This window comes from Kitasatospora sp. NPDC101108 (assembly GCF_055584725.1).
Map to the genome: position 1 here is coordinate 109,666 of NZ_JBVJLM010000002.1, position 111,985 is coordinate 221,650.

The following is a 111,985-nucleotide window of genomic DNA, read 5'->3' on the forward strand; positions in this document are numbered from 1 at the left end:
ATGCCGGCGAGCCGACCGAGGGTGGCGGGGGTGGAGCGCTCGCCGATGCCGTTGTCGAGGTTGGTGACCAGGATGCGGCGGTGGGCCTGGTCGATCCGCAGACCGGCGATCTCGGTCAGGGTGCCGGGGTCGTCGATCAGGGTGCGGACGCTGCCGTCGAGGCCGACGGCGGAGACGGTGCCGTGCCGCATCGAGCCGACCAGGAAGCGGTGCTGGGCCTGGTCCCAGGTGACGCTCTCGGGCACCAGGGTGGGGGCATGGCCGGTGATCACGGCGGGGGCCGGGCAGTGGGTGGCCGCGGCGGCGGGTAGCGTACCGGCGGTGCCGAGCAGGGCGGCGGCCGCGAGGGCGACCACGGCGCGGCGGACGGTGCTGTTCTGACGGATCATCATGATTACCTCGGAGCTGGCCTGCGTTGTCGTGATCAAGCCTGCCGCTCAGGCCGGGGTCGCAGCAGTGCGTGGGGATACTGGTAGTTCGACCACCAGGAAGGACGGGGGGGACATGGACGAGTCGGAGGAGCGCCGCACGGAGTTGTCGGGCTTCCTGCGCAGCCGCCGGGCCCGGTTGACGCCGCAGGACGTGGGTCTGGCGCCGGGGGTCCGGCGGCGCACGCCGGGGCTGCGGCGGGAGGAGTTGGCGCTGCTGGCCGGGGTGGGGGTGACCTGGTACACGTGGCTGGAGCAGGGGCGGGACATCCATCCGTCGCCGGAGGTGCTGGCGAGCCTGGCCCGGACGCTGCGGCTGGACCGGGCGGAGACGGCCTACCTGTTCCGGCTGGCGGGCAGCCATCCGCTGGACGGGGAGGTGGGCGCGCCCGCGGAGGTGCCGGCGCCGCTGCTGCGGCTGATGCACGCGCAGTGGCCGGCGCCGGCCTGGGTGATGGACGCCAACTGGGACCTGCGGGCCTGGAATCCGGGCGCGGACGCGCTGTTCGAACTGTCCGGGCGGCCGCCGCAGGAGTGCAACCTGGCCTGGGTGGTGTTCGGCAACGCGGTGCACCGCCGCCGGGTGGAGCACTGGGAGCAGCACGCCCGCCGCTTCCTGGCCCAGCTGCGGGCGGCGTACGCGGAGCGCGGCGGGGAGGCGACGGCGGTGGGCCGGCACCTGGGCCGGATGATCCAGCACGTGCGGGGCGAGCACCCGGAGGCGGACCGCTGGCTGGACGAGCACCAGGTCGCGGAGCGTTCCGGGGCCGAGAAGGTGCTCCGGCACGAGGAGTTGGGCGTGCTGCGGATCGACCAGCACGTGCTGCTGGCGGCGGAGGGGCTGCAGCTGATCGTGATGTCGCCGCGTGACGCGGAGACGGGGGAGCGGTTGCGCCGGCTGGCCCCGACGCCCGCCGCGGTGTAGCCGGCCGACCCGAGGCGGGCCTGCCGCCCGGCGCGAGTACCGGGCGGCAGGCCGGATGTGACGACGGGTCAGGTAGGCAGGTTGCCACTTCCGGTGGGCGGCACCCGCGACGGATGTGGGGGCCGCGGAGAGGCCGGCACGTCCGGAAACGCGGAACGGGCCCCGCGCTCCCCTCGGCGGGGGAGGTCGCGGAGCCCGTTCAGCGGAACTCGACGGAACCCGGCCGGACCCGGTCCGGGTACGCCCGTCAGTCGAACTTGCGGCGCTGGCGCCCGGTGCCGTAGTTGGCACCGGACTTGGAGCCGCTGCCCGGCCGGGCCCGGCCCGAGGAGCGCCCGATGAACCCGGCGGCCTGCGGCCGCTCGCCCTGGCCGGCGGCGCCAAGGCGCTGCTTGGGGCGCGGGCGGCGCGGGTTGCCGTTCATGTCGACGTCGGTGGGCAGCCCGGAGCGCTTGCCGGGGCGGCGGCGCGGGTTGCCGGACTTGCCGTCGGCGCCCTTGCCGTCGGCGGAGGCGGCCGGGGCCGCGGGCTGGGCGGCGGCCGGGACGGCCAGGGCGACCGGGACACCGCTGGGGGTGCGGGCGCCGGTGATCCGGGCCAGGTCGGCGTCGCCGGGGCGGATCTTGGTCACGGTGGGGCGGATCCCGGCGACCGTCATCAGCCGGTTGACCTCGCGGCGCTGCTCGGGCAGCACGAGGGTGACGACCGTACCGGACTCGCCGGCGCGGGCGGTGCGGCCGCCGCGGTGCAGGTAGTCCTTGTGGTCGATCGGCGGGTCGACGTTGACGACCAGGTCGAGGCCGTCGATGTGGATACCGCGGGCGGCGACGTTGGTGGCGATCAGCGCGGTGACCTCGCCGCCGCGGAACTGGTCGAGGACCCGGTTGCGCTGCGGCTGGGACTTGCCGCCGTGCAGCGCGGCGGCCATCACGCCGGTGGCGCGCAGCTGCTTGGCGAGCCGGTCGGCGCCGTGCTTGGTGTGCACGAACATGATCACGCGCCCGTCGCGGGAGGCGATGTGGGCGGTGGCGGAGGGCTTGTCGGCGGGCTCCAGCTGCAGGACGTGGTGGTCCATGGTGGTGACCGCGCCGGCCGAGGGGTCGACCGAGTGGGTGACCGGGTCGGTCAGGAAGCGCTTGACCAGCCGGTCGACGTTGCGGTCCAGGGTGGCGGAGAACAGCATCCGCTGGCCGCCCTCGGCGACCTGCTCCAGCAGCTTGCTGACCTGCGGGAGGAAGCCCATGTCGGCCATCTGGTCGGCCTCGTCGAGGACCGTGATGGCGACGTCCGACAGGTTGACGTCACCGCGCCCGATCAGGTCGTCCAGGCGGCCGGGGGTGGCGACCAGCACCTCGGTGCCGCGGCGCACCGCGTTGGCCTGCCGCCCGATGCCCATGCCGCCGACGACGGTGGTGATCCGCAGGTTGACGGCGGTGGCGTACGGGGTGAGCGCCTCGGTGACCTGCTGGGCGAGCTCGCGGGTGGGCACCAGGACGAGCGCCAGCGGGTGCCGGGCGTCGGCCCGGCGACCGGCGGTGCGGGCGAGCAGCGGCAGGCCGAAGGCCAGGGTCTTGCCGGAGCCGGTGCGGCCGCGGCCGAGGACGTCGCGCCCGGCGATCGAGTCGGGCAGGGTGGCGGCCTGGATCGGGAACGGCTCGGTGACGCCCTCGCGGGTGAGCGCGGAGAGGATCGCCTTGGGCAGGTCGAGCTCGCCGAAGGAGGCCGCCGGCGGCCGGGCCGGGGTGCCTTCGACGACGGTGAAGTCGGCGGGCTCCGGGACGGCGGTGCGGCCGGTCTTGGGGGCGCCGGCGCGGTTGCGCGGCTTGCGGGCGGCGCGGTCGGCGCCTTCGCCGCCGCTGCGGCGGGCGCGCTCCGGGGCGTCCCCGCTGCGGCGCGGGCGGCCGGTGCGGCCCTGCTCGCCCGTACGGGCGGCGGAGCGGTCAGCGGTGCGGTCGGTGCTGCGGTCGCCACGGTCGCGGGGCGTGCGGGCAGGGGTGGTCACGGGGTCTCCGTCCGTCGGTCGGCAGCCCGCGGTCGCGGACTGGTCGGCCGTCGTCGGTAGTGCGCCGCCCCGGCCGTACGGCGGCATGAACGAGGGCCCGCACCGTCGAGCGGTACGGGCCCCCGCTTCACGAGATCACAGTCGATCGCGCGTCAGCGTGGAGGCTGACGTCAGCCGATGATCTGGATGTTCTCGCCCTGCGGGCCCTTCTGGCCCTGGGTGACGTCGAACTCGACGCGCTGACCCTCGACGAGCTCACGGAAGCCCTGGGCGACGATGTTCGAGTAGTGGGCGAAGACGTCCGGGCCGCCGCCGTCCTGCTCGATGAAGCCGAAGCCCTTTTCGCTGTTGAACCACTTCACGGTGCCGGTAGCCATAACCGTCTCCTCCTCTTGGGGCATCAGGGATCCACACCTCGTGAATCCCCAAGTAGCCGCGATCCCCATCCGGAGACTGAAACACCGGACAAAACAAATGCGCCTGTTGGTTGGTACCAGCAGGCGCACACACACGTTCATGGGAACCAAAACTGCAACTGCTTCGACTGTAGCACGGTCGCACCCCGACTGACCGGGGACTTTTGTGCCTGGCAGATCACGTTTGCCGCCCCCGGAAAACGGGGAGCGGCGCCCCGCCGGAGCGGGGCGCCGCCTGGTGTTCGCCCGCCGTTCAGACCTCGATCGGAAACGGCCGGACGTCGGTCAGTGCCGGCCGACCGGCTCCGGCGGCATCGTGGTGCCGACCCGCGGGGCCGGGCCCCCGCCGTGGCCCGGACGGGCGTCCGCGCCGTGGCCGGGCCACCAGGCCTTGTTGCCGATCAGCGCGGTGAGCGCCGGGGTGAAGAACATCGCCATCACGAAGGCCGCCAGCACGATGCCGAAGGCCATCGCGAAGCCGAACTCCAGCATGAAGGTGTTGCCGGCGAGCATGAAGGTGCCGAACGAGGCCGCCAGGATGAAGCCGGCCGCCGCGACGGTCGGGCCGCCGTGACGCAGCGCCTCCCGGGCCGCCTCGCGCGGGGAGCGGCCCGCGCGGGCCTCCTCGCGCAGACGGGCGATGATCAGGATGTTGTAGTCCGTCCCGATCGCCACCACGAAGAGGTAGATCAGGATCGGCATCATGAACATCAGGCCGGTCTCGTGGCCGATCTTCTGGAAGAGCAGCGTGGTGGCACCGAGGGTGGCGCCGAAGCCGAGGCCGACCGAGGCCATCAGGTACCAGGGGGCGACCACGCTGCGCAGCTGGAGCGCCAGGATGAGCAGGATGAGCAGCCCGGCGATCGGGAAGACCAGCTTGTAGTCGTGGGTCATCGCCAGGTTGATGTCCTTGAACACCGAGGTCAGGCCGGCGACCTTGGCCTCGGTGCCGGCCGGGGCCTGCGCGTGGGCGACGGTGCGCAGCTCGGTGACGGTGTCGATGGCCGCGTTGCTGGAGGGTTCGTCCTTGAGCATCACGGTGAACTGCGCGGTGGTGCCGTCGGCGCTGACGGTCTTGCTCTGGCCCTCGGCGGCGGGGCTGGGCAGGATCACCTGGGCGACGCCGGGGACGCCCTGGAGCTTGTCCCCGTAGGCCTTGAAGGAGGCCGGGTCGAGCTTCTTGCCGTCGGTGCTGCTCAGGTAGACCTGGCTCGGGTCGGCCGCGCCCTTGGAGTAGGCGGTGGACATGGTGTCCTGGACGACCATCGACTCCGCGGTCTTGGGCATCGAGCTGCCGGCCATGTCGAACAGGCCGTTGTAGCTCAGGGCGCCGAAGGTCAGGGCGACCAGCACACCGCCGGAGGCGATGGCGGTGAGCGCCGGGCGCTTCTGGACGGTCCGGCCGATCGCGGTGAAGCGCGCGTCGCTGGGCTCGCGCATCCACTTCTTGCCGGGCCAGAAGACGGCCCGGGCGGGGATGACGGCGAGCAGCGCCGGGGCCAGGGTGACGGAGGCCAGGGCGGTGACGACGACCGCGATGGCCAGCGCCGGGCCGAGGGCCTGGAACATGCCGAGGCTGGAGAGGATCAGCGCGGCGAAGGCGATGGTGACGGCGCCGGCCGCGGAGGCGATCGCCTCGCCGACCCGGCCGACGGCGTTGGCCACGGCCTCCTTGCGGTCGTCACCGGCCCGCAGCCGCTCGCGGTAGCGGAAGGCGAGGAAGAGGAAGTAGTCGGTGCCGACGCCGAGCACGACGACGATGAGGATCGCCATCAGGATCGGTGTGCTCTTGAGGTCGAAGGCCTTGGTGGCGTAGTTGATCAGCCCCATGGAGGTGGGGAGTCCGATGATCAGCGAGACCACGATCGGCAGCAGGCCGGCCAGGACGCTGCGGAAGATGATGCCGACGATCACGATGACCAGCAGCAGGGTGGCCATGGTGATGATGCCCTCGGCCGAGCCGGAGGCTTCCTTCTGGTCCAGGGCCTGCGCGGCGGAGCCGCCCAGCTGGAACTTCAGGTCGGTGCCGGTGGCCAGTGCCTTGCCGTCGTCGCGCAGTGCCTTGGCGACGTCCGAGATCAGGTTCTGGTCCTGCTGCTTGGCCTTGTCGATGGAGACCAGGGCCATTCCGTACTTCTGGTCCTGCGAGTAGCCCATGTCCTTGGTCGGCGGGATGATCTTCACCACGCCGTCGATCTTCTTGGCCGACAGGTCCTGGACCAGCTTGTCTATCGCGGACTTGTCACCCTCGGTGAAGACGGCGCCGTCGTTGCGCTCGAACAGGGCGAGGGCGTCCGGCGTGAAGGCGGACGGGAAGGCCCGCGACTGCAGCTCCGCGGCCTGGATGGACTCGTAGTGCCTGGGCAGGAACGACGCCTCGTCCGCCTGGGAGCTGACCTTGGGCGCCGAAGCGAAGATGGCGATCATCGCGACGAGCCACGCCGCGATCACCCACCAGGCGCGACGGACGACGAAGTGTCCTAGTCGGTGGAACATGCTCGATGCCTCCTGGGCATGGTTCACCGCAGCCCTTGGGGGACGGGACGCTGGGCGACGGCAGGACCGGCGGGAGACGCGCGCTGGCGCTCCCTGACCGGTCGGCAGGTAAGTGGGTCTGGGCGTCATCCAGCGAGCACGTGCTTGCCTCACGGCAAGGAAGCCCCCGTTGTCCAACCCCCGTTGCGGGCCGCCCCGAACGGCCCCGACCCAGTGTCTCCCGGCCGGACCTCCGTTGACCTCGTGCTCCGGGTGGAGTCTTCTCCCCCTCAGGGTGGAGTCCGCCCCCTACCTCCGAGGAGGAGTCGTCAGGGTCGCCGGGTAGGGAAGACCCCGACACCGGGGCCGGCGCGGCCGCGGGGCCCGGCCCCCGTGTGCCACCCGTGCGTCATGATGATCTCCGTCCGGAGCCCCCCGGACGGACGACGGCGGAACGGAGCCCAGCCATGATCCCCTTCGACGAGGGCCGCGCCCGGCTGCTGCTCGCCCACGCCTGCGAGTCCGCCGGACTGCCCGCCCCGGTCGGCGCCCGGCTGCTCGCGCTCGGCGAGAACGCCGTCTTCGACCTCGGCGACCCGGCCGTGGTCGCCAAGGTCGGCCGCGGCCCCGAACTGTACGAACGGGCGCACCGCGAACTGGCCGTCGCGCACTGGCTGGCCGGGCAGGACGTCCCGGTGGTCCGCCCGTACGAGGCGGTGCCGGCCGAACCGCAGCTGGCCGACGGCCACCCGGTCACCTTCTGGCACCGGCTCGCCCCCGCCGTCCGCCCGGCCCGCCCGGCCGACCTCGCCCCGCTGCTGCGCGCCCTGCACCGGCTGCCGCTGCCGCCCTTCCCGCTCGGCCACCGCGACCTGCTGGCGCCGGTCGAGCGCTGGCTGGCCTCCGCCGAGGGCCAGGTCGACCCGGCGGACGTCGACTTCCTGCGCCGCCGGCGGGAGGCCTTCGAGGCCGCCCTGCCCGACCTCGTGCCGCGGCTGCACCCCGGGGTGATCCACGGTGACGCGCTGCCCCGCAACGTCCACGTCGGCCCGGACGGGCCGGTGCTGCTCGACCTGGAGAACGTCTCGCACGACCTGCGCGAGCACGACCTGGTGGTCCTCGCGCTCAGCCACGACCGCTACGGCGTGCCCGGCGAGGAGTACCGGGCGTTCACCGAGGCCTACGGCTGGGACGTGCGGGACTGGCCCGGTTTCGCGGTGCTGCGCGGGGCCCGGGAGACCGCCAGCGCGTCCTGGGTCGCCCAGCAGGCGGCCGGGAACCCGGCGGCGCTGGCCGAGTTCCGCCGCCGGGTGGCCTCGCTCCGCGAGGGGGCCACCGAGGTGCGGTGGTACCCGTTCTGACGGTGCCCGGGTACTCCTTCTGAGCGGCGGACGCCAACCCGGTCGGGTGTGAGAAGCCTCTTAGGCCCGATCGGTCCGGCGCGCAACCGGGGCACGTACGATCGGCGTCCTGTCGCACAGTCATCCTGACCGATGGATCGGCACCCCTCTCGTCCCTCAGGAGCCGCCGCCATGCACCGGAACGCCGCCCGCCGCCCCTCCCTCCCGACCACCCGTCCTGCACAGTCGGCACGTCCGGGTCGTCCGGATCGCCCGGCCCGTCCGTCCGCCGGACGCAGTCGGCTGATCGCGGGCTGCGTCGCGGTGGCCGCCGTCCTGGGCCTGTCCGCGTGCGGCACCGCCGGCGGGGCGCTGCAGCCGGCCACCGGCGCGGCCTCCCCCGGCACCGCCTCCCCGCAGGAGCGGACGCCGACCGGCACGGCGGCCACCACCATCGCGCCCGCCCCCGGCTCGGACGCCGCCACCGACCCGGCCGCCCCGCCGGCCACCGCGAAGCCGCGCACGCCCGGCACGCCGGCCGCCTCCACCGTCGCCGCGTCCTCCACTCCCGCCGCACCGTCCACTCCCGCCGCACCCACTCCCGCCGCAGCGTCCACTCCCGCGGTGTCCGGCACTCCCGCGGCGCCGCCCACCCACCCCGGCCAGCCGGCCAAGGTGATCGGCTCCACCGCCTCCGGCGGACGCACCGTCGCCCTCACCTTCGACGACGGCCCCGGCCCGGCCACCGGCCAGATCCTCGACCTGCTCGCCCAGTACCACGTCAAGGCCACCTTCTGCGAGGTCGGCCAGAACGCCGCCGCCAACCCGGCCCTGGTCAAGCGGGTGCTGGCCGAGGGCCACCGGCTCTGCGACCACAGCGTCCACCACCCCCAGCCGTTCGAGAAGCTCTCCCACGACAAGGCGGTGTACGAGGTCGGTGCCGCCCACGACATGATCGTCAAGGCCGGCGGGCCCGGCACCGAGGTCAGCTGGTTCCGCGCACCGGGCGGCGGCTTCAACGCCGACAACGAACACATCGCGGCCGGACTCGGGATGTCCTCCCTCGGCTGGTCCGTCGACCCGCGCGACTGGTCCCGCCCCGGCGTGCCCGCCATCGTCTCCACCGTTCAGCACCAGCTCAAGCCCGGCGGCGTGATCCTGATGCACGACGGCGGCGGCGACCGCAGCCAGACCGTGGCCGCGCTCAAGCAGCTGCTGCCCTGGCTCGTCGCCCAGGGGTACACCTTCGACCTCCCCGCCGCATAAGGGAGTTGGTTCCGCGACCGGCGGCGACCGGTCGTAGGCTGGGCCGCCGTGACCGACACCGCGCCCAGCCCCGCCGAACTCGTCGCCGCCGTCCCCGGGCTCGCCCACTACCTGCGGCCCGCCACCCTGCTGCACCCGTACGCCGCGCGACCCGCGCCGGGGGCGAGCGGCATCGGCGGCCCGGCACTGTGGCCGGCCGGCGCGCCCTGGCCGCACTGCACCGCCAGGCACCCGGAGGACGAGCACCTGCTCCCCCGCAGCGCCCCCAGGCCCCCGGTCGTCCCGGTGGCCCTGGTCCCGCTCGCCCGGATCCGCGCCGAGGACGCGCCGCACCTGCCCTGGCCGGCCGGCACCGACCTGCTCCAGGTGCTCTGGTGCCCCAACGACCACGACGACATCCAGGGCGAGCGCTACTACTACGGCCCCGCCGTCGAACTCCACTGGCAGAGCGGCGCGGAGCTCTCCCCCGCCACGCCCCCGCCGCCCCGGCGCAGCGAGGAGGAGTACCTGCCGCAGCCGTGCGCGCTGCGCCCCGAACAGCTCCTCGACCTGCCCGACCGGGATGAGCTGCCCGAGGAACTCGCCCGCGCCGTCGCCGAGTTCGCCGAACGGCGGGGCATCGGGTACGAGCGCGACCACGGCCGGGCCGACGGCTGGAAGCTGGGCGGCTGGCCGTCCTGGCACTGCACCGACCTGATCCCGGTCGACTGCGCGCGGTGCGGGGCGCGGATGACGCTCCTGCTGACGGCGGCGAGCGGCGACGCCCCGGACCTCTCGCTGGGGCGGTACGGCGAACTCCACGTGTTCGTCTGCCCGGTGGACCCGGCGCACCCGGTGGGGCTGGACATCCAGGGCTGAGACTCAGCCCAGCCGCAGCCGGTAGACCTGGCGGGAGCCGCCCTCCGGTCCGGGCCCGGCGGCCTCGGCCGGCGTGAAGCCCAGCCGTTCGTAGAACACCCGGGCGCCGCCGGTCACCGCGCCGGGGTGGTCCGGGCCGAAGGTGACCACCTCGACCGTGGCCGGGGCCCGGACGTGCCGGCGCAGCACGTCCTCCACCAGTGCCCGGCCGACGCCCGTACCTCGGGCGCGCTCGGCCACCACCAGCCAGTGCAGGTGGTGCAGCGGGGGCTCGCCGCCGAACAGCAGGCCGCCGAGCAGGCCCCGGTCGTCCTCCGCCACGAGCGCGCGCCCCCGGCCGACGGACTTCTCCACCGCGCGGTGGAAGCCGGGTTCGGCCACCATCGGGCCGAACCAGTGCTCGACCTCGGCGGCGAGGGCGAGGAAGCCGGGCAGGTCCTCGGGGCGGGCCGGGCGTACGGCCGTCGTCACCGGGCCGGCCCCGGCAGCTCCTGGTCCGTCGGCCTGGAGGGCCAGCGCGGATCCACCACCGCCAGCGGGTCCTTGCCGCGGCGCAGCCAGGCCTGGAGGCCCTCGGCCCACTCCCGGTACCAGCCGATCTGCCGCGCGTGCAGGTCGGCCGGCGCCACCTCCCCCACCTCGACCGGGTAGCGCGCGGCCAGCGCGACGGCGACCCGTACGGCGGCCAGCGCGTCGCTGCCCGCCTCGTGGGCGTCCGTCAGCTCCACCCCGTACACCTCGCACACCCGCTGCAGGGTGCGTGAGCCCTTGCGGTACTTGTCCACGGCCCGGTCGATGACCAGCGCGTCCAGCACCGGCCCGACCGGTCCGCCGAGGCGCTCGGCGAGCGTCGGCAGCCCGTACCGGCGTAGCTCGGCGTCGAGCAGCGAGAGGTCGAACGGCGCGTTGAACGCCACCACCGGCCGCCCGTCCGCGATCCGCGCGCACAGCGCCGCGGCTATCTCCTCCACCGCCTCCTTGGCCTGCCGTCCCCTGCTGCGCGCCGTCGCGTCCCCGATCCCGTGGATCGCCTCCGCCTCCGCGGGGATCGGAACCCCGGGATCGAGCAGCCAGTTGGCGGCCTCCACCCGGACGGCGCCGACCGTGTCCACGAGCGCGGCCGTGACGATGCGGTCCACGGCCGGGTCGGTGCCCGTGGTCTCCAGGTCGAAGCCGACCAGTGGCTGCTGCCACCAGCTCATCAGGTGTGTCCTTCCGTCCTCCAGCGAAACAGCCCCCATCATCACCCGCCCCACCGACAACCCGACCGCCCGGGCAGCCGGTCACGGGCCCCGCCGCCCTGGGCGGTTCCTCGGATCCGAACGGCGGAGCCGGCCACGAGCACTGCCTCGGACCTGCCCGTGCTCCCTCACCGGCCCGGCGGGCGGTGTCGTACGGCCGGTCCTACCGCGTCGCGGCCGGGCCGGTCAGGGCGAGGCGGCTGGGGAGGAGACTGGCCGTCACGGCCAGGGCGAGGCACAGGGCCGCGCCGGCGCCGAGGGGGAGCCAGGGCAGGTGGAGTGCGACGGTGGCCTGCCCGGCCAGGATGCGGTGGTTGAGCAGGGCGGTGGTGCCGTACTGGGTGAGCGCGGTGACGGCGAGGGCGAGGGCGGCGGCGGTGGCCACCACCAGGACGGCCTCCAGGGCGACCATCTGCAGCACCTGTCGGCGGACCGTTCCGGCCAGGCGCAGCACGGTGAAGTCGCGGCGGCGGTCGGCGGCGCTCATCACCATGGTGTTGACGATGGCGATCAGGGCGTAGAGCAGGGCCGGGCCGAGGATGGTGGTGGTGGCGATCCAGGCGTAGTGGGCGTTGGGGTCGGGCCCTGGGTCGTGGGCGTCGGTGAGGACGCCGCCGAGCCGGTCGGCGGGTTCGGCGCTGAGGTGGACGGCGCCGGGGCGGGCGCCGTCGAGGTGGCCGTCGGCGGCGTCGCCGCTGAGCAGGATCTCGTCGAGGCCGAGTTGGGTGCGGTAGACGAGGGCGAGCCGCAGACCGGCGATGGTGCCGTCGGCGAGGCGCAGGTTGACCTGGTCGCCGAGCTTCCAGCCGTGGCCGCGCGCCTGGTCGGTGGAGGCGGCGAGGGTGGCGCCGCGCAGGTCGGCGGCGGTGCCGTCGACGGCGGGCAGGGTCCAGGCGGTGGCGAGGTCGCCGTCGACGACGGTGGCGGCGGAGGGGACGGAGGCGGGCGAGTCCTCGCCGTGGTCGTCGAAGGCGGGCCGGTCGGCGCCGAGGCCCGTGACCACGGTGGAGGTGGTGGCGGTGGCGTGCAGCCCGGGGGTGCCGGCGGTGAGCCGGCGGGCGGCGTCGGCGGGCAGCGGGGCGCCGCCGGGGCGCAGCACGTAGCGGGCGGCGGCGGTGGCCCTGCCCTGGGCGGTCATGGCGTCGGCGAAGGCGGCGGTGGAGCCGACCACGGTGCCGGTGAGCGCGATGGTGAGGAAGGCCGGGGTGGCGGTGGAGACGGTGCGGCGCACCGCGGTGAGCGCGTTCTGCCGGGCGAGCAGCGGGGCGGCGGCGGTGGCCCGGGCGAGCGGGGCGCTGAGCAGCCGGACCAGCGGCGGGACGACGACGGGCGCGAACAGGGCGATCGCGGTGATGGTGAGCAGGTCGGCGCCGAGCACCCACTGGGAGGCGAGCTGGGGGTCGTCCGGCTGGTCGCCGGGAGCGGGCGGCATGGTGGCCGCGGAGAGGTAGTAGGAGACGGTGCCCGCGAGGGCGAGCAGTCCGAGCAGGGCGAAGGCCCAGCGCGGCCGGGTCATGACCTTGCGGTCGACGGCGGCGTCGCCGAGCGCCTCGACGGCGCGCACCCGCCCGGCCCGGACGGCGGCGGTGACGGCGCCGAGCAGGGCGACCAGCAGGCCGACGGTGGCGGCGAGCAGCATCGGGCCGACGGCGGGCCGGGCGGTGAAGCCGTCGGGGGCGGCGCCGCGGGCGACCAGCCAGGCGGCGAGCGCGGGTGCGCCGGCCAGCGAGAGCAGGCAGCCGCTGACGGCGGAGACGAGGGCGACGACGGCGGCCTCGCCGGTGATCAGGCCGACGATCTGACGGGGTGTCGCGCCCACGGCGCGCAGCATCGCGATCTCCTGGCGGCGCTGGGCGACGGCGAAGGCGAAGGTGCCGGCGACGACGAAGACGGCGACGAAGGCGGCCATCGCGGAGGTGAACTGGAGCACCTTGTGGAGCGAGGGCGCGCCGAGCGGGGAGTCGTCCCCGGCGGTCTCGTTGAGGAGGCTGCCGGTGGTGGCGACCAGGGTGACGCCGAGGGTGAGGGCGACGTAGGAGCCCGCGAAGGCGGCCTTGCGGCGGCGCAGGCTCGCGGCGGCGACGGGCAGCAGGGTGCCGAACGTCGTCATGCCACCGTCTCCAGCGCGGTCATCCGCTCGGCGATCTGCGGGGCGGTGGCGCGGGGCAGGTCGTCGACGATCCGGCCGTCGGCGAGGAAGAGGACGCGGTCGGCGTAGGAGGCGGCGACCGGGTCGTGGGTGACCATGACGGTGCTCTGGCCCTCGCGGTCGACCAGGTCGCGCAGCAGGGCGAGCACGTCGCGGCTGCTGGAGCTGTCGAGGGCGCCGGTGGGCTCGTCGGCGAACAGCATCCGGGGCCTGGTGATCAGGGCGCGGGCGATGGCGACGCGCTGCTGCTGGCCGCCGGAGAGCTGGGAGGGCAGGTGGCCGGTGCGCTCGCCGAGGCCGACCTGGGTGAGGGCGCGCCGGACCTCGTCGCGGTCGGGTCGGCGACCGGCCAGGCGCAGCGGCAGGCCGACGTTCTGCTCGGCGGTGAGCGAGCCGACCAGGTTGAACGCCTGGAAGACGAAGCCGAGTTGCCGCCGGCGCAGGACGGTCAGCTGGGTCTCGTTCAGCCCGGCGAGGTCGGTGCCGTCCAGGACGACCCGGCCGCTGTCGGGGCGGTCGAGGCCGGCGCCGCACTGCAGCAGGGTGCTCTTGCCGGAGCCGGAGGGGCCCATCACGGCGGTGAAGGTCCCGCGGTCGAAGCTGACGTCCACCCCCCTGAGCGCCCGCACGGCCTCCGGGCCGGTGCCGTAGGTGCGGTGTACGTCTTCGAGGCGCAGCACAGCGGCCCCGCCCTCCCCCATGATCTTCACAGGGGCTACACCTACCACGGGCGCGTCCCCGCCGACCAGCCGACGTGGCGAATCGTGGTTGCAGGTCAGGCGCGGGGTCCGGACGCGGGCTCGCGGTGCATGGTGACGTCGATCGGGTCCTCGTGGACGACCTCGAAGCCGTGCCGTGCGTACAGCCGTTGGGCGGCGCTGCCCCGGAGGACGACGAGGCGCACCGGGTCCCCGGCGGCGTCGGCGTCGGCGAGGAGGTGGCGCAGGACGGCGGTGCCCAGGCCGCGGCCCTGGAGGTGCGGGGCGAGGTAGAACAGCTCCAGGTGGCGCCCGCCCCGCTCGTCGGGGCGGATCGTGACGCAGCCCGCGAAGGCGCCCTCGACCAGCAGCACGGAGGTGTACCGGGTGGAGAAGGACTTCCGGACGCGCTCCCGGGAACGGTCCCGGTCCCAGCGGCCGAGGCGTTCCAGGTCGGCGCGCATGACCTGGGCCTTGAGCTCGACGATGGATTCGAGGTCCTGGGGGCCGGCGGGCGCCAGGGCCCAGGCGGGGAGGCTGTTCACGGCCCGCAGTGTTCCACCGGCGGCAGCCGGCTGACCACGGGAGGTCTCACGACACGTTGCGGGAGTCCGCCCAGACGCCCTCGAACTCCTCGCGGTAGACCTCCAGCAGCCCCGGTTCGGTGCCGCCCGGCTGCTGGCCCGCCCCGCCGCGCAGGATCAGGGCGGGGGACTCCATGCCGCGGGAGCGGCGCAGGTAGGGCTGGACGACGCCGAGGTCGCGGCTCTGCCGGCGGCCGGCGACCGGTCCGCTGGGGCGGGGGCCCTCGACCAGGTAGGCGGTGAAGCGCGGGGTTTCGTCGAAGACCCGGATCTCGAAGCCGCCCTGGTCCCGCAGCCGGGCCCGGACCCTGCGCACGTGCATGATGTTCATCTCGATGGAGCGGGACAACTCGCCGCGGGAGAGACCGAGTTCGCGTTCCCGGCGGCGTACGGCGCTGCTCGCCGGGTTGAGGAACAGCAGCCGCACCCGGCAGCCCTCGCCGGCCAGGCGGACGAGCCGCTTGCCGGTGTAGTTCTGGCAGAGCATGCCGAGGCCGATGCCGAGGGCGTCCAGGCGGCGGGCGCCGTCGAGCAGGTCCTCGACGGGCAGGTCGCGCTGCAGCCGGACCCGGTCGGCGTGCACCGCGACCACGTCGGCGTAGCGGCCGGCGACGAGCGACTCCACCACGTCGGCGGGCACCCCGCCCGCGCCGCCGTCGAGGACGGCGAGCAGCCGGGCGGCGGCGCGTTCGGTCTGGGCGAGCACGGTCTGGGTGAGCACCCGGTTGCGGGAGACCACGTGCCGGGCCACTTCCAGTTCGTCCAGGGCGAGTTCGATCTCGCGCCGGTCGGCGAGGTAGGGCTCGAAGCAGGGCCAGTGCTGGACCATCAGTTCGCGCAGCTGGGGCAGGGTGAGGAAGACCAGCGGGTCGTCGTCGGCCGGGTCGAGCAGGTAGCCCTTGCGGCGGCTGACCTCGCGCACCGCGCCGGCCCGGTGGGCCCACTCCTCGCCGGCCGGTCCGGCGGCGGCGGTGACCCAGTCCTCGCCGTGGGCGGGCGCGTAGATGGGGTGCAGCACCTCGTCGACGAGGGAGCGCAGCCGCTGTTCGACCAGGTTGAGCCAGACGTAGGCGCGCCCGGACAGCCGGACCCGCTGGTAGGCGTCCTCCCACTCGCCCGCCGACCAGGCGAGCGCGGGGACCTCGACGGGGCCGCCCTGGGCGGGCACCAGGGCGCGGCCGGTCATGGTGGGCCGCATGACGACCGTGGGCGCCTCGCTGCGGGCACCGCCCCGGTCGGGGCCGTCGGGCCCGGAGCCACGCCCGCCAGCGGGGAACACCATGCGCCACCTCATCTGCGGCTGACCCCCGCGGCCGCGGGGTCCGTTGACGGGCCGTTGACAAGCACCGGTCGGCCGGGGCGGCCGGACGATCAAGGGTACTGCCCGCCGAGAGCCGTCCGCAGCCGGATGGGCGAGGGGCTCGCGCGCACCACCCGTCCCACTCTTCACAGGATTCGCCGTTGGACACCCGTTCGGGCTAACCCCGGCGCTATCTCCCGGCCGTCGGGGAAGGGCTCGGGGAGTATTGCGGGCTGTGCCGTGCGTCACGGCGCGCGAGCGTCGCACATGCCCGCCCGCCCGGCCGGGAAGAGAGCGCACGGGTCCGGGCTGATTGTCGGACTACATGCCAGTTTCCGTACGCCAGAAGGAAGTTGAGGTCGCCATGCAGGTCTGGCCCGGTAAGCCCTACCCCCTCGGTGCCACCTACGACGGGGCCGGCACCAACTTCGCGGTGTTCTCGGAGAGTGCCGACCGGATCGAGCTGTGCCTGCTCGACGAGGACGGCTCGGAGACCGCCGTCGAACTGCGCGAGACGGACGCCTTCGTCCGGCACGCCTACCTCCCGGGCGTCCAGCCCGGCCAGCGCTACGGCTTCCGCGTGCACGGCCCGTACAACCCGGGCCTGGGCCAGCGGCACAACAGCGCCAAACTGCTGCTGGACCCCTACGCCAAGGCGATGAGCGGCCACATCGACTGGGACGAGTCCGTCTACGGCTACCACTTCGGCGCACCCGAGCGCCGCAACGACCTCGACTCCGCCCCCCACACCATGCACTCGGTGGTGATCAACCCGTACTTCGACTGGGGCACCGACCACCCGCCGCGCACCGACTACCACCGCACCGTGATCTACGAGGCCCACGTCAAGGGCCTCACCCAGCTGCACCCCGGCATCCCCGAGGAGATCCGCGGCACCTACGCGGGCCTGGCCCACCCGGCGGTGATCGAGCACCTCGCCAAGCTCGGCGTCACCGCGATCGAGCTGATGCCGGTGCACCAGTTCGTCCGCGACCACCGGCTGCGCGACCTCGGCCTGGCCAACTACTGGGGTTACAACACCATCGGCTTCTTCGCCCCGCACTCCTCCTACTCCTCGGGCGGCGACCGCGGCCAGCAGGTGCAGGAGTTCAAGTCGATGGTCAAGGCGCTGCACGCGGCCGGCATCGAGGTGATCCTGGACGTCGTCTACAACCACACCGCGGAGGGCAACCACCTCGGGCCGACGCTGTCGCTGCGCGGCCTGGACAACGTCTCCTACTACCGCCTCGCCCAGGACCAGCGCTTCTACGAGGACACCACCGGCACCGGCAACAGCCTGCTGATGCGCAGCCCGCACGTGCTCCAGCTGATCATGGACTCGCTGCGCTACTGGGTCACCGAGATGCACGTGGACGGCTTCCGCTTCGACCTCGCCGCCACCCTGGCCCGCCAGTTCCACGAGGTGGACCGGCTGTCCTCGTTCTTCGACCTGGTCCAGCAGGACCCGGTGGTCTCCCAGGCCAAGCTGATCGCCGAACCCTGGGACCTCGGCGAGGGCGGCTACCAGGTCGGCAACTTCCCCCCGCTGTGGACGGAGTGGAACGGCATGTACCGGGACACCGTGCGCGACCTGTGGCGCGGCGAGAACGCCACCCTGGCCGAGTTCGGCTCCCGGCTCACCGGCTCCTCCGACCTCTACCAGGACGACGGCCGCCGCCCGATCGCCTCCATCAACTTCGTCACCTGCCACGACGGCTTCACCCTGCGCGACCTGGTCTCCTACAACGACAAGCACAACGAGGCCAACGGCGAGGACAACCGGGACGGCGAATCCTTCAACCGCTCCTGGAACTGCGGCACCGAGGGCCCCACCACCGACCCGGCCGTCGAGGAGCTGCGGGCCCGCCAGCAGCGCAACTTCATCGCCACCCTGATGCTCTCCCAGGGCGTGCCGATGCTCTCCCACGGCGACGAGCTCGGCCGCACCCAGCAGGGCAACAACAACGCGTACTGCCAGGACAACGAGCTCACCTGGGTGCACTGGCCCGAGGGCGAGGGGCCGGAGGCCCGGCTGCTGGAGTTCACCCAGGGGATGATCTGGCTGCGCCGCGACCACCCGGTGTTCCGGCGCCGGCGCTTCTTCCACGGGCGGCCGGTGCCCGGGGGGCACGGCGCCGGGGCCCCCGCCCCGAACGGCTACGACGACCTCACCGACATCGCCTGGTTCACCCCCGCCGGGGAGGAGATGACCAAGCGCAACTGGGGCGCCAGCTACGCCAAGTCGCTGACCGTCTTCCTGAACGGCTACGCCATCTCCGAGCCGGACCGGCGCGGCGGGCGGATCGTCGACGACTCCTTCCTGCTGATGTTCAACGCCCACTTCGAGCCGCTGGAGTTCACCGTGCCCGCCGACTACGGGAAGGAGTGGCAGGTCGTGGTCGACACCGCCCAACCCCGGCTGCCCGCCCCCGGGACCGGGGCCCGGGTCAAGGCGGGGGACGCGCTGTGGCTCACCGACCGCTCACTCATGGTGCTGCAGCGACCGGCCTGATCCCCCGGGCGCTCACCTGTTCGGATCAGCAGCGGGTCTTGGCGGCGGGTCCGGCCGGGTACCTATGGACCTATGACCTCCGCCGCCGAGCCCGCGCAGCCCCGCCCGGCCGCTACCCACCCCGCGCCGCCGCCCCCGACCCCGACCCCGCCCCCCACCGCCTCCTACCGGCTCCAGCTCCAACCCGGCTTCACCCTCCACGACGCCACCGCCGCCGTCCCGTACCTGGCCGCCCTCGGGGTCTCCCACCTGCACCTCTCCCCGCTGCTGGAGGCCGCCCCCGGCTCCACCCACGGCTACGACACCGTCGACCACACCCGGATCAGCGAGCAGCTCGGCGGCGAGACCGCCCTGCGCGCCCTGGCCGCCGAGGCGCACCGGCACGGCCTGCGGCTGATCGCCGACGTGGTGCCCAACCACATGGCCGTGCCCGTCCCCGAGCGGCTCAACCAGCCGCTCTGGGAGGTGCTGCGGGACGGCCCCGACTCGCCGTACGCCCGCTGGTTCGACATCGACTGGACCGCCCAGCCCGGCCCCGCCGACGCCCCCGGGCGCGGGCGGGTGCTGCTGCCGCTGCTCGGCGACCGGCTCGGCGCCGTCCTGGACCAGCTGACCGTGGACGGCGACCGGCTGCGCTACCACCAGCACGAGCTGCCGCTGCGCCCCGGCACCGAGCACCTGCCGCTGCCCGAGCTGCTCGCCCACCAGTGGTACCGGCCGGCCTGGTGGCGGCTGGCCCGCACCGAGCTCAACTACCGGCGCTTCTTCACCGTCAACGAACTGATCGCCGTCCGGGTCGAGGAGCCGGAGGTCTTCGCCGCCACCCACGCCGTCCTGCTGCGGCTGCACGCCGACGGAGTCCTGGACGGCTTCCGGATCGACCACCCGGACGGGCTCGCCGACCCGCGCGGCTACCTGGAGCGCCTCGCCGAGGCCACCGGCGGCGCCTACGTCGTGGTCGAGAAGATCCTCACCGGCGAGGAGCGGCTGCCCGAGGACTGGCCGGTCGCGGGCACGACCGGCTACGACGCGCTGCGCCGGATCGACGGCGTGCTCATCGACCACGCGGGCGCCTGCCGGCTCGCCGGCGCGTACGAGTCCTTCCTGCACGGCGGGCCGGTGCGCGACCTGTGCCAGGACCCGCACCCGGCGATCGCCGCCGCCCGGTGCGGCCGGGCCGACATGACCGGGCCGGGCGGCGAGCTGACCTCCGAGGTCGAGCGGCTGGTCCGGATCGCGCTGCGGATCGGCGCCGCCGAACCGGCCCACGCCGACCACGCGCCCGGGCAGCTGCGGGCGGCGCTGCGGCGGCTGCTCACCGACTACCCGGTGTACCGGCCGTACGCGCGGCCCGGGGAGCCCGTCTTCGACGACCCGCTGCAGGCCACCGGCTCGCTCGGCCCGGACGGCGGGCTCGCTCCGGACGGCGCGCTCGGCCCGGACGGCTCGCTCGGCCCCGACGGCGCCACGGACCCCACCGAGCGCCTGGTCGCCGCGCTCGCCCTCGGGGAACTGGGCCGCAGCGCCGACAAGGACGAGTTCTGCGTGCGCTTCGCCCAGACCGCCGCCGCCGTGGCCGCCAAGGGCGTCGAGGACACCGCCTTCTACCGCTGGAACGCCCTGCCCGGCCTCAACGAGGTCGGCGGCGAGCCCGCCAGGCCCGGGCTGCACCCCGCCGACTTCCACGACTGGTGCCGGTACCTGGAGCGCACCTGGCCGCACAGCATGACGGTGCTCTCCACCCACGACACCAAGCGCAGCGCCGACGCCCGGGCCCGGCTCGCCGTCCTCGCCGAGCAGCCCGAGGCCTGGGCCGCCGAGGCCGCCGCCTGGTCCACCGCCGCCGGGCCCGGCTTCGACCGGGACGCCGACTGGGTGCTCTGGCACACCCTGGTCGCCGCCTGGCCGATCACCCCCGACCGGCTGGTCGCCGCCCTGCTCAAGGCCGCCCGCGAGGCCAAGCTGCACACCTCCTGGACGAACCCCGACCCCGGGTACGAGCAGGCCCTGGAGCAGCGGGCCCGCGCCGTCTTCGGCAACGCCGGGCTGCTCCCCCGGATCGAGGGCCTGGTCCACTCCCTCGCCCCGTACGCCCGCTCCAACACCCTGGCCGCCGCCCTGCTGCACCTGACCGTCCCGGGCGTGCCGGACCTCTACCAGGGCAGCGAGGAGCCGCTGTACACCCTGGTCGACCCGGACAACCGGGGCGTGGTGGACCTCGGCGCGCTGGCCGTACGGCTCACCGACGCGGCCACCCCGCGGCCCGGCGACCTCGCCCGGGAGAAACTGCACCTGACCGCCACCGCCCTGCACCTGCGCCGCTCCGGCCCGCTCGGCGCCTACCGGCCGCTCGCCGCCCCCGACCACCTGCTGGCCTTCGCCCGGGGCGATGACGTGGTCACCGCCGTCACCCGGCTGCCGTACGGGCTGGCCCGGTCCGGCGGCTGGCGCGGCGAGGTGCTGGAGCTGCCGGCCGGCGGCCCGTGGACCGACCAGCTGTCGCTGCGCAGCTTCCCGGCCGGACCGGTGCCGGTGGCGGAGCTGCTGGCGACGTATCCGGTGGCACTGCTGAGCAGGAGGGGCTGAGGATGTCGCGCTACGAGGTCTGGGCGCCGTACGCGACCTCCTCGGTCTCGGTCGAGGTCGACGGCGGCGCGCACGAGTTGGCCCGCTGCCCGGACCGGGACGGCTGGTGGACGGGCGAGGCCCCCGAGGGCGACTACGCCTTCCGGCTGGACGGCGGCCCGCCGCTGCCCGACCCCCGCTCGCCCCGGCAGCCGTACGGCCCGGACGGCCCCAGCCGGGCGGTGGACCACGCCGCCTTCCGCTGGTCCCGGACCGGCTGGCGCGGCCGCGCGCTGCCCGGCGCGGTGCTGTACGAGCTGCACATCGGCACCTTCACCGCGCGCGGCACCTTCGACGCGGCCGCCGAACAGCTCGACCACCTGGTCGAGCTGGGCGTGGACTTCGTCGAACTGATGCCGGTCTGCCCGTTTCCCGGCAAGCACGGCTGGGGCTACGACGGGGTGTCGCTGTGGGCCGTGCACGAGCCGTACGGCGGTCCGGAGGGACTCAAGCGCTTCGTGGACGCCGCGCACCGCAAGGGCCTCGGGGTGGTGCTCGACGTGGTGCACAACCACCTCGGCCCGTCCGGCAACCACCTCCCGGCGTTCGGCCCGTACTTCACCGACCGGCACCACACCCCGTGGGGCTCGGCGGTCAACCTGGACGCGCCCGGCTCCGACGAGGTGCGCGCCTACCTGATCGGCAGCGCGCTCGCCTGGCTGCGCGACTACCGGATCGACGGCCTTCGGCTGGACGCGGTGCACGCCCTCGCGGACGACCGGGCCGTCCACTTCCTGGAGGAACTGTCGTACGAGGTCGAGAGGTTGGCGGTGTCGAGCAACCGGCCGCTGTTCCTGGTCGCCGAGTCCGACCTCAACACCCCGCGCACCACCGCCGCCCGCGAGGCCGGCGGCCAGGGCCTCACCGCCCAGTGGAGCGACGACTTCCACCATGCCCTGCACTGCGCGCTCACCGGTGAATCCCAGGGCTACTACGGCGACTTCGCGCGCGAGCCGCTCGCCGCCCTGGCCAAGACCCTGCGGCGCGGCTTCTTCCACGACGGCACCTGGTCCTCCTTCCGGGAGCGCAGCCACGGGCGGCCGTTCGGCCCCGGCAGCGGCCACCGGCTGCTCGGCTACCTCCAGACCCACGACCAGGTCGGCAACCGGGCGCTCGGCGACCGGATCTCCACCTCGCTGCCCGCCGGGCGGCTGGCCTGCGGGGCCGCGCTGGTGCTCACCTCGCCGTTCACCCCGATGCTGTTCATGGGCGAGGAATGGGGCGCCGCCACCCCCTGGCAGTACTTCACCGACCACACCGACCCCGACCTCGCGGAGGCCGTCCGGCGCGGCCGGCGCCGGGAGTTCGCCGAGCACGGCTGGGCCGCCGAGGCCGTCCCGGACCCGCAGGAGCCGGCCACCGTGCTGCGCTCCGTACTCGACTGGACCGAGGCCCGGCGCGCCCCGCACAGCGAACTCCTCGCCTGGTACCGGACGTTGATCCGACTGCGGCGCGAGCGCCCGGAGCTGGCCGACCCGGACCTCGACGCGGTGCGGGTCGCCTTCGACGAGGCGGCGGGCTGGCTGGTGGTGCACCGGGGACCGTACCGGGTGGCGGTCAACCTCGGGCCGGGCGAGGCGGCGCTGCCGCTGGCGGACGCCGGGCGGGAGGTGGTGGCGGCCTTCGGGGCGGCCGCCCTGGAGGGTGCGGCGGTACGGCTGGCGGCGGACTCGGCCGCGGTCGTCCGCACCTGAGGCCCCGCCGGAGCAGCTCCGGGGGTCACCAGAGGAAGGTCCCGATCCGATCCTTGAGCGAGGCGGCGTCCAGGCCGTAGGCGGGCAGGTGCTCGGCCATCGAACCGTAGTGCCGGTGCTCGCCGCGCGGCACGCCCAGGGCCAGCACCCGGTGCGGGCGGTCGGCCAGCGCGGCGTGCGCCCCGTTCGCCGACGTGCCCTCCAGGTACGGCTCCACCAGCACCACGTCCGTCCGCTCGCCCAGCGCGGCGCGCAGCCCGGCGGTGTCGAAGGGGCGCACCGTCGCCGCGTACAGCACGGTGACGTCCAGGCCCTCGGTGGCCGCCAGCACCGCGTCCAGCATCGGGCCGACGGCCAGCACCACGCCGCGCGAGCCGGTGCGCACGGTGGTGAAGCGGCCGGGCTCGACCGGGACGGGCGCGGCGTTCTGGTGGCTGGAGAGCCGGACGTACACATTGCGGTCGCCGTCGGCGACGGCGTGGCGCAGCAACTGCTCGGCCTCCTCCGGGTGGCCGGGGACGTGCACCGTCCAGTCCGGGAGGGTGTCCAGCAGGGCGACGTCGCCCGGGGACATGTGGGTGCGACCGGCCGCCGGGTTGTCGTAGGAGCCGCCCGCGCTCACCAGAACGGCGCCGACGCCCTGGTGGACCAGACTCAACTTCAGCTGCTCGAAGGGACGTTCGACCAGGAAGCTGGCGAAGGTGTGGGCGATCGGGCGCATCCCGCTGAGCGCCAGGCCGCCGGCCGCGCCGACCAGCAGCTGCTCGCGGATGCCGACGTTGACCACCCGGTCGGGGTGGCGCTCGCGGGCGGGTTCGAAGGCGGCGGCGGTGATGTCGGCGAGCACCACGGCCAGCCGGGGGTCCTCGTCCAGGAGGCGGGTGGTGACGTCGACGAAGCGCTCGCGCATGGTGTCCATCGGTGAAGTGCCTTTCGCGTTCGTGGTGCCGGCTTGGTCGGGGGTTTCCGGGGCTCAGGAGTTCTTCGGCTCGACCCGGGCGACCACCACGTGCGGGCGGCCCGGGTGCGCGGTGGTGTAGGCCCGGTGCAGGGCCTCGTGGTCGCGGCCGTCCACCGTCGCGGCCGACCAGCCGGCGGCCGCGAACCGCTGGGCGATCCCGCCCTGCCAGCCGTGGGTGGCCGAGGAGTTGTCGATCACCACCGCGTGCAGCCGGTCCAGCCCGTAGGCGCCGGCGAAGGCCACCGCCTCGTGGTTGGAGCCCTCGTCGAACTCGGCGTCGCCGACCAGCACCCACACCGCCGGCTCGGTCAGCCCCTGCGCCCGCAGGCCCAGCGCGGTGCCGACGGCCAGCGGCAGGCCGTGGCCGAGCGAGCCGGAGGAGATCTCCACGCCGGGCAGCAGGGTGCGGTCCGGGTGGTAGCCCAGCGGCGAGTCGTAGCCGCCGAAGCTCGGCAGCACGGCCGGGTCGATGAAGCCCTTGGCGGCCAGCACGGCGTAGTAGGCCATCGGGCCGTGGCCCTTGGAGAGCAGGAAGCGGTCGCGGTCCTGCGCCTCGGCGGTGTCCGGGGTCACCCTCAGTACCCGGTCGTACAGCACCCAGAGCGCGTCCAGGGTGGAGGTGGCGGCGACGTCGTGCTTCTCGTCGCCGGTCATCAGGGCCATCAGCGCCTGGAGGTCCTCGAACCGGGCCCGGGCCGCCGTCTCTGTCGTCGTCGTCATGGACCGATCGTGCAACTTAAAGCCAGCTTGAGGTCAAGCGGCTACAGTGAGTGCCCATGACCGCGATACCCGACGGCGCCCGCACCACCGGCCCGCGCTCCGACGACCTGCTCACCATCGGCCAGCTGGCCGCCCGCAGCGGCCTGGCCGCCTCCGCGCTGCGCTACTACGAGAGCCTCGGCCTGATCCACGCCACCCGCACCTCCGGCGGCCAGCGCCGCTACCTGCGCGGCACGCTGCGCCGGATCGCCTTCGTCCGGGCCGCCCAGCGGGTCGGCCTCTCCCTGGACGAGGCCAAGGTCGCCCTCGACCGGCTGCCCGAGCGCCCCGCCCCCAGCGGCGCCGAGTGGACCGCCGTCGCCGCGTCCTGGCAGGGCCGGATCGACGAACAGATCGCCGAACTCGAACTGCTCAAGGCCAAACTCACCAGCTGCATCGGCTGCGGCTGCCTCTCGCTCACCCGCTGCGCCCTCTACAACGCCGGCGACCGGGCCGCCCAGGCCGGCCCCGGCGCCCGCTACCTGCTCACCCGCGACCCGGCCACCGGCCCGGAACCCGTTTCGGCCGACGTCCCCGGAGGCCGCGTCCCCCGGCCCGACACGCCCTGAAAATCCTTTGCCGCTGGGCGGTTGGTACGCCTACCGTGGCGCTGTGCTGCCTCCGGTCGAGACGGACGAACAGTGGGACGCGGTCGTCCCCGACGAGTCGGTGATGCGCCCGGGCGCCGAGGCGCGCTGCTCGGCCTCGACGGGCGTCCGTTGACGCGCTTCGCGGAGGGGTCCGTCCCGGTCTACGCGGTCGGCGGGGAGCACGTGCTCAAGCTGTTCCCGGCGGCGAGCGCCCGGGACGGCCTCGTCGAGGAGCGCGTCCTGACCTTCCTGGACGGCGCGCTGCCGATCCCCACCCCGGCCGTCCGGGCTGCGGGCGAGTACGTCAACGGCTGGCGCTACGTCCTGATGTCCCGCCTCCACGGCGAGGGCCTCGCCCCCGCCTGGCCGCGCATCCCCCGGGCCGACCGCGAGCGGATCGCCCGCGACTGCGGCGAGGCGCTCGCCGCCCTCCACGCCCTCGACGCCGGACCGCTCGCCGACACCCTCGCCCCCGGCGACTGGGCCGCCTTCCTGGCCCGGCAGCGCGCGAGCGCCGTCGACCGGCAGCGCGAACGCGGACTGCCGGAGGCGTGGTTGGAGCAGATCCCCGGGTTCCTCGCCGCCGCCCCGCTGCCGGCTTCCGCCCAACGATCCCTGCTGCACACCGAGTTCATGCGCGAGCACCTGATCACCGACCCGGCCGGCGGCTGGCGGCTCACCGGCCTGATCGACTTCGAGCCCGCGATGACCGGCGATCCGGCCTACGACCTGGTCGCCGTCGGCCTCTTCACCACGCGCGCCGACCCGCACCTGCTCGGACAGCTGCTCGCCGCCTACGGCCGCCCCTTCGAACCACGGCTGCTGATGGCGTACACGCTGCTGCACGTGTACAGCCACCTGCCGTGGTACCTCAAGGAGTTGAATCCCTCGGCGCGGACCCTGGACGACCTCGCCGAGGAGTGGTTCGGGGTCGCCTGAGGGCCCCGGCTCAGGGCCCTGGCTCAGGACCTCTGGCTCAGGTCCTCTGGCTCAGACCTCTGACTCAGGGCCTCGGGTCGGTGCGCAGCAGGCCGTAGTACACCCCGTCGCGCCACTGCCCGGCCCGGAAGTTCACCGCGCGATGGACGCCCTCCCGAGTGAAGCCGACCTTCTCCAGGGCACGCTGCTCCGCGATGTTGTCGACGTCCGTGTCCGCCTCCACCCGCATCGTCGGCGTGTGGGCGAACAGGTAGTCCACCAGCAGTCGTTGGGCCTGGGTGCCGATCCCCCGTCCACGAGCCTGCGGCATCAGCTGGATGCCGATGTTCCAGTACGGCGCCGTCGGCAGCATCGCCTTCCGCCGGGCAGCGACGAAGCCGCAGAACTCCTCCCCGGCGACGACCGCGAAGATCCACTGGTCGTCGCCGAGCAGCCCGTGCTCCGCCCACCGGCGCCGGAACCGCTCCGGATCCCGCCAGCCGTACCACTGGAACTCGCCCACCACCTCGGGGTCGTTGACCAGTCGGCCGAAGGCGGGGAGGTCGGCTTCGGCTATCGGACGCAGGGATACCGTTTCATCGCTCACGCAGGCGCCAACGCGCGGCCCGCCGAGGTGGTTCCGCCGGGTGTTCGTCTTGGTCAGGCGCCGGGGTCAGGCACCCGTCGAACGGGCGAGCCGGAAGCCCACGTCGTCGATCCGCAGTGTCGGGTGGCTGCGGCGGCGGACGGAGGCGCGGCAGCTCCAGTGCTCGTCGAACCAGCCGCCACCGCGCAGGACGCGGTAACTGCCGTACACCTCGGGGTCGTAGAGCTCCCAGCACCACTCCCACACGTTGCCGAGCAGGTCGTACAGCCCGTAGCCGTTGGGCCGCAGCTCTCCGACGGAGTGCGGGCGCTCGCCCGAGTTGCCGCGGTGCCAGGCGATCTCGTCCAGCGGACCGTAGCGCGGCCCGTCCGTCCCGGCCCGGCAGGCGTGCTCCCACTCGGCCTCGGTCGGCAGCCGGTAGCCGTCGGCGTCGCGGTCCCAGGCCACCTCCTCACCGTCCACCCGGTAGGCGGGCGCCAGGCCCTCGCGCCGGGACAGCTCGTTGCAGTGGCGGACGGCGTCGAGCCAGGACACGCTGTGCGCGGGGCGACGGTCGCCCGCGACGCCCTCGTACTCCTCACGGGTGACCGAACAGACGCCCAGCTCGAACGGGGCCACCTCCACGCGCCAAGTCCGCTGGGTGCGGCGGTCGGAGAGCGTGACGCGGCCGGGCGGCACGGCGATCAGTCCGGTACTCGGTTCCATGATCGACGATCCTACGGGCCACCCCGACCGGCCTGTCCCCTGGCGCCGCGGTCTGACGGAGCATCAGAATGAGCCGTCACCCACCGAACGAAAGGCGGCAACGACCATGGCGGTCCTGACAGTCAGCACAGTGGTGGAGGCCCCCGCCGAGCGGGTGTGGGAGCTGGTCGGCGACTTCCACGCCCTCGGCGACTGGCACCCCCACCTGCCGCCCAGCCGGCTCGGCAACGGCCTGGCCGGGAACGCGATCGGATCGGTCCGGGTCTTCGAACTGCCCGACGGCGTCGTCCTGCACGAGACGCTGCTCGCCTACGACGACGAGGCCCGCAGCTACACCTACAGCTTCCCTGACGGCACCTTCCACTTCGACGGCTACCGCGCCACCCTGCGCGTCACCCCGGTGACCGAACTGGCCGCCAGCTTCGTGGAGTGGAGCGTCCGGTACGACATCGACGCCGAACACCGCAAGGACTCGACGGAACGCGTCCACGGCGTCTTCACCACCGGCCTCGCCGGCCTGCGCGACCGCTTCGCGGGCTGAGCCCGCCGGGGCGGGCCCTACCCGCCCCGCTCCCGTGCGCAGCCTCGCCTAGCTGTCACCAGCCTCAAGCAGCCGGGCCGGAGCCAGGTAGTCGTTGCTCAGCATCACCTGGGCCGACCGGGCCGCCGCACTGACTACGGCGTGCCAGCCCGGGGCATCCAAGTAGGCCTCGTCCGGAGAGGAGGCGCCGACCTCATCCTGCACCGCGCCATAGTCGGCGCCGAGAAGCGCCATCAGCCCGACCTCCTCCTCGGTACGCAGGCTCCCACCCAGGAAAGGCGCGGGCTCGTGCGCATCGCAGAAGTCGTCGAAGAGCACGTGCACGATGTAGTCGAGATTCTCGAACTGGTCCCGGTCGAGCCAGACTTCCCGCTGCCAGGTCGGACTGGCCAGGGCCACGACCGCCGGTACGACATGGAGCCGGAAGTTCGGAAGGGCTATTCCGTGATCGATCACGGCGAGAGGGTACCTACCGCACGAGGCCGAGCAGCAGATCAAAGCCCAGTACTGCGCTTCGACGCCGCAGCCCGGGGCCTGAGCGGTCCGATGAACGGCACGTCGATCTGGATCTGGGCAGGTCGTTCCCGATCGCAGGCCAAGGCGGAAGCGCCGAGGTGCGCGGGCCGCGTTCAGGTCTCGATCGCGGTGAGTATCCGCAGTTCGGTCAGTCCCGTTCACGGATGCGGAGCCGATTCTTCCCTTTCGAGACGCTTGACGGGCCAGTGACACTCCGGTCGAAAGTGCGTGCGCTAAGGTGTCGAGCGGTTTGCGTCTGGGGGGTGACGGTGAGTAACGCGGGCCTGGTGCACCAGGTGCGGATCCTGCGGGCTGGCGTCGGGGATCCGTCGGTGATGCTGGCGCAGTTCCGGCTCAGCGCGGTGCTGGTGCCGTTGTGGGGCGATGATGCGGTGTGGACGGGGGACCAGGGGGGTCTGCGGTGGATCTTCGCGTTCTCGTCCGAGGAGGAATTGGCGGCGTTCGTGCGGTCGAAGGGGCTGTCGCTGGACGGGTTTCCATACATGACCGTGCTGGGGAGCCGGTTGTTGGATGTGGCAGTGCCGGGTCTGGACGTGCCCGGGGGGATCGCGCTGGATGTGGCGGGGAAGGAGCCGATGCTCTTTCCGCCGGTGCGGGGGATCGTGCCGGACGAGGTGGCTCTGGACGGGCCGGAGATGACGGGGGTTGTGAGCGTTGGGTGAGGGCTATCAGGCAGATCCTGAGGCGTTGAAGCTCGTAGCGGACGGCCTCAACGGAGTGATCGCCGAGTTGAAGTCGATCGGCATAGCCGGGGTCGCCGAGGGCGGGCGCGGGTTCACCGAGCTGGAGCTGGGTGGGATGGATGCCGGTGACTTCGAACTGTCGACGTCGTTCGGTGAGTTCTGCGAGCGCTGGAGCTGGGCGGTCAGATCGCTGGTGGTGAAGGGCTCGGACATGGCCAACAAGGTCGGTCTGGCGGCCGGTACCTACCACGAGCAGGAGCAGTACGCGAGCGGGCTGACGAAGGACGTCGTGGCCGGCGTGCTGGGCAACCCCCACCTGACCGAGGAACAGGTCGAGCACGAGTCGTGGTCGCAGGTGTGGGCTGACAACCCGATCAACGATGTCATGCACCCCGACTACTCCGGAAAGTCGTTCGACAAGGCCGAAACCGACATCAAGCAGCAGTGGCAGAAGGCAGCCCAGGACGCGCTCCAGAAGCCCGGCGTGGTCAACATGACGCTCAACGCGACGGTCGGCCCCGTCCCGCCGGCCCCGGAGAAGTGACGGCATGGGATTCCTCGGAGACGCCCTGGACTTCGTCGACGATGCCGTCGACAGCGGAACGAAGTTCGTCGCCAAGGGCCTGCGCAAGGGCGGGCACCTGGCCGGGGAGGCACTCGACGCGGCCGGCCTGCACGGCGCCGGACAGACCGTCAGTGGCTGGGGCGACGACATCGCCGACGACGCCGGCGTCAAGGTCGCCGAACGCAACCTCGACCAGAGCGACGACCCGAAGGAACTGCTTCACGGCGACGCCAAGAAGCTGAACGAGGTCGCGGGTCACCTGCAGAAGTTCCACGACGCGTTCTCCAAGGCCGGCCAGGGCCTGACCCGCCTGGACACCGACCACTGGAGGGGAGAGGCCGCCGAGAAGTTCCGCGGGGAGTTCGACCCCCAGCCCAGGCAGTGGCTGACGGCGGCGGACGCCTTCGCGAAGGCCGGCACCGCTCTGACCACCTACGCCCACACCGTCAGCTGGGCGCAGGACCAGGCGAAGGAGGCCGTCAGGATCTGGAAGGAGGCGCAGAAGAAGACGGACGCCGCCGCCAAGACCTACATGAACGATGCGATGACCTACGACCTGCGGCTCAAGGCCTATAACGCGGTCCCGGCCGACCAGCGCCAGGGGGACCCGCCGGCCAAGCCCGGCGAGTTCACGCCCCCTGCGGACGCGGTTGCCCAGTTCAAGGAGGCCGAGGACAAGCTGAACGCCGCCCGCACCCAGCGGGACTCAGCCGCCCGAACGGCACTCGCAACGGTCAAGGCGCTCGTGGAGTCCGCCCCGGCGATGCCGAGCCAGACCGAGATCCTCAAGGCCGACCTGATGGACACCGCCACGTCCGTCCCGCAGCTCGCCGTCCACTTCGGCGGCGGTGTCATCAAGAGCGCCGTGGACCTGAACAAGCTCCTGCGCAGCGTGAACCCGCTCGACCCCTACAACGCCACGCACCCCGCCGAGTACGCCACGGGCCTCTCCGGCCTCGTGGCCGGCCTGTCCAGCAGCGCCAACAACCCGACTGAGGCAGTCAAGGGTCTTGTCGGCAGCGGCTGGGGCTCCGACCCCGCCGAAGCCGGCGGCAAACTCTTCGGCAACCTGCTACTCGCCCCCGAAACCGGAGGCAGCGGCGTCGCGGCCTCCGCCGCCGAACGCGAAGCCACCGCCGTAGCCGAAGACGCAGCCAAGAACGCCGCCGAACAGGCCGCCAAGGACGCCGCCGAGCAGGGTGGTACAGCTGACTGGTACAAGGACATCTTCGAGCCGCAAGGTCCATGGCGGCCGGACACCCGAGCCACATACCCGGCCTACCACGCGGGTTCGGTGTCACCGGAGCAGGCCCAGGCCCTGATCGACAGCGAATTCCCCTGGCTGAAGGACATGAACAGTCCGCGCCTGGAAGCCGGGCAACCGGGATATAACGTGAACTGCACCAATAATGTTGTCACGGTTGACAGAAGGCTTGATGGCCTGGACGTGTATACCGCCCCGCTTCCGCGGGGGCGCACTGATATGGAAATGGAAGACTTGTACAGAAAAGAGCTCGGAGATCCGGAAGCCTCGTTCCATCCGGTCCGCGGCTACGATGCGATCAGCGAGGACATGGCAGCAAGAGGACCCGGCTCTCGCGGGGTTGTTGACATCACACGGGATGGATACACCGGTCATGTGTTCAACGTGGTCAACATCGATGGCCGCGTGATCTATATAGACGGTCAAACTGGCAGACTGGCAACGCTGGAAACGGATGACATCGTCAGTATAAGATATATGCCCTATCGATAGCCATGGTCGGGATTGTGTCGACCAATTTGCGCAAGGAGTTTGGTGCCGATGACGCGACAGGAAGTAATCGAGGCGGCTCGGGCCCGTCTTTCTGTTCTCTATCCCAAGGCGCCGCCGACCATCGCCCTTCGGGACGAATGGATCAAGGAGTACGGGTGGGCTTGGGGGGTGCCGTTCGACACCCAGGAGTACCTCGACACCGGCGACGCCAGCACGCGACCGAGAAACCGACACCTGTACGTTCGCAAGGACAACGGTGCAGTCGACTTCATCCCGTCCAACCTTTCCGTAAAACAGAGTGTTTACTTTCTGGAGACCGGAAATTTCTCTCCACTCCCGGACTCCGAGCTGTGAACGACACCACTGCCGGTACGCGGGCCTGGCTACGACAGCTCTACGGGCCGGTGGTCGATCTCGCCGCTGACCAGCCGGTCGCCGAAACCGAGCAGGCGTGGTGGTATGCCCTGCGCGCGTTGCCCGGACCCGGATACAAAACCACTCCGATGCTCAACGCCTCCATCGTCGTGCCGAAGGACGGATCGGCTCCTTTCCACCCGGGCAATAGTGACCCCTGGGGAGATGCGACGGCACTCGCTCAGGACCCCAGTCCACGCACTCGGCAGGACTGGGAGAACCGAGTCAATGCCCGGAGCTGTGTGGTAGCAGTGGACGCAGCCATCGACCAGGCGGCGATCAGCATGTTGCCGTGGCAGCCGTACCATGAAGCGCCGGGCTGGTGGCCGCGGTTGATCCGCCGATACTTCACTGGCGCTGAAGTCAGCACCTGTGCGGACTGGGACGAGGTGCTCGCGGCTGTCGACCAGGGAGGCCAGGACACGCGCGGTGTCGTGCGGGTCCGTCGTGAGCTGGGCGGTTTCGAGGCAACCGGGCATCTGCTGTACGTCTACAACGACGGAAACCGCGTCACCGTGCTGGACGGACAGAGCGGCGGACTCGCCCGCCTCGAAACGACCGGGGTGCGCCAGCTCGCCCTGGCCCGTTTCCACCGACCGCGTGGTGGCGCCTCCTCCGCCTCTCCACCGTGGCGGCGCGCCGCCACCGACCTGGCCTCAGCAGTGGCCAAGGCCGAGGCGTGGCTGGCTGAGCACTACCGCGGCGAGGTCGTTCTGGTCGATCACGGCGAAGAGGACGATCTCGGCCGGGGTTGGCTCTTCGCGTGCAACAACCGCGACTTCCTCGCGACCGGGGATTGGTCCCGGGGAATGTTGGATGCTGCCGTTGTGGTGCCGAAGGATGACACTTCACCGTTCGGACTACCCAACACCGACCCATGGGGATGGCTGGAGCGGTGGCTCGCCGACGGCGTGCCGGGCGTGGATGAGATGGCACTGCCGCCTGCTCCTGGCCAAGCGGCCTGGTTCGCACCCACCATGGCGCAACTGGGACCGGTCCTGGAAACGGCCGAGTTCACCGACTGGCTGACCGCAATGGCCAGGGTGGTCCGTACCCCGGAGGGCGCTCGCATGTTGGCCTGGGTCCGCCGGCGTGATCGCCGCGGGCGGGAGAGCGTCGGCAGGCTGATCGCTGTGGCGCATACATCCAGGGGGCCGGTGCTTCTTGACGTTGCTACCGGCGAGGGAGCCGATATGGAGCATGAGGGCGTGATCTCGGTCCGGATCACTCGCTACCGATGAAAGCGCAGGGTTTGGCACTTCAGATCGCCGTATATGCGCGGCGAGCCAACAGTAAATCCGAGCCCTTGAGCCACTGAGGGACAAGGCCTGCGAAGGCTGGGAACCGCCCGCGCTGCCGGAGCCGCCTCATGGCCGTCGCCGCTGCGTTCCACGTGCACCTGCCGGCCTCCACTCCGAGATGGGGTGGAGGCCACGGTCGCGTCACCACCCCGGATCCACCCCCGCCGGTCATCTACCGGTGCGTCCCTGACTTCCGGTTGGCCGCCGTCACAAGTGCAGGCCAGGCAGGCCGTCGCGGTGGGCTGCCGCGCAGTCCTCGTTCCCTGTGCCGGCATGCCCGCGACCGTACGGGTGAGCACCACCTCGTCCGACAACGCGTGAGCCAAGGCCTCGGCGAACCTCTCCGCGTACATCGCTCACGTCGAGCTCACCCACGCCGCGTCATGGCCGATCAGTTGGCCAAGCTGTTGCAGTTCAGCCAGCTCCCCAACATCAGAGTTCAGATCATGCCGTCCATGGCTCCGCCGCACCCCGGAATGACTGGATCGTTCGCACTACTGGAGTTCCGGCAACGAGATCTTGACCTGGTCCTGCTCAGCGGCATGCTCAGCAGCGACTGGGTTGAAGACCCGAGCCAAGTCAACATCTATCGAGCGGCGTTCGACGAAATCATGGCAACCGCCCTGGACCTCGACCAGTCTCGTAGCCTCATCGCACAGAAGAGAGACATGCTCAAGTGACTCATTTCCCTGTCGCCTCAGCACTCCCCGTCCAGTGGAGGAAGGCAATCGCCAGCAACCCGAACGACAACTGCGTCGAAGTAGCCGACGGCATCACCGGTCTCATCCCGGTCCGCGACAGCAAGGACCCCCACGGCCCGGCCCTCGGCTTCTCTCCTGCGGCCTGGCGAGCGTTCGTCGCCGGCGTCCGGGCCGGCGACTTCCCGACCGCCCCCTGACGCAGACCACGGGCGGCCCCGCGCATCGCGCGGGGCCGCCCGTTTCCCTGCACCCGGCCGTCGGCCTCAACTACCGTTCCCCCATGCCCCACACGCCGACCGAGATCACCGCCGGCCTCCTCCGCCACCTCCTGCTCTCCCAGCATCCCGACCTCGCCCACCTCCCCCTCCGGCTCGGAGCGCGCGGCTGGGACAACCAGATGTGGCGGCTCGGGGACGACCTCGCCGTCCGGGTGCCCTGGGCGACGGAGTCGGCAGGGGACATGCTGCGCAAGGAGCACACCTGGATACCCGCGCTCCCGGCCGGTCTGTCCCTCCCGATCCCGGTCCCGCAGCGTCTCGGCGAGCCCTCCGAGCGCTTCCCCCACCCCTGGCTGGTCACCACCTGGGTCCCCGGCACCCCCGCCGACCGCGCGCCCGTCACCCGCGCCGCCGAATCCGCCCGCACTCTGGCCGCCTTCCTGACCGCCCTCCACCGGCCCGCCCCCGCCTCGGCCCCCACCGGGCGCGACGACCGCGGGGGTCCACTGGCCCTGCACGCCGAGCAGTTCACCACGGGCCTCGCCACCGCCACCGATCTGGGCCTGATCCCCGACCCGGACGCCGTCCGCGCCCTCTGGGAGGACGCCGTGACCGCCCCGCCGTGGACCGGCCCGGCCCTCTGGATCCACGGCGACCTCCACCCCGCCAACGTCCTCACCGCCGACGGCGCCCTCTGCGGCGTGATCGACTTCGGCGCACTCTGCGCGGGCGACCCCGCCTGCGACCTCGCCGCCGCCTGGAACCTGCTCCCGGACGGCGCCGCCGAGCTCTTCCACCAGGCCTACGAACCGGCCGCCGACCCCGCCACCCTGCGCCGCGCCCGCGGCTGGGCCCTCATCCGGGCCCTCGGCGGCATCTTCGTCGGCGAGGCCGGCCGCCACAACCGCCCCGGCGGGAAGGTCACTTGGGGCCCGCCCGCTCAGGCCGCCCTGCGCCGCCTCGTCAGCACCGCCCGTGACACGTCCGCGGCGCCACCGCTCAACTGGCCTGCCCGGTCGGCATGATGGTGACCTGCTGCAGGTTCACCCGGGCCGGCAGCGTCGCGATCACACCGACCATCTCCGCGACGTCCTCCGGCGTGAGCCACTCCACGGTCTCCTTCGACCCCTCCAGCCACTCCAGCGCGCCCTGATCCGTCACGTGGCTCTGCAACTCGGTGCCGACGATCCCCGGCTCGACCGCCGACACCCGCACCTTCTTCGCGCCCAGCTCCGCCCGCAGGTGGCGCGACAGGTGGCTGACGTACGCCTTGGTCCCCGAGTACACCGCGAAGTTCGGGAAGATGTTCTGCGCCGCGATGGACGAGGTGTTGATCAGGTCCGCCACCCCGCGCTCCGCCGCAACCTTCACCAGCTGCGGGGTGAAGGCGCCGATCGCGTTCATCAGCCCGGTGATGTTCAGGTCGATCTGCTGCTTCCACTGCTCCGTCGCCAGCTCCTCGATCGGAGCGGGCAGCATCACACCGGCGTTGTTCAGCAGCAGGTCGGCCCCGCCGAACTCGGCCTCCACCCGCTCCGCGGCCGCCCGTACGGCAGCCGCATCGGTGACATCGACGGCGATCGCCGACGCAGCGCCACCGTTCTCCTCGATCCGCCCGACCAGCTCCGCCAGCCGCTCGGCCCGCCGCGCCAGAACGACGACGCGGGCACCCAGCGACGCCAGCTTCTCGGCGGACGCCTCTCCGATGCCGCTGGAGGCCCCGGTGACGACGGCGACACGGCCGGTCAGCGGCCGGGACAGAGTGTTCGTAAGCATGGCACTTTCCTTCCAAGGGGCTTTCGGCCGATCCCCGTCGGCCGCAGATCCAGTACAACCCCCGGACCATCCCCCCGGACCGCCACAACTGGCCCTGCCCAGGCAGGTACCACCAGGGCCACCCAAGAGCGCGCACACCCCCACCCACCACACCGACAATGGACCCATGGACCGCACCAAGGAGATCGCCGGCTTCCTGCGCTCCCGCCGCGCACGCGTCACCCCCGAGGAGGCCGGGCTGCCCGTCGACGGGCGCGTCCGCCGCGTACCCGGCCTGCGCAGGGACGAGGTGGCCCGCCTGGCCGGTGTCAGCACCGAGTACTACACGCGCCTGGAGCAGGGCCGCGCCCTCAATCCCTCCGCCGAGGTCGTCGACGCGATCACCCGCGCGCTACGCCTGGACGACACCGAACGCGAACACCTCACCGACCTCCTGCACTCCGGCACCCAGCGCCCTCACCGGGCCGCCTCCGCCGCCAAGGCCCAGCGGGTCCGGCCCGGCCTGCACCTGATGCTCGAAACCCTCGACCACGTACCGGCGTTCATCCTGGGCCGCCGCACCGACGTACTGGCCTCCAACCGGCTCGCCCGGGAGGTCCTCACGGACTTCGACGCCCTGCCCGCCACCCACCGCAACCTGGCCCGCTACTACCTCCTCGACCCCCGGGCCCGCGAGCGGGTGGGCGACTGGGCGCGGATCGCCGCCGAAACCGTGGCCATGCTCCGACTCGAAGCGGGCCGCTACCCGGACGACCGCCGGCTCGCCGACCTGGTCGGCGAACTCACCCTGAAGTCACCGGAGTTCACCGGATGGTGGAATGACCACCGGGTGCTGCGCCGCACCCACGGCGCCAAGCACTACCACCACCCGCTCGTCGGGGACCTGCACTTCTCCTACGAGTCCTTCCAGGTCCCCGGCGACGCGGAGCAGACCCTGTGCGTCTACAACGTCGAACCGGGCTCCGAGACCGCCCAGTCCCTCCGGGTGCTGGCCAGCTGGACCGCGCCCGGGATCCCCACCCGCTGACCCGACCGGCTCAGCCGCGCAGCGGGCACCCGGTGCCCACGCGCGCGTCCAGGTCCGCCCGCAGCGAGGCCAGCTCGGCCATCCGCTCGTCGATGATCCGGATCTTGTCCCGCAGCAGCGCGGACAGCGCCTCCGCGCCGTCGGGCGCGTCGCGCAGCCGCTCGCCGTGCCGGGCGATCTCGGCGAGCGTGAAGCCGAGCGCCTGCGCGGTGCGGACGTAGTGCAGCCAGGCCACCGCCTCCGGCGGGAAGTCACGGTAGCCGTTGGCCTGCCGCCGGCCTTCGAGCAGGCCGATCTTCTCGTAGAACCGAACGGTGTCCCTGCTGACGCCCGCCTGCGCGGCCAGCTCCCCGATCCTCATGATCCTCCGCCGAACGATCCCCCGCCCCCACTCCCCGCCGAACCGTGGGCTTGACCTTGGACAGTACTCCACTGTCTACCGTGAGGCCGTCCGCCACCAAAGACCGGCAGGAGCCCCCTCATGACCCACCAGCCCGCCCCGCTCGCCCCTCCCCGCGCCGCCGCCTACATCCGCCTCGTCCGTGCCAGCGCCTGGTACGACCTCGTCGTCACCGCGGGATTCGCGACCCCGTGGACGTACGCGCTGCTGCACGGCGCGCTGTCCTCGCTCGGCACCTGGTCGGGGCTGGGCGCCCTGCCCGCCCTCGACCCGTTCCAGACCCTGTACGCGAACCTGATGGGCTCGGTCGTGGTGGTCTGGGCGCTCCTGCGAATCCTCCAACCGCGGGCGCTGCACGGCCTGTTGGACGGAATCGCGCGTACGCTGTTCGCCTCGTGGCAGGCGTACGCGCTGGCCCACGGCGCCACCCGGGTGCTGTGGTTCTTCTTCGTCCTGGAGGCGACGTTCGGTGTCGTGCAGCTGCTGCCGTGGTGGCGGGACCGCGCCGCTCTGCTCGCCTCCGCCCGCCGCACCGAGCCCGATCCCACCACCCCGTGAGAGGTGTGCGATGACGCAGAACGTGCCGGACTTCTCCGCCCTGCTGAGGGGCGCGCGGCGCACGGCCGTCCACCTGGAGATGCGTGACGTCTACGGCGTCGCCGAAGAGGCGGCCGCCTTCGAGGAGTTCAGGCGCTCCGGCGCCGTCGACCTCGACCCGGACTCCGCCTTCTGGGCCGGCTGGCTGCCCCTGGTGCGCGAGACCGTCGCCCGGGGCGTCGTCCTGCGCCGGGCCCGGATCGTCTCCGAGCCCGTGACGGACTACATCCGCTGGGAGCACGCCCTCACCACCGCCAACCTCGCGGCTGGGGAACAGGTCCGCTGGCTCCCCCGGCGTCTCGCCTCCGACCTCGCCCTGCCCGGCAACGACCTCTGGCTGATCGACGACCGCCTGGTCCTCTTCCACTGGTTCACCGGCGACGGCGCCTGGGCCGGCCACGAGTTCACCGAGGACCCCGCCCTGGTGAAGACGGTCTCCACCGCCTTCGAGGCCGTCTGGGAGCGCGGGACCCCGCACGACCGCTTCACCGTCTGAACCCGCGCCCCCGGCTCACCTCCCAGCCGGCTCCCAGCAGCCGGTCAGCGGACGGTCAGCCTTCTCACCCCCTTCTCATCCGCCGCGCCTAGCCTCCGCGCATGAACGTCTCCCTGCTCGACGGCTGGTTCCCCTGGACGGTGCAGGCCGCCGCCCTCGCCCTGTTCGTGGCGGCGGCGGGTTGGCGGGACCGGAACTGGCAGCGCAAGTGGGGGCCGATCGCGCTCGGGACGGCGCTGGCGATCACCGCGGTCCTCGCCGTCGGCGTGCTCACCCTGAGCGGGATCACCGACCCGATCCCGTACGGGGTGTGGCTGTGGAGCGGGGTGGCGATCGCGGCGCTCTCGGTGCTGGGCTTCGGCTGGCGCGGCGCCAGGTGGTGGCGGCGGCTGCTGGTGGCACCGACCGTGCTGCTGGCGCTGTTCTGCGCCGCGAACAGCGTGAACATCGCCACCGGCTACTACCCGACGATCGACGACGCGATCGGCGAACTCAGCGGCCAGCCGCTGCCGGACCAGATCACCCTGGCCGAACTCGGCTCGATCCACGGCAAGACCAGGACGGGCCGCATCGTACAGGTCGACATCCCGGACACCGCGAGCGGCTTCGCCCACCGCCAGGAGCTGGTCTACCTGCCGCCCGCCTGGTTCCGCAGCCAGAGCCGGCCCAAGCTGCCCGTGCTGGAGATGATCGGCGGCGAGTTCGCGGCGCCCGACAACTGGATCCGCTCCGGCAACGCGGTCAGGACCGCCGACGAGTTCGCCGCCAAGCACAACGGCTTCGCCCCGATCCTCGTCTTCGTGGACGCCACCGGAGGTTTCCGGGTGGACACCGAGTGCGTGGACGGTCCGCACGGCAACTCCGAGAGCCACCTGCTCAAGGACGTCCCGCCGTACATCCAGAAGACGTTCAACGCCGCCACCGACCCCCACAAGTGGGGCGTGGCCGGCTGGTCGATGGGCGGCACCTGCGCCGTCGACCTGGTCGTCGAACACCCCAACCGCTTCACCCACTTCGGCGACTTCTCCGGCGACAAGGGCCCGTACATCGGCGACAAGGACCACACCATCCAGGAGCTGTACGGCGGCGACGCGGCGGCCTGGGCCGCCCACGACCCGCTGACCGTGCTCGCCCACCACCCCAAGTACCAGGGCGTCTCCGGCTACTTCGGCCAGGGCGACGAGGAGCACGGCCAGATCGAGGCCGCCAAGACCCTGAAGGCAGCCGCCGACAGGGACGGCATCCGCACCACCTCCACCGTCGGCTCCGGCAAGCACACCTGGCAGACCGGCGCCGCCACCTTCACCCAGGCCCTCCCCTGGCTCGCCGCCCAACTCGGCGTCCCGGGCACCCACCCCCAGCCGTAACGTCCGGGGGCGGCCGTCTCCAGCCGTAACGGCCGGCACGCGCTCCGGTCGTAACAGCCCGGTCCGGATTCCGTCCGGATTCGGTACCGGGCGCACCCGAACCGCCACCCTGAGCGGACGTCACGACACGGACCGTGGGTGGGATCACACCCGTCCGCGGCCGGGAGGAAGCCTTGGTGTCGGCCGGGTCGGCGGGCCGGGCGGGTGGCGCTCCGGACGGGTACGATCCACCGCCGGAGCGTGCGCCCGGCAAGGGATCCGCGGGGTCCGGGGGCGGCCGGATCCGGCGGCCGCGGCCGTGCTCCGCCCATCGCTTCCGCCGCGGCCGCACACATGTTCCCCACCAGCCCGCTGCAACTGACGCACTCGCCCGGCACCCGGCGGGAATCCCGCTTTGCTCCCGGCGCCCCCGTGGCATAAGTTTCGTCCGCCGTCGACGCAGCGCCCGGTCTGACCAACCCTCAGACCAGCGGTGAGCTGCGGAGCCAGGGGGCCTGACGGCAGCACGAAACGGGGGAGGAACAGCCATGCCGAGTGCCCGCAGCCACGGGTCGGCCGGGCGGCGAGGACGGGCGGCCGCAGCGCCGCCGTCCCCGGCCTTCGCCCGGAACCACGACACCGGACACGCGAGGAATCGTCAGTTGCGCAGCAGCACCCGACTGGTCACCGCCACCGCCGCCGCCCTGCTCTGCGTGGGCGCCCTGAGCGCCTGCGGCCCGAACAACGGCGGCCAGGACGGCGGCAAGACCGCCGCCCCCGCACCGACCGGCACCGCGGCGACCGGCCCGGCGCCCACCGGCGCTCCCGCCACCGGGGGAAGCACGCCGAAGCCCGACGCCAAGGGCGGCATCCCGGCCAAGGCCTGGATGGACACCAAGAGCATCCCGATGGACGAGACCTACCACTACGCCCCGCTGGCCGCCAACGCCAAGCCGGTCACCGGAGCGGTCGGCTTCAAGGGCATGGAGCTGTGCCACTCCCCGCTCCCCAAGGGCGAGGAGTTCCTGTTCACCGGGGGCACCGCCAAGGCCAAGGCCTCGGTGGGCTTCGGCGGCGACCGCTGGACGGCCCAGCAGACGCTCTTCTTCTGGGGTGACCCGACCCACAGCAGCGGCACCGGTCAGACCACCGGCGTCATCAAGGACGACCTCGTCGCGGCCGTCAAGGACTGCGCCAAGTCCGCACCGGGCGCCACCGTGAAGGTCAGCAGCGCGGCCGACGCACCGGACTTCGCCGCCACGGTGACGGTTCCGCAGGCCGACGGCTCCACCGTCACCCTGCACGAGTACGTGGTCAACGCGGGCGGGACGATCAGCGAACTGTCCGTCTGGGCCACCACCAAGGGCGGCGCCCAGCCCAAGGACGCCTGGAAGGCGCCCGACGACAAGTACGTCGGCACCGGCATGACGTCCGCGCTCTGCGAGGCCCTTCCCGGCTGCTACTAGATCCGGGCGGCCGAGCCGCACGACGGGGAGGCCGACCCGCACGACGGGCGGCTGACCCGCACGACGGGCCGCCGACCGCGGCGGCCCCGCACCACCCACACAGACGGCCGCCCGGCCCGTCCGGCACAGGGGACCGGACGGACCGGGCGGCATCACACTGCCCGCCGGCTCAGAGCCCCAGGCGGCTGAGCGCCGTGGTCCAGTCGCTCGCGATCGCGCTCCGGGCGGCGTCCAGCGTCACCTTGTGGGCGCACACCGCGTTCTTCAGTCTGGTCTCGACCGAGTCCTTGCTCTGCGCGGGCTCGTTGCCGTAGCGCGGCTCGGGCCACAGGTTGCGCGGGTCGCGCGGCGCGCCACCGAGCTCCAGCGGGACGAAGTGGTCCTCCTCGTAGTCCGACAGGTTGGTGTCCGAGTAGCCGTACCGGGCTATCTGCTGGACCTTCAGCGCGTTGGTGTAGCTGGTCGACGGGCGCACGGTGGCGGTCCAGCCGGAGACGCAGATGGTCCGGCCGATGGTGGCCTGGGTGACGTCCGGGTTGTACGCGCCGGGGGTGCAGGCCGGGTCGGGCAGCGGCAGGTACGCCTGCGAGCAACTCGCCGCGAGCGTGCCGGACTTGGCGGCCACGTGCGGGGCCGGGACGGCGGCCTGCGCGGTGCCGGTGGCGAGCCCGGCGGCGGCGAGGGCGGCCGCCGCGGCGACGACGGTGAGACGCTGACGGAGCATCATGGGGCGCTCTCCAGGGCCGGCCCGGCCGATCGCCGGGCGACTGTGCCCATGACAGCACCGTTCGCGCGGCCACCGTCAGCCCCGGGACGTGAACGAGTGGTGACCACCCCTCCACATCCGCCCGCGCGTCAGTCGACCAGCAGCCGTGCCAGCAGCGCCGCCGGCCCCTCGGGCAGGCTGCCGTGGACGAGTTCGGTGCGGTGCACCAGCCGGGGCGCGGCGATCGGCGCGTGGTCGACCCCGGGCGCCCCGGCCACCACCGGCTCGGGAAGCAGGGTGAGCCCGTGCCCGGTGGCGACCAGCGCGAGCAGCCCGTGCAGATCGGTGCCCCGGTAGCGGGTGGCGGGACGGAAGCCGTCGGTGCCGGTGGCGGCCCGCAGCCGGGCCGCGGTCGGCGTGAGGTCGGGGGCGTCCAGCCAGCGCGCGGCCGACAGGTCGGCGAGGGCGAGTCCGGCGCGTCCGGCGCGTCCGGCCAGCGGGTGCCCGGCGGGCAGGGCGACGGCGACGGGCCGCTCGTCCACCGCGACCGTGGTCAGCGGGCCGACCTCGGGCAGCGGCAGCGGGTCGCTGGGCGCGGCCAGCCCGTCGATCAGCGCGAGGTCGACCTCGCCGGTGGCGACCCGGGCCGCCAGCACGTCCTGGGCGAGCACCCGGACCACCGGCTCCACCAGCGGGTACGCCCGGCGCACCTCGCCGAGCGCGCGCCCCAGTGCCACCCCGACCGCCAACGGGGTTGCCCCGAGCACCAGTCGGGCACTGGGGGCATCGGCCAGGCGCGCGACGTCGGCGCGCGCCGCCTCCAGCCGGACCAGCAGCGGGACGGCGTGTTCCAGCAGCCGCCGCCCGGCCACGGTCGGGCCGACCGGTCGGCGCACCAGCAGGGCGGTACCGAGGTCCGCCTCCAGCGCGGCGATCTGCTGGGACACCGCTGACTGGGTGTAGCCGAGCTCCCGGGCGGCCTCGGAGAAGGAGGCGAGCCGGGCGACGGTGGCGAAGGTGCGCAGCTGCTGCGGATCCACGGCGGTCATCAACCGTTCTGATCGACGGGTAAGAAATCATCGTTGGCGCTGATCTCGGGTGCGGGGCCAGGATAGCCGCATGACCTACCTGACCCCGCGGGTCGCCCTGGTCGGCGACCGCTCCCCCGCCGTCCGCTCGCACGCCCGCATCCCCGGTCTGCTCGACGCCCTCGCCGAGCGCGACCAACTCGTCCTGGACGCCTACTGGATCCCCACCGAGGACGCCGGGGCGCCGGGCGCGCTCGACGGCTTCGACGCGATCTGGCTGCTGCCCGGCAGCCCGTACCGCAGCGAGGCCGGCGCCCTGGCCGCGATCCGGACCGCCCGCGAGGGCGGCATCCCCTTCCTCGGCACCTGCGCCGGGTTCCAGCACGCGGTGCTGGAGTACGCCCGCAACGTCTGCGACCTCGGCGAGGCCGTCCACGGCGAGCAGGACCCGGACCGCGAGCAGCAGGTGATCGTGCCGCTCGCCTGCTCTCTGGTCGGCCACGAGGGCGCCGTCGTGATCACCCCCGGCACCCTGGCCGAGCGCGCCCTCGGCGCCACCGGCACGATGGAGCGCTACCACTGCAACTACGGCCTCAACGCCGACTACCTGGACCGGCTGCGCGCCCACGGGCTGCGCTTCAGCGGGGCGGACGGGTCCGGCCAGGTCCGGATCCTGGAGCTGCCCGGGCACCCGTTCTTCCTCGCCTCGCTGTTCCAGCCCGAGCTGTCCGGCGACGGCACCCGGGCCCACCCGATGATCCGCGCCCTGGCCGAGGCCGCCGTCGCCCACGCGGCGCTCGGCGAGGCGACGCCCGTCTGACCGGTCGGCGGCCCCGTCACATCGGCAGTGAACGCAGCCGCACCGGCCCCTCCGGCCACCCGGCGTCCGCCGCCAGCGGCCGCCACATGGTGCACAGCGGCATCACCGCGAGCCGGCCCTCCGGCTGTTCGACCGTCACCTCCTCGGCCACCTCGCGGAAGCCGAGCCCCCGGTAGAACATCGCCAGCGGAGGGCGGCAGAACAGCAGCGCGTACCGGAAGCCCAGCGCGCGCCCGTGGTCCACGGCGGCTCCGACCACGGCGTGCGCCAGGCCCTCGCCCCGCCGCTCGGCGGCGACGCACACCCCGCCGACGCCCACCGCCGCCAGGTCGGTGCCGCCGACGGTGAGCGGGACGGGGAGCAGCCCGGTGTGGGCGACCAGCCGGCCGTCGGCGGCCCGGACGCCGAAGTGGATCTCCTTGGGCCGGAAGGTCAAGCCGGTGTAGGCGACGCCGTACGGATCCTCGCCCGGGCCGAGGATCTCCTCCTGATGGGCGCGGGAGTACTCCTCCAGCCGCTCGACGGCCAGCGGTCCCGCAGAAAAACGATCATTCATCACGCCATGCTCCATTCCCACGGGTGCGGCGTCCAAGTCCCGTCCCGGCCGCCCGGTACCGGTGATACCGGCCACTCGATACGGGCCACTCGATACCGGCCACCTCGGCCCGGAGATCATCCCGGGCGCCCCGGGTGTGGAGGCATGCCCCTCCTGCGCCAGCCCACCGACCAGCCGGCCGACGACCTCCTCGCGCCACCGCTGCCCGACCCCCGAGGGCGGCTTCGCCGCCCGGGCCCGACTGCCGCTCAGGGTGGTCTGAGGCCGGAACGGAGGCGGCCGCTACGCGGCGGCCCGCTCCACCAGCTCCGCCCACACCTCGTCGACCCGCGCCGCCAGCGCCTCCAGCGACCCGCCGTTGTCGATCACCAGGTCGGCGATCGCCAGCCGGTCCGCCCGCGAGGCCTGCGCGGCCATCCGGGCCCGGGCCTCCTCGACGGCCATCCCGCGCAAGCGCACCAGCCGTTCCACCCGTACCTCGTCGTCGGCGTCGACCACCACGACCAGGTCGAACAGCGGGGCCAGCCCGTTCTCGGTGAGCAGCGGCACGTCGTGCACCACGACCGCGTCCGGTGCGGCGGCCGCCTCCAGTTCGGCGGAACGGGCCCGCACCAGCGGGTGGACGATCGCGTTGAGCGCCCGGAGCTTCTCCGGGTCGGCGAACACGATCGCCCCGAGGGCCGGGCGGTCCAGCGTGCCATCCTCCCGCAGCACCTGCGGGCCGAACTCGGCGACCACGGCCGCCAGGCCGTCCGTCCCGGGGGCGACCACCTCGCGGGCGATCAGGTCGGAGTCCACGATCACCGCGCCGTGCGCGGCGAACAGCCGGGACACCTCGCTCTTGCCCGCGCCGATGCCACCCGTCAGTCCGATCTTCAGCATGGCGTCAGGCTACCGGCGCGGCACCGGGGCCGTCAGCCCAGCTCCAGGCTCTCGCTCTCCCCGAGCACCACCAGCTCCGCGCCGCCCACGCCCGGCCCGTCCGGCCCGAGCAGTCGGGTGGCCACCATCTGCCCGATCGGGCTGAGCGTCGCCTCGTGCACCGGGACGGCCCGGCGGGGGCCCGACTCCCGGACGTAGTCGATCACTTCGGAGGCCTTGCTCCACGGCGCCGCGAGCGGGAGCAGCAGCGTCTCCACGGCGTGCGGCGGCAGGGTGAAGGCGTCGCCGGGGTGGAACAGCCGGCCGTCGAAGAGGAAGCCGATGTTCTTCACCCGCGGGACGTCCGGGTGGATCACCGCGTGCCACTCGCCGTGCACCGAGACGCCGACCCCGCCGATCTCGAAGGCGTCGCCCTCGCCGACCACGGTGACCCGCTGCCCGAGGCCGTCCAGCTGGGCGGCGACGGCGTCGTTGGTCCACACCCGCAGGGCGGGGTCGGCCTCCAGCGCGGCGCGCAGCCGGGACTCCTCGAAGTGGTCCATGTGCTCGTGGGTGATCAGGACGGCGTCCGCCCCGGCCAGTGCGGCGGGGTCGGTGAAGGCGCCGGGGTCGACGAGCAGGGTGGCGTCGTCGTGCTGGATGCGTACGCAGGCGTGTCCGAACTTGGTGATTCGCATGCCGAAACCATACAGCACGACTGTACAGTCTTGCTGCATATCTTCCGGATAGACTTCTCCCATGACCAGCGACGCCCCGCACCCGGACACCCTTGACCTCGCCGCCGACCTGCGCACCGCCCTCGGCAGCCTGGTCCGCACCCTGCGCGACAGCGACGACCTGCCGCCGAACCAGGCCGCCGTGCTCGGCCTGCTGGTCCGCGACGAACGCTCCTACACCGTCGCCGAACTCGCCGACCGCCGACGCGTGCGCCACCAGTCGATGGCCCGCACCGTCGCGCTGATGACCGAAGCCGGCCTGGTCGCCCAGCAGCCCCACCCCACCGACGGCCGCAAGCAGCTGATCGCCGCCACCGAGGCCGGCCGCGCCGCCCTGCTCGACCAGCGCGCCCGCCGCGAGCACCACATCGCCACCGCCATCGAGACCCGCCTCAGCGCCGAGGAACAGGCCCAGCTGCGCGTGAGCGTCGACCTGCTCCAGCGCCTCAGCTGACCGCTACGGCGTCTGCCCCGACCCGGACCCGACCAGCTCCGGCCGCTCCGTCTGCGTCTGCGCCTGTGCCGGGATCACCGGCTGCTCGATCTCCGGCAGGTCGACGTGCTCGCTCAGCCCGAACCGCCGGTGCAGCCGCCGCAGCGGAGCGGGCGCCCACCAGTTGAACTCGCCGAACAGACTCATCGCGGCGGGCACCAGCAGGCAGCGCACCAGGGTGGCGTCCACCGCGACGGCCACCGCCAGCGCGATGCCCATCTGCTTGACCATGAGCATGTCCCCGAGCGCGAAGCCCGCGAAGACGATCACCATCAGCAGCGCCGCCGAGGTGATGATCCGACCACTGCGCTGGACGCCCAGCTCCACCGCCCGGACACAGCCGTGCCCGCGCTCGGTGAGCTCCTTGATCCGGGCGAGCAGGAACACCTCGTAGTCCATCGACAGCCCGAAGGCGAAGGCGAAGACCAGCACCGGGATGAAGGTCTCCAGCCCCCCGGTCGGGCTGAAACCGAGCAGCCCGCTGAGCCACCCGTCCTGGAACACCAGGGTCAGCGCGCCGAGCGAGGCACCCAGCGACAGCAGGTTCATCAGCAGCGCCTTGACCGGCATCACCACCGAGCCGGTCATCAGGAACAGCAGCAACAGCGTCCCGGCCGCGACCAGGCCGAGCGCCCACGGCCCGCGCGACAGCAGCTCGTCCTTGAAGTCCACCACCGAGGCCGCGCCGCCGGTGACGTACGTCCTCAGCCCGCCCCGGTCGGCCCGCAGCTCGTCCACCACCCGCTTGGCCGTGTCGCCCTGCGGGTCCCCGTGCACCAGCACGTCCACCGTCGACACCTTGTCGCCGACCGGCGTCACCGCCCGCACCCCGCTCACTCCGGGCAGCTCGGCGACCACGTCGTCCGCGTACGCCTGCGCCACCTTCGCTCCGCCCTCGACCACCACGGTGATCGGCGCGGCCGCGACCTGCGGGAAGCGGTGGTCGACCGCCTCGGCGACCTGCCGCCCGGCCGAGGAGGTGGGCAGCACGGCCGCGCCGGAGCTGCGCATCTCGGCGTGCAGGAAGGGCGCCCCGGCCGCCATCAGCAGCGCCACCGCGGCGAGCGTCACCAGCACCGCCCGCTTGCGGACCCGGCGGACGGTCCGGCTGAAGAAGCCCTCGTCCGGGACGGGCGCGCTCGGCGTCCTGATCCGCGAGCCCGCGAAGCCGAGCAGCGCGGGCACCAGGGTCAGCGCCGCGGCGACCGCGATCACCACCACGCTCACCCCGGCCGCGGCGACGGCGCCCAGCACCGGGCTGGTGAAGACGAACAGTCCGGACAGCGCGACGGCCACGGTCAGCCCGGAGAAGGCGACGGTGCGCCCGGCGGTCGCGGCGGTGCGCTCGACGGCGGCGGCGATGCCCGCGCCGTGGCCGCGTTCCTCGCGGAAACGGTTCACCATCAGCAGCGCGTAGTCGATCGACAGCCCGAGCCCCAGCACGGTGGCGATCGGCAGCACGCTGGTGTCGATGTCCATGATCCGGCTGAATCCGAACATGGCCAGCAGTGCCCCGCCCACCGAGGCGACGGCGCCGATCACCGGCAGCGAGGCGGCGGCCAGACCGCCGAAGACCAGCACCATCACGACCAGGGTGAGCGGCAGGGTCACCATCTCGCCGAAGCGGGTGTCCTGCTCGGTCTGCTTCTTGACCTCCTGCTGGAGCACCAGGTCCCCGCCGACGGTCACGTGCGCCCCGCCCGTTCCGTCCAGCGCGGCGAGCCGGTGGGTGACCGTGTCGGTCTGCGCGGAGCTCGCGTCGGCGGCCATCCGTACGGTGACCAGGCTCGCCGTCCCGTCGGTGGCCCGCAGCGCGGCCGGGCCGGGGCCCGGGCCGTACGCGTCCTGGACGCCGGAGACCCCGGGCAGGGCGGCGATCCCGGCGGTGGCCCGCTGGACGGCGGCGCGCACGGCAGGGTCGTCCACCGGCTTGCCGTCGACCACCGCGGTGACCGTGCCCTTGGCCGGATCGGCCGCGGCGACCACCGCGCTGCCCCGGTCGGCCTCGGCGGTGGCGGAGGAGGCCCCGGCCACCGACCCCTCGAAGACCCGGCCGCCGATCAGCACCCCGACGACCAGGACGGCGGCCCAGAAGCCGAGCACCCAACGGCGGTGGCGGAAACAGAACCGGCCGATCGCGGCGAGCCGGCCGCCGACCACAGTGGTGGGGGCGGCGGGGGAGGGGTTGCGCATGGAGGAGCCTTTCGGGCAGTTCCACTCAATGTAGGTGCAACCCGAACTCCGGCCTATAGCAGGGCGATGAGCCTCATCTCACATTTCCCTACACATAAACCGCACATAAGTCAAACCGGAAAACGAAGGCCGCACGCCGGCCCGGGAAACGCGAAACGGGCCCCACCCGGACGAATCCGGATGGGGCCCGTTCCCTAGCTGTCAGCTAGCGGGGGGCGAGAGCCTCAGCTCTGGCCACCGGCCAGCTTCTCGCGCAGGGCGGCCAGGGCCTCGTCGGAGGCCAGGGCGCCCGAGCCCTCGTCGCTGCTGGACGAGTAGGAACCACCGGCGGCGGCGGCGACGGCGTCGCCACCCTCGGCAGCGGCCTCGGCGTCGGCCTCGCGGCTCTTGATGACCTGGGCCTGGTGCTGCTCGAAGCGGGCCTGCGCCTCGGCGTACTGGCGCTCCCACTCCTCACGCTGCTTCTCGAAGCCGGGCAGCCAGTCGTTCGCCTCGGGGTCGAAGCCCTCCGGGTAGATGTAGTTGCCCTGGTCGTCGTACGAGGCGGCCATGCCGTACAGGGTCGGGTCGAACTCGACCTCGGCCGGGTTGGCACCCAGGGCCTCGTTGGCCTGCTTGAGCGACAGGCTGATGCGACGACGCTCCAGGTCGATGTCGATGACCTTGACGAAGATCTCGTCGCCGACCTGGACGACCTGCTCCGGGATCTCGACGTGGCGCTCGGCCAGCTCGGAGATGTGGACCAGACCCTCGATGCCCTCGTCCACGCGGACGAACGCACCGAACGGAACCAGCTTGGTGACCTTACCCGGAACGACCTGGCCGATCTGGTGGGTACGGGCGAACTGCTGCCACGGGTCCTCCTGGGTCGCCTTCAGCGACAGGGAGACGCGCTCGCGGTCCATGTCAACGTCGAGAACCTCGACGGTGACCTCCTGGCCGACCTCGACGACCTCGGACGGGTGGTCGATGTGCTTCCAGGACAGCTCGGAGACGTGCACCAGGCCGTCGACGCCACCCAGGTCCACGAAGGCACCGAAGTTGACGATCGAGGAGACGACGCCGGAGCGCACCTGGCCCTTCTGCAGGGTGGTGAGGAAGGTCTGGCGGACCTCGCTCTGGGTCTGCTCCAGCCAGGCACGGCGGGACAGGACCACGTTGTTGCGGTTCTTGTCCAGCTCGATGATCTTGGCCTCAAGCTCCTTGCCCACGTAGGGCTGGAGGTCGCGGACGCGACGCATCTCGACGAGCGAGGCCGGGAGGAAGCCGCGGAGGCCGATGTCGAGGATGAGACCACCCTTGACGACCTCGATGACGGTACCGGTGACGATGCCGTCCTCTTCCTTGATCTTCTCGATCGTGCCCCAGGCACGCTCGTACTGAGCGCGCTTCTTGGACAGGATGAGACGACCCTCCTTGTCCTCCTTCTGGAGAACCAGGGCCTCGATGTTGTCACCGACGGCGACGACCTCGTGCGGGTCAACGTCGTGCTTGATCGAGAGCTCGCGGGACGGGATGACGCCCTCGGTCTTGTAACCGATGTCGAGGAGGACCTCGTCACGGTCGACCTTCACGATGACGCCCTCGACGATGTCGCCATCGTTGAAGTACTTGATGGTCTCGTCGATCGCGGCGAGGAACGCGTCCGCGTCGCCGATGTCGTTGACCGCGACCTGCGGGGTGGTGCTGAGGGAGGAGTCGGTGGGGCTCGTCATTAGGAAAAGGGCTCCGGTACGGACATGAAAGTCGTAGGTAATGCCACGCGGAGGGCCCGTATCGCTCCCACCGAAAGCCGGACAGCCAAGAACACGGCGCACCGGTGATCCCGTGACAACGAGAACCGGCGTCCGTCTTGCGACCGTGGGGTCTTCGACAGATGCGAGCGCGACCTGCTCCGTCCGAGGCGCGCAGGCCCGCAGCGCAACTTGTAGCATACGGGGACGGCCAGGCACGGTCAACGCCAAGAGAGGCAAGACGGTGGAGCCCGGTACGGATCAGGCCATATCCTCCGATTGCGCACCTCGCGGTGGCGCTCGCAGGGGCCCTTCCCCGGATGCCACCGCCAGGATCCGGCCCCCGAGAGGGGCCGGTTCGCGGCAGCGGCGCTTCCGCACTCCATACCCTACGCGATGGGCATTGTCACCGTGGCCACCACCCCCCAGTCCTCCCTTCACGATCTTGACCCATCCGTCGACGAGGACGACACCGGCGACGACGCGGTACGGCGCGCGGCCGGGCTCGGGGAGAGCAGCCGGGCGAGCCGACACTGGTGGGACCGCAACGCCGACGAGTACCAGGACGAGCACGGCGAGTTCCTCGGCGACGACCGCTTCACCTGGTGCCCCGAGGGCCTGGACGAGGCCGACGCCCGTCTGCTCGGTGACGTCGCGGGCCGCGACGTGCTGGAGATCGGCGCCGGCGCCGCCCAGTGCTCCCGCTGGCTCGCCGCCCGCGGCGCCCGCCCCGTCGCCCTGGACATCTCCTACCGCCAGCTCCAGCACTCCCGCCGGATCGACCTCGGCCGCGGCACCGCGCCCGTCCCCGTCGTCCAGGCCGACGCCGCCGTCCTGCCCTTCGCCGACGCCTCCTTCGACCTCGCCTGCTCCGCCTACGGCGCCGTGCCGTTCAGCGCCGACACCGAGCGCCTGATGCGCGAGGTGCACCGGGTGCTGCGGCCCGGCGGGCGCTGGGTCTTCTCGGTCACCCACCCGATCCGCTGGGCCTTCCCCGACGAGCCCGGCGTCGAGGGACTCACCGCGATGTCCTCCTACTTCGACCGCACCCCCTACGTCGAGCAGGACGAGAACGGCAACGCCACCTACGTCGAACACCACCGCACCCTCGGCGACCGGGTCCGCGAACTCGTCGCCGCCGGCTTCCGGCTGATCGACCTGGTCGAGCCCGAGTGGCCGGCCGGGCTGGAACAGGAGTGGGGCGGCTGGTCCCCGCTGCGCGGGCGGCTGATCCCCGGCACGGCGATCTTCGTCACCGAACGGGGCTGAGCCCCGTGAACCCCGCGTGGCGCGAACTGCCGGTCCGCACCGCCCTGCCCGCCCTGCACGAGGCGCTCGACACGGACGGCACCGCCGTCCTCGCCGCCCCGCCCGGCACCGGCAAGACGACGCTGGTGCCGCTGGCCCTGGCGGGGCTGCTGGATCCGGGTGCCGTCCGGCGCGTCCTGGTCGCCGAACCGCGCCGGCTCGCCGTACGGGCCGCCGCCCGGCGGATGGCCTGGCTGCTCGGCGAGTCCGTCGGCGGCCGGGTCGGCTACACCGTGCGCGGGGAGCGTCGCGTCGGCGCGGAGACGGTCGTCGAGGTGGTCACCACCGGCGTGCTGCTGCAACGGCTCCAGCGCGACCAGGAGTTGCCCGGGGTGGACGTCGTCCTCCTGGACGAGTGCCACGAACGACACCTGGACGCCGACACCGCGCTCGCCTTCCTGCTGGACGTCCGGGCCGCGCTGCGACCCGAACTGCGGCTGGTCTGCGCCTCGGCCACCTCCGACACCGGGGCCTGGGCCGAACTCCTCGGCGGTGCGCCGGTGGTGGAGGCGCACGGGGTGTCCCACCCGGTGGACGTGGTCCAGGCGCCCCCGCCGCGCACCGTCCGGCCCGCGCACGGGACGCGGGTCGACCCGGCGCTGCTCGACCACGTCGCGGCGGTCGTCCGGCGGGCTCTGGCGGAACGCGACGGGGACGTGCTCTGCTTCCTGCCCGGCGTCGGCGAGATCGCCCGGGTGGCGGGCCAGTTGGGCGGTGTGGCGGCCGAGGTGCTCCAGCTGCACGGGCGTGCGCCGCAGGCCGTCCAGGACGCCGCCCTCACTCCGTCCGCTTCCCGACGGGTCGTCCTCGCCACCGCCGTCGCCGAGTCCTCGCTCACCGTGCCCGGCGTGCGCGTCGTGGTCGACGCCGGCCTCGCCCGCGAACCCCGCACCGACCACGCGCGCGGCCTCGCCGGACTCGTCACCGTACGGGCCTCGCTCGCCGCCGCCCGCCAGCGCGCCGGCCGTGCGGGACGCGAGGCCCCGGGGACGGTGTACCGCTGCTGGCACGAGGCCGAGGACGCGCGGGCGGCACGGTTCCCCACCCCGGAAATCGCGCTCGCCGACCTCACCTCGTTCGCTCTCCAGGCCGCCTGCTGGGGCGACCCGGACGCCACCGGCCTCGCCCTGCCGGACGCTCCGCCCGCGGGGGCGATGGCCGCGGCCCGGCAGACCCTCGTCGCCCTGGGCGCGGTCTCCCCCGACGGGCGCGCCACGCCGCGCGGTGTGCGGCTCGCTCGCACCGGGCTGCACCCGCGGCTCGCCCGCGCCCTGGTCGACGGGGCTCCCGCCGTCGGCGCGCGGCGGGCCGCCGAGGTGGTCGCCCTGCTCTCCGAGGAGCCCCCGCGCGCCCTCGGCGACGACCTCAACGCGGTCTGGCGGACCGTGCGCACCTCCAAGGACCCGTACGCCGGACGCTGGCGCGACGAAGTCCGCCGCCTCCTGCGCGCCACCTCCGACGAACCCGCCACCGCGCTGCCCGACGCGACGGCCGCCGGCCTCGTGGTCGCCCTCGCCTTCCCCGAACGCATCGCCCGCGCCCGGGTCGAGCGGCCCGCGCCCGGCGAGCGCAGCCCGTACCTGATGGCCTCGGGAACGGCCGCCGAACTCGCCCCCGACACCCGGCTCGGCGCGCTGCCCTGGCTCGCCGTCGCGGTCGCCGACCGCCCGGCCGGCTCGCACTCGGCCCGCATCCTGCACGCCGCCGCCCTGGACGAGGACACCGCCCGCCAGGCCGGCGCGGCCCTGCTCGCCCCGCGCGAGGAGGTCCGCTGGGACACCCGCCGGAACGACGTCGTCTCCCGCCGGCTCGAAGCCCTCGGCGCCATCGAGCTCGCCGAGAAGCCCCTCGACCGCCCGGATTCCTCGCTCGTCCGCGCCGCCCTCCTCGAAGGCCTCTCCCGGGAGGGCGTCAGCGCCCTGCTGACCTGGCCCTCCCCCGGCCTGCGCGAGCGTCTCGCCTTCCTGCACGCCGCCCTCGGCGACCCCTGGCCGGACGTCTCCGACGCGGCGCTACTGGAACGCGCCGACGAGTGGCTGGAACCCGAACTCTCCCGCGCCCGCCGCCGTGCCGACCTCGCACAGATCGACACCACCGCCGCCCTGCAACGCCTGCTGCCCTGGGCCACCGGCGAAGCGGGACGCCTGGACGAACTCGCGCCGGAGCGGATCACCGTGCCGTCCGGCTCGAAGATACGAGTCGACTACAGCACCGAACGCCCGGTGCTGGCAGTCAAGTTGCAGGAGCTCTTCGGCTGGGCCAAGACCCCCGCCCTGGCTGCCGGCCGCGTCCCGCTGACCATCCACCTGCTGTCCCCCGCGGGCCGCCCGGCCGCCGTCACCGGCGACCTGGAGAGCTTCTGGCAGAACGGCTACCACGCCGTCCGCGCGGATCTGCGGGGCCGCTACCCCCGCCACCCCTGGCCGGAGGACCCGACCACGGCAGAGCCCACCCGCCGGACCAACCCGAGGAACTGACCCTCAGGAGCGCGAGAAGCCCTTCGCGCCCGGCGCTGCTCACGAGCACTCCTCGGCCGCGGAGCCGGCCCGGAAAACCGTTTGGAGGACCACCGAGCCCCCTGCTACGTTTCCGGGGAGGCCGTGCGAGAGAACAAGGAGGTGGTACCCGTGAACGCAGTATCGACATGGGTGCTCCCCTCCGGGGTCACGGTCGGGCGATAGGTCGTCCGGGAGCGCCGTCATGAGCACTCCCGAAAGGCACGACCATGCATTTCACTTCTGAACAGCACCTCGACGAGGGTCTCGTCGAGCGCGCGTTCACCCTCGGCGAGATCCCCGGCATCCTGTGGACGCCCGCATCCGCGTCCGCACCGGTGCCGCTGATCCTGCTCGGCCACCCCCCGCTCGGGCTGCACAGGATGCACCCCCGGCTGGCGGCCCGGGCCCGGCAGGCGGTGGCGGACGGCTTCGCCGCAGCCACCATCGAGCTCCCCGGAAGCGGCGACCGGCCCCGATGGGCCGCCGTCGAACAGGCCCGCGCCGACCTGCGCCGGGTCATGGAGGCCGGCGAACCGGTCAGCGAGGAGATCATCGACGCCCTCGTCCTCCCGCTCGTCGACCAGGCGGTCCCGGAATGGCAGGCCGCCCTGGACGCCCTGCTGTCGCTGCCCGAGATCGGCGGCCCCGTCGGGTACTCGGGGGGAATGATCTCCATCGGCGTCCGCCTGGCGGTGGTCGAGCCGCGCATCGTGGCCGCCGGCCTCTTCGCCGGGAGCTTCGTGCCTCGCGCCATCGTCGAGGAGGCCCGCCAGGTCACCATCCCGCTGCACGTCCTGCTGCAGTGGGACGACGAAGGGAACGACCGGCAGGCGGCCCTGGAGCTGTTCGACGCCTTCGGCTCCAAGGAGAAGACCCTGCACGCCAACATGGGCGGGCACACCGGAGTCCCGCGGTTCGCGGGGGACGCCGCGGCCCAGTTCTTCACCCGGCACCTGAAGTGACGCCCGGCAGGCGGTAGGCCTGTCCGCCGGGATCTGCTCGACGAGGGCGGATCCCGGCGCTCCGCCGCTGTGCTCCGGCGTGGCGCCCGGTCCTTTCAGGTGAAGTTGCGAGCTCAGCGCCCCGGGCCGCCCGACGCCCCGGGAAACCTCCTGCTTGCCGGCCACTCATTCGGAGCGGCCGGACCCCCACCCCGGAGGACCCATGCGCCTCGCCCCCCGCTCCGCCGCGCTCGGCGCCGCCGCCCTGTTCGTCACCGCACTGGCCGGCCCGGCCCCCGCCGTCGCCACCCCGGCCGTCCACGGCGCACCGCAGGCCCCGGCCGGCCGCTACCTCAACCTGCACCAGTGCGTCTACAGCAGCCCGCTCGGGCAGCCCACCTTCGACCTCATGACCACCCTGGTCCCGAGCCTCGACGGGCGTTTCAGCGCGGCGACGAACGTCTCCGACACCCCCGTCCCCAACGCCGTGTGCGGCCCCGGGGACGGGAGGTACGAGCCCAACGTCTACACGGCCGCCGAACCGTACGACCTGACGTCCGGCCGCTACCTCAACCTGCACCAGTGCATGTTCTGGAGCGACTTCGACCTCGACCACCTCACCACGGTGGTGGGGACCACCGACGCCAAGTTCGTCGCCGGCACCAACGTCTCCGACACCCGTGACACCGCGGTCAGCTGCGGCGGCGGGGGCACCGACCACCCCATCCCCCTGCTGTCGAGCGTCACGCCCCTGGACCTGACCGCCGGGCGGTACCTGAACCTGCACCAGTGCATGTACTACTTCGACGGCTACCGCGACCACATCACGACCTTCGGCCCGAGCGGGGACGGGCGGTTCAGGGCCGGGACGAACATCTCCAACACCCCCGACACCACGCCCTCCTGCGGCCAGGGCGACGGGCGGTACCAGTTCGTCCCGATCCTCTCCGGCGTCAAGGCCCTCCTCATCCACTGAGACCCGCCGCCCCCGCCACGCACGGGAAGTCGCCCGCCGACTTCCCGTGCAACACCGCCCACCTGCGCGGTCCCCGACCCGGCACGCGCCGGCGAACCCCGGAGCAGTCACCGAAGTCGGCCCGCGCCCGCGGGTGGGGCCCCGGACGTCGGCAGGCCGCCCCGCCCTACGACCCGGCCTGCTGGTAGAGCGTCACCAGGAGGCCGTGCACCGGCTCGCCCTCCGGATCCTCCTCCGTCTCGTCGACCAGTGCGGCCAGCGCCTCGGCCAGCCGTGCCGCCCTGGCCGGGTTGAGCCGGATGTGGCGCAGCGTCAGGAGATGGTCGACGGGCGAGCGGTCCAGCTCCTGGGCGACGGCGCCGAACAGTGCGGCCGTGCCCTCCGGCTGCGGTTCGTCGACGAGGAGCCGCTCGGCGGTCCTCCGGTAGTACTTCTCGGTGCCGCCGCGCACCCGCCGCGTTCCCGCGTCCTGGACCAGCCCCGCCTCGCACAGCACCCGGAGGTGGTGGGACACGCTGCCCTTGTTCACTCCCAACCGCGCGGCGAGCCGGCTGATCGTCGACGGCCGGGCGCTCAGGGCGAAGAGCAGGCGCTGGCGCACGGGGTGGGCGAGTGCGGTGTGCTGCACAGGAGTGCTGATCCGCTGGACGACTTCGTCTGGTTGATGGCTCATCAGATCAAGCGTTAAGTACGTTTGACGCTTTGGCAAGCCACTGCTCTACTCCCTCCCATGACCTCCACCACCATGCCTCCCGCGCTGGACGCCGCCGCCGTCGTCACCTCGATCGCCGACCTGGTCAGCGAGAACTACGTCTTCCCCGAAGTCGCCCGGCAACTGGCTGCCCTGCTGCGGAGCCGGAGCACCGAAGGCGCCTACGCGGCGGGATCCGCCGAGGAGTTGGCCGAGGCGGTCACCGCGGACCTGCGGACCGTCAACGGCGACCTGCACCTGGCCCTCAAGTACCACGCCGTGCCGGTGCCGCCGAACCGGGGCGAGGCCGCACTCGCCGCGATGCGCAGGGAGTTCGACGCCTCCATGAGCGGGGTCCCGCGCGTGGAACTCCTCGACGGCGGCGTCGCGGTGCTGGAGATCGCACCCAAGATGTTCCCGCTGGACTGGGCGGCGCAGCCACTGGCCGCGGCACTCTCGCTGGTCGCCCCCGCCCGCGCCCTCATACTCGACCTGCGCCGCAACACCGGTGGCGACCCCGACACCGTCGCCTTCATCTGCGGCTACCTGCTCGACGGCCGCACGCACCTCAACACCCTGGTCTCGCGGCAGGGAGAGGTGGCCGAGCAGTTCTGGACACCCCCGTTCGTACCGGGTGCCCGCTTCGGCGCCGACAAGCCGGTCTACGTGCTGACCAGCGCGAACACCTTCTCCGCGGCCGAGGAGCTGTCCTACGACCTGCAGCAGCTCGGGCGCGCCGTGATCGTCGGGGAGGCCACCCGGGGCGGCGCCCACCCGCGCGACGGCTGGACGGTGCACCCGCACCTGGAGCTGAGCGTGCCCGTCGCCCGCGCGGAGAACCCGGTCTCCGGCACCAACTGGGAAGGCACCGGCGTCCAGCCCGACGCGCCGTGCGCCGCCGACGCGGCCCTCGACCACGCGCTGACCCTGGCCCTGGCGCGCCTGGCCTGATCCTCGTCCGGCCCGCGGCCCGCGGGACCGGGTGCCCGGCTGGACCGGACCGCGGACCATGACCCCTGCCTGACCCGAATCTGCGAGAGTCGGCCCCATGCACTACGTCATACGCCGAATGACCGGCACGGAGCACCGGCAACTCCGCTCGATCAGGCTGGAGGCACTGCGCGACTCACCCACGGCCTTCAGTTCCTCCTACGAGGACACCGCCGCCCTCCCCGACGACGCCTGGCGGCAGCAGGCCGCCGTCGGGGCCTGCGCCCAGGAGTCGGCCACGTTCGTCGCCGCCGACGAGGCCGGAAACTGGGTCGGGATCGCCGGTGTCGGGCCCCTCCCGGACGTCCCGGACCACGTTCACGTCCACTCGGTCTACGTGGCCCCGCAGCACCGCGGGCCCGTCGGCCCCGCCGCCGACCTGGTGAGGGCGAGCATCCACTACGCCCGGGTCAACACCGACGTGCGGTGGTTGACCCTGGGCGTGCACGAGGGCAATGAGCGGGCGCTGGCGTTCTACCGGCGGCTCGGCTTCGAACTCACCGGCAAGGTGGTCCCCTACGGCCTCAACCCGGCCGAGAAGCTGCTCATCCTGGGCTACCCGGACTTCCGCAGCCCCTCCCGGACCCCGGAGCAGCCGTAGGAGAGAAGCCCTCCGACAGCCGCGAACCGGGATCGGCGGGCCCGGACACTCCGTGTGTCCGGGCCCGTCCTGAGAACCACCGTCAGTGGGCGGCGGCCTCCCAGTTGGCGCCGACGCCGACGGAGACGTCGAGCGGGGCGCGCAGCGGGTAGGCGCCGGCCATCTGCTCGCGGACGATGGTCTCGACCTGCTCGCGCTCGCCCGGGGCGAGTTCCAGCACGATTTCGTCGTGCACCTGGAGCAGCATCCGGGAGGTGAGCCCGGCCGCGCGCAGGGCGTCGTCCACCCGCAGCATGGCGATCTTGACGATGTCGGCGGCCGAGCCCTGGATGGGGGCGTTGAGGGCCATCCGCTCGGCCATCTCGCGGCGCTGGCGGTTGTCGCTGTTGAGGTCGGGCAGGTAGCGGCGGCGGCCGAGGAGGGTCTCGGTGTAGCCGGTGGCGCGGGCCTCGTCGACGACCCGGTGCAGGTAGTCACGCACGCCGCCGAAGCGCTCGAAGTAGGTGTCCATCAGGCCCTGGGCCTCGGCCGGCTTGATGCCGAGCTGCTGGGACAGCCCGTACGCGGACAGCCCGTACGCGAGGCCGTAGGACATCGCCTTGATCTTGCGGCGCATCTCGGCGTCGACGGCGGCGCCGGGGACCTCGAAGACCTGGGAGGCGACGGTGGTGTGGAGGTCCTCGCCGGTGGCGAAGGCCTCGATCAGCGCCTCGTCCTCGGAGAGGTGGGCCATGATCCGCAGCTCGATCTGCGAGTAGTCGGCGGTGAGCAGCGACTCGTACCCGGCCCCGACGACGAAGGCGCGGCGGATGGCGCGCCCCTCCTCCGTACGGACCGGGATGTTCTGCAGGTTCGGGTCCTGCGAGGAGAGCCGGCCGGTGGCGGCGACCATCTGGTTGAAGGTGGTGTGGATCCGGCCCTTGGGCGAGACCGTCTTGAGCAGGCCCTCGACGGTGGTGCGCAGCTTGGCCTGGTCGCGGTGGCGCAGCAGGATGACGGGCAGCTCGTTGTCGGTCTGGGTGGCCAGCCAGGTGAGCGCGTCGGCGTCGGTGGTGTAGCCGGTCTTGATCTTCTTGGTCTTGGGGAGGGCGAGGTCGCCGAAGAGGATCTCCTGCAGCTGCTTGGGCGAGCCGAGGTTGAACTCCCGCCCGGCGGCGGCGTGGGCCTCCTCGACGCAGCGCTGGATCTCGGCGGCGAACTGGGTCTCCAGCCGGGTGAGCCACTCGCGGTCGGCGGCGATGCCGTAGCGCTCCATGCGGGCGAGCAGGGCCGCGATGGGCAGTTCCATGTCGTGCAGCAGCCCGGCGGCACCGACCTCGGCGAGGCGGGTGTCGAAGAGCGCGGCGAGGTCGAGCACGGCGCGGGCCTGGAGCATGAGCGCCTGGGCGTGCGCGGCCGGGTCCTCCTCCGGCGCGTCGAAGGCGAGTTGGCCGCTCTCGGCCGCCGGGGCGGGGGTGAGGGAGCGGGCCAGGTACTCCTCGGCGAGGACCTCCAGGGTGAAGGTGCGGCGGCCGGGCTTCTCCAGGTAGGCGGCGAGCGCGGTGTCGGCGACGACCCCGGCGACGGTCCAGCCGCGTTCGGCGAAGGCACGCATGACCTGCTTGGCGATGTGCAGCGCCTTGGGGGCGGCCGGGTCGGCGAGCCAGCCGGCGAAGGCCCGCTCGTCCTCCTCGGCGAGCAGCGCCGGGTCGAACCAGGCGGCCGACTCCCCTGCAGCGAGGGCGACTTCGGTGACCTCGCCGGTGCCGAGCGCCCACTGGTAGACGGCGGCCAGCGCCACCGTCGTCTTGCCGTCGGAGGCGTGCTCGCCCAGCCAGGCGGCGAGCGTGCCGGGATCGGTGAGCAGTTCGCCGTCGACCTCGACGCCGGGGGCGAGCTCGGGCTCCGCCGAGGCCTCGCCGGCGGCCGGGTCGATGCCGAAGACCCGGTCGCGGAAGTTGGCGTTGCGGAACTCCAGCGACTCCATCAGGGTGCCGACGGCGTCCTTGTCGAAGGGCCGGCGGGCCAGGTCGGCGACGCCCAGCGGGAGTTCGACGTCGCGGACCAGCTCGGTGAGGACCCGGTTGCGCTTGACGGAGTCGAGGTTGTCGCGCAGCTTCTCGCCGATCTTGCCCTTCACCTCGTCGGCGCGGGCGACGAGTTCGTCGAAGGAGCCGAACTGGTTGACCCACTTGGCGGCGGTCTTCTCGCCGACGCCGGGGATGCCGGGCAGGTTGTCGGACGGGTCGCCGCGCAGGGCCGCGAGGTCGGGGTACTGGCGCGGGGTGACGCCGTACTTCTCGGTGACCTTCTCGGGGGTGAAGCGGGTGAGCTCGGAGACGCCCTTGGTGGGGTAGAGCACGGTGACGTGGTCGGTGACCAGCTGGAGGGAGTCGCGGTCGCCGGTGACGATGTCGACGTCGTAGCCGGCCGCCTCGGCGGCGGTGGCCAGGGTGGCGATGATGTCGTCGGCCTCGAAGCCCTCGACCGTCATCCGGGGGACGTTCATGGCGTCGAGGAGTTCGCCGATCAGGCCGACCTGGCTGCGGAACTCGTCCGGCGTCTTGGCGCGGTTGGCCTTGTAGTCGGGGAACTCTGCGGAGCGGAAGGTCTGCCGGGAGAGGTCGAAGGCGACGGCGAGGTGGGTGGGCTGTTCGTCGCGGACGGTGTTGGCGAGCATCGAGGCGAAGCCGTAGACCGCGTTGGTGGGCTGGCCGGTGGAGGTGTTGAAGTTCTCCACGGGCAGGGCGTAGAAGGCCCGGTAGGCCATCGAGTGCCCGTCGAGCAGCATCAGCCGGGGCCGCGGGCCGGCCCCGCCGTCACCCGTCGCGCCCTTTTCCGTACTCTGCGTTGCCACGTCAACGTCCGTTCCTGCCGATTCCACTTCCGGCCACCGATCCTATGGCCCGGCACCGACAAAAGGGGCGCCGCGCCAGCTCGGCCACCGCCACTACCAGTGAGTAGGACGGTCGTACGATCACAGGCAGCACCACGACGCGACACCCGAACCACCCCCGAGCGGCAGGAGTTCCCCCCATGACCGACATGGCCGACGCGACCCCCGGCACCGCCCCCGTCCTGAAGGTCCCGCAGGACGTGCTGGACCACTTCGCCAAGCTCGGGGTGAGCCCGGAGACCTTCTCCGGCGGCCACCTCGGCGAGAAGCTCGGCATCCGGATCGTCGAGGCCTCCGGCGACCGGGTGGTCGGCACCATGCCGGTGGAGGGCAACCAGCAGCCGTACGGGCTGCTGCACGGCGGCGCCTCGGCGGCGCTGGCCGAGACGCTGGGTTCGATCGGCGCGATGCTGCACGCCGGCCCGGGCCGGTACGCGGTGGGCGTGGACCTCAACGCCACCCACCACCGCTCGGCCACCTCCGGCCTGGTCACCGGGGTGGCGACGGCGGTGTTCAAGGGCCGCACGGCCGCCACGTACGAGATCGCGATCACCGACGACACCGGCAAGCGGGTCACCAGCTGCCGGCTGACCTGCATGCTGCGCGACCTGTAGCAGGCGCGGCGCCCGCGGCGCGCTGAGCGCGTGCGGCACGAGCAGCACACCCGGCACGCACAGCGCACGCAGCACGCCCACCCCACGCAGCACGCACAGCCCACGTGGTACGCCCAGCCCCCGCAGTACGTGTTCAACGCGCCGTCAGTCACGGCCCGTTCAGCCCCACGAACACCAATTCCCTTGGTCGCCCCCTCGTTTGACCCTCCGCCCGCTTGGGCAGGCGTTGGTCTGAGCGAGGGGGCGTCGGCATGTCCGGGTGCGATCGACGCGTCTCCCACCCCTCCTCCAGCCCTTCCTCCACCCTTTGTAACGCAGCGTAATAAGTTGGAAATCCACGCACGTGGCAGTTCCGGCGCTCCGCAAGGGTCAGGGGTCCTTTGGCCGCGCGCTTCCTGTCCGCAATGCGGACGTGCACGCTCGAAAGCAGCACATCGGACACCAGTGTCCGATTATCGGCAGTGCCAGCCGCAACCCCCATTTCTGGCCCTTACATCACTTCACCAGCGCGTAAACGCCCGACGCTTCGGGGCCGGTCGAGCCGGAACGGCCACATGCTGAGACGAATGCTCCGTGTGCTCATAACAAGAGAATCACAGCCTGCTCACACCACTGCCCGAGCCGCCCCCACGACATCTAGAGTCACGGCCAGTCACCGCGCCATCCGGAAAGGGCCCGGCCCTCCGCGCATCCCGGCTCCCGCCAATCGGCGCGGGCGCCTCCTGAACCGAAGGGGACCCTCGTGCGTCACCGTTCAGCAATTGTCGTGAGCATTGCCGTGATCGGCGCCCTCAGCCTCAGCGCCTGCGGCTCCCGCGGCGGCAAGTCCGGCGACAACGCCGGCAGCAAGGACAACAGCGGCAGCACCACCGTCGTGATCGGCGTCGACGCCCCGCTCACCGGCGACCTCTCCGCCCTCGGCCTCGGCATCCGCAACTCCGTCGACCTCGCCGTCAAGACCGCCAACGCCACCAACGAGGTCCCCGGCGTCAAGTTCGAGATCAAGGCCCTGGACGACACCGCCAAGCCCGCCCCCGGCCAGCAGAACGCCACCCAACTGGTCAGCGACACCAAGGTCCTCGGCGTCGTCGGCCCCCTCAACTCCAGCGTGGCCCAGTCGATGCAGCAGATCTTCGACGACGCCGGCCTCACCGAGATCTCCCCCGCCAACACCGGCGTCGCCCTCAGCCAGGGCGAGAAGTGGGCCACCGGCGACAAGAAGCGCCCCTTCAAGTCCTACTTCCGCACCGCCACCACCGACGCCGTCCAGGGCCCCTTCGCCGCCCAGTTCCTCTACAACGACGCCAAGAAGACCAAGGTCTTCCTGATCGACGACCAGAAGACCTACGGCGCCGGCCTCGCCGCCACCTTCAAGGGCGAGTTCACCAAGCTCGGCGGCACCCTCGCCGGCGAGGAACACGTCAACCCCGACGACCGCGACTTCTCCGCCATCGTCACCAAGGTCAAGGCCTCCGGCGCCGACGCCGTCTACTACGGCGGCGAGTACCCCGCCGCCGGCCCGCTCTCCCTCCAGCTCAAGGACGCCGGCGTCAACATCCCCCTGATGGGCGGCGACGGCATCCAGAGCGACGAGTTCATCAAGCTCAACCCCAAGAGCCAGGGCGACTTCGCCACCGCCGTCGGCCTGCCCGTCGAAACCCTCGACACCGCCAAGAAGTTCATCGCCGACTACAAGGCCGCCAACTACAAGGACGCCTACGAGACCTACGGCGGCTACTCCTACGACAGCGCCTGGGCCATCATCGAGGGCGTCAAGAACGTCGTCGCCGCCAACAACGGCAAGCTGCCCACCGGCGACGCCCGCAAGGCCGTCCGCGACGCCGTCCAGAAGGTCTCCTTCAACGGCGTCACCGGCAAGGTCTCCTTCGACGAGTTCGGCGACACCACCAACAAGCAGCTCACCGTCTACACCGTCAAGAACGGCAAGTGGGCCGTCGAGAAGTCCGGCACCTTCAACGGCTGACCGCCCCTCCGGAACCCCACACCGGCAGCACCGGCACCACCAGCACCCAGCACCCAGCACCCAGCACCACCAGCGCGCGGGGGCGCCACGAGTGCCCCCGCGCGCCCCCACATCCACCACCCACGCGGACACCCCAGAACGCACTACGGAGGCCCAGCGGTGCACGACCTACCGCAGCAGCTGGCCAACGGCCTGATCCTCGGCGCCCTCTACGGCCTCGTCGCGATCGGCTACACGATGGTCTACGGCATCGTCCAGCTCATCAACTTCGCCCACGGCGAGATCGTCATGGTCGGCGGCTTCGGCGCCCTGACCGCCTACCTCGCCCTCCCCGGCGGCACCACCCTGTGGCTGGCCCTGCCACTCATGCTGATCGCCGGCATCCTGGTCTCCACCCTCACCGCCGTCGCCGCCGAACGCTTCGCCTACCGGCCGCTGCGCAACGCCCCCCGGCTCGCCCCCCTGATCACCGCGATCGGGCTGTCCATCTTCCTCCAGCAACTCGTCTTCTCCTTCTACCCCGACGCCAAGAAGGCCCGGGTCTTCCCCAAGATCCCCGGCGACCCCTTCAGCCTCGGCTCCGTCACCGTCCAGCGCAGCGACCTCTTCCTGATCATCGCCGCCCCCCTGTGCATGCTCGCCCTCGGCTGGTTCGTCACCCGCACCCGCTCCGGCCGCGCCATGCAGGCCACCAGCCAGGACCCCGACACCGCCAAACTGATGGGCATCGACACCGACCGCATCATCGTCATGGCCTTCGCCATCGGCGCCGCGTTCGCCGCCGTCGCCGCCGTCGCCTACGGACTGCGCAGCGGCCAGGTCGACTTCCGGATGGGCTTCATCCTCGGCCTCAAGGCCTTCACCGCCGCCGTCCTCGGCGGCATCGGCAACATCTACGGAGCCATGCTCGGCGGCCTCGCCCTCGGCCTCGCCGAAGCCCTCGCCACCGGCTACATCCAGCACCTCCCCGGCATGCACCTCTTCGGAGGCGGCGCCTGGAAGGACGTCTGGGCCTTCGTACTCCTCATCCTCGTGCTCCTCGTCCGGCCCCAGGGCCTGCTCGGCGAGCGCGTCGCGGACAGGGCGTGACCACCATGACCACCACCAGAACCGAGACCACCCCGGTCATCCCGCTGCCCGCCACCGCCGCCACCGCCCTCACCGGCCTCGGCGCCCTCGCCGTCGCCGCCTCCGCGGCCATGTCCTGGACCTGGACCAGCGACTTCCCCGGCGACCTCACCTACTACGGCTCCCCCGCCGGCCTCCAATGGCTCGCCGTCACCGCCGGCCTCCTCACCCTCGCCCTGCTGCTCGCCACCCACGGCACCCCCGGCCTGCGCTGGGCCGCCCCCACCCGCAGCAACAACGCCGTCCTGTACGCCGCCACCGGCGCCCTCGCCGTCGCCGCCTACTCCGTCGCCGCCATCTCCACCGAACTCGGCGGCCTCGCCAACCTCGAACCCGGCGGCTGGGTCCTCGCCGCCGGCGGCCTCCTCGGCCTCCTCGGCGCCCTCGGCCTCCCCCTCGAACGGCGCACCCACGTCCCCCTCCGCATCCTCGACAAGCGGCTCTTCCTGCTCCTGCCCGCCGCCCCCATCGGCTGGATCGCCGCCCACGCCATCCCCGGCGACAAGCCCGTCGCCCCCGTGATGACCGCCCTGGCCGGCGCCCTCGCCATCGCCGCCGGCGCCGTCCTGCTGCTCCAGCTCGGCCACCTCGCCAACAGCCGGCTGCGCCTCGGCAAGATCGACCGCCCCCTCCCCACGCCCCGCGAACTCCCCTCCTGGGTCGAGGTCCTGCTCATCGTCGCCGCCTTCGGCGTCGGCTCCTACGCGATCACCTTCGGCATCGACACCGACTACGGCGAGCTCTTCATCGGATACCTCCTGCTCGTCGCCTTCATGATCGCCGCACTCGCCGGCTCGGGCCTGCTCGGCAGACTGCGCGCACTGACCATCAAGTACCGCCCGGTCACCACCGGCGCCGCCTTCGCCGCCGCCGCCAGCTTCCCGTTCCAGACCGGCGAGCAGTACGCCTCGGTCGCCACCAACATCCTGATCTTCGCGACCGTCGCCCTCGGCCTCAACATCGTCGTCGGCCTGGCCGGCCTGCTCGACCTCGGATACGTCGCCTTCCTCGGCGTCGGCGCCTACGCCGCCGCCCTGGTCTCCGGCTCCCCCGCCTCACCCATCCACGTCCAACTGCCCTTCTGGGCCGCGGTACTCGTCGGCGCCGCCGTCTCCATGGTCTTCGGCGTCGTGATCGGCGCCCCCACCCTGCGCCTGCGCGGCGACTACCTCGCCATCGTCACCCTCGGCTTCGGCGAGATCTTCCGCATCACCATGCAGAACCTCAACGGAACCACCGGCCCCAACGTCACCAACGGCTCCAACGGCATCCCCCGCATCCCCGAACTCAACATCTTCGGCTTCGACTTCAGCCAGACCCACGCCCTCGGCGGCCTCCAGATCGGCCGCTTCGGCAACTACTACCTGCTGATGCTGCTCGTCACCGCCCTCGTCGTCCTGGTCTTCGCACGAGTCGGCAACTCCCGCATCGGCCGCGCCTGGATCGCCATCCGCGAGGACGAGACCGCCGCCGAAGCCATGGGCATCAACGGCTTCCGCCTCAAACTCCTCGCCTTCGCCCTCGGCGCCTGCCTCGCCGGCGTCGCCGGCACCGTCCAGGCCCACGTCACCTACACCGTCACCCCCGACCAGTACACCTTCGCCGACGCCCTGCCCCCCAATTCCGCCTTCCTCCTCGCCGCCGTCATCCTCGGCGGCATGGGCACCATCAGCGGCCCACTCGCCGGCGCCACCCTCCTCTTCCTCATCCCCAAGAAGCTCGAATTCCTCTCCGACTACCAGCTCCTCGTCTTCGGCGCCGCCCTCATCGTCCTGATGCGCGTGCGCCCCGAAGGCCTCATCCCCAACCGCCGCCGGCAACTGGAGTTCCACGAAGCCGACGAACCGGCCCAACCCCTCGCCGACGACGACACCACCGCACTCACCAAGGCAGGGGCGTGACCCGCCAGATGACCACCACAACTACGCCCCTGCTCGACGTCACCGGCGTCACCATGCGATTCGGCGGCCTCACCGCCGTCAACGACGTCTCCCTCACCGTCGGCGAAGGCGAGATCATCGGCCTGATCGGCCCCAACGGCGCCGGCAAGACCACCTTCTTCAACTGCCTCACCGGCCTCTACGTCCCCACCGAGGGCTCCGTCAGCTACCGCGGCACCGTCCTGCCCCCCAAACCCCACCTCGTCACCCAGGCCGGCATCGCCCGCACCTTCCAGAACATCCGGCTCTTCGCCAACATGACCGTCCTGGAGAACGTCCTCGTCGGCCGCCACACCCGCACCGACGAAGGCATCTTCTCCGCCATCCTCCGCCTCCCCCGCTACAAGAAGGCCGAAGCCGAGAGCCGCGCCAAGGCCATGGAACTCCTCGCCTTCACCGGCCTCGCCGACAAGGCCGACCACCTCGCCCGCAACCTCCCCTACGGCGAACAGCGCAAGCTCGAAATCGCCCGCGCCCTCGCCTCCGACCCCGGCCTGCTGCTCCTCGACGAGCCCACCGCCGGCATGAACCCCCAGGAGACCCGGGCCGCCGAGGAACTCGTCTTCGCCATCCGCGACCAGGGCGTCTCCATCCTCGTCATCGAGCACGACATGCGGTTCATCTTCAACCTCTGCGACCGCACCGCCGTGCTCGTCCAGGGCCAGAAGATCGTCGAAGGCGACCGCGAGACCGTCCAGAACGACGAACGCGTCATCAGCGCCTACCTCGGCACCCCGCTCGAAGGCACCACCCCGGCCGTGCCGGAGACCGTTACGGAGACCGACCAGTGACCGCACTCCTTGAGGTCGAGGACCTCCGCGTCGCCTACGGCAAGATCGAAGCCGTCAAGGGCATCAGCTTCACCGTCCACCAGGGCGAGGTCACCACCCTCATCGGCACCAACGGCGCCGGCAAGACCACCACCCTGCGCACCCTCTCCGGCCTCCTCCGACCCACCGCCGGCCGGGTCACCTTCGACGGCCAGGACCTCAGCACCGTCCCCGCCCACAAGATCGTCGCCCTCGGCCTCGCCCACTCCCCCGAAGGCCGGCACATCTTCCCCCGCATGACCATCGAGGAGAACCTCCTCCTCGGCGCCTTCCTGCGCACCGACGCGGCCGGCATCGCGGCGGACGTGGAACGGGCCTACACCCTCTTCCCCATCCTCGGCGAACGCCGCCGCCAGGCGGCCGGGACGCTCTCCGGCGGCGAACAGCAGATGCTCGCCATGGGCCGGGCGCTGATGTCCCAGCCCAAGCTGCTCATGCTGGACGAGCCCTCGATGGGCCTCTCCCCGCTGATGATGCAGAAGATCATGTCCACCATCGTCGAGCTCAAGGCGAGCGGCACGACCATCCTGCTGGTCGAGCAGAACGCCCAGGCCGCACTGTCGCTCTCCGACCGCGGCTACGTCATGGAGACCGGCCGCGTCGTCCTCTCCGGCACCGGCGCGGACCTCCTCCACGACGAGTCCGTCCGCAAGGCGTACCTCGGCGAGGACTGAGCCCGTACGTGGAAGGGCCCGGCAGAAACCGTTCTGCCGGGCCCTCCTCATGTCCGTGCTACTCGGACTTACCCTCTTCCGCCTTCTTGCGGTCCTGGGCCTCGCCCTCCTCGATGACCGCCTCGGCCACCGCCGCCATCGTCATCCGCCGGTCCATCGAGGTCTTCTGGATCCACCGGAACGCCGCCGGCTCCGTCAGCCCGAACTTCGTCTGCAGCACACTCTTCGCCCGGTCCACCAGCTTCCGGGTCTCCAGCCGCTGGGTGAGATCCCCGATCTCCTTCTCCAGCGCCCGCATCTCGGTGTACCGCGACACCGCCATCTCGATCGCCGGCACCAGGTCCGACTTCGAGAACGGCTTCACGATGTACGCCATCGCCCCGGCGTCCCGGGCCCGGTCCACCAGCTCCCGCTGCGAGAACGCGGTCAGCATCAGGACGGGCGCCAGGTGCTCCTCGTGGATCTGCTCGGCAGCCGAGAGCCCGTCCAGAACCGGCATCTTCACGTCGAAGATCGCCAGATCCGGCTTCAGCTCCTTCACCAGCCGTACCGCCGTCTCGCCGTCCCCCGCTTCGCCGACGACGGTGTACCCCTCCTCCTCCAGCATCTCCTTGAGGTCGAGGCGGATCAGCGCCTCGTCCTCGGCGATCACGATCCGGGTGATCTGGGGCGAATCGGTCTCAAGCGGCTGTGCCTGCTCGTCGGCGGTGCTCACTGCGCTCCTAGTTCCGGCGGGGTACTGCAGTAATCGAGGGTACCTAGCAGCGGCCGACCACACACAGCCGGTATGCTCTGTCGGGACTGACCCCGCCGGGTTGGTGGAACGGCATACACGGATGTCTCAAACACATCTGCCCGAAAGGGCTTGCGGGTTCGAATCCCGCACCCGGCACCCCTCTCACCTCGGCTGTTCAGCCTTTTCCGGATTTCGCCCCGGATTCCGCGTGCCTCATCCCGCTTTCTCCAACGGTTCCAGCTCGACCATGAGCCGCATGCCGAGTGCCTCGGCGAACCGCTCCAGTACGACGATCGTGGGCATCGTTCCGCCCGACTCGAAGCGGGCCACCGCGGGCTGCTGCATGCCGGCCGCCGCCGCCAGCTGCGCCTGGGTCATGCCGAGCGCCTCCCGGCGCAGCCGAACCTTCTCCCCCAGCTCGAACCGGATCCGCGCCGCCTCGTACGCCGCACCGGCACCCGGTCGATTCAGAATCTCCTCGCGCATGACACGCCAGGACGTGCGCTCGCTCATCTCGCCCACTCCTCTTCCTCATCAACGGTGTGCTGTTCGGCTACACAGCGGCGCAGCGCCCGCCTCGCGCGGTCGACCTCGCCGACTTCCCGCATGCGCGTCTTACGGAAGACGGTCAGCAGGACGATCCTCCTGCCGGACGCGATCCAGTAGGTGATGCGCATGTCCAGCTCGTTCAGGTGGAAGCGCAATTCCCGAAGCTTGCCGTCCAGTTGCCTGGTGTGCGGCTCCCCGAGCAGCGGGCCACGAACGGCGAGCAGGTCGACGTAGAACGCTACCGTCTCCCGATCGTCCTGGCCCAGCCCGAGGATCCAGTCCCGGACCTCCGGTTCGAGCTCCACCTCTCCCCATGTCATAACACAGATGTTATGGAGCCGCCACAGGCTCGACCCCGCAGATTCGACGGCCGACGGGCGGCATCCCTCTGAACGAGGGATGCCGCCCTCGAACGGCCGCTCGGAATCTGCTCAGGCGTCCAGGGTCCCCACGTGGTGGACGCGGACGAGGTTGGTGGAGCCGGCGAGGCCCGGGGGCGAACCCGCCGTGATGATGACGATGTCGCCCTTCTGGCAGCGGCCGAGGGAGAGCAGGGCCGCGTCGACCTGTTCGACCATCTGGTCGGTGGTCGGGGCGAAGGGGCCGAGGAAGGTCTCCACGCCCCAGGTGAGGGCGAGTTGGCTGCGTACGGCCGGTTCGTAGGTGAAGGCGAGCACCGGGATGGGTGAGCGGTAGCGGGTGAGCCGGCGGGCGGTGTCGCCGGACTGGGTGAAGGCGACGAGGTACTTGGCGTGCAGGAAGTCACCGATCTCGGCCGCCGCGCGGGCGACGGCGCCGCCCTGGGTCCGCGGCTTGCTGCCGGTGGTCAGCGGGGGGAGTCCTGCGGCGAGGACGTCGTTCTCGGCGGCCTCGATGATCCGGCCCATGGTCCTGACCGTCTCGACGGGGTACTTGCCGACCGAGGTCTCCCCGGAGAGCATGACCGCGTCCGTGCCGTCGAGCACCGCGTTGGCGACGTCGGAGGCCTCGGCGCGGGTCGGCCGGGAGGCGTTGATCATCGAGTCGAGCATCTGGGTGGCGACGATGACCGGCTTGGCGTTGCGCTTGGCGAGCTTGATGGCGCGCTTCTGGACGAGCGGGACCTGTTCGAGGGGCATCTCCACGCCCAGGTCCCCGCGGGCCACCATGATGCCGTCGAAGGCGTCCACGATGGAGTCCAGGTTCTCGACCGCCTGCGGCTTCTCGATCTTGGCGATGACCGGGACGTGCCGCCCCTCCTCGTCCATCACCCGGTGCACGTCCTCGATGTCGCGCCCGTTGCGGACGAAGGAGAGCGCGATCAGGTCGGCCCCGGTGCGCAGCGCCCACCGCAGGTCGGCGACGTCCTTGTCGCTGAGTGCGGGGACGGAGACGGCGACGCCGGGGAGGTTGAGGCCCTTGTGGTCGGAGACGAGTCCGCCTTCGATGACGAGACATCGCACCCGGGGGCCGTCGACGTCGACGACCTCCAGGGTCACCCGTCCGTCGTCGACGAGGATGCGTTCGCCGCGGTCGACGTCGCCGGCGAGGCCGGCGTAGGTGGTGCCGCAGATGTCCTTGTCCCCCACGACGTCCTTGTCGGTGGAGATGGTGAACTCGTCGCCGCGTTCGAGAAGTACGGGTCCGTGGGCGAAGGTGTCGAGCCGGATCTTCGGGCCTTGAAGGTCGGCGAGGACGCCGACGCTCCGGCCGGTTTCGTCGGAGGCCTTGCGGACGCGACGGTAGCGTTCCTCGTGTTCGGCGTGGGAGCCATGGCTGAGGTTGAGTCGGGCGATGTCCATCCCGGCGTCGACCAGGGATTTGATCTGGTCGTACGAGTCGGTGGCCGGCCCGAGGGTGCAGACGATTTTTGCTCGGCGCATACTGCTGAGGGTAGGCATTACCGGCGCGTAACCTCGACGTGGGTCAGGACTGCGGGATGACCGTTGGGGTAAGGGGAGTTGAACAATCTGACACACCCTCGGACCGGTGTGCGAAGGTCTGTCCGCGGCCGTGCGGGAGTGCTCCCCCGGGCTCCCGGCCGATGCGATTCCGTGAAACGGTGTTCACCCCTGGTTCACCGCCTCTTCCGGCCGTGCTCCCCGCCCGGCGGGACGCTCGTCACCCCCGGGTAACCGCGCCCGGGACGGAGCGACGAGGGGGAGGCGCTCGGCATGAGACGCGCTCTGGGGGTGTTCGCCGCCCTGGCCCTGTTGGGCGGGGTGACGTACGCGCTGGTCCCGGACGGTGACGACCCGAAGCCGCCGAAGGCGGTCACGGTCACCGGGCTGATCGGTTCGGAGAAGCGGGCGTTCTTCGAAAGCCCTGAGGTGAAGGCGGAGTTGGCGAAGCACGGCCTGGAGGTCCACGCCGACTCGACCGGGTCCTGGACGATGAGCGAGCAGGCGAGGAACAACGCCGGTCTGGACTTCGCGTTCCCGGCGAGCACCGCGCCGGCCCGCGAGATCCAGCGCAACTGGGGGCAGCAGGACTCCCCGCTGGTGCCGTTCTACTCGCCGCTGGTGGTGGTGGCGCACGCGCCGGTGGCGCAGGTCCTCAAGGACAACAAGCTGGCCGCGCCGGACGATTCGGGTGTCTGGACGTTCAGGATGGACGAGTACGTCAACGCGCTGAAGGCGAACCGCAGGTGGCAGGACCTGACGGGCACCGAGGGCCACGGCGATCTGGCCGGGCCGATCTACGTCACCACCACCGATCCGGAGAGTTCCTCCTCCGGTGCGCTGTACGTCGCGCTGCTGTCGTACGTCCTCAACAACCACCAGGTGGTGTCCGACGACGCGGGGGTCGAAGCCTCCCGGCCGGTGCTGCACCGGGCGACGGCGATGCAGGGCGGGCAGAAGAGCAGCAGCGACGAGCCGTTCCGGGACTTCCAGGCGGGCGTCGGCAATCCGCTGCTGTTCGGGTACGAGTCCCAGGTCGCCTCGTTGACGGCGCAGGGCCAGTCGGCCGGCGACACGGTGGTGATGTACCCGGACACCACGGTCTACTCCGACCACACCATCGTCGCCCGCACCGAGAACGGCCGGAAGCTGGCCGCCCTGCTCCAGGACGACGACGGGCTGCGCACTCTGGAGGCCCGGTTCGGCTTCCGCCCGCAGGCCCGCCCCGGCGCCTTCGCCGAGCTGGTGAAGGGCAGCAGGCAGCCGGTCTTCGCCCAGGACCTCAACGCGGCGAGGGTGAAGCAGTCGCCGGTGCCGTCGCTGGACAACCTGCTCAAACTGACGGCCGCGGCCAAGGGGAGCCCGAAGTGAACCACCCGACGACGCGACGCGGTTGGCTGACGGCCGCCCTGGCGGCCGTGCTCGCCGCGGCCACCGCCTGCACCTCCTCGCCTGCCCCGGTGCCGACCCCGGACCCGACCGGCTCGCTCGCCGAGACGGCCCGCCCCGGTGTCCTGCGCGTCCTGGCCGGCAGTGAGTTGCAGGACCTCCAGCCGGTCCTGGACGACGCCCGCAAGGCGACCGGGGTGACGGTGCAGCTGGCCTTCACCGGCACCCTGGACGGTGCGGACACGGTGTCCTCGGGCCGGGCGGACGGCAAGTACGACGCGGTCTGGTTCCCGTCCGACCAGTACCTGCGGCTGGATCCGACCGGCAGGTCCAAGGTGCTGTCGGAGACCCCGGTGATGGTCTCCCCGGTGGCGGTCGGGGTGCGCTCCTCGGTGCTGGCCGACCTCGGTTGGGGCGACGGCTCCAAGGTCTCCTGGTCGCAGATCGGCGACGCGGCCGCGGCCGGGAAGCTGTCGTACGGGATGTCCGATCCGTCGCGCTCCAACTCGGGTTTCTCCACCCTGGTCGCGGTGGCCTCGGCGTTCTCGGGCGCGGGGGCGGCGCTGACCGAGGCGGACGTGCAGAAGGCGACGCCGCAGTTGAAGCAGTTCTTCACCGGCCAGAAGCTGACCTCGGGTTCCTCGGGCTGGCTGGCCCAGGCGTACACCCGGGCCGAGCCGGGCAAGGTGGGCGCGCTGGTGAACTACGAGTCGGTGCTGCTGTCGATGAACAGGACCCTGCCGCCGGAGCAGCGGCTGACGGTGGTGCGCCCGGTGGACGGCGTGGTCTCGGCGGACTACCCGCTGTCGCTGCTGTCCTCCACCGGGCAGGGCGAGCGGGAGTCCTTCCAGCGGCTGGCCGCCTACCTGTTGAAGCAGGACGTGCAGCAGCGGATCTCGGAGCTGACGCTGCGCCGCCCGGTGACGGCGGGCGCGGCTCCGGCGGCGGGGCTGCCGACCGACCGCCGCCGCGAGCTGCCGTTCCCGGGGACGCGGGCGGTGGCGGACGGCCTGCTGGCCTCGTACCAGAACGAGCTGCGCCGGCCGTCGCGGACGGTGTACGTGCTGGACACCTCGGGTTCGATGGACGGTTCGCGGCTGAGCGCGTTGAAGTCGGCGCTGGGCCGGCTGACGGGCACGGACGACACCCGCGGGGTGCGGCGGTTCCGGGACCGTGAGGAGGTGACGCTGATCTCCTTCGCCTCGCAGGTGAAGTGGACGAAGACCCACGTGGTGCCGCCCTCGGGCGGGACGCCCGGTCCGGAGGCGGAGCTGGCGTCGATCAACGCCGACGTCCAGTCGCTGCGGGCCGAGGGCGGGACGGCGTTGTACGACTCGCTGGAGCAGGCGTACCGGGTGATCGAGGCCCAGCAGAGGGCGGCGGGCGACGACCGTTTCACCTCGATCGTGCTGATGACGGACGGGGAGAGCAACGAGGGCGCCACGGACGGCGACTTCCGGCGCTTCCACGACGCGCTGCCGTCCGCCGAGAAGTCGATCCCGGTGTTCCCGATCAAGTTCGGCGAGGCGGCGGTGGGCCAGTTGCAGGGGATCGCGGACGTGAGCGGCGGCAAGCTGTTCGACGGCGGTGGTTCGCTGGACGGGGTGTTCGAGGAGATCCGTGGCTACCAGTGACGGGTACGGCCGGAGGGCGCTGCGGTACCTGGAGTCGACCAGGAACCTGGTCGGCTGCGGGGGCGGCGCCCTCGGGCTGGGGCTGCACTTCGCCGGGCTGGGCGGGGCGTGGTGGCCGGGGGTGGTGGCGGGGCTGTACGGGGCGGGCGCGCTGCTGACGCCGGGCCCGAAGCCGCCGTCGCCTCAGCCGCCCCCGCCGCCGCCTGCACCGCCAGGGAAGGCGGCCCCGGCGCCCGAGAAGGCCGCCCCGATGCCCGCCCCGGCGCCCGAGAAGGCCGACCCGCCGCCCGACCCCGAGCTGGAGGCGCTCGCCGCCTACCTGGACACCGTCCCGCTGCCCGCCGCGGCCGGGGTGGACGCGCTGCTGGCGGCGCTGCGCGAGACCGGGCCCGGCCCGGTGGCCGAGCGGATCGTCCGGCACCGGCTGCCGGTGGCGGTGGACGGCTACCTGCGGGCCCGGACCTGGCTGCCGTGGGCGGGCCCGGACGCCCCGGACCCGGCTGGCGAGCTGGGCCGGGAGGTGAAGCAGCTGGCCGCCGAGCTGGGCTGAGCGGCTTTCACCGTGGCCGGACACCGACCGTCCCGCCCCGTACCACCCCTCCTCCGCCCATCCCGGTCACGAACGAGTCGCCAAGATCTCACCTGTTGGAAACGTCGCAGGGCTATCCAGCGGCCCGGCCCGCACGGCACACTTCTACGCGCGTCCCTCTACGCGCGTCACCGCAGCGCGGCCGCGCCACGCACGTCGTACGTCCACAAGTTGACGGCCCATCCGCCGTCGATCCCACTCGGGAGAGTCGTCCATGCCCCTGAACCGCCGTGACTTCGTCACCCGGTCCGCCGCCACCGCCGCCGGCGCCGCCCTGGCCGGCGGAGCCGTCGTCGCCGCCGCCCCCGCCGCCGCGGCCGCCGAGCCGGACACGGCGGCCGCCAAGGGCAACAAGCGCAAGCCCCGCCGCCAGGCCTTCACCGTCATGGGCACCACCGACCTGCACGGCCGGGTGCTCAACTGGGACTACTTCACCGACGCCGAGTACGTCGACAAGGCCCACAACGCGGTCGGCCTCGCCAAGATCTCGACCCTGGCCAACCAGGTCCGCGAGGAGAAGGGCTGGGACCGCTGTCTGCTCATCGACTCGGGCGACATCATCCAGGGCACCCAGCTGACCTACTACTACGCCCGGGTCGAGCCGATCGCCACCGACGGCGACAACGTGCCGGACCACCCGATGGCCGTCGCCATGAACCTCATGGGCTACGACGCCGCGGCGCTCGGCAACCACGAGTTCAACTACGGCATCCCCACCGTGAAGGCCTTCGAGGACCAGCTGGAGTTCCCGCTGCTGGGCGCCAACGCGCTGCACGCGAAGAACGAGAAGCCCGCCTTCAAGCCGTACGTGATCAAGGAGGTGTGGCTGGACGAGGACACCCCGATCAAGGTCGGCATCCTCGGCCTCACCAACCCGGGCATCGCGATCTGGGACAAGGCCAACGTCGCCGGCAAGATGGTCTTCCCGGGCATCGTCGAGACCGCCGCCAAGTACGTGCCCCGGATGAAGGCCGCGGGCGCGGACGTCATCGTGGTCTCCGCCCACTCCGGCATCGACGAGGCCACCACCTACGGCGACCAGCTCCCCTGGCCCGAGGACGCCTCCGGCGAGATGGCCGCGACCGTCCCGGACATCGACGCGGTGCTGGTGGGCCACACCCACAAGGAGGTCGCCCAGCGCCTCATCGTCAACAAGAAGACCGGCAAGACGGTCGTGCTCTCCGAGCCGCTGTGCTGGGGCCAGCGCCTGAGCTGCTTCGACTTCGAGGTCGAGTTCGCCGACGGCCACTGGAAGGTCGCCTCGGTCTCCGCCCGGGTCCTGAACTCCAACACCGTGCCGGAGAACCCGGAGATCAGCGACGCCATCCTCGGCCAGCACAAGAAGGTCGTGGCGTACGTCAACCAGAACATCGGCACCAGCAAGATCGCGCTGTCCATCGCCGACGCCCGCTTCAAGGCCACCCCGATCGTCGACCTGATCGGCAAGGTCCAGGCCGACGCCGTGAAGGCCGCGTTGGCGGGCGGGCAGTACGCCAACCTCCCGGTCCTGGCCCAGGCCGCCCCGTTCAACCGCACCGCGATGATCCCGGCCGGCCAGGTCAAGCTGCGCGACGCGGCCGGCCTGTACATCTACGAGAACACCTTGGAGGCCCGCATCCTGACGGGTGTCCAGCTCAAGGACTACCTGGAGTTCTCGGCCAAGTACTACAACCAGCTCGCCACGGGCGCCCCGGTCAACAAGGACACCCTGACCAACGCCGAGGACACCCCGGACTACAACTACGACTCGCTCTACGGCCTGAGCTACGACATCGACATCGCCCAGCCCAAGGGCAGCCGGATCGTCAACCTCAGCTTCCAGGGCAAGCCGATCGACCCCAACGCCCAGTTCGTCCTCGCGGTCAACAACTACCGCGCCAACGGCGGCGGCAACTTCCCGCACGTCGCCACCGCCAAGTCGGTCTGGGCGAACTCCGACGAGATCCGCAACACCATGATCGCCTGGGTCAAGGCCAAGGGCGTCATCGACCCCGCCGACTTCTTCACCGACTCCTGGCGCCTCGTCCGCGCCGGCCGGCCGGTGTTCTAGTCGCACCTTCCACGAAGGCCGTCCGCCCTGCACGGACGGCCTTCGTGCCGTTCTCGGCAGGAGAACGGAGCCATGAGCGAGTCCCGTGCCGGCCCCTTCGGCTTCGAGCTCGCCACCGACGGCCGCATCCGCTACTCCAGCTGACCCACTCGCTCCACGAGACGATCGGACATCCAACCGAGACTGGAGGATATTCATCCGCTCAGTCGATCTCCCTATCGTTGAGTCCATCACCAACCGCCCGCCCAACGGGCCGGTGGTGAACGGACCATCACGAGGGAGAAGGCAATGCGCGCGATCGTGCAGCAGGAGTTCGGCGGTCCCGAGGTCATGCAGGTGGCCGAGGTGGAGCGCCCGAAGCCGTTGAGCGGCGAGGTGCTGGTGCGGGTGAAGGCCGCCGGGGTGAACCCGGTGGACGTGGCGGTGCGGGCCGGGGCGTTCCCGCTGCTGGGCGAGCCGCCGTTCACGGTGGGCTGGGACCTCTCCGGGGTGGTCGAGGAGGCCGGCCCGGGGGCCCGCTACCGGGTGGGCGAGGAGGTGTACGGGATGCCGTTCTTCCCGCGGGCCGCCGGCGCCTACGCCGAGTACGTGGCCGCGCCGTCGCGCCAGCTGGCCCGCAAGCCCGCCTCCCTGGACCACACCCGGGCCGCCGCGCTGCCGCTGGCCGCGCTGACCGCCTGGCAGGGCCTGGTGGACCTGGCGAAGGTCGGCGAGGGCGACCGGGTGCTGGTCCACCGCGCGGCCGGCGGCGTCGGCCACCTTGCCGTGCAGATCGCCAAGGCCCGCGGCGCGTACGTGATCGCCCTCGCCAGCGAGCCCAAGCACGCCTTCCTCAAGGAGATCGGCGCCGACGAGCTGATCGACTACCGGACCACGGACTACACCGAGGCCGTCCAGGACGTCGACATCGTCTTCGACTCCTCCTCCGAGGGCACCCGCGCCCTGCGGGTGCTCAAGCCGGGCGGCACCCTGGTCAGCATCATGGAGCACTGGAACCAGGAGCTGGCCGCCGAGATCGAGGCCGCCGGACGGCGCTTCGCGGGCGTCTCGGTGGAGCCCGACTACGCCGGGCTGGAGGCGATCGCCGCCCTGGTCGACGAGGGCCGGATCCGCCCGCACGTCGCCGAGGTGTTCCCGCTCGCCGAGGCCGGCCGGGCCCACGAGCTGGTCGCCTCCGGTACCGTCCAGGGCAAGGTCGTACTGACCGTTGAGTGACGAGAACCCCGGGGCCGGACGATGGACATCCTGACCGAGGCACTGGCCTCGATGCGCACGGCGCACCCCGCGTCGGTGCGCACCGAGGGCCGCGCGCCCTGGGCCCTCCGGCTGCCCCCGGTGGCCGGGGCGGGCTTCCACGTGGTGCTGTACGGCACCTGCTGGATGGTCCCCGCCGACCCGGTCGCCGGCGGTGGGCCGGTCCCGCTCAGCCCCGGGGACGTGATCTTCCTGCGGGACGGCCGGGGCCACGTCCTGGCCGACACCCCGGACACCCCGCCGGTGGACGCCGAGGCCTGCCGGATCGACCACGACTCGCCGATCGGCACCCTGACGATCGGCGGCGAGGGTGCCCGCACCAGCCTGGTGTGCGGCAACTACCACCTGGACCAGGGCCGCCCGCACCCGATGGTCCGCCAGCTGCCGGCCGTCATCCACCTGCCGACCAGGCACGGCCGCCACCCCGAACTGGCCGCCGCCGTCCAGCTGTTGGGCGCCGAGCTGGAGAACCCGCGGATCGGCTCGACCGGGATCGTCCCGGCCCTGATCGACTCGCTGCTGCTGTACGTCCTGCGGGCCTGGTTCGAGGACCAGCCCCCCACGGCGGCCGCCGGCTGGGCGGCCGCCCTGCGGGACAGCGCGGTGGCGCCCGCCCTGAACGCCATCCACGAGGCCCCGGCGACCGCCTGGACGGTGGAGTCCCTGGCGGACCGGGCGGGCCTGTCCCGGGCGGCCTTCGCCCGTCGTTTCACCTCGATGGTGGGCGAGCCGCCGATGGCGTACCTGACCCGCTGGCGGATGACCACCGCCGCCCGGCTGCTGCGCGAGTCGGAGGCGCCGCTGACGGCGGTGGCCGCGCAGATCGGGTACGGCTCGGAGTACGCCTTCGCGAAGGCGTTCAAGCGGGAGTTCGGCCGGGCTCCCGGCGGCTACCGCCGGGAGGTACGCGCCGCGTGAACCGCTTTCCCTAGAACGGGAACGGCGCCCGGCCGTGCTGTACCGAGATCCACTTCACCGTGGTGAAGGCGTCCACCGTGGACTCCCCGTTGAGCCGGCCGACGCCGGAGTTCTTCTCCCCGCCGAACGGCACCCCGGGCTCGTCCGCGATGGTCCCGCCGTTGACGTGGATCATGCCGGTCTCGATCCGCCGGGCGAGCCGCACCCCGCGCTCGACGTCCGCGGTGTGCACCGCGCCGCTGAGCCCGAAGGGCGTGTCGTTGGCGATCCGGACGGCCTCGTCCTCGCCGTCGAAGGGCACCAGCAGGGCCACCGGGCCGAAGAGTTCGCGCCGCAGGATGGGCGCGTCCTCGGCCAGGTCGGTGAGCACGGTGGGCGCCATGAGGCTGCCGGTCGTCTCCCCGCGCAGCAGCGCGGTGGCGCCCGCCGCGATCGCCTGGTCGACCTGGGCGTTGATCGCGTCGGCCTGGACGGAGTTGATCAGCGGGCCGATGTGGGTGGCCGGGTCCCGGGGGTCGCCGACGGTCAGCGAGGCGGTCTTGGCGACGAACTTCTCGGTGAACTCGGCGAGCACGCTGCGGTCGACCAGCACCCGGTTGGCGGCCATGCAGACCTGGCCCTGGTGGACGAAGCGGCTGAACACGGCCGCGTCCACCGCGTAGTCGAGGTCGGCGTCGTCCAGCACGATCAGCGCGCTGTTGCCGCCGAGTTCCAGCACCGTCCGCTTGAAGTGGGCGGCGGCGACGGTGGCGACGTGCCGGCCGATCTGGTCGGAGCCGGTGAAGGAGATCACCTTGGGCACCGGGTGCTCCAGGAAGCTGTCGCCGATCTCCGCGATGTCGGTGATGACCACGTTCAGCAGGCCGGGCGGCAGGCCCGCGTCCTCGAAGAGCTTGGCGATCAGGCTGCCGCCGACGACCGGGGTCTCCTGGTGCGGCTTGAGCACCACGCCGTTGCCGAGCGCGAGCGCCGGGGCGACGGCCTTGAGGGCCAGGAACAGCGGGAAGTTGAACGGGCTGATCACGCCGACCACGCCGACCGGCAGCCGGAGCAGGCGGTTCTCCTTGCCGGGCGCGGTGGAGGGCAGCAGCCGCCCCTCGGAGGCCACCGACAGGTGCAGACACTCCCGGAGCATGTCCTTGACCAGGGACAGCTCGAAGCCCGCCTTGAGCGCGGTGCCGCCGAGCTCGGCCATGATCGCCCGGACGATCTCGTCCTCGCGCTCCTCGACCAGCCGCAGCGCGCGCTCGAAGACCAGCCGCCGCTGGTACGGGTTGGTCGCGGCCCAGCCGCGCTGGGCGCGCTCGGCGGCACGGTAGGCCCGGTCGACCTCGGCGACGGTGGCCACCGTGATGGTGGCCAGCTTGTCGCCGGTGTACGGGTCGACGTCGACGATGTCCCAGGAGCCGCTGCCGCCGCACCATTCGCCGTCGATGTACTGCAGCGCCAACTCGGAGAAGTACGACATCTGATCCCTCTCGTGCCCGACCTGATGGGACCTCATCGTACTGACGTGTCAAAGCTCTTGGCGTACGGAGTGCAGAAGCTTCCGGGTCGCCGAGGGTTCCAGGCTCTCGGCGAGCAGCCCGTCCATCGCCTGCCGGTAGGAGGCGACCTCGGCGGGCTTGTCCACGTAGAGCGCGGTGGTGAACTGCTCCAGGTAGACCACGTCGGCGAGTTCGGCCTCGCTGAAACCCAGCACGCTGAACGCGCCGCTCTCGGCGCTCAGCGCGGCGCCGCCGAGCGGGCGCACCTGCAGCCGCACGTTGGGCAGTTCGGCGAGTTCGAGCAGCCGGTCGAGCTGGCCGCGCATCAGCTCCGGCCCGCCCCAGGGGCGGCGCAGCGCGGCCTCGTCGAGGACGGCGAGCAGCTCGGGCGGGTGTTCGGCGGTGAGCAGGTCCTGGCGCTTGCGGCGGACCTCGACCCGGCGTTCGATCTCCTCGTCCTGGAGGCCGTGGCAGCCGGCGGCGATGACGGCGCGGGCGTAGTCGGCGGTCTGCAGCAGCCCGTGGACGAACTGGACCTCGTAGCTGCGGATCTCGGCGGCGGCCTCCTCCAGTCCGAGGTAGTTCTGGAACCAGGCGGGCAGCACGTCGCCGTAGTCGTGCCACCAGGAGGTGGCGTTGGCCTCCCGGACGAGTCCGAGGACGTTGGCGCGTTCCTGTTCGGAGTCGACGCCGTAGAGGGTGAGGAGGTCGGCGACGTCGCGTTCCTTGAAGCCGACCCGGCCGAGTTCCATCCGGCTGATCTTGGACTCGGAGGCGCGGATCGAGTACCCGGCCTCCTCGCGGCTGACGCCTCTGGTCTCGCGGAGCTTGCGCAGCTGGCTGCCGAGCAGCAGGCGCCGTACGGTGGCGCCTCCGCCTGCCTGAGTCGTGCCCATTCGAAGTCAACCTCCGCACTCGCGCAGCCCCCCGGCCGTCGGCGGCAGTCTGCCACCTGGCACCGACGAACAACAGTCCGTTCCGGGGCACGATCCGGCCGCTGTGCGAAGCCTGGGAGGAAGCTGTGAGGCGGTTCCCGGGGCGGTTGCGAAGGCGCAGGTGGGGGCGCCGGTAAGAGGCGGGTGAGAGCGAACGTGAGAGCCGCCTGGGAACGCGTCCGAAGCGCGCGGAAACCACTCGGGAAGCCCGGGGGAACGCCCGGGAACGGTTGCGGCGAGGCGCCCGGGAACAGGGCCCGGGGAGGCGCCCGGCAAACGGGCCCGGGGAGGCGCCCGCGGACGGCTCCCGGGGAACGCGACGGCGCCCGCCCTCCAACTGGTCGGGGAAGAGGGCAGGCGCCAGGAGACCGCGTTGGCCCGGCGACGCTGGCGGGGGCAGCGGGTTGAGCTCCCGGCGATGCGGCGCCGGGGGTTCGGGGTGGGGCCGGTCGGACCGTCAGGGCCCGTCAGACCACCAGGGGGCGGTCCGTGGGCCGGATCGGGGCGGGAAGCGGGGTCTTGCCGCCCAGGTACTTGTCCACCGCGGCGGCGGCCGAACGGCCTTCCGCGATGGCCCAGACGATCAGCGACTGGCCTCGGCCGGCGTCTCCGCAGACGTACACGCCATCGACATTGGTGGCGAACCGGCCGTCGCGGGCAATGTTACCGCGCGCGTCGAGGTCCACTCCCAGCTGCTCGACCAGCCCGTTCTTCACGTCCGTCCCGGTGAAGCCCATGGCCAGGGTGACCAGCTGGGCCGGAACGGCCCGCTCGGTGCCGGGCACGGGCTCGAACCGGCCGTCCTTGAACTCGACCTCGACGAGGTGCAGTTCCTGGACGTTGCCGTCCTCGTCGCCGCTGAGGTGGGTGGTGCTGACGGAGTAGACCCGCTCGCCGCCCTCCTCGTGCGCGGAGGTGACCTTGTAGGTCATCGGCATGGTGGGCCACGGCTGGTGCTCGGGCCGCTCCTCGCTGGGGCGCGGCATGATCTCCAGCTGGGTGACGGACAGGGCGCCCTGGCGGTGGGCGGTGCCGACGCAGTCCGCGCCGGTGTCGCCGCCGCCGATCACGACGACGTGCTTGCCCTTGGCGCTGATCGGCGAGTCGACGAGGTCGCCCTCCTGCACCTTGTTGGCCAGCGGCAGGTACTCCATGGCCTGGTGGACGCCCTTGAGCTCGCGCCCGGGCACCGGGAGGTCGCGGGCGGTGGTGGCGCCGGCGGCGACCACGACGGCGTCGAAGCGCTCGCGCAGCTGCTGTCCGGTGATGTCCTCGCCGACGTGCACGCCGGTGCGGAACCGGGTGCCCTCCGCGCGCATCTGCTCGATGCGGCGGTTGATGTGGCGCTTCTCCATCTTGAACTCGGGGATGCCGTAGCGCAGGAGTCCGCCGATGCGGTCGGCGCGCTCGTACACCACCACGGTGTGGCCGGCCCGGGTGAGCTGCTGGGCGGCGGCCAGACCGGCCGGGCCGGAGCCGACGACGGCGACGGTCTTGCCGGAGAGCCGCTCGGGGACCTGCGGGGTGACCCCGCCGCGGTCCCAGGCCTTGTCGATGATGGTGACCTCGACGTTCTTGATGGTCACCGCGTCCTGGTTGATGCCGAGCACGCAGGCCGACTCGCAGGGCGCCGGGCACAGCCGCCCGGTGAACTCCGGGAAGTTGTTGGTGGCGTGCAGCCGCTCGATGGCGCCGGTGAAGTCGTCGCGGTAGGCGAGGTCGTTCCACTCGGGGATGAGGTTCCCGAGCGGGCAGCCGTTGTGGCAGAACGGGATGCCGCAGTCCATGCAGCGGCCGGCCTGCTCGGTGATGATCGGCAGGAGGCTGCGCTCGACGTAGACCTCGTTCCAGTCCCGGATGCGAACGTCCACGGGCCGGCGCTCGGCCAGTTGCTTGGGCGTGGTCAGGAAGCCCTTGGGGTCAGCCATGTGCCGCCTCCATCATCTTGCGAGTGGTCTCGGCCTCGGAGAGGCCATCGCGCTCAGCGGCGTCCTTGGCGGCGAGCACTGCCTTGTAGTCGGTCGGCATGATCTTGGAGAAGCGGGAGACCCCGCTGCCCCAGTCGGCCAGGAGCTCGGCGGCGACGGTGGAGCCGGTCTCCTCGTAGTGCTGCTGCACGGTCTCGCGCAGCCAGTCGCGGTCGGCGGCGGTGGGGGCCTCGATGCCCACCATGCCGTCGTTGACGTTGGCGGGGCGCAGGTCCAGGACGTACGCGATGCCGCCGGACATGCCGGCCGCGAGGTTGCGTCCGGTCTCGCCGAGGACGACGACCCGGCCGCCGGTCATGTACTCCAGGCCGTGGTCGCCGACGCCCTCGACGACGAGCGTCGCGCCGGAGTTGCGGACGGCGAAGCGCTCACCGGCCTTGCCGCGCAGGTGGATCCGGCCGGAGGTGGCGCCGTAGCCGATGGTGTTCCCGGCGATGACGTGGTTCTGGGCGTCGTTGCCGATGGCGGCGGCCTCGCGTGCCGGGCGGACCACGACCACGCCGCCGGAGAGGCCCTTGCCGACGTAGTCGTTGGCGTCGCCCTCCAGCCGCAGGGTGATCCCCTTGGGCAGGAAGGCGCCGAAGGACTGTCCGGCCGAGCCGGTGAAGGTGACGTCGATCGTCCCCTCCGGCAGGCCCTCGCCGCGGTACCGCTTGGTGACCTCGTGGCCGAGCATGGTGCCGACGGTGCGGTTGACGTTGCGGATCGGCAGCTCGAACCGGACGGACTCGCCGCGCTCCAGGGCGTCCTGGGCCAGCTCGATCAGCTGGTTGTCGAGGGCCTTGTCCAGGGCGTGGTCCTGGTCGGTGGTGCGGTGGCGGGCGGCGCCCTCGGGCAGTTCGGGCACGTGGAACAGCGGGGCCAGGTCGAGTCCGGCGGCCTTCCAGTGGTCGATCGCGGCCCGGGCGTCGATGTGCTCGGCGCGGCCGACGGCCTCCTCGATCGAGCGGAAGCCCAGCGAGGCGAGGATCTCCCGGACCTCCTCGGCGATGAACTCGAAGAAGTTGACGACGAATTCGGGCTTGCCGGAGAAGCGCTCGCGCAGCACCGGGTTCTGGGTGGCGACGCCGACCGGGCAGGTGTCCAGGTGGCAGACGCGCATCATGATGCAGCCGGAGACGACCAGCGGGGCGGTGGCGAAGCCGAACTCCTCGGCGCCGAGCAGCGCGGCGATGACGACGTCGCGGCCGGTCTTCAGCTGGCCGTCGGTCTGGACCACGATGCGGTCGCGCAGCCCGTTGAGCAGCAGGGTCTGCTGGGTCTCGGCGAGGCCGAGCTCCCAGGGGCCGCCGGCGTGCTTGAGCGAGGTGAGCGGCGAGGCGCCGGTGCCGCCGTCGTGCCCGGAGACCAGGACGACGTCGGCGTGCGCCTTGGACACGCCGGCCGCGACCGTGCCGACGCCGACCTCGGAGACCAGCTTCACGTGGATGCGGGCGGCCGGGTTGGCGTTCTTGAGGTCGTGGATCAGCTGGGCGAGGTCCTCGATCGAGTAGATGTCGTGGTGCGGCGGCGGGGAGATCAGGCCGACGCCCGGGGTGGAGTGCCGGGTCCGGGCGACCCACGGGTACACCTTGTGGCCGGGCAGCTGGCCGCCCTCGCCGGGCTTGGCGCCCTGGGCCATCTTGATCTGGATGTCGTCGGCGTTGACCAGGTACTCGGAGGTGACGCCGAACCGGCCGGAGGCGACCTGCTTGATCGCCGAGCGGCGCTCGGGGTCGTACAGGCGGTCCGGGTCCTCGCCGCCCTCACCGGTGTTGGACTTGCCGCCGAGGCGGTTCATCGCGATGGCGAGGGTCTCGTGGGCCTCGCGGGAGATGGAGCCGTACGACATGGCGCCGGTGGAGAAGCGCTTGACGATCTCGGAGACCGGCTCGACCTCCTCGACCGGGATCGGCTCGCGGCCGAGGCCGTCCAGCTGGAACAGGCCGCGCAGCGTCATCAGGCGCTCGGACTGCTCGTTCACCCGGTCGGTGTACTGCTTGAAGATGTCGTACCGGCGGTTGCGGGTGGAGTGCTGGAGCCGGAAGACGGTGTCCGGGTCGAACAGGTGCGGCTCGCCCTCGCGGCGCCACTGGTACTCGCCGCCGATCTCCAGGGCGCGGTGGGCGGCCGGGATGCCGGAGGCCGGGTACGCCTTGGCGTGCCGGGCGGCGGTCTCGCGGGCGATCTCCTCCAGGCCGATGCCGCCGAGCTTGGTGGTGGTGCCGGCGAAGTAGCCGTCGACCAGGTCCTGGGAGAGGCCGATGGCCTCGAAGACCTGGGCGCCGCGGTAGGAGGCGACGGTGGAGATGCCCATCTTGGACATCACCTTGAGCACGCCCTTGCCGAGCGCCTTGATCAGGTTCTTGATCGCCTTCTCGGGCTCGACGCCCTCGATGAAGACACCTTGTGCGACGAGGTCCTCGACGGACTCCATCGCCAGGTACGGGTTGACCGCGCCGGCGCCGTAGCCGATCAGCAGGGCGACGTGGTGCACCTCGCGGACGTCACCGGCCTCGACCAGCAGCGACACCTGGGTGCGCTGCTTGGTGCGGATCAGGTGGTGGTGGATGGCGGAGGTGAGCAGCAGCGAGGGTATCGGGGCGTGCTCGGCGTCGGAGTGCCGGTCGGAGAGCACGATGATCCGGGCGCCGTCGGCGATGGCGGCGTCGGCCTCGGCGGCGATGGCGGCCAGGCGCGCGGCGAGGCCCTCGCCGCCGCCGGCGACCTTGTACAGGCCGGACAGGGTGACGGCCTTCAGCCCGGGCTGGTCACCGTCGGCGTTGATGTGGACGAGCTTGGCCAGCTCGTCGTTGTCGATCACCGGGAAGGTGATGCCGACCGAGCGGCAGGAGGCGGCCTCGGCGGTCAGCAGGTTGCCCTCGGGGCCGAGGTTGGACAGCAGCGAGGTGACGAGTTCCTCGCGGATGGCGTCCAGCGGCGGGTTGGTGACCTGCGCGAAGAGCTGCACGAAGTAGTCGAACAGCAGCCGCGGCTTCTCGCTCAGGGCGGCGATCGGCGAGTCGGTGCCCATCGAGCCGAGGGCCTCGGCGCCGGTGCGGGCCATCGGCGCGAGGATGACGCGCAGCTCCTCCTCGGTGTAGCCGAAGGTCTGCTGGCGGCGGGTGACGGAGGCGTGGGTGTGGGCGATGTGCTCGCGCTCGGGGAGCTTGGCGAGCTGGATCTGCCCGCCGGTGACCCACTCCTCGTAGGGGTGCTCGGCGGCCAGGGCGGCCTTGATCTCCTCGTCCGGGACGATCCGGTTCTCGTTGAGGCAGACCAGGAACATCTTGCCGGGCTGCAGGCGGCCCTTCTGGACGACCTTCTGCTGGTCGATGTCGAGGACGCCGACCTCGGAGGAGAGCACGACCAGGCCGTCCTCGGTGACCCAGTAGCGGGCCGGGCGCAGGCCGTTGCGGTCGAGCACGGCGCCGATCCGGGTGCCGTCGGTGAAGGTGACGCAGGCCGGGCCGTCCCAGGGCTCCATCAGGTTGGAGTGGTACTGGTAGAACGCGCGGCGGGCCGGGTCCATGGTGGCGTGGTTCTCCCACGCCTCCGGGATCATCATCAGCACCGAGTGCGGCAGCGAGCGGCCGCCGAGGTGGAGCAGCTCCAGGACCTCGTCGAAGGAGGCGGAGTCGGAGTGGTCGGGGGTGCAGATCGGGAAGATCCGCTCCAGGCCCTGCCCGTTCTTGTTGGCGGGGATCAGGTCGGTCGCGAGCTGGGACTCGCGGGCGCGCATCCAGTTGCGGTTGCCCTTGACCGTGTTGATCTCGCCGTTGTGCGCGACGAAGCGGTACGGGTGGGCGAGCGGCCAGCTCGGGAAGGTGTTGGTGGAGAACCGCGAGTGCACCAGGCCGATGGCGGACGCGTAGGTGCGGTCCGACAGGTCGGGGAAGAAGGGCTCCAGCTGGCCGGTGGTCAGCATGCCCTTGTAGACGAGGGTGCGGGCGGACAGCGACGGGAAGTACACCCCGGCCTCGCGCTCGGCCCGCTTGCGGACGACGAAGGCGACGCGGTCCAGCTCGACGCCGGCCTTCTCGCCGTGCGTCAGGAAGAGCTGCCGGAAGCGGGGCATCACGCTGCGCGCGGTGGCGCCGAGCAGGTCCGGGGTGACCGGCACGTCGCGCCAGCCGAGGACGGTCAGGTCCTCCTCTGCGGCGATCGCCTCGATCTGCGCGACGGCGGCGGCGTCGGCGCCGTCCTCGTCCGGCAGGAAGGCGATGCCGACGGCGTAGGAGCCGGCCGCCGGGAGCTCGAAGGGGACCTGTCCGCGCAGGAAGGCGTCCGGGACCTGGGTCAGGATGCCCGCGCCGTCACCGGAGTCCGGCTCGGCGCCGGTGGCGCCGCGGTGCTCCAGGTTGCGCAGGACGTTCAGCGCCTGCTCGACGATCGTGTGGTCGGCGATGCCCGTCAGCGTGGCGACGAAACCGACGCCACAGGCGTCGTGCTCGTTTCGCGGGTCGTACAGGCCCTGAGCAGCAGGTCGCGCATCCGGCACGAGCGCGTACGGCTGGCGGGAGGCGCCGGCCTGGGGCTCGTTGGCGGAGTGCATGGATGCAGACAGCATCGGCTCTCCCGTCGTCGTCTTTCGGCAAGTTGGTGCAAGTAGGGACGACGTTGGCCCTGATGCGGTGGTGCGATGTCGTGCAAGTTACATGGTTGCCCAGGATCCCGAGAAGCGGAATATCCCGTCCACATGGCGGACGGACACGCAGGTCAGGGGGCTGGAGGAAGAGGACGCGCCACGGTGCACGTCCTGACGATTGTGCCCAACGACCTACGGCCCGAAACAGGGGCGAAACCGGATCGCCACACAAGCGGATCATGGGCGCCTGGGAATCCATTCCGAGACCGGCCCCGCCGGATGCGAATCCGCGGCTCCACGGGCCGGAAGACGAGACGAAGCCGGGCAGTGCGCGACGTCCATGTGTGAAACGTCACGCACTGCCCGGCATAACCATGCAGGGTCGTCGACCGGCCGTCGACCGGCCCGGGCACCCGCCGGCTACCCGACGTGGCCGCCGATCAGCGCCCCGAGCAGGTACGTCACCCCGGCCGCGGCCCCGCCCAGCACCAGCTGCCGCAGCCCGCTGAACCACCAGCTGCGCGCCGTCACCCGGGCCACCACCGCGCCGCAGCCGAACAGGCCGAGCGCCGCGAGCACCAGCGCGGGCAGCAGCGAGGTGGCCCCCAGCAGGTACGGCAGCAGCGGCAGCAGCGCGCCGAGCGCGAAGCACAGGAAGGACGAGCCGGCCGCGACCAGCGGCGAGGGCAGGTCGGTGGGGTCGACCCCCAGCTCCTCCCGCGCGTGGATCTCCAGCGCCAGCTCTGGGTCGCGGGACAGCTGCCGGGCCACCTCGTGGGCGAGCTCCGGGTCCACCCCGCGCGAGACGTACAGCTGCGCCAGCTCGGCGAGCTCGCCGTGCGGGTTGCGGCTCAGCTCCAGCCGCTCGGCCTCGATCTCGGCCTGCACCAGCTCCCGCTGCGAGGCCACCGAGGTGTACTCCCCCGCCGCCATCGAGCAGGCACCGGCCGCCAGGCCCGCCAGTCCGGTCAGGATCACCGTGCCGTTGGACGCCGCCCCGCCGACCACACCGGTCATCAGCGCGAAGTTGGACACCAGGCCGTCCACCGCGCCGAAGACCGCGGGCCGCAGCCAGCCGCCGTTGACGTCCCGGTGGTGGTCGGCCGCGGGTATCCGCGGGTGCTGGACCGGCTCGGCTTCCAGGGTGCTCGTAGTCACGGTTCTTCCCCTCGGTCTTTGGTTCGTCACCCCGACCGTAGCCCGCCTGACCTGGGCATTTCCAGCAAGATAAGGCTTCCCGAACGATGCTGAGGCTGCCCTTCGCACGCTTCGCGAAGGGCAGCCTCAGTCAGCGGAAGTGCCTGCTCAGACGGGGTTCTCGGCGTCCTTGCCGGTCTTCTCGGCGGCCGCGGAGGCCGTGGCGGCCGGCCGCGGGTCCGCTTCCTCGCCCCCGTCGCCGTCCACGATCCGGGACGGCTTCTCCCCGTCGACCTTCTCGCTCGGCTCCCCGCCCTTCGCCTTCCCCCCGGCGGGCTTCTCGTCGGCCGCCTCGTCCCCGGGCGCCTTCTCCCCGGCCTGCTCCGCCTCGGCGTGCGCCGCCGGGTCGACGCTCGCCGGGTCCTCGCGCCCGGGCCGCTTCTTCCCGACGATCACGAAGTACGCCACGGCGCCGATGAACACCACGATCGACGTCCAGTCGTTGAGCCGCAGGCCGAAGTAGACGTGGGCCTCGTCGATCCGCAGCCACTCGGTCCAGAACCGGCCCACCGTGTACGCGGCCACGTACAGGGCGAACGCCCGGCCGTGCCCCAGCTTCCAGCGCCGGTCGGCCCAGATCACCAGCAGCGCGACGGCCACGTCCCAGATCGACTCGTACAGGAAGGTCGGGTGGAAGACCCCGCTGACGACCTCCCCGTCGGGCAGCACCTTGTGGATCTCCAGGCCCCAGGGCAGGGTGGTCGGCCGCCCGTACAGCTCCTGGTTGAAGTAGTTGCCCCAGCGGCCCATCGCCTGAGCGAGCGCGATGCCCGGTGCGATGGCATCGGCGTACGCCGGCAGCGGCACGCCGCGGCGGCGGCAGCCGATCCAGGCGCCGACCGCGCCCAGCGCGACCGCGCCCCAGATCCCGAGGCCGCCCTCCCAGATCTTGAAGGCGTTCCAGGGGTTCTTCCCCTCGCCGAAGTACAGCTGGTGGTCGGTGAGCACGTGGTACAACCGGCCGCCGACCAGGCCGAACGGCACGGCCCAGACGGCGATGTCACCGACGGTGTGCTTGGCGCCGCCCCGGGCGACCCAGCGCTTGCTGCCGAGCCAGACGGCTGCGACGACCCCGAGGATGATGCAGAAGGCGTAGGCGCGCAGCGGGATCGGTCCGAGGTGGAGGACGCCCCGCGACGGGCTGGGAATGTAGGCGATATCCATGGCGGTTCCGACGCTACAGGGTCGGACGCCCCGCTCGGGCACCCCCGGGGTCACAGAAGCCGAACAACGGACGCCGTCGCCCCCTCTCCGGCCGGAGGGGGGGCGACGGCGGTGCGGTGGCTCAGCCCGCCGCCGGTGACGGGTTGTTGGCCTCCGAGGCGGCCGCGGTGGGCGCCGGGGTCTGCCCGTTCGAGCCCGCCGTGCCCAGCTGCTTGCCCTGGTTGGCGGCGTCCACCCACTTCGCCAGGTTCGCCGGCGTGATGTCCTCGTCGCCGTTCTTCGGGTAGATCGGCTTGCCGTTGAGCAGCACGGTCGGGGTCGACTTGTAGCTGGACTTGTCGAAGTCCTGCTGCACCGCCGACACCCATCCGCCGTACTTGTTGTCGTTGACGCAGGCCTGGAACTCGGGCGTGTCCAGCCCGTTCACCTGCTTCGCCAGGTTGAGCAGCACCGCCTTGTTGCCGAAGGCGTCGTTGGTCTCGTCCGGCTGGTTGCGGTACAGCACGTCGTGGAAGTCCCGGAAGTGCCCGGCGTCCTGGGCGCAGGCCAGCGCGTTGGCGCCGTTCTTGGAGCCCTTGCCCGGCAGCGACCGGTCGATGAAGGAGACGATGTGGGCGTTGGTGTAGATCTTCCCGGCGTCCTCCAGCTGGTCGATGGTCGCCGAGAACTCGCGCTCGAACATGCCGCAGGCCGGACAGCGCGGGTCCTCGTACACCGTGAGGACGGACGGCGCGTTGCTCGCGCCGACCGGGATCACCAGGTTCTTGTCGCCGATCGTTCCGGCCGGGGCGGCGGTCGGGGTCTCCGGCTTGGAGCGCTGGTTCTGCACCACGACGCCGGTGGCCACCGCGGCGGCGATCACCGCGAGCACGGCCCCGCCGACGATCAGCTTCTTCCTGCGCCGGGAGGTGGCCTCCTCGGCCGCCCGCTGCTCCAGCATCCGCTCGCGGGCGGTGCGCTTGCCTTCTCGGTTCTTCTCGCTCATTGCGTTGACATCCACGGTCGGGGAGCCTTCGTCTGGTGCGGGGATGGGAGTGGCCGGACGGTTCAGCTCGCCAGCAGGCCGTCGGCCGAGAGCCGGGTGCGGGGCCGCCACAGCAGCCACCCGGCCAGCAGCAGGAACCCGGCGTCGCGCAGGATCTCCTGGAGGTACTCGGTCTGCGAGGCGTCGACGTGCCCGCCGCCGCCGAAGCAGCCGCAGTCGATCGAGATGCCGCGCGCCCAGGCCGAGGAGATCCCGGCGATGAAGGTGAGGAGCAGCAGCGCGGAGGCCCCGGCCACCAGCCGGACGCCGAGCCCGATCACCAGCAGCAGGGCGAGCGCCAGCTCCAGGAAGGGCAGCCCGTAGCCGATCGGCTTGACCAGGCTCTCGGGCAGGATCTCGTAGGCCCGGACGGCCTGGGCGGCCTCCGCCGGATCGGCGATCTTGGCCAGTCCGGCCCACCCCCAGACCACCGCCAGGCCGAGCCGCGCGGCCGTGCCCAGCCACTCGCTCCAGGCCGGCAGCGGCCGCCGCGCCGGCGCGGATTCACCGGGCTGCGCTGCCGGGCCGGCCATCAGGGAACCCCCGTCGGGAAACTCGTTCACTCCCTGATGAACCGTAAGGGATGAAGGGCGGTTCCTCCGGATTCAGGAATTAAGCCGGAGGAGTGACGTTCCGTCCGGTTTCCTCGAACAACTGCGTCACCGGCAGCCCGGCAGCCGCCCCGAGTCGAACAGCTCCGGCCGCCGCCCCTCGTGCTGTGTCCCGGCCGCCCGCTCGGCCGCGTCCCAGCGGGCCGCCTCGGCGCAGGCCACCGCGTCCCGCTCCGCCCGCTCGGCGCCCCGTTTGGCCAGCGCCTGCCCCACCTCGGTGTGCGCGCCGACCGCGGCGCCCAGGGCCAGCGCGGCTGCCGCCGCCCGCAGCAGCACGGCTCGATGGAGACCCGCCACCGGCGCTCACCCCTTCGCTCGCTCGGCTACCCCCGTGCACGTTGTCCGTGCACTCGTCCCTCCACTCAACGCCGGTCAATCCCGCCTGATGCGTGTCGCCGTCAGTGTTCACCCGTTCGGGGCCGCCCCGAAGCTGACGGCGGGGAACCGGGCCCGCGCAGCGGAACGGCCCGCCGCCCCCGGAGGGGTGGCGGGCCGTCACCGGGAGTCCTCAGCGCCTGCGCACTCCGGCGGCGAGCTCACCGGCGAGCGCCCGGACACCGTCCAGGGCCGCCGCCTCGTCCTCGCCGGCGTCCAGGATCCGCTTCACGAACGCCGACCCCACGATCACCCCGTCCGCGAACCGGGCGACCTCCGCCGCCTGCTCCGCGTTCGAGACCCCGAGACCGACGCACACCGGCAGGTCCGTCGTGGCCCGGGTGCGGGCGACCAGGTCCTCGGCCAGCGACCCGACCGCCGACCGGGTGCCGGTCACGCCCATCACCGCCGCCGCGTACACGAAGCCGCTGCCCGCGGCGGTGACCTCGGCCAGTCGCGCGTCCTTGCTGCTGGGGGCGACCACGAACACGGTGTCCAGCCCGTGCGCGTCCGCCGCCTTGCGCCACTCCCCGGACTCCTCCACCGGCAGGTCCGGCAGGATGCAGCCCGCCCCGCCGGCCGCGGCGAGGTCGGCCGCGAAGCGCGCCACCCCGTAGCGGTCGACCGGGTTCCAGTACGTCATCACCAGCACCGCCGTGTCGGGGTGAGCGGCCGCGACCTCCTGGACGGTGCGCAGCACGTCCTTGATCCGCACCCCGCCGCGCAGCGCGATGTCGTCGGCGGTCTGGATGACGGCGCCGTCCAGGACGGGGTCGGAGTGCGGCAGCCCGATCTCGACGACGTCGCAGCCGCCCTCGATCAGCGCGCCGACCGCCCGGATCCCGCCGTCGACGGTGGGGAACCCGGCGGGGAGGTAGCCGATCAGCGCGGCCCGGCCCTCGGCCTCGGCGGCCGCCAGACGGACGCTGAGCTTGCTGGCGGTGAGCTTCGAAGCCATGATCACTTACCCCCCTCGGCGCGGTCGCCGGCCGGCTCGTCGTACAGCCCGAAGTACTGGGCCGCGGTGTGCATGTCCTTGTCCCCGCGCCCGGAGAGCGAGACCAGGACGGTCGCCTCCGGTCCGAGCTCGCGGCCCAGGTCCAGGGCGCCGGCGAGCGCGTGGGCGCTCTCGATGGCCGGGATGATGCCCTCGGTGCGGGACAGCAGGCGCAGCGCCTGCATGGCCGCGTCGTCCGTCACCGGCCGGTACTCGGCCCGTCCGGTGTCCTTCAGCCAGGCGTGCTCCGGGCCGACGCCCGGGTAGTCGAGCCCGGCCGAGATGGAGTGCGACTCGATGGTCTGCCCGTCCTCGTCCTGGAGGACGTACGTGCGGGAGCCGTGCAGCACCCCGGGGTCGCCCTTGGTCAGGGTCGCGGCGTGCCTGGGGGTGTCGGCGCCCTCGCCGGCCGCCTCGCAGCCGATCAGCCGCACTCCGGCGTCCGGGATGAACTCGTGGAAGATCCCCATCGCGTTGGAGCCGCCGCCGACGCACGCGACGACCGCGTCGGGCAGTCGCCCGGTGCGGTCGAGCACCTGCCGGCGGGCCTCGACGCCGATGATCCGGTGGAAGTCGCGGACCATCATCGGGAAGGGGTGCGGCCCGGCGACGGTCCCGAACAGGTAGTGGGTGGAGTCGACGTTGGCGACCCAGTCGCGGAAGGCCTCGTTGATGGCGTCCTTCAGCGTCCGGCTGCCGGACTTGACGGCGATCACCTCGGCGCCGAGCATCCGCATCCGGGCGACGTTGAGCGCCTGGCGCTCGGTGTCGACCTCGCCCATGTAGATGGTGCAGTCGAAGCCGAACAGGGCGCAGGCGGTGGCGGTGGCCACCCCGTGCTGGCCGGCGCCGGTCTCGGCGATGATCCGGGTCTTGCCCATCCGCTTGGTGAGCAGGGCCTGGCCCAGCACGTTGTTGATCTTGTGCGAGCCGGTGTGGTTGAGGTCCTCGCGCTTGAGGAGGATGCGCGCGCCGCCCGCCTCGGCGGAGAAGCGGTGCACGTCGGTCAGCGGGCTCGGGCGGCCGGTGTAGTCCTTGAGCAGCCCGTCGAGCTCGGCGGCGAAGGCCGGGTCGGCCTTGGCCTTCTCGTACTCCTCGGCGACCTGTTCGACCGCGGCGACCAGCGCCTCGGGGATGAAGCGGCCGCCGTACGCGCCGAAGTAGCCGCGTGCGTCCGGCACCTGGGCGCCGGGCAGGTAGTCCTTCTCGGACATGGTGGTTTCCCTTGCGGAGATGGATGACGGTGACGTCTGGTCGGCTGGTTTCAGCCGTGCGTCACGCGCCATCGCCGCCCCGGCACCTGGCCCGGCTCGCAGCCGATGACGTACCGCACCCGGCGCCCCAGCACCCGGCGTGCGGGCGCGCGGCAGCCGCGCGGGCGGCAGCCGGGGGCGAGTCGGGTGGCGATCTTCATCCGGGCCGCGTCAGTCCTTGTGCCGGACGGCCGGGTGGGCGCCGGCCGCGACCAGGTCGGCGACCGCGGCCCGCGGGTCCTTGCCGGTCACCAGCGACTCGCCGACCAGCACCGCGTCGGCACCGAGGTTGGCGTAGTTGATCACGTCCAGCGGGCCGCGCACACCGGACTCGGCGACCTTGACGACGCCGTCCGGGATGGCGTGCACCACGTTCTCGAACGTGCTGCGGTCGACCTCCAGGGTCTTCAGGTTGCGGGCGTTGACGCCGATGATCCGCGCCCCGGCGTCCACCGCACGCTTGATCTCGTCCTCGTCGTGCACCTCGACCAGCGGGGTGAGGCCGATCGACTCCGCGCGCTCGATCAGCGACACCAGGGCCGGCTGCTCCAGGGCGGCGACGATCAGCAGCGCGAGGTCGGCGCCGTGGGCGCGGGCCTCCCACAGCTGGTAGGCGGTGACGATGAAGTCCTTGCGCAGCACCGGGGTTTCCACCGCGGCGCGGACCGCGTCCAGGTCGGCGAGCGACCCGCCGAAGCGGCGCTGCTCGGTCAGCACGCTGATCGCGGCGGCACCGCCGGCCGCGTAGTCGCGGGCCAGGGCGGCCGGATCGGCGATCGAGGCCAACGCGCCCTTGGACGGGCTGGAGCGCTTGACCTCGCAGATCACCCGGACCCCGTCGCCCTTGAGGGCGGCGACGCCGTCCTTGGCCTCCGGGGCCTTGGCCGCGAGCGCCTTGAGCTCGTCCAGCGAGACCCGGGCCTGCCGCTCGGCGAGGTCCTCGCGGACCCCTTCGATGATCGAGTCGAGCACACTCACTCAGGAGCCCCCATCATTTCTGCTGGTTCGCCAGCGCGAGCCGGACGGGCGGGGGCCCGTCGGCACTTCGATGGTATCGGCACCCGGGACGCGCAGCGCATCCGCCCGCTCCGCGTCTCGCGGAACGGGACATCCCCTCGACGGCTCCCAACTGCGGCTTCACCGGCCCCCACCGGCCTTCCGCCGGTGCCGGGAACCACCGGCCGGAACCGTTCAGACCACCGGCGGCGCCAGCCCCGCCCCGATGGGCAGGTTGCGCACCACCTCGAAGACCAGCACCAGCAGACCGATCAGCGCCCAGCGCCGCGCCCCGACCGAGACCCTGACCGGCGGTCCGAGGGTCAGCGCCGCCCAGGCCCAGCGCAGCCAGAGCACCCCCAGGACGCCGAACAGCAGGACGGCCAGCGCGTTGTCGTGCAGGGCCCCGGTGAGGTCCCCGTGGGCCAGCGCGTGGACGCAGCGCAGGCCCCCGCAGCCGGGGCACCACCAGCCGGTGGCGGCCAGGAAGGGGCAGTCGGGGTAGTGCCCGGGGGCGTTCGGGTCCACCACCGCGACGTACCCGGCGGGGACGGCCACCGCCGCCAGCGCGGCCAGCGGCGGGCCCGTCCGACGCAGCACGGGCGGCGGGGCGGAGGTGGTGGGAGCGGCGTTCACGCCCCGATTGTGCCCGCGCCGGGCCCGGGCAGAAAGAAACGGCGGGCGTGGCGCGCCCGCCGTTCGGGTGTACGAATCCCCGGCCGTCCGGGGTCCGTACCGGGAGTACCGGCCGCCGTCAGGCGGCGACGGTCGCGCGGGCCTCGACGGCCGCCTTGCGCGCCGCGGCCTGCTCCTCGACCGACTTGTAGACGTTGGTGCTGGCCTGCTTGCCCATGCCCGCCATCGACATGGCCTTGCCGACGATGCCGCCCACGAGGACGACCGCCAGACCGGCCCAGACCAGCAGCGGCGACGGCAGGATCATCGCGACGCCCGCGATGCCGAAGCCGACGAAGGAGATGATGACGCCGGTCCAGGCGGCGGGGTTGTGGCCGTGTGCAGCTGCTGACATCGATGGTGCTCCTAGGCTCTCGGGGCCCGGCCGGGCCTGCGGGGCCGCCGGCGGGTTGACGGGGTCCATTGTGCCGGGCCACACACAGGGGCCCCAAAGCGGGTGGCGGGTCTATCGCGTCACACCCGCCGGTCGTGCGGTCGGGCCTCAGACGGCGGTCGGGTCCTCGCCGCGGTCCAGGGCCTTCCACAGGTCGCCGGGGGTGTCGGCCTTCGCCGGGGCCTTGCGGGTCGGCGCCTCGTAGCGGCTGCCCATGGCCGGCCAGCCACGGCCGTGGCGCAGGGTGATCAGCCCGGCCACGGCCAGCAGCAGCCCGCCGGCCAGGGCGACCCAGGGCCAGGCGGTGTGCGACACCTCGGTGGCGGTCGAGCCGGCCAGCGCCAGCTTGCCGGAGGCGGCGGAGTCCAGCGCCGCGGTGTCCGAGGCCCCGGCCACCGAGGCGGCGGCCGCGCCCAGCCCGGCCAGCAGGGTCAGCGCGCCGACCGCGAGCCGCCCGGCGCCGCGCACCGCGAACACCGCGACGGCCGCGGCCAGGCCCACCAGGGCCAGCCCGCCGGGCAGTTCGGAGATCTTGCCGCCGGTGACGGACACCTCCAGGGTGCCGGCCCGGCCCTCGGCCCAGACCCGCCCGGCCGCGGTCAGCACCAGCACGGCGCTCAGCACGGTCAGCAGCAGCATCACGCCGAGGGTGCGGCGGCCGGAAGTCGTGGGCACGGGGGTCTGGTCTGCAGCGGTCACCCGTCCACTATCCCCCGGGTCACGGGCTACGCCGTACCCGGGGTGGGGAACTCGTCCGTCCGCAGCACCACCGTGCGCCCGCCCAGCGACAGGAACAGATCGTTGCCGAAGGGCACCCGCTCGGCCTCCCGGTACACCCCGCCGGGCGCCGGCGCGGTGTGCAGGGTGCAGGCCGCGGCCGCCGGGTCGACCACCACGTACAGCGGCACCCCGCTGTCCGCGCAGGCCCGTACCCAGGCGTGGTCCCGGCCCGGGTGCGACACCTCCAGCACCGCCGCCACGTCGGAGGCGGCGTACCGGCCCCGGGCACCGCGCACCGCCCCGGGGGCGAGCACCGCGAGGTCCGGGGCCAGCGGGCCGGGCGCCTCCGGGAAGTCGAGCACCACCCCGGACAGCACCCGGCCGTCGCCGACCAGTTGCTCCCCGAGCTGCACCGCGGCGCCGAACACGACCTCCCAGCGCAGCTCGTCGTACGGCACCTCGGCCATCCCGGCCGCCTCCTCACGCCTCAGGACAGTTCCGGCCTCCGCAGCGTATTGGCGGTGGCGACGGCCCGCAGCACGGCGGCCGCCTTGTTGCGACACTCGGTGTCCTCGCCGTGCGGGTCCGAGTCGGCGACCACGCCCGCGCCCGCCTGCACGTACGCCCTGCCGTCGCGCAGCACCGCGGTGCGGATCGCGATCGCGGTGTCCGAGTCACCGGCGAAGTCCAGGTAGCCCACGCAGCCGCCGTACAGGCCGCGCCGGGTCGGCTCCAGCTCCTCGATGATCCGCATCGCCCGGGGCTTGGGCGCGCCGGAGAGGGTTCCGGCCGGGAAGCAGGCGGTGAGCACGTCGAAGGCGCTGCGGCCCGGGGCGACCTTGCCGGTCACCGTCGACACGATGTGCATCACGTGGCTGTAGCGCTCGATCTGCATGAAGTCGACCACCTCGACGCTGCCCGGCTCGCAGACCCGCCCCAGGTCGTTGCGGCCGAGGTCGACCAGCATCAGGTGCTCGGCCCGCTCCTTGGGGTCGGCGAGCAGCTCGGCGGCCAGCGCCGCGTCCTCGTGCGGGGTGGCGCCGCGGTGCCGGGTCCCGGCGATCGGGTGCAGCATCGCCTCGCCGCCGGCGACCTTGACCAGCGCCTCCGGGCTGGAGCCGACCACGTCGAAGCCGCCCTCGGCGCCGCCGTCCGGCCCGGGGAAGCGGAACAGGTACATGTACGGGCTGGGGTTGGTGGTGCGCAGGACCCGGTAGACGTCCAGCGCGGAGGCCGGGCAAGGCGCTTCGAAGCGCTGCGAGGGCACCACCTGGAAGGCCTCGCCGGCCCGGATCCGCTCCTTGACCTCCTCGACGGCGGCCCGGTACGGCGCCCCGCCGAACGGCGAGTGCACCTCGCCGGGGCCGGCCGGGGTGAAGGTCGCCAGGCCCGGGTCGACCGGCTTCAGCAGGCCGGCCTCCATCGCGTCCAGGCGGGCCACCGCGTCCGCGTAGGCCTCGTCCACGCCGCTGGCCAGGTCGTTGTGATTGACCGCGTTGGCGATCAGCAGCACCGTGCCGTCCAGGTGGTCGAGCACCGCGAGGTCGGTGGCGAGCAGCATGGTCAGCTCGGGCAGCCGGAGGTCGTCCGGGTTGAGGTCGGGCAGCTTCTCCAGGCGGCGGACGATGTCGTACCCGAGGTAGCCGACCAGGCCGCCGGTCAGCGGCGGCAGGCCGTCGTCGGCGCGGCGCGGGGTGTGCAGCGCCGCCAGGGCGGCGCGCAGCACCTCCAGCGGGTCGCCCTCCGTCGGGATGCCCACCGGCGGGGTGCCGAGCCAGCGGGCGTCGCCGTCCGGGCCGGTCGTCAGCACGGCGGCGCTGCGCACGCCGACGAAGGAGTAGCGCGACCAGACGCCCTGCTCGGCGGATTCCAGCAGGAAGGTGCCGGGCCGCTCCTCGGCGAGGCTGCGGTAGAGGCCGATCGGGGTGAGGCCGTCCGCGAGGAGCCTGCGGGTGACGGGGATGACCCGGGTGTCGACGGCCAGCTTGCGGAAGGCTTCGAGGTCCATGCGGGGCGGCACCTTCTGGAGTTCGGGCGGGTTCTGTGGGTCAGCCGAGCGGGAGCACGTCGGCGTCGAAGCAGGTGCGGTCGCCGGTGTGGCAGGCCGCGCCGGTCTGGTCGACCTTGACCAGCAGGGTGTCGCCGTCGCAGTCGAGGGCCACCGACTTGACCACCTGGACGTGGCCGGAGGTGTCGCCCTTCACCCAGTACTCGCGGCGGCTGCGGCTCCAGTAGGTGCAGCGGCCGGTGGTCAGCGTGCGGTGCAGCGCCTCGTCGTCCATCCAGCCCAGCATCAGCACCTCACCGGTGTCGTACTGCTGCGCGACGGCCGGGAGGAGGCCGTCCTCGGTCCGCTTGAGGCGGGCGGCGATCGCCGGGTCGAGGGCGGTGGTGCCGGGAGCTGCGGGTGTGGTGGACATGGGGCCATTGTGTCAGCCCACGACGGCAGCCCGATCGGGGCCAGTTCCACCAACCGCCTGCCGACCCGGCCCCACCTGGGCCATCCTCAGCCCATGACCTCCGAGCAGCAGCCGCCCGAAGCCGCCGCCTCCCGTCCGACCCGGGGCCTGGTGATCACCGTCGCCGCCGTCCTGGCCGTGCTGCTCGCGGTGGTGGCCACCGTGCTGCTCTGGCCCGAGGACGACCCGAGGCCCGCGGCCGCGCCGCCGTCGCCCTCCCCCACGGCCTCCCCGACCCCGACCCCGACCCCCACGCCCACCCCCACCAGGCCCCAACCCCCGTACGCCTTCTTCCCGGTGGGCACCTGCTTCGACCACCCCCAGCTCAGCCCGGTGATCACCAAGGCCGAGGAACGCCCCTGCACCACCCCCCACGACGGCGAGGCCATCGCCGACCTCAAGCTCCCCGACGGGCTCAACGGCGAGATCCCCATCGCCCTCGCCATGCGCGACGGCTGCAAGGACGCCGAAACCACGGCCAGGGCCCACCAGACGGACGGGAAGTCCTACTACCCCCGGCAGTTCGGCCCCGCCATGGCCAACTACCAACAGGGCTGGCGCGACTACACCTGCACCCTCACCGCGAGCAACAAGCAGGGCGGCCCCAAACTCACCGGCCAGCTGCGGCCCTAGACGCACTCTAGGCTGACGTCATGTCGAACCACGCCCTCGCCGAACGCCACCGCCTCGCCGAACTCCTCACCGCCGCCGGGCCGGACGCCCCCACCCTGTGTGCCGGCTGGACCACCCGGGACCTCGCCGCCCACCTGGTGATCCGCGAGCGCCGCGCCGACGCGGCGCCCGGCATCCGGGTCGGCGCCCTGGCCGGCTGGACCCGGCGGGTGCAGGACGGCTACGCCGCGCGGCCGTACGAGGAACTGGTCCGGCTCTTCCGCGCCGGCCCGCCGGCCTACTCCCTCTTCGCCCTCCCCGGCGCCGACGAAGCGGCCAACACCGTCGAGTACTTCGTCCACGCCGAGGACGTCGCCCGGGCCGGCGACGACTGGACGGCCCGGCCCGTCCCGCCCGGCCGCTCCGAGGCCCTCTGGCGCCGTCTCCCCCTCCTCGCCCGCTTCGAGGCCGGCCGCCGCTCCCCCGTCCGCCTCACCCTCGCCCGCCCCGACGGGCAGTCCGTCACCGTCGGGCCCGCCGGCGCCCACACCGTCCGCCTCACCGGCGAACCGGCCGAACTCGTCCTCTTCACCTACGGCCGCGGCGCCCGCACCACCCTCACCGTCGACGGACCCCCGGACGCCGTCGAGGCCCTCCGCCACGTCCTGCCCCTGCCGTGAGATCCCTGCCGTGAGATCCCTGTGCGGGAAGTCGGCCGGGCCGACTTCCCGCACAGGGCACGACCACGGCCCGCCTACGGCGTGAGCCGGTTGGGGCCGCGGAAGAGGAAGGTGGCCTCGCGGATCGAGCCCAGGCCGAGCAGGACCATCAGGACCCTGGCGAGGCCCATGCCGAGGCCCCCGTGCGGCGGGCAGCCGTGGCGGAAGGCGTTGAGGTAGTCCTGCATGGTCTCCGGGCGCAGGCCCTTCTCGGCGGCCTGCGCCAGCAGGACGTCGTAGCGGTGCTCGCGCTGGGCGCCGGTGGTGACCTCCAGGCCGTTCCAGAGCAGGTCGAAGCTCAGGGTGAGGCCCGGGTCGTCGGCGGCGCGCATGTGGTAGAAGGGCCGGATGCCGACCGGGTAGTGGGTGATGAACACGAACTCGTGCCCGGTGGCCTCCCTCATGTGGGCCGAGACGGAGCGCTCGCCCTCCGGGTCCAGGTCCTCCTTGGTCCCCGACGGGTCCCAGCCACCGCTGCGCAGGATCTCCTGGGCCTCCGCCATGGTGATGCGCGGGAAGGGCGTCGTGGGCACGGTGATCCGGACGCCGAAGTGCTCGGCAACGGCCTCGCCGTGCAGGTCGGCGACCTTGGCGATCGCGTGGGCGAGCATCCGCTCCTCGAAGGCCATCACGTCCTCGACGCCGTCGATCCAGGCCAGTTCGACGTCGACGCCGGTGAACTCGGTGGCGTGGCGCGAGGTGAACGAGGGCTCGGCGCGGAAGACCGGCCCGATCTCGAAGACCTTCTCGATGCCGGCCGCGACGGCCATCTGCTTGAAGAACTGGGGCGACTGCGCCAGGTAGGCGCTGCGGCCGAAGTAGCCGAGCTCGAAGACCTCCGCGCCGGACTCCGAGGCGGTGCCCATGAGTTTGGGGGTGTGCATCTCGGTGGCGCCCTGCGCGTAGGCGTACTCGCGCATGCCCTGTTCCAGGGTGGTCTGCACGGCGAAGAGCAACCGGGCGGCCGGGCGGCGGCGCACGTCCAGGTAACGCCAGTCGAGGCGCTGTTCCGGGCCGGTGCGGTCGTCGATCGGCAGCGGGGTGGCGGCCGGGTTCAGGATCTCGACCGTCTCGGGCACCAGTTCCAGGCCGCCGAGTCTGACCTGGGCCGCGTCCACGACGCGGCCGGTGATCCTGACGGCGGACTCCGGGGTGAGGGCGTCGAGCAGGGCCTCCAGCGGCCCGCCGTCCCGCCGGTGGGTCACCTGCACCAGACCGGTGCCGTCCCGCAGGACGACGAACTGCATCGCGCGCTGCAGGCGGAGGGTGTGCACCCAGCCGCGGACGGAGACGGTACGGCCGAGGTGTTCTCGCAGGTCGGAGACGGGTACGTGGCTGTGGATCATTGCGGTCCTCCGAGGGACGTCGTCATGATCCCTTGGGAGTGCGGGCGAGAAGGGCAACTCGCGGTACCACCGCACTTTCGCCGTCACGCCGCGGTGACGGCCTCGTTCGGGCCCGGTGACGGGGGCCGGCCGGCGGGGCATTGGACCCCACCGGGTGGGGCCGTTCCTCCCCGCGCTCAGGAGGGTCTTCACCTCGGGGCGCGGGACCGCCTTCCCAGCTTCCGGCGGCTCTCTCTGCTCGCGTGATCCCTGGCTACTCGTCTCCGTCGACGCGTTGCCCAGCACGATACGGAGCCGTGGGGGCGGGGGCAATCGACTAACGGCGCGGTCCGGGCCGTCCAGACGTGCGGATGTCAGTGGCCGGGTGCAGACTCGCAGATGGCCGGGCAGGGGCGCGTGAGCGCCCGACGGACCGTCCCGGTCACTCTCCGTCGAAGGAGCACCACCTCATGCTCACCACCGACTTCCCCATCGGCTCGCCCTGCTGGATCGACCTGGGCAGCCCGGACATCCGCGCGACCGCCGCCTTCTACGGCGCGGTCTTCGGCTGGACCTTCCAGGAGGTCCCCGAGGCGGGCGGCTACGGCTTCCTCCAGCTGAAGGGCAAGCGGGTCGCCGCGATCGGCAACCTGGAATCCGGCGCGCGGTCCGCGTGGACCACGTACTTCCGCACCGCTGACGCGGACGCCACCGTCAAGGCCGCCGAGCAGTCCGGCGCGACCGTCCGCGTCCCGCCGACGGACGTCATGCAGGAGGGCCGGTTCGCGGCGCTCACCGACCCGCAGGGCGCCGAGTTCGCGATCTGGCAGTCCGGGAACACCACCGGCCTGGACGCCGTCTCCGAGCCCGACACCCTGGTCTGGGCCGAGCTGCACACCTCCGACCAGGACGGCGCCTTCGCCTTCTACAAGGGCCTGTTCAACTGGCGCGTCGAGATGTTCGAGCCGTCCCCGGGCATGAACTACCGGGTCGTCTCGACCGCCGACGGCGACCAGCGGCAGACCAGCTTCGGCGGCATCGCCCCGGTGATGGGCGAGGGCCAGCCCTCCGCCTGGACGCCGTACTTCGCGGCCGCCGACGTGGACGAGCTGGTCAGCAAGGCGACGGCGGCCGGCGGTTCGGTGCTGATGCCGGCCGAGGACGTGGAGAACGTCGGCCGGATCGCCTGGCTGGCGGACCCGAACGGCGCCCCGTTCGCGCTGATCAAGGGTGAGCCGCAGGAGTCCTGAACCACGGCACAAGGGCCCGCCGCGGAAGCGGCGGGCCCTTGACGCGGGAACCGAGTCACCGGAACTGGGTCATCGGAACCGGGTCACCGGACCGGGTGACCGGCCTCCCGCAGCGCGTTCTTGACCTCGCCGATCCGCAGGTCGCCGAAGTGGAAGACGCTGGCCGCCAGCACCGCGTCCGCGCCCGCCTCGACGGCCGGGGCGAAGTCGCCGAGCTTGCCCGCCCCGCCGGAGGCGATCACCGGCACCGAGACCGCCTTGCGGACGGCCCGGATCATCTCCAGGTCGTAGCCGTCCTTGGTGCCGTCCGCGTCCATCGAGTTGAGCAGGATCTCGCCCGCCCCCAGCTCGGCCGCGCGGCCCGCCCATTCGACGGCGTCCAGGCCGGTGCCCCGGCGCCCGCCGTGGGTGGTGACCTCGTAGCCCGAGGCGGTCTCCGTGCCCTCGGGGCAGCGCCGGGCGTCGACCGACAGCACCAGCACCTGCCGGCCGAACCGCTGGGCGATCTCGCGGATCAGCTCGGGCCGGGCGATGGCCGCGGTGTTGACGCCGACCTTGTCCGCGCCGGCCCGCAGCAGCTTGTTCACGTCCTCGGCGGCCCGGATGCCGCCGCCGACGGTGAGCGGGATGAACACCTGCTCGGCGGTGCGGCGGACCACGTCGTAGGTGGTCTCGCGGTCGCCGGAGGAGGCGGTGATGTCGAGGAAGGTCAGCTCGTCGGCACCCTCGGCGTCGTAGAGCTTGGCCATCTCGACCGGGTCGCCGGCGTCGCGCAGGTTCTGGAAGTTGACGCCCTTGACCACCCGCCCCGCATCGACGTCCAGGCAGGGGATGACACGTACTGCAAGGGTCACGGCTGATTGCCTTCCGGGGCTTCCAGGGTCTTTGCCAGCCCGGTGCGGTACGCGTCGATCTCGACCTCGACCATCATCCGGGAGTCGATCAGCCCGTCGACCACCACCATGGTGGCCACCGGGCGTGCGGCGACGAAGAGTTCGCGGTGGGCGCGGCCCACCTCCTCGGCGTCGCGGGCGTGGGTGATGTACATCCGGGTGCGGACCACGTCGTCCGCGGTCAGACCGTACGCGGCCAGGGCCCGGAGCCCGACGCCGAAGGCGGCGAGGGTCTGCCGGTACGGGTCGCCCTCGTGCTCGATCCGGCCGTCCACCCAGGCGGTGGAGCCGGCCACGTGCACGTGGTCGCCCGCGGCGACCGCCCGGGAGTAGCCGAACTCCTCCTCCCAGGGGGAGAAACCGGCGATCCGGCCGCGTACGATCCGACCATCTGTCATCCGGAAACCGCCTCCAGGGCCTCTTCGAGGGTGAACTTCTGCTCGTACAGTGCCTTGCCCACGATGGCGCCCTCGACACCCTCGCCGACCAGAGTGGCGATGGCGCGCAGGTCGTCCAGCGAGGAGACGCCGCCGGAGGCGACCACCGGGCGGTCGGTGGCGCCGCAGACGTCGCGCAGCAGCTGCAGGTTGGGGCCGGTCAGGGTGCCGTCGCGGTTGACGTCGGTGACGACGTAGCGGGCGCAGCCCTCCTGGTTCAGCCGCTCCAGCACGTCGAAGAGCTGCCCGCCGTCACGGGTCCAACCGCGGCCGCGCAGGGTGGTGCCGACCACGTCCAGGCCGACGGCGATCTTGTCGCCGTGCTCGGCGATGGCCTTGGCGACCCACTCGGGGGCCTCCAGGGCGGCGGTGCCGAGGTTGACCCGGGTGCAGCCGGTGGCGAGCGCGCGGGCGAGCGACTCGTCGTCGCGGATGCCGCCGGAGAGCTCGACCTTGATGTCCAGCTGACCGGTGACCTCGCGCAGCAGCTCGTAGTTGCTGCCGGTGCCGAAGGCCGCGTCCAGGTCGACCAGGTGCAGCCACTCGGCGCCGGCGTTCTGCCAGGCGAGGGCGGCGGCCAGCGGCTCGCCGAAGGAGGTCTCGGTGCCGGAGGCGCCCTTGACCAGGCGGACGGCCTGGCCGTCCCGGACGTCGACGGCGGGCAGCAGTTCCAGGCGGCTGTTCAGGCTCATCAGTTGCAACTCTCAGACGGTCAGAGGGTGTTGACCCAGTTGGTCAGCAGGGCGGCGCCGGCGTCGCCGGACTTCTCGGGGTGGAACTGGGTGGCCCACAGCGGGCCGTTCTCGACGGCGGCGACGAACGGCTGCCCGTGGGTGGCCCAGGTGACCAGCGGCGGGTTGATCCGCGCGCTGTGGGTCTCCAGTTCCCAGTGCCGCACCCCGTAGGAGTGCACGAAGTAGAAGCGGGTCTCCGGGTCCAGTCCGGCGAACATCCGGCTGCCCTCGGGCACGTCCACCGTGTTCCAGCCCATGTGCGGGACGACCGGGGCGTCCAGCGGCTCGACGGTGCCGGGCCACTCGTCGCAGCCGGGGGTCTCGACGCCGTGCTCGACGCCCTTCTCGAAGAGGATCTGCATGCCGACGCAGATGCCCATGACCGGGCGGCCCCCGGACAGCCGGCGGCCGATGATCCAGTCGCCGCGGACCGACTTCAGCCCGCGCATGCAGGCCTCGAAGGCGCCCACGCCGGGGACGAGCAGGCCGTCCGCGGCCATCGCGGTGTCGTAGTCGGAGCTGACCGTGACGTTCGCCCCGGTCCGCTCCAGGGCGCGCTGCGCGGAGCGGAGGTTGCCGGAGCCGTAGTCGAGGACGACGACGTTCTTGCCCATGTTCAGGTGTCCAGTCTCTCTACAGGGCCGGGCGGTCTACAGGCGCATGAGGCCGGAGGCCAGGCACATCACGGACCCGATGGCGAGCACCAGGATGACGCCCTTCGGCAGCTTCTGCTTCCAGAAGGAGATCACTCCGCCGGCCAGGAAGAGGCCGACGAAGAGGAGGATCATCGTGGACTTGCTCACAGCGCACCCTTGGTCGAGGGGAGGATTCCGGCCGCACGCGGGTCGCGTTCGGCGGCGTAGCGCAGCGCCCGGGCCAGCGCCTTGAACTGGCACTCCACGATGTGGTGCGCGTTGCGCCCGTACGGGACGTGCACGTGCAGGGCGACCTGGGCCTGGGCCACGAAGGACTCCAGGATGTGCCGGGTCATCGTGGTGTCGTAGCTGCCGATCATCGGCGCCATGCCCTCGGGCTCGGTGTGCACCAGGTAGGGCCGGCCGGAGAGGTCCACGGTGACCTGGGCGAGCGACTCGTCCAGCGGCACCGTGCAGTTGCCGAAGCGGTAGATGCCGACCTTGTCGCCGAGCGCCTGCTTGAAGGCGGCGCCGAGCGCGAGGGCGGTGTCCTCGATGGTGTGGTGGGTGTCGATGTGCAGGTCGCCGTCGGTCTTGACGGTGAGGTCGAACAGACCGTGGCGGCCGAGCTGGTCGAGCATGTGGTCGTAGAACCCGACGCCGGTGGAGATGTCGGTCTTGCCGGTGCCGTCGAGGTCTATCTCGACCAGGACGGAGGTTTCCTTGGTGGTGCGCTCGACGCGTCCGATGCGGGACATACGGGGTTACAGCTCCTGACTGGCAGCGCGCGCGGAGCGAGCTCGATCAAGGGTGGGGGTGGGCCTGGGCCCCTCCTGTCCGATGGCGGGCGAGGAGGGAGCGAGGGCGGTTCGGACGGCGTCCAGGAAGGCGTCGTTCTCGGCGGGCGTGCCGGCGGTGACGCGCAGCCACCCGGGGACGCCGTTGTCCCGGACCAGGACACCCTGGTCGAGGATGGCCCGCCAGACGGCGTGGGCGTCGGCGAAGCGGCCGAACTGGACGAAGTTGGCGTCCGAGTCGGTCACCTGCAGGCCCATCGCGCGCAGCGCGTCCACCAGCCGGTCGCGCTCCTGCTTGAGCCGGCCGACGTACCCGAGCAGGGTGTCGGTGTGCTCCAGGCAGGCCAGCGCGGTGGCCTGGGTGACGGCCGACAGGTGGTACGGCAGGCGCACCAGCTGGACGGCGTCCACCACGGCCGCGTCGGCGGCCAGGTAGCCCAGGCGCAGCCCGGCGGCGCCGAAGGCCTTGGACATGGTGCGGCTGACCACCAGGTTGGGGCGGCCCTCGATCAGCGGCAGCAGCGAGGCGCGGTGCGAGAACTCGACGTAGGCCTCGTCCACCACCACCAGGCTGGGCCGGGCGGCCTGCGCGGCCTCGTACAGCCGCAGCACGGTGTCGGCGGACACCGCCGTCCCGGTCGGGTTGTTCGGCGAGCAGACGAACACCACGTTGGGCCGGTGCTCGGCGATGGCGGCCAGCGCGGCGTCCAGGTCGATGGTGAAGTCGTCGTTGCGCGGGCCGGAGATCCAGGCGGTGCCGGTGCCGCGGGAGATCAGCGCGTGCATCGAGTACGAGGGCTCGAAGCCGAGGGCGGTGCGGCCGGGGCCGCCGAAGGTCTGCAGCAGCTGCTGGAGGACTTCGTTGGAGCCGTTGGCGGCCCACACCTGCTCGCGCGCGACCGGGTGGCCGGTGGTGCGGGTCAGGTAGGCGGCCAGGCCCTCGCGCAGCTCGACCGCGTCCCGGTCGGGGTAGCGGTTCAGCCCGCGGGCGGCCACGGCGACCCGCTCGGCGATCCGGGCGACCAGCTCCTCGGGCAGCGGGTACGGGTTCTCGTTGGTGTTCAGCTGGACGGGGACGTCCAACTGCGGTGCGCCGTACGGGGACTGGCCGCGCAGCTCGTCCCGGATCGGCAGGTCGTCGATAGCGGTCACGAGCCGGGAACCGTCCAATCGAAGCGGGCCTTGACGGCGTCACCGTGACCGGGGAGGTCCTCGGCGTCGGCCAGGGTGACGACGTGCGAGGCGACCTCCGCCAGCGCCTCCCGGTCGTACTCGACGACCTGGACGCCGCGCAGGAAGGTCTGCACCGACAGCCCGGAGGAGTGGCAGGCGCAGCCGCCGGTCGGCAGCACGTGGTTGGAGCCGGCCGCGTAGTCGCCCAGCGAGACCGGGGTCCAGCGGCCGATGAAGATCGCGCCGGCGTTGACGACGCGGGCCGCCACGGCGTGCGGGTCGCGGGTCTGGATCTCCAGGTGCTCGGCCGCGTAGGCGTTGACCACGGCGAGGCCCTGGGTCAGGTCGTCGACCAGGATGATGCCGGACTGCCGGCCGCCCAGCGCCTCGGCCACCCGCTCGCTGTGCTTGGTCCTGGCGACCTGCACGGCCAGCTCGGCCTCGACCGCGTCGGCCAGTTCCGGGGAGTCGGTGACCAGCACCGAACCGGAGGTCGGGCCGTGCTCGGCCTGGCTGATCAGGTCGGCGGCGACGTCGCTCGCCAGCGCGCTGTCGTCGGCGAGGACGGCGATCTCGGTCGGGCCGGCCTCGGAGTCGATGCCGATCCGCCCGGCGAAGTAGCGCTTGGCGGCGGCCACGTAGATGTTGCCGGGGCCGGTGACCATGTTCACCGGCGCGCACTCCTCGGTGCCCAGGGCGAACATCGCCACGGCCTGGGCGCCGCCGACGGAGTAGACCTCGTCCACGCCGAGCAGGGCGCAGGCCGCCAGGATCGTCGGGTGGACGCGCCCCCCGAACTCCTTCTGCGGCGGCGACGTGACCGCGATGCCCTTGACGCCCGCCTCCTGGGCCGGCACCACGTTCATCACCACGGAGGACGGGTAGACCGCCAGGCCGCCCGGCACGTACAGGCCGACCCGCTCGACCGGCACCCAGCGCTGGGTGACCGTGCCGCCCGGCACCACCTGGGTGGTGTGCCCGGTGCGGCGCTGGTCGGCGTGCACGGCCCGGGCCCGGCGGATCGACTCCTCCAGCGCGGCCCGCACCCGCGGGTCCAGCGTCTCCAGGGCGGCGGTCAGCTGCTCGGCCGGGACGCGGGTGGACTCCAGCCGGACGCCGTCGAAGCGCTCGGTGATCTCGATCAGCGCCGCGACCCCGCGATGGCGTACGTCCTCGGCGATCGGCCGCACCTTCTCCAGGGCGGCCGCCACGTCGAACTCGGCACGGGGCAGCAGGTCACGCGGGTCGTCCAGCGAGCCGCGGAGGTCGATTCGAGAGATCACGCCACCCAGTGTAAGGAGTGGCCGGAACAGGTGGTCCCGCATATCAGTCCGTGATACGAAAGGCGAGACGACCGGGGGGACGGGGAAAAACATGGCGGAAAGCGCTCCGGAGAGCTGGACCGACACGGAACGGGCGCTCTGGGCGGCCTTCCGCGAGGGCGAGGTCTTCGACCGTCGCTGTGGCCGGGACGACATCGACGACCCGTTCGGGGACGCCCCCTGGGGGCCCGGCCGGACCGTCAGCGCCGAGGTGCTCGCCCACCTGCTGCTGGCCGGCCCGCAGCCCACCGCCGGGCGTGTCGCCTCGCTGCGGATGAGCGGGGTGAACGTCACCGGCTCGCTCAACCTGGCCGGCGGCCACATCGACCGGTACGTCGAACTGCGCGGCTGCCGCTTCGAGCACAAGATCCTCATCTCGGAGGCCTCCGCCACCACCGTGCGCGTGGTCGACTGCCTGATCCCCCGGATCGAGGCCTCCCGGCTCTCCACCACCGGTGACCTCCATCTGGCCCGCTGCCGGATCCCCGAGGGCGTCCGGCTCACCGACGCCAAGATCGGCACCGACCTGCTGCTCAACCTCGCCCACATCGGCGCCGACCGCTACGGCCGGGCGGTGTCCGCCGACGGGATGACCGTCCACCAGGACTTCGAGGCCGAACGCGTCGAGGTGCACGGCGAGTTGAGCGTCCGAACCGCCCGAATAGGCGGCCGCTTCTCGCTCCGCGGCGCCCAGTTGCACGCCGACCCGCAGAACCGGGTCTGCCTCAACGCCGTCCGGATCGTCGTCGGCCACACCCTCTACCTGACCAGCTCCGCCGACGACGGCTGGGCCGGCTCTCGCAGCTACTACGGCTCCGGCTACGGCGAGAACCCCCAGCCCGGCTCCGCCAGCACCCCCTTCCGCGCCTTCGGCCAGGTACGGCTCTCGGACGCCCGCTTCGACGCCGCCTGCCTGATATCCGGAGAATTCCACCTGGAGGGCGACGACGAGCTCTCGCTGCGCCGCATCCACACCCCCGAGCTCCGCTTCACCTGCGGCTTCCGGCCCACCGGCACCGTCTCGCTCTCCCGCGCCCGGGTCGGCAACCTGGTCGACCACCCGGAGTCCTGGCCGCTCGGCAAACACCTGGGCCTGACCGGCTTCGTCTACGAGAACCTCCGCCCGGTCGAACAGTTCACCGTCCAGCAGCGGATCGCCTGGCTGGAGGGCTCCTCGGTGGAGTTCCAGCCGGAGTCCTACGAGCAGCTCGCCGCCGCCCTGCGCCGCGACGGCGCCGACGACGACGCCCGCGAGGTGCTGTACGCCAAGCAGCGCCGCCGCCGGGAGACCCTGCCGCTGCCCGCCCGGATCTGGGGCCTGGTCCAGGACGTCACCGTCGGTTACGGCTACCGCCCCGGCCGCGCCGGCCTGTGGCTGCTGCTGGCCTGGGCACTCGGCAGCATCTGGTTCGACGCCCACCGCCCGGACCCGCTCAAGGCCGACGAGAAACCCCACTGGAACGCGGTGCTCTTCACCCTCAACCAGCTGCTGCCCATCATCGACCTCAACCAGGGCGCCTGGAACCCGGGCGGCGCCAGCCAGTGGATCTCCGCCGGCCTGGTCGTGATCGGCTGGCTCCTCGCCTCCACCGTCGTCGCCGGCGCCACCCGCCTCCTCCAACGCGGCTGAGGCCGTCCGACCACGGCTACCTGCGCCCCCTGGCGCTGAGCCTGCGGCCCCAAGTTCCCCCTGGCTCGGGGTGGGCTCCCGTGTCCGGGGACACGGGAGCCCACCCCAACCACGCGTCACTTTGCCCTCATCGCCCCGTCGCCGCTTCGGTCTTGCCGAAGCGGCGACGGCTTCTGCGTGGGAAGTCGGCCAGACCGACTTCCCACGCAGGAACCAAAAAGCCCCGGGTTCAGCCATTCCGCCCCGCCGCGGAATCGCGGCGCGGCGGGATTCACACATAGCGCCGGCCAAGAACCGATGAGAACCGGGCGGGCCCGCACCCAAGGGCTCGGGCCCGCCAAAGATTGAGCGCCCCGCCCACCCACCCCGTCCAGGAACCACAGAAGCAGCGGCGGCCCAGCCAAGGTTGGCCGGGCCGCCGAACAGATCAGCGCACTTCACCCGCCTTGTCCACGGACACCACACCACCCGTGCGCCCCGGTCCAGAACGACCGGGGCGCACGAAGAATGCTCAACAGAACAGCGGGAACGACGGGGGAATGATCCGCTCTGCAATATCGTCA

General features: G+C 72.4%; 106 protein-coding genes and 1 tRNA gene (2 of these 107 running past the window's edge). 48 read left to right on the top strand and 59 right to left on the bottom strand.

The features are described from left to right. On the bottom strand, positions 1-392 hold the beginning of the coding sequence (locus tag ACZ6Z8_RS05250; RefSeq protein WP_465606536.1) for a hypothetical protein. The gene continues 625 nt to the left of window position 1, outside the view; the window shows 392 of its 1,017 coding nt (coding positions 1-392); its start codon is at positions 390-392; its stop codon lies beyond the left edge, outside the window. A gap of 112 nt (positions 393-504) precedes the next feature. On the opposite strand from ACZ6Z8_RS05250, the gene ACZ6Z8_RS05255 reads away from it, so the two are divergent. Continuing rightward, on the top strand, positions 505-1,353 hold the full coding sequence (locus ACZ6Z8_RS05255) for a helix-turn-helix transcriptional regulator (protein ID WP_465606538.1): 849 nt from the start codon (positions 505-507) through the stop codon (positions 1,351-1,353). Between the two features lie 247 nt (positions 1,354-1,600). On the opposite strand, the gene ACZ6Z8_RS05260 is transcribed toward ACZ6Z8_RS05255, so the two are convergent. The 3 genes from ACZ6Z8_RS05260 to ACZ6Z8_RS05270 form a co-directional block, all read right to left on the bottom strand. Then, positions 1,601-3,355, bottom strand: coding sequence for a DEAD/DEAH box helicase (locus tag ACZ6Z8_RS05260; protein WP_465606539.1), 1,755 nt, complete (start codon positions 3,353-3,355; stop codon positions 1,601-1,603). Positions 3,356-3,525: 170 nt separating this feature from the next. Then, positions 3,526-3,732, bottom strand: coding sequence for a cold-shock protein (locus ACZ6Z8_RS05265; RefSeq protein ID WP_465580988.1), 207 nt, complete (start codon positions 3,730-3,732; stop codon positions 3,526-3,528). Positions 3,733-4,056: 324 nt separating this feature from the next. After that, a complete protein-coding gene (locus ACZ6Z8_RS05270) occupies positions 4,057-6,267 on the bottom strand; it encodes an MMPL family transporter (RefSeq protein ID WP_465606541.1) in 2,211 nt (736 codons plus the stop codon). Positions 6,268-6,713: 446 nt separating this feature from the next. Between ACZ6Z8_RS05270 and ACZ6Z8_RS05275 the strand changes: the two genes are divergently transcribed. The 3 genes from ACZ6Z8_RS05275 to ACZ6Z8_RS05285 all read left to right on the top strand — a co-directional run bounded on the left by ACZ6Z8_RS05275 (position 6,714) and on the right by ACZ6Z8_RS05285 (position 9,710). Continuing rightward, positions 6,714-7,607, top strand: coding sequence for a phosphotransferase enzyme family protein (locus ACZ6Z8_RS05275; RefSeq protein ID WP_465606543.1), 894 nt, complete (start codon positions 6,714-6,716; stop codon positions 7,605-7,607). A 171-nt stretch (positions 7,608-7,778) separates the two neighbouring features. Then, on the top strand, positions 7,779-8,852 hold the full coding sequence (locus ACZ6Z8_RS05280) for a polysaccharide deacetylase family protein (RefSeq protein WP_465606545.1): 1,074 nt from the start codon (positions 7,779-7,781) through the stop codon (positions 8,850-8,852). Positions 8,853-8,900: 48 nt separating this feature from the next. Next, on the top strand, positions 8,901-9,710 hold the full coding sequence (locus tag ACZ6Z8_RS05285) for a YwqG family protein (RefSeq protein ID WP_465606547.1): 810 nt from the start codon (positions 8,901-8,903) through the stop codon (positions 9,708-9,710). Positions 9,711-9,713: 3 nt separating this feature from the next. Here ACZ6Z8_RS05285 and ACZ6Z8_RS05290 read toward each other — a convergent pair whose 3' ends face one another. The 6 genes from ACZ6Z8_RS05290 to ACZ6Z8_RS05315 all read right to left on the bottom strand — a co-directional run bounded on the left by ACZ6Z8_RS05290 (position 9,714) and on the right by ACZ6Z8_RS05315 (position 15,664). After that, complete coding sequence (locus tag ACZ6Z8_RS05290) at positions 9,714-10,181, bottom strand: GNAT family N-acetyltransferase (RefSeq protein ID WP_465606549.1); 468 nt, start codon at positions 10,179-10,181, stop codon at positions 9,714-9,716. Then, positions 10,178-10,912: an exonuclease domain-containing protein gene (locus tag ACZ6Z8_RS05295; protein ID WP_465606551.1), complete on the bottom strand. Its 735-nt coding sequence runs from the start codon at positions 10,910-10,912 to the stop codon at positions 10,178-10,180. Before ACZ6Z8_RS05295 ends, ACZ6Z8_RS05290 begins: the two co-directional genes overlap by 4 nt. 202 nt (positions 10,913-11,114) lie before the next feature. Then, positions 11,115-13,061 carry an ABC transporter permease gene (locus ACZ6Z8_RS05300; RefSeq protein WP_465606553.1) on the bottom strand — a complete coding sequence of 649 codons (1,947 nt, stop codon included), beginning with the start codon at positions 13,059-13,061 and terminating at the stop codon, positions 11,115-11,117. After that, positions 13,058-13,801 carry an ABC transporter ATP-binding protein gene (locus ACZ6Z8_RS05305; RefSeq protein ID WP_465607469.1) on the bottom strand — a complete coding sequence of 248 codons (744 nt, stop codon included), beginning with the start codon at positions 13,799-13,801 and terminating at the stop codon, positions 13,058-13,060. Before ACZ6Z8_RS05305 ends, ACZ6Z8_RS05300 begins: the two co-directional genes overlap by 4 nt. Before the next feature lie 74 nt (positions 13,802-13,875). Next, a complete protein-coding gene (locus ACZ6Z8_RS05310; protein ID WP_465606555.1) occupies positions 13,876-14,343 on the bottom strand; it encodes a GNAT family N-acetyltransferase in 468 nt (155 codons plus the stop codon). Between the two features lie 46 nt (positions 14,344-14,389). Then, the gene (locus ACZ6Z8_RS05315) at positions 14,390-15,664 is read right to left on the bottom strand and encodes an SAV2148 family HEPN domain-containing protein (RefSeq protein ID WP_465606557.1); all 1,275 of its coding nucleotides are present in this window, start codon (positions 15,662-15,664) and stop codon (positions 14,390-14,392) included. 382 nt (positions 15,665-16,046) lie between these two features. On the opposite strand from ACZ6Z8_RS05315, the gene glgX reads away from it, so the two are divergent. The 3 genes from glgX (at position 16,047) to treZ (ending at position 22,513) form a co-directional block, all read left to right on the top strand. Further along, the gene (glgX, locus tag ACZ6Z8_RS05320) at positions 16,047-18,194 is read left to right on the top strand and encodes a glycogen debranching protein GlgX (protein ID WP_465606559.1); all 2,148 of its coding nucleotides are present in this window, start codon (positions 16,047-16,049) and stop codon (positions 18,192-18,194) included. Between the two features lie 72 nt (positions 18,195-18,266). After that, positions 18,267-20,780, top strand: coding sequence for a malto-oligosyltrehalose synthase (treY, locus tag ACZ6Z8_RS05325; RefSeq protein WP_465606560.1), 2,514 nt, complete (start codon positions 18,267-18,269; stop codon positions 20,778-20,780). Between the two features lie 2 nt (positions 20,781-20,782). Beyond that, positions 20,783-22,513: a malto-oligosyltrehalose trehalohydrolase gene (gene treZ, locus ACZ6Z8_RS05330; RefSeq protein ID WP_465606562.1), complete on the top strand. Its 1,731-nt coding sequence runs from the start codon at positions 20,783-20,785 to the stop codon at positions 22,511-22,513. A gap of 25 nt (positions 22,514-22,538) precedes the next feature. Here treZ and ACZ6Z8_RS05335 read toward each other — a convergent pair whose 3' ends face one another. Both ACZ6Z8_RS05335 and ACZ6Z8_RS05340 read right to left on the bottom strand, forming a co-directional pair. Beyond that, positions 22,539-23,432, bottom strand: coding sequence for a transketolase family protein (locus ACZ6Z8_RS05335; protein WP_465606564.1), 894 nt, complete (start codon positions 23,430-23,432; stop codon positions 22,539-22,541). A gap of 54 nt (positions 23,433-23,486) precedes the next feature. Next, positions 23,487-24,194, bottom strand: coding sequence for a transketolase (locus tag ACZ6Z8_RS05340; RefSeq protein WP_465606566.1), 708 nt, complete (start codon positions 24,192-24,194; stop codon positions 23,487-23,489). Between the two features lie 56 nt (positions 24,195-24,250). Between ACZ6Z8_RS05340 and soxR the strand changes: the two genes are divergently transcribed. Both soxR and ACZ6Z8_RS05350 read left to right on the top strand, forming a co-directional pair. Beyond that, the gene (soxR, locus tag ACZ6Z8_RS05345) at positions 24,251-24,802 is read left to right on the top strand and encodes a redox-sensitive transcriptional activator SoxR (RefSeq protein WP_465606568.1); all 552 of its coding nucleotides are present in this window, start codon (positions 24,251-24,253) and stop codon (positions 24,800-24,802) included. 150 nt (positions 24,803-24,952) lie between these two features. Then, positions 24,953-25,762 (top strand): aminoglycoside phosphotransferase family protein, encoded by an 810-nt coding sequence (locus ACZ6Z8_RS05350; protein ID WP_465606570.1) that lies wholly within the window; start codon positions 24,953-24,955, stop codon positions 25,760-25,762. Positions 25,763-25,826: 64 nt separating this feature from the next. Here ACZ6Z8_RS05350 and ACZ6Z8_RS05355 read toward each other — a convergent pair whose 3' ends face one another. Both ACZ6Z8_RS05355 and ACZ6Z8_RS05360 read right to left on the bottom strand, forming a co-directional pair. Beyond that, a complete protein-coding gene (locus tag ACZ6Z8_RS05355; RefSeq protein WP_402822706.1) occupies positions 25,827-26,348 on the bottom strand; it encodes a GNAT family N-acetyltransferase in 522 nt (173 codons plus the stop codon). 66 nt (positions 26,349-26,414) lie between these two features. Then, positions 26,415-27,053 carry a formylglycine-generating enzyme family protein gene (locus ACZ6Z8_RS05360; RefSeq protein WP_465606572.1) on the bottom strand — a complete coding sequence of 213 codons (639 nt, stop codon included), beginning with the start codon at positions 27,051-27,053 and terminating at the stop codon, positions 26,415-26,417. Between the two features lie 106 nt (positions 27,054-27,159). Between ACZ6Z8_RS05360 and ACZ6Z8_RS05365 the strand changes: the two genes are divergently transcribed. Continuing rightward, positions 27,160-27,594 (top strand): SRPBCC family protein, encoded by a 435-nt coding sequence (locus tag ACZ6Z8_RS05365; RefSeq protein WP_465606574.1) that lies wholly within the window; start codon positions 27,160-27,162, stop codon positions 27,592-27,594. Between the two features lie 48 nt (positions 27,595-27,642). Here ACZ6Z8_RS05365 and ACZ6Z8_RS05370 read toward each other — a convergent pair whose 3' ends face one another. Continuing rightward, complete coding sequence (locus ACZ6Z8_RS05370; protein WP_465606576.1) at positions 27,643-28,050, bottom strand: SCO4402 family protein; 408 nt, start codon at positions 28,048-28,050, stop codon at positions 27,643-27,645. 323 nt (positions 28,051-28,373) lie between these two features. Here ACZ6Z8_RS05370 and ACZ6Z8_RS05375 point away from each other — a divergent pair, with 323 nt between their 5' ends. From ACZ6Z8_RS05375 to ACZ6Z8_RS05410, 8 genes are all read left to right on the top strand, one after another. Then, positions 28,374-28,793 carry a hypothetical protein gene (locus ACZ6Z8_RS05375; RefSeq protein ID WP_465606578.1) on the top strand — a complete coding sequence of 140 codons (420 nt, stop codon included), beginning with the start codon at positions 28,374-28,376 and terminating at the stop codon, positions 28,791-28,793. A 25-nt stretch (positions 28,794-28,818) separates the two neighbouring features. Next, positions 28,819-29,358 (top strand): hypothetical protein, encoded by a 540-nt coding sequence (locus ACZ6Z8_RS05380; protein WP_465606580.1) that lies wholly within the window; start codon positions 28,819-28,821, stop codon positions 29,356-29,358. A 4-nt stretch (positions 29,359-29,362) separates the two neighbouring features. Next, positions 29,363-31,135, top strand: a complete 1,773-nt coding sequence (locus ACZ6Z8_RS05385) for a putative T7SS-secreted protein (RefSeq protein ID WP_465606582.1) — start codon at positions 29,363-29,365, stop codon at positions 31,133-31,135. Positions 31,136-31,183: 48 nt separating this feature from the next. Beyond that, entirely contained in the window at positions 31,184-31,489 is a 306-nt protein-coding gene (locus tag ACZ6Z8_RS05390) for a hypothetical protein (protein ID WP_465606584.1), read from the top strand. Beyond that, positions 31,486-32,790 (top strand): YrhB domain-containing protein, encoded by a 1,305-nt coding sequence (locus ACZ6Z8_RS05395; protein WP_465606586.1) that lies wholly within the window; start codon positions 31,486-31,488, stop codon positions 32,788-32,790. The genes ACZ6Z8_RS05390 and ACZ6Z8_RS05395 overlap by 4 nt, the downstream gene beginning before the upstream one ends. Positions 32,791-32,918: 128 nt before the next feature. Beyond that, complete coding sequence (locus ACZ6Z8_RS05400) at positions 32,919-33,530, top strand: Scr1 family TA system antitoxin-like transcriptional regulator (protein WP_465606587.1); 612 nt, start codon at positions 32,919-32,921, stop codon at positions 33,528-33,530. Next, positions 33,527-33,748, top strand: a complete 222-nt coding sequence (locus tag ACZ6Z8_RS05405; protein WP_465606589.1) for a DUF397 domain-containing protein — start codon at positions 33,527-33,529, stop codon at positions 33,746-33,748. The genes ACZ6Z8_RS05400 and ACZ6Z8_RS05405 overlap by 4 nt, the downstream gene beginning before the upstream one ends. A gap of 83 nt (positions 33,749-33,831) precedes the next feature. Next, a complete protein-coding gene (locus ACZ6Z8_RS05410) occupies positions 33,832-34,794 on the top strand; it encodes an aminoglycoside phosphotransferase family protein (RefSeq protein ID WP_465606590.1) in 963 nt (320 codons plus the stop codon). Here ACZ6Z8_RS05410 and ACZ6Z8_RS05415 read toward each other — a convergent pair. After that, positions 34,769-35,545: an SDR family oxidoreductase gene (locus ACZ6Z8_RS05415; RefSeq protein WP_465606592.1), complete on the bottom strand. Its 777-nt coding sequence runs from the start codon at positions 35,543-35,545 to the stop codon at positions 34,769-34,771. The genes ACZ6Z8_RS05410 and ACZ6Z8_RS05415 overlap by 26 nt on opposite strands. Before the next feature lie 166 nt (positions 35,546-35,711). Here ACZ6Z8_RS05415 and ACZ6Z8_RS05420 point away from each other — a divergent pair, with 166 nt between their 5' ends. Continuing rightward, positions 35,712-36,572, top strand: a complete 861-nt coding sequence (locus ACZ6Z8_RS05420) for a helix-turn-helix transcriptional regulator (RefSeq protein WP_465606594.1) — start codon at positions 35,712-35,714, stop codon at positions 36,570-36,572. 10 nt (positions 36,573-36,582) lie between these two features. On the opposite strand, the gene ACZ6Z8_RS05425 is transcribed toward ACZ6Z8_RS05420, so the two are convergent. Further along, the gene (locus ACZ6Z8_RS05425) at positions 36,583-36,933 is read right to left on the bottom strand and encodes a MerR family transcriptional regulator (protein ID WP_465606595.1); all 351 of its coding nucleotides are present in this window, start codon (positions 36,931-36,933) and stop codon (positions 36,583-36,585) included. A 120-nt stretch (positions 36,934-37,053) separates the two neighbouring features. Between ACZ6Z8_RS05425 and ACZ6Z8_RS05430 the strand changes: the two genes are divergently transcribed. From ACZ6Z8_RS05430 to ACZ6Z8_RS05445, 4 genes are all read left to right on the top strand, one after another. After that, entirely contained in the window at positions 37,054-37,530 is a 477-nt protein-coding gene (locus ACZ6Z8_RS05430) for a hypothetical protein (protein ID WP_465606597.1), read from the top strand. A 10-nt stretch (positions 37,531-37,540) separates the two neighbouring features. Further along, entirely contained in the window at positions 37,541-38,065 is a 525-nt protein-coding gene (locus ACZ6Z8_RS05435) for a DUF6879 family protein (RefSeq protein ID WP_465606599.1), read from the top strand. 101 nt (positions 38,066-38,166) lie between these two features. Then, complete coding sequence (locus tag ACZ6Z8_RS05440; protein WP_465606601.1) at positions 38,167-39,432, top strand: alpha/beta hydrolase; 1,266 nt, start codon at positions 38,167-38,169, stop codon at positions 39,430-39,432. A 641-nt stretch (positions 39,433-40,073) separates the two neighbouring features. Then, the gene (locus tag ACZ6Z8_RS05445) at positions 40,074-40,877 is read left to right on the top strand and encodes a hypothetical protein (RefSeq protein ID WP_465606603.1); all 804 of its coding nucleotides are present in this window, start codon (positions 40,074-40,076) and stop codon (positions 40,875-40,877) included. A 169-nt stretch (positions 40,878-41,046) separates the two neighbouring features. Here the strand turns inward: ACZ6Z8_RS05445 and ACZ6Z8_RS05450 are convergent, their stop codons facing one another. Further along, a complete protein-coding gene (locus ACZ6Z8_RS05450; RefSeq protein ID WP_465606605.1) occupies positions 41,047-41,604 on the bottom strand; it encodes a hypothetical protein in 558 nt (185 codons plus the stop codon). 128 nt (positions 41,605-41,732) lie between these two features. Next, positions 41,733-42,632, bottom strand: a complete 900-nt coding sequence (locus tag ACZ6Z8_RS05455) for a LysR family transcriptional regulator (RefSeq protein ID WP_465606607.1) — start codon at positions 42,630-42,632, stop codon at positions 41,733-41,735. 70 nt (positions 42,633-42,702) lie between these two features. Between ACZ6Z8_RS05455 and ACZ6Z8_RS05460 the strand changes: the two genes are divergently transcribed. Next, positions 42,703-43,431 carry a CTP synthase C-terminal region-related (seleno)protein gene (locus ACZ6Z8_RS05460; RefSeq protein WP_465606609.1) on the top strand — a complete coding sequence of 243 codons (729 nt, stop codon included), beginning with the start codon at positions 42,703-42,705 and terminating at the stop codon, positions 43,429-43,431. Positions 43,432-43,447: 16 nt separating this feature from the next. Here ACZ6Z8_RS05460 and ACZ6Z8_RS05465 read toward each other — a convergent pair whose 3' ends face one another. The 3 genes from ACZ6Z8_RS05465 to ACZ6Z8_RS05475 all read right to left on the bottom strand — a co-directional run bounded on the left by ACZ6Z8_RS05465 (position 43,448) and on the right by ACZ6Z8_RS05475 (position 45,546). After that, positions 43,448-43,987 (bottom strand): GNAT family N-acetyltransferase, encoded by a 540-nt coding sequence (locus ACZ6Z8_RS05465; protein ID WP_465607471.1) that lies wholly within the window; start codon positions 43,985-43,987, stop codon positions 43,448-43,450. A 282-nt stretch (positions 43,988-44,269) separates the two neighbouring features. Then, positions 44,270-44,869, bottom strand: coding sequence for a dephospho-CoA kinase (coaE, locus tag ACZ6Z8_RS05470; RefSeq protein ID WP_465606611.1), 600 nt, complete (start codon positions 44,867-44,869; stop codon positions 44,270-44,272). A gap of 32 nt (positions 44,870-44,901) precedes the next feature. Continuing rightward, complete coding sequence (locus tag ACZ6Z8_RS05475) at positions 44,902-45,546, bottom strand: MBL fold metallo-hydrolase (RefSeq protein ID WP_465606613.1); 645 nt, start codon at positions 45,544-45,546, stop codon at positions 44,902-44,904. A 61-nt stretch (positions 45,547-45,607) separates the two neighbouring features. Between ACZ6Z8_RS05475 and ACZ6Z8_RS05480 the strand changes: the two genes are divergently transcribed. Beyond that, positions 45,608-46,039 (top strand): MarR family winged helix-turn-helix transcriptional regulator, encoded by a 432-nt coding sequence (locus ACZ6Z8_RS05480; RefSeq protein ID WP_465606615.1) that lies wholly within the window; start codon positions 45,608-45,610, stop codon positions 46,037-46,039. 3 nt (positions 46,040-46,042) lie between these two features. Here ACZ6Z8_RS05480 and ACZ6Z8_RS05485 read toward each other — a convergent pair whose 3' ends face one another. Both ACZ6Z8_RS05485 and rpsA read right to left on the bottom strand, forming a co-directional pair. Then, entirely contained in the window at positions 46,043-48,271 is a 2,229-nt protein-coding gene (locus ACZ6Z8_RS05485) for an MMPL family transporter (protein ID WP_465606617.1), read from the bottom strand. Positions 48,272-48,495: 224 nt separating this feature from the next. Then, positions 48,496-49,986, bottom strand: coding sequence for a 30S ribosomal protein S1 (gene rpsA, locus ACZ6Z8_RS05490; protein WP_238740199.1), 1,491 nt, complete (start codon positions 49,984-49,986; stop codon positions 48,496-48,498). A gap of 414 nt (positions 49,987-50,400) precedes the next feature. Between rpsA and ACZ6Z8_RS05495 the strand changes: the two genes are divergently transcribed. The 4 genes from ACZ6Z8_RS05495 (at position 50,401) to ACZ6Z8_RS05510 (ending at position 55,727) form a co-directional block, all read left to right on the top strand. Further along, a complete protein-coding gene (locus tag ACZ6Z8_RS05495) occupies positions 50,401-51,273 on the top strand; it encodes a class I SAM-dependent methyltransferase (protein WP_465606619.1) in 873 nt (290 codons plus the stop codon). A gap of 5 nt (positions 51,274-51,278) precedes the next feature. Next, entirely contained in the window at positions 51,279-53,789 is a 2,511-nt protein-coding gene (hrpB, locus tag ACZ6Z8_RS05500) for an ATP-dependent helicase HrpB (RefSeq protein WP_465606621.1), read from the top strand. 248 nt (positions 53,790-54,037) lie between these two features. Beyond that, positions 54,038-54,772: an alpha/beta hydrolase gene (locus ACZ6Z8_RS05505; protein WP_465606623.1), complete on the top strand. Its 735-nt coding sequence runs from the start codon at positions 54,038-54,040 to the stop codon at positions 54,770-54,772. 202 nt (positions 54,773-54,974) lie between these two features. Then, entirely contained in the window at positions 54,975-55,727 is a 753-nt protein-coding gene (locus ACZ6Z8_RS05510; protein WP_465606625.1) for a hypothetical protein, read from the top strand. A gap of 166 nt (positions 55,728-55,893) precedes the next feature. Here ACZ6Z8_RS05510 and ACZ6Z8_RS05515 read toward each other — a convergent pair whose 3' ends face one another. Then, positions 55,894-56,400: an ArsR/SmtB family transcription factor gene (locus tag ACZ6Z8_RS05515; protein WP_465606627.1), complete on the bottom strand. Its 507-nt coding sequence runs from the start codon at positions 56,398-56,400 to the stop codon at positions 55,894-55,896. 57 nt (positions 56,401-56,457) lie between these two features. Here ACZ6Z8_RS05515 and ACZ6Z8_RS05520 point away from each other — a divergent pair, with 57 nt between their 5' ends. Both ACZ6Z8_RS05520 and ACZ6Z8_RS05525 read left to right on the top strand, forming a co-directional pair. Next, a complete protein-coding gene (locus ACZ6Z8_RS05520) occupies positions 56,458-57,369 on the top strand; it encodes a S41 family peptidase (RefSeq protein WP_465606628.1) in 912 nt (303 codons plus the stop codon). A 97-nt stretch (positions 57,370-57,466) separates the two neighbouring features. Then, on the top strand, positions 57,467-58,009 hold the full coding sequence (locus tag ACZ6Z8_RS05525; protein ID WP_465606630.1) for a GNAT family N-acetyltransferase: 543 nt from the start codon (positions 57,467-57,469) through the stop codon (positions 58,007-58,009). Between the two features lie 82 nt (positions 58,010-58,091). Here the strand turns inward: ACZ6Z8_RS05525 and polA are convergent, their stop codons facing one another. Beyond that, a complete protein-coding gene (gene polA, locus ACZ6Z8_RS05530; RefSeq protein WP_465607473.1) occupies positions 58,092-60,779 on the bottom strand; it encodes a DNA polymerase I in 2,688 nt (895 codons plus the stop codon). 254 nt (positions 60,780-61,033) lie between these two features. Here polA and ACZ6Z8_RS05535 point away from each other — a divergent pair, with 254 nt between their 5' ends. The 6 genes from ACZ6Z8_RS05535 to ACZ6Z8_RS05560 all read left to right on the top strand — a co-directional run bounded on the left by ACZ6Z8_RS05535 (position 61,034) and on the right by ACZ6Z8_RS05560 (position 68,054). After that, a complete protein-coding gene (locus ACZ6Z8_RS05535) occupies positions 61,034-61,498 on the top strand; it encodes a PaaI family thioesterase (RefSeq protein WP_402823017.1) in 465 nt (154 codons plus the stop codon). A 742-nt stretch (positions 61,499-62,240) separates the two neighbouring features. Next, entirely contained in the window at positions 62,241-63,482 is a 1,242-nt protein-coding gene (locus ACZ6Z8_RS05540) for a branched-chain amino acid ABC transporter substrate-binding protein (protein ID WP_465606632.1), read from the top strand. A gap of 159 nt (positions 63,483-63,641) precedes the next feature. Next, positions 63,642-64,571, top strand: coding sequence for a branched-chain amino acid ABC transporter permease (locus tag ACZ6Z8_RS05545; RefSeq protein WP_030281863.1), 930 nt, complete (start codon positions 63,642-63,644; stop codon positions 64,569-64,571). Positions 64,572-64,576: 5 nt separating this feature from the next. Then, entirely contained in the window at positions 64,577-66,511 is a 1,935-nt protein-coding gene (locus tag ACZ6Z8_RS05550) for a branched-chain amino acid ABC transporter permease (RefSeq protein WP_465606634.1), read from the top strand. Positions 66,512-66,519: 8 nt separating this feature from the next. Beyond that, a complete protein-coding gene (locus ACZ6Z8_RS05555) occupies positions 66,520-67,341 on the top strand; it encodes an ABC transporter ATP-binding protein (RefSeq protein ID WP_465607475.1) in 822 nt (273 codons plus the stop codon). Then, positions 67,338-68,054, top strand: coding sequence for an ABC transporter ATP-binding protein (locus ACZ6Z8_RS05560; protein ID WP_465606636.1), 717 nt, complete (start codon positions 67,338-67,340; stop codon positions 68,052-68,054). The genes ACZ6Z8_RS05555 and ACZ6Z8_RS05560 overlap by 4 nt, the downstream gene beginning before the upstream one ends. Before the next feature lie 58 nt (positions 68,055-68,112). On the opposite strand, the gene ACZ6Z8_RS05565 is transcribed toward ACZ6Z8_RS05560, so the two are convergent. Further along, positions 68,113-68,769, bottom strand: a complete 657-nt coding sequence (locus tag ACZ6Z8_RS05565) for an ANTAR domain-containing response regulator (RefSeq protein WP_465606638.1) — start codon at positions 68,767-68,769, stop codon at positions 68,113-68,115. Between the two features lie 94 nt (positions 68,770-68,863). Between ACZ6Z8_RS05565 and ACZ6Z8_RS05570 the strand changes: the two genes are divergently transcribed. After that, positions 68,864-68,946: transfer RNA gene (locus ACZ6Z8_RS05570), tRNA-Leu, on the top strand. A gap of 57 nt (positions 68,947-69,003) precedes the next feature. Here ACZ6Z8_RS05570 and ACZ6Z8_RS05575 read toward each other — a convergent pair. From ACZ6Z8_RS05575 to pyk, 3 genes are all read right to left on the bottom strand, one after another. Next, positions 69,004-69,303, bottom strand: coding sequence for a helix-turn-helix domain-containing protein (locus tag ACZ6Z8_RS05575; protein WP_465606639.1), 300 nt, complete (start codon positions 69,301-69,303; stop codon positions 69,004-69,006). Continuing rightward, a complete protein-coding gene (locus ACZ6Z8_RS05580; protein ID WP_402822822.1) occupies positions 69,300-69,659 on the bottom strand; it encodes a type II toxin-antitoxin system RelE/ParE family toxin in 360 nt (119 codons plus the stop codon). The genes ACZ6Z8_RS05575 and ACZ6Z8_RS05580 overlap by 4 nt, the downstream gene beginning before the upstream one ends. 111 nt (positions 69,660-69,770) lie before the next feature. Then, positions 69,771-71,201 (bottom strand): pyruvate kinase, encoded by a 1,431-nt coding sequence (gene pyk / locus ACZ6Z8_RS05585; protein WP_465606641.1) that lies wholly within the window; start codon positions 71,199-71,201, stop codon positions 69,771-69,773. Between the two features lie 291 nt (positions 71,202-71,492). Here pyk and ACZ6Z8_RS05590 point away from each other — a divergent pair, with 291 nt between their 5' ends. From ACZ6Z8_RS05590 to ACZ6Z8_RS05615, 6 genes are all read left to right on the top strand, one after another. Further along, positions 71,493-72,590 (top strand): substrate-binding domain-containing protein, encoded by a 1,098-nt coding sequence (locus ACZ6Z8_RS05590; RefSeq protein WP_465606643.1) that lies wholly within the window; start codon positions 71,493-71,495, stop codon positions 72,588-72,590. Then, positions 72,587-74,242 carry a vWA domain-containing protein gene (locus ACZ6Z8_RS05595; protein ID WP_465606645.1) on the top strand — a complete coding sequence of 552 codons (1,656 nt, stop codon included), beginning with the start codon at positions 72,587-72,589 and terminating at the stop codon, positions 74,240-74,242. Before ACZ6Z8_RS05590 ends, ACZ6Z8_RS05595 begins: the two co-directional genes overlap by 4 nt. After that, on the top strand, positions 74,229-74,792 hold the full coding sequence (locus ACZ6Z8_RS05600) for a hypothetical protein (RefSeq protein WP_465606647.1): 564 nt from the start codon (positions 74,229-74,231) through the stop codon (positions 74,790-74,792). The genes ACZ6Z8_RS05595 and ACZ6Z8_RS05600 overlap by 14 nt, the downstream gene beginning before the upstream one ends. A gap of 253 nt (positions 74,793-75,045) precedes the next feature. Further along, positions 75,046-76,881 (top strand): bifunctional metallophosphatase/5'-nucleotidase, encoded by a 1,836-nt coding sequence (locus ACZ6Z8_RS05605; protein ID WP_465606649.1) that lies wholly within the window; start codon positions 75,046-75,048, stop codon positions 76,879-76,881. A 288-nt stretch (positions 76,882-77,169) separates the two neighbouring features. Continuing rightward, positions 77,170-78,096 carry an NADP-dependent oxidoreductase gene (locus tag ACZ6Z8_RS05610; protein WP_465606651.1) on the top strand — a complete coding sequence of 309 codons (927 nt, stop codon included), beginning with the start codon at positions 77,170-77,172 and terminating at the stop codon, positions 78,094-78,096. Positions 78,097-78,117: 21 nt separating this feature from the next. Further along, positions 78,118-79,053: an AraC family transcriptional regulator gene (locus ACZ6Z8_RS05615; protein WP_465606653.1), complete on the top strand. Its 936-nt coding sequence runs from the start codon at positions 78,118-78,120 to the stop codon at positions 79,051-79,053. A gap of 10 nt (positions 79,054-79,063) precedes the next feature. Here ACZ6Z8_RS05615 and ACZ6Z8_RS05620 read toward each other — a convergent pair whose 3' ends face one another. The 19 genes from ACZ6Z8_RS05620 to hisI form a co-directional block, all read right to left on the bottom strand. Next, positions 79,064-80,521: an aldehyde dehydrogenase family protein gene (locus ACZ6Z8_RS05620; RefSeq protein WP_465606655.1), complete on the bottom strand. Its 1,458-nt coding sequence runs from the start codon at positions 80,519-80,521 to the stop codon at positions 79,064-79,066. 48 nt (positions 80,522-80,569) lie between these two features. After that, entirely contained in the window at positions 80,570-81,436 is an 867-nt protein-coding gene (locus tag ACZ6Z8_RS05625) for a helix-turn-helix domain-containing protein (protein ID WP_465606657.1), read from the bottom strand. Between the two features lie 506 nt (positions 81,437-81,942). After that, on the bottom strand, positions 81,943-83,403 hold the full coding sequence (locus tag ACZ6Z8_RS05630; protein WP_465606659.1) for a glutamate synthase subunit beta: 1,461 nt from the start codon (positions 83,401-83,403) through the stop codon (positions 81,943-81,945). Then, entirely contained in the window at positions 83,396-87,997 is a 4,602-nt protein-coding gene (gltB, locus tag ACZ6Z8_RS05635) for a glutamate synthase large subunit (protein WP_465607477.1), read from the bottom strand. Before gltB ends, ACZ6Z8_RS05630 begins: the two co-directional genes overlap by 8 nt. Positions 87,998-88,450: 453 nt before the next feature. After that, a complete protein-coding gene (locus tag ACZ6Z8_RS05640; RefSeq protein ID WP_465607478.1) occupies positions 88,451-89,173 on the bottom strand; it encodes a VIT1/CCC1 transporter family protein in 723 nt (240 codons plus the stop codon). A gap of 162 nt (positions 89,174-89,335) precedes the next feature. Continuing rightward, positions 89,336-90,391 carry a prolipoprotein diacylglyceryl transferase gene (gene lgt, locus ACZ6Z8_RS05645; protein ID WP_465606661.1) on the bottom strand — a complete coding sequence of 352 codons (1,056 nt, stop codon included), beginning with the start codon at positions 90,389-90,391 and terminating at the stop codon, positions 89,336-89,338. A gap of 121 nt (positions 90,392-90,512) precedes the next feature. After that, entirely contained in the window at positions 90,513-91,376 is an 864-nt protein-coding gene (locus tag ACZ6Z8_RS05650; protein ID WP_465606663.1) for a DsbA family protein, read from the bottom strand. Between the two features lie 62 nt (positions 91,377-91,438). Further along, positions 91,439-91,978 carry a MauE/DoxX family redox-associated membrane protein gene (locus tag ACZ6Z8_RS05655; protein WP_465606665.1) on the bottom strand — a complete coding sequence of 180 codons (540 nt, stop codon included), beginning with the start codon at positions 91,976-91,978 and terminating at the stop codon, positions 91,439-91,441. 96 nt (positions 91,979-92,074) lie between these two features. Beyond that, a complete protein-coding gene (locus ACZ6Z8_RS05660) occupies positions 92,075-92,323 on the bottom strand; it encodes a hypothetical protein (protein WP_465606666.1) in 249 nt (82 codons plus the stop codon). A gap of 211 nt (positions 92,324-92,534) precedes the next feature. After that, positions 92,535-93,359: a tryptophan synthase subunit alpha gene (gene trpA, locus ACZ6Z8_RS05665; RefSeq protein ID WP_465606668.1), complete on the bottom strand. Its 825-nt coding sequence runs from the start codon at positions 93,357-93,359 to the stop codon at positions 92,535-92,537. A gap of 2 nt (positions 93,360-93,361) precedes the next feature. Next, positions 93,362-94,612 carry a tryptophan synthase subunit beta gene (gene trpB, locus ACZ6Z8_RS05670; RefSeq protein WP_465606670.1) on the bottom strand — a complete coding sequence of 417 codons (1,251 nt, stop codon included), beginning with the start codon at positions 94,610-94,612 and terminating at the stop codon, positions 93,362-93,364. Between the two features lie 50 nt (positions 94,613-94,662). After that, positions 94,663-94,812, bottom strand: a complete 150-nt coding sequence (gene trpM / locus ACZ6Z8_RS05675) for a tryptophan biosynthesis modulator TrpM (protein WP_167395798.1) — start codon at positions 94,810-94,812, stop codon at positions 94,663-94,665. A gap of 10 nt (positions 94,813-94,822) precedes the next feature. Beyond that, positions 94,823-95,629 (bottom strand): indole-3-glycerol phosphate synthase TrpC, encoded by an 807-nt coding sequence (gene trpC / locus ACZ6Z8_RS05680; protein WP_465606672.1) that lies wholly within the window; start codon positions 95,627-95,629, stop codon positions 94,823-94,825. 213 nt (positions 95,630-95,842) lie between these two features. Then, positions 95,843-96,283: a DUF2752 domain-containing protein gene (locus tag ACZ6Z8_RS05685; RefSeq protein ID WP_465606674.1), complete on the bottom strand. Its 441-nt coding sequence runs from the start codon at positions 96,281-96,283 to the stop codon at positions 95,843-95,845. 118 nt (positions 96,284-96,401) lie between these two features. Then, the gene (locus ACZ6Z8_RS05690) at positions 96,402-96,677 is read right to left on the bottom strand and encodes an HGxxPAAW family protein (RefSeq protein ID WP_465606676.1); all 276 of its coding nucleotides are present in this window, start codon (positions 96,675-96,677) and stop codon (positions 96,402-96,404) included. Positions 96,678-96,824: 147 nt separating this feature from the next. Beyond that, positions 96,825-97,415 carry a TIGR02234 family membrane protein gene (locus ACZ6Z8_RS05695; protein WP_465606678.1) on the bottom strand — a complete coding sequence of 197 codons (591 nt, stop codon included), beginning with the start codon at positions 97,413-97,415 and terminating at the stop codon, positions 96,825-96,827. 26 nt (positions 97,416-97,441) lie between these two features. Further along, the gene (locus tag ACZ6Z8_RS05700; RefSeq protein WP_465606680.1) at positions 97,442-97,903 is read right to left on the bottom strand and encodes a Uma2 family endonuclease; all 462 of its coding nucleotides are present in this window, start codon (positions 97,901-97,903) and stop codon (positions 97,442-97,444) included. 20 nt (positions 97,904-97,923) lie between these two features. Further along, positions 97,924-99,444, bottom strand: a complete 1,521-nt coding sequence (locus ACZ6Z8_RS05705) for an anthranilate synthase component I (RefSeq protein WP_465606682.1) — start codon at positions 99,442-99,444, stop codon at positions 97,924-97,926. A 40-nt stretch (positions 99,445-99,484) separates the two neighbouring features. Continuing rightward, entirely contained in the window at positions 99,485-99,856 is a 372-nt protein-coding gene (gene hisI / locus ACZ6Z8_RS05710; RefSeq protein ID WP_465606683.1) for a phosphoribosyl-AMP cyclohydrolase, read from the bottom strand. 93 nt (positions 99,857-99,949) lie between these two features. Here hisI and ACZ6Z8_RS05715 point away from each other — a divergent pair, with 93 nt between their 5' ends. Then, on the top strand, positions 99,950-100,528 hold the full coding sequence (locus ACZ6Z8_RS05715) for a hypothetical protein (RefSeq protein ID WP_465606685.1): 579 nt from the start codon (positions 99,950-99,952) through the stop codon (positions 100,526-100,528). A gap of 20 nt (positions 100,529-100,548) precedes the next feature. After that, on the top strand, positions 100,549-101,187 hold the full coding sequence (locus tag ACZ6Z8_RS05720) for a TIGR03085 family metal-binding protein (protein ID WP_465606687.1): 639 nt from the start codon (positions 100,549-100,551) through the stop codon (positions 101,185-101,187). Between the two features lie 74 nt (positions 101,188-101,261). On the opposite strand, the gene aspS is transcribed toward ACZ6Z8_RS05720, so the two are convergent. Beyond that, a complete protein-coding gene (gene aspS, locus ACZ6Z8_RS05725; RefSeq protein WP_465606689.1) occupies positions 101,262-102,572 on the bottom strand; it encodes an aspartate--tRNA(Asn) ligase in 1,311 nt (436 codons plus the stop codon). Positions 102,573-103,021: 449 nt separating this feature from the next. Here aspS and ACZ6Z8_RS05730 point away from each other — a divergent pair, with 449 nt between their 5' ends. Next, positions 103,022-103,801, top strand: coding sequence for a VOC family protein (locus tag ACZ6Z8_RS05730; RefSeq protein ID WP_465606690.1), 780 nt, complete (start codon positions 103,022-103,024; stop codon positions 103,799-103,801). A gap of 83 nt (positions 103,802-103,884) precedes the next feature. Here ACZ6Z8_RS05730 and hisF read toward each other — a convergent pair whose 3' ends face one another. The 8 genes from hisF to hisD are packed head-to-tail and all read right to left on the bottom strand — an operon-like array spanning position 103,885 to position 109,753. Then, entirely contained in the window at positions 103,885-104,655 is a 771-nt protein-coding gene (hisF, locus tag ACZ6Z8_RS05735; RefSeq protein WP_402822908.1) for an imidazole glycerol phosphate synthase subunit HisF, read from the bottom strand. Then, a complete protein-coding gene (locus tag ACZ6Z8_RS05740) occupies positions 104,652-105,092 on the bottom strand; it encodes a RidA family protein (protein WP_279091785.1) in 441 nt (146 codons plus the stop codon). The genes hisF and ACZ6Z8_RS05740 overlap by 4 nt, the downstream gene beginning before the upstream one ends. Further along, positions 105,089-105,823, bottom strand: a complete 735-nt coding sequence (priA, locus tag ACZ6Z8_RS05745) for a bifunctional 1-(5-phosphoribosyl)-5-((5-phosphoribosylamino)methylideneamino)imidazole-4-carboxamide isomerase/phosphoribosylanthranilate isomerase PriA (RefSeq protein ID WP_030280439.1) — start codon at positions 105,821-105,823, stop codon at positions 105,089-105,091. The genes ACZ6Z8_RS05740 and priA overlap by 4 nt, the downstream gene beginning before the upstream one ends. A gap of 20 nt (positions 105,824-105,843) precedes the next feature. Next, complete coding sequence (gene hisH, locus ACZ6Z8_RS05750; RefSeq protein WP_402822917.1) at positions 105,844-106,479, bottom strand: imidazole glycerol phosphate synthase subunit HisH; 636 nt, start codon at positions 106,477-106,479, stop codon at positions 105,844-105,846. 36 nt (positions 106,480-106,515) lie between these two features. Next, positions 106,516-106,668: a hypothetical protein gene (locus ACZ6Z8_RS05755; protein WP_380417226.1), complete on the bottom strand. Its 153-nt coding sequence runs from the start codon at positions 106,666-106,668 to the stop codon at positions 106,516-106,518. Then, complete coding sequence (gene hisB, locus ACZ6Z8_RS05760) at positions 106,665-107,258, bottom strand: imidazoleglycerol-phosphate dehydratase HisB (RefSeq protein ID WP_396538710.1); 594 nt, start codon at positions 107,256-107,258, stop codon at positions 106,665-106,667. The genes ACZ6Z8_RS05755 and hisB overlap by 4 nt, the downstream gene beginning before the upstream one ends. A gap of 6 nt (positions 107,259-107,264) precedes the next feature. Beyond that, a complete protein-coding gene (locus ACZ6Z8_RS05765; RefSeq protein WP_465606694.1) occupies positions 107,265-108,449 on the bottom strand; it encodes a histidinol-phosphate transaminase in 1,185 nt (394 codons plus the stop codon). After that, the gene (hisD, locus tag ACZ6Z8_RS05770) at positions 108,446-109,753 is read right to left on the bottom strand and encodes a histidinol dehydrogenase (protein ID WP_465606696.1); all 1,308 of its coding nucleotides are present in this window, start codon (positions 109,751-109,753) and stop codon (positions 108,446-108,448) included. Before hisD ends, ACZ6Z8_RS05765 begins: the two co-directional genes overlap by 4 nt. A gap of 91 nt (positions 109,754-109,844) precedes the next feature. On the opposite strand from hisD, the gene ACZ6Z8_RS05775 reads away from it, so the two are divergent. After that, positions 109,845-111,422 (top strand): oxidoreductase, encoded by a 1,578-nt coding sequence (locus tag ACZ6Z8_RS05775; protein WP_465606698.1) that lies wholly within the window; start codon positions 109,845-109,847, stop codon positions 111,420-111,422. A gap of 511 nt (positions 111,423-111,933) precedes the next feature. Here ACZ6Z8_RS05775 and ACZ6Z8_RS05780 read toward each other — a convergent pair. Next, positions 111,934-111,985: the end of a helix-turn-helix domain-containing protein gene (locus ACZ6Z8_RS05780; protein WP_465606700.1), read on the bottom strand. It continues 359 nt past the right edge of the window; only the last 52 of its 411 coding nucleotides appear in the window; its start codon lies beyond the right edge, outside the window — the gene reads right to left on this strand; the stop codon is at positions 111,934-111,936.

Bases quoted from the DNA above. Each gene is read 5' to 3' on its own strand.
- trpA (WP_465606668.1), bottom strand. From the start codon at position 93,359: ATGGCTTCGAAGCTCACCGCCAGCAAGCTCAGCGTCCGTCTGGCGGCC.
- ACZ6Z8_RS05315 (WP_465606557.1), bottom strand. From the start codon at position 15,664: ATGGTGTTCCCCGCTGGCGGGCGTGGCTCCGGGCCCGACGGCCCCGAC.
- ACZ6Z8_RS05550 (WP_465606634.1), top strand. From the start codon at position 64,577: ATGACCACCACCAGAACCGAGACCACCCCGGTCATCCCGCTGCCCGCC.
- ACZ6Z8_RS05720 (WP_465606687.1), top strand. From the start codon at position 100,549: ATGTCGAACCACGCCCTCGCCGAACGCCACCGCCTCGCCGAACTCCTC.
- ACZ6Z8_RS05590 (WP_465606643.1), top strand. From the start codon at position 71,493: ATGAGACGCGCTCTGGGGGTGTTCGCCGCCCTGGCCCTGTTGGGCGGG.
- coaE (WP_465606611.1), bottom strand. From the start codon at position 44,869: ATGCTGAAGATCGGACTGACGGGTGGCATCGGCGCGGGCAAGAGCGAG.
- hisH (WP_402822917.1), bottom strand. From the start codon at position 106,479: ATGGGCAAGAACGTCGTCGTCCTCGACTACGGCTCCGGCAACCTCCGC.
- ACZ6Z8_RS05475 (WP_465606613.1), bottom strand. From the start codon at position 45,546: ATGCGAATCACCAAGTTCGGACACGCCTGCGTACGCATCCAGCACGAC.
- ACZ6Z8_RS05575 (WP_465606639.1), bottom strand. From the start codon at position 69,303: ATGAGCGAGCGCACGTCCTGGCGTGTCATGCGCGAGGAGATTCTGAAT.
- ACZ6Z8_RS05450 (WP_465606605.1), bottom strand. From the start codon at position 41,604: ATGATGCTCCGTCAGCGTCTCACCGTCGTCGCCGCGGCGGCCGCCCTC.
- aspS (WP_465606689.1), bottom strand. From the start codon at position 102,572: ATGATCCACAGCCACGTACCCGTCTCCGACCTGCGAGAACACCTCGGC.
- ACZ6Z8_RS05615 (WP_465606653.1), top strand. From the start codon at position 78,118: ATGGACATCCTGACCGAGGCACTGGCCTCGATGCGCACGGCGCACCCC.
- ACZ6Z8_RS05430 (WP_465606597.1), top strand. From the start codon at position 37,054: ATGACCCACCAGCCCGCCCCGCTCGCCCCTCCCCGCGCCGCCGCCTAC.
- ACZ6Z8_RS05305 (WP_465607469.1), bottom strand. From the start codon at position 13,801: ATGGGGGAGGGCGGGGCCGCTGTGCTGCGCCTCGAAGACGTACACCGC.
- ACZ6Z8_RS05425 (WP_465606595.1), bottom strand. From the start codon at position 36,933: ATGAGGATCGGGGAGCTGGCCGCGCAGGCGGGCGTCAGCAGGGACACC.
- glgX (WP_465606559.1), top strand. From the start codon at position 16,047: ATGCAGGTCTGGCCCGGTAAGCCCTACCCCCTCGGTGCCACCTACGAC.
- ACZ6Z8_RS05510 (WP_465606625.1), top strand. From the start codon at position 54,975: ATGCGCCTCGCCCCCCGCTCCGCCGCGCTCGGCGCCGCCGCCCTGTTC.
- ACZ6Z8_RS05610 (WP_465606651.1), top strand. From the start codon at position 77,170: ATGCGCGCGATCGTGCAGCAGGAGTTCGGCGGTCCCGAGGTCATGCAG.
- ACZ6Z8_RS05690 (WP_465606676.1), bottom strand. From the start codon at position 96,677: ATGTCAGCAGCTGCACACGGCCACAACCCCGCCGCCTGGACCGGCGTC.
- ACZ6Z8_RS05775 (WP_465606698.1), top strand. From the start codon at position 109,845: ATGGCGGAAAGCGCTCCGGAGAGCTGGACCGACACGGAACGGGCGCTC.
- trpB (WP_465606670.1), bottom strand. From the start codon at position 94,612: ATGTCCGAGAAGGACTACCTGCCCGGCGCCCAGGTGCCGGACGCACGC.
- ACZ6Z8_RS05255 (WP_465606538.1), top strand. From the start codon at position 505: ATGGACGAGTCGGAGGAGCGCCGCACGGAGTTGTCGGGCTTCCTGCGC.
- ACZ6Z8_RS05495 (WP_465606619.1), top strand. From the start codon at position 50,401: ATGGGCATTGTCACCGTGGCCACCACCCCCCAGTCCTCCCTTCACGAT.
- ACZ6Z8_RS05480 (WP_465606615.1), top strand. From the start codon at position 45,608: ATGACCAGCGACGCCCCGCACCCGGACACCCTTGACCTCGCCGCCGAC.
- hisB (WP_396538710.1), bottom strand. From the start codon at position 107,258: ATGTCCCGCATCGGACGCGTCGAGCGCACCACCAAGGAAACCTCCGTC.
- ACZ6Z8_RS05455 (WP_465606607.1), bottom strand. From the start codon at position 42,632: ATGACCGCCGTGGATCCGCAGCAGCTGCGCACCTTCGCCACCGTCGCC.
- ACZ6Z8_RS05360 (WP_465606572.1), bottom strand. From the start codon at position 27,053: ATGGAACCGAGTACCGGACTGATCGCCGTGCCGCCCGGCCGCGTCACG.
- ACZ6Z8_RS05630 (WP_465606659.1), bottom strand. From the start codon at position 83,403: ATGGCTGACCCCAAGGGCTTCCTGACCACGCCCAAGCAACTGGCCGAG.
- soxR (WP_465606568.1), top strand. From the start codon at position 24,251: ATGACCGCGATACCCGACGGCGCCCGCACCACCGGCCCGCGCTCCGAC.
- ACZ6Z8_RS05280 (WP_465606545.1), top strand. From the start codon at position 7,779: ATGCACCGGAACGCCGCCCGCCGCCCCTCCCTCCCGACCACCCGTCCT.
- rpsA (WP_238740199.1), bottom strand. From the start codon at position 49,986: ATGACGAGCCCCACCGACTCCTCCCTCAGCACCACCCCGCAGGTCGCG.
- ACZ6Z8_RS05505 (WP_465606623.1), top strand. From the start codon at position 54,038: ATGCATTTCACTTCTGAACAGCACCTCGACGAGGGTCTCGTCGAGCGC.
- ACZ6Z8_RS05420 (WP_465606594.1), top strand. From the start codon at position 35,712: ATGGACCGCACCAAGGAGATCGCCGGCTTCCTGCGCTCCCGCCGCGCA.
- hisI (WP_465606683.1), bottom strand. From the start codon at position 99,856: ATGTCCACCACACCCGCAGCTCCCGGCACCACCGCCCTCGACCCGGCG.
- ACZ6Z8_RS05465 (WP_465607471.1), bottom strand. From the start codon at position 43,987: ATGAATGATCGTTTTTCTGCGGGACCGCTGGCCGTCGAGCGGCTGGAG.
- ACZ6Z8_RS05400 (WP_465606587.1), top strand. From the start codon at position 32,919: ATGGCCGTCGCCGCTGCGTTCCACGTGCACCTGCCGGCCTCCACTCCG.
- ACZ6Z8_RS05485 (WP_465606617.1), bottom strand. From the start codon at position 48,271: ATGCGCAACCCCTCCCCCGCCGCCCCCACCACTGTGGTCGGCGGCCGG.
- ACZ6Z8_RS05520 (WP_465606628.1), top strand. From the start codon at position 56,458: ATGACCTCCACCACCATGCCTCCCGCGCTGGACGCCGCCGCCGTCGTC.
- ACZ6Z8_RS05625 (WP_465606657.1), bottom strand. From the start codon at position 81,436: ATGGGCACGACTCAGGCAGGCGGAGGCGCCACCGTACGGCGCCTGCTG.
- ACZ6Z8_RS05300 (WP_465606553.1), bottom strand. From the start codon at position 13,061: ATGACGACGTTCGGCACCCTGCTGCCCGTCGCCGCCGCGAGCCTGCGC.
- ACZ6Z8_RS05270 (WP_465606541.1), bottom strand. From the start codon at position 6,267: ATGTTCCACCGACTAGGACACTTCGTCGTCCGTCGCGCCTGGTGGGTG.
- polA (WP_465607473.1), bottom strand. From the start codon at position 60,779: ATGCTGCTCGACGGGCACTCGATGGCCTACCGGGCCTTCTACGCCCTG.
- ACZ6Z8_RS05295 (WP_465606551.1), bottom strand. From the start codon at position 10,912: ATGAGCTGGTGGCAGCAGCCACTGGTCGGCTTCGACCTGGAGACCACG.
- priA (WP_030280439.1), bottom strand. From the start codon at position 105,823: ATGAGCCTGAACAGCCGCCTGGAACTGCTGCCCGCCGTCGACGTCCGG.
- ACZ6Z8_RS05705 (WP_465606682.1), bottom strand. From the start codon at position 99,444: ATGGACCTCGAAGCCTTCCGCAAGCTGGCCGTCGACACCCGGGTCATC.
- ACZ6Z8_RS05435 (WP_465606599.1), top strand. From the start codon at position 37,541: ATGACGCAGAACGTGCCGGACTTCTCCGCCCTGCTGAGGGGCGCGCGG.
- ACZ6Z8_RS05515 (WP_465606627.1), bottom strand. From the start codon at position 56,400: ATGAGCCATCAACCAGACGAAGTCGTCCAGCGGATCAGCACTCCTGTG.
- gltB (WP_465607477.1), bottom strand. From the start codon at position 87,997: ATGCACTCCGCCAACGAGCCCCAGGCCGGCGCCTCCCGCCAGCCGTAC.
- pyk (WP_465606641.1), bottom strand. From the start codon at position 71,201: ATGCGCCGAGCAAAAATCGTCTGCACCCTCGGGCCGGCCACCGACTCG.
- trpM (WP_167395798.1), bottom strand. From the start codon at position 94,812: ATGAAGATCGCCACCCGACTCGCCCCCGGCTGCCGCCCGCGCGGCTGC.
- ACZ6Z8_RS05700 (WP_465606680.1), bottom strand. From the start codon at position 97,903: ATGGCCGAGGTGCCGTACGACGAGCTGCGCTGGGAGGTCGTGTTCGGC.
- ACZ6Z8_RS05415 (WP_465606592.1), bottom strand. From the start codon at position 35,545: ATGCTTACGAACACTCTGTCCCGGCCGCTGACCGGCCGTGTCGCCGTC.
- ACZ6Z8_RS05460 (WP_465606609.1), top strand. From the start codon at position 42,703: ATGACCTACCTGACCCCGCGGGTCGCCCTGGTCGGCGACCGCTCCCCC.
- ACZ6Z8_RS05385 (WP_465606582.1), top strand. From the start codon at position 29,363: ATGGGATTCCTCGGAGACGCCCTGGACTTCGTCGACGATGCCGTCGAC.
- ACZ6Z8_RS05580 (WP_402822822.1), bottom strand. From the start codon at position 69,659: ATGACATGGGGAGAGGTGGAGCTCGAACCGGAGGTCCGGGACTGGATC.
- ACZ6Z8_RS05555 (WP_465607475.1), top strand. From the start codon at position 66,520: ATGACCACCACAACTACGCCCCTGCTCGACGTCACCGGCGTCACCATG.
- ACZ6Z8_RS05525 (WP_465606630.1), top strand. From the start codon at position 57,467: ATGCACTACGTCATACGCCGAATGACCGGCACGGAGCACCGGCAACTC.
- ACZ6Z8_RS05390 (WP_465606584.1), top strand. From the start codon at position 31,184: ATGACGCGACAGGAAGTAATCGAGGCGGCTCGGGCCCGTCTTTCTGTT.
- ACZ6Z8_RS05730 (WP_465606690.1), top strand. From the start codon at position 103,022: ATGCTCACCACCGACTTCCCCATCGGCTCGCCCTGCTGGATCGACCTG.
- ACZ6Z8_RS05650 (WP_465606663.1), bottom strand. From the start codon at position 91,376: ATGAGCGAGAAGAACCGAGAAGGCAAGCGCACCGCCCGCGAGCGGATG.
- lgt (WP_465606661.1), bottom strand. From the start codon at position 90,391: ATGGATATCGCCTACATTCCCAGCCCGTCGCGGGGCGTCCTCCACCTC.
- ACZ6Z8_RS05275 (WP_465606543.1), top strand. From the start codon at position 6,714: ATGATCCCCTTCGACGAGGGCCGCGCCCGGCTGCTGCTCGCCCACGCC.
- treY (WP_465606560.1), top strand. From the start codon at position 18,267: ATGACCTCCGCCGCCGAGCCCGCGCAGCCCCGCCCGGCCGCTACCCAC.
- ACZ6Z8_RS05605 (WP_465606649.1), top strand. From the start codon at position 75,046: ATGCCCCTGAACCGCCGTGACTTCGTCACCCGGTCCGCCGCCACCGCC.
- ACZ6Z8_RS05365 (WP_465606574.1), top strand. From the start codon at position 27,160: ATGGCGGTCCTGACAGTCAGCACAGTGGTGGAGGCCCCCGCCGAGCGG.
- ACZ6Z8_RS05265 (WP_465580988.1), bottom strand. From the start codon at position 3,732: ATGGCTACCGGCACCGTGAAGTGGTTCAACAGCGAAAAGGGCTTCGGC.
- ACZ6Z8_RS05715 (WP_465606685.1), top strand. From the start codon at position 99,950: ATGACCTCCGAGCAGCAGCCGCCCGAAGCCGCCGCCTCCCGTCCGACC.
- ACZ6Z8_RS05535 (WP_402823017.1), top strand. From the start codon at position 61,034: ATGGCCGACGCGACCCCCGGCACCGCCCCCGTCCTGAAGGTCCCGCAG.
- ACZ6Z8_RS05335 (WP_465606564.1), bottom strand. From the start codon at position 23,432: ATGGACACCATGCGCGAGCGCTTCGTCGACGTCACCACCCGCCTCCTG.
- ACZ6Z8_RS05410 (WP_465606590.1), top strand. From the start codon at position 33,832: ATGCCCCACACGCCGACCGAGATCACCGCCGGCCTCCTCCGCCACCTC.
- ACZ6Z8_RS05440 (WP_465606601.1), top strand. From the start codon at position 38,167: ATGAACGTCTCCCTGCTCGACGGCTGGTTCCCCTGGACGGTGCAGGCC.
- ACZ6Z8_RS05740 (WP_279091785.1), bottom strand. From the start codon at position 105,092: ATGACAGATGGTCGGATCGTACGCGGCCGGATCGCCGGTTTCTCCCCC.
- ACZ6Z8_RS05620 (WP_465606655.1), bottom strand. From the start codon at position 80,521: ATGTCGTACTTCTCCGAGTTGGCGCTGCAGTACATCGACGGCGAATGG.
- treZ (WP_465606562.1), top strand. From the start codon at position 20,783: ATGTCGCGCTACGAGGTCTGGGCGCCGTACGCGACCTCCTCGGTCTCG.
- ACZ6Z8_RS05340 (WP_465606566.1), bottom strand. From the start codon at position 24,194: ATGACGACGACGACAGAGACGGCGGCCCGGGCCCGGTTCGAGGACCTC.